The following is a 107,780-nucleotide window of genomic DNA, read 5'->3' on the forward strand; positions in this document are numbered from 1 at the left end:
TACATAGGCAGACAAGAGTCAGCCTCTCAAACCAGCCCCTCAAACCAAACCCTCAAACCAGCCCCTCAAACTTGCCCCTCAAGTTTGCCCCTCAATCTAAACCCTCAAAAAGACATCCCCTCAAAAACTTTGATTACCCTTTAATCTTTCTGTAGAGTGGTGTGTTTTTTTATTAGATACAATCTCATATCAAATTGACAACACATTGTCAAAGTGTCATAATTATCCGCGGAGGTAGTATTTGGAAACTACAAAACTATACTCTGACTGAATCACAACAATTTCATATCGAAATCGTTTCCGTCAACAAGTGACGGAGAAGGAGCTTATATTTATTAAGAGGTAAAATAAGACTCAGGGAATACGAAGAACAGCAGAAGCATTTGCAGGGAAAAGTATGCCTTGACAATGCTTTTTTTCATATAATAGTTTTTTGATAAGGAAGAAAAGTATGGCTGCACTCTATATTTATGCTTATTTTTGTATTTCCGGACAGAAAAAGGAGTAAGACATGACAGTTGAGATGTTAAAAGGAAAGATTCATCGTGCTACGGTAGTACAGGCAGAATTAGATTACGTGGGAAGTATTACCGTTGATGAGGAACTGCTGGAGGCAGCAGGAATTATGGAATATGAGAAAGTTCAGATCGTGGACGTGAATAACGGAAGCCGATTTGAAACTTATACGATCTGTGGTAAGCGTGGAAGCGGAATGATCTGCTTAAATGGCGCTGCGGCAAGATGTGTAAGTACAGGTGATAAGGTAATTATCATGTGTTATGCAAATTATGATGCAGAAGAAGCAAAAGAACATAAACCAAAAGTTGTTTTTGTGGATGATGAGAATAAGATCAGCCGTGTGACAAATTATGAAAAACATGGGTTGTTGAAAGACCAGGAAAAATAAGGAATCTAAAAAAATGAAATTTGTTGAATTCAGAACAAGAGGCTATCTCCGAATTTATTATAAAGAGGAGAATTATCATGCAGGTAACAACAACAGTCGAGGAGACAAGAAAATTAGTTAAAAATTGGAAAAAAGAAGGGAAAACCGTAGGTCTTGTACCGACCATGGGATTCTTACATGAAGGGCACGCAAGCCTGATAAGGAGATGCCGTGAGGAAAATGATATCGTTGTGGTATCCGATTTTGTAAATCCGACTCAGTTTGGACCGACAGAAGATCTGGAAGCATATCCGAGAGATTTTAAACGTGACAGCGAGCTTTGCGAGAGCCTTGGAGCAGATCTGATCTTCCATCCGGAACCGAAGGATATGTATCATGATCCACATGCTTACGTAAGTATTGATACGTTATCTGATACCCTTTGTGGCAAGACAAGACCAATTCATTTTAAAGGGGTATGTACGGTTGTTTCCAAATTATTCAATATTGTAGCACCGGACAGAGCTTATTTTGGACAGAAGGATGCACAGCAGCTTGCAATCATCCGCAAGATGGTGCTGGATCTGAATTTTGATATCCAGATCGTAGGCTGCCCGATCATCCGTGAGGAAGACGGACTTGCCAAATCGTCCAGAAATACCTATTTAAGCGCAGAAGAGAGAAAGGCTGCACTGTGCCTTTCAAGAGCCGTTAAAACCGGTCAGGAGGCGATCTGCAAGGGAATTAAGGCAGAAGAAGTCCTGTCAAAGATGCGCGCAGTGATCGAAGCAGAGCCGCTTGCAAAGATCGACTATGTATCCATGGTAGATGCACTGGATATGCAGCCGGTCGATAGCGTGGAAAAAGATGTTCTGGTTGCCATGGCAGTCTATATCGGAAAGACAAGGCTGATCGACAATTTCAGCTATGAGGTATAGCCTATGGAAAACAGAATGAAAAAAGTAGGAAAAGTCAGCTCTTTTCTTACAAAATATATCGGGGTCATTATTATCTGTTTTTCCGTAGTGGCGTTTTTCTGGCGTGATGGATTTGCCTGGACAACGAGCTACACTTCTGTATTTCTTGGAGTAGCCATGTTCGGGATGGGGCTTACGATTAAGATGGACGATTTCAAAAGAGTCTTTTCCAGACCAAAAGAAATCCTGATCGGATTCGTCGCACAGTACACGATCATGCCGGTGATCGCGTGGCTCCTGTGTCAGCTGATGCAGCTGCCGACAGATCTGGCACTTGGCGTGATCCTGGTTGGTTGCTGTCCGGGCGGAACGGCAAGCAATGTGATCACCTATATTGCCGGAGGTGATGTGGCGCTTTCTGTCGGAATGACGATCACATCAACTCTTGCGGCACCGATTGTAACACCACTTCTGGTGTATGTACTCGCCGGAGCCTGGGTAGAAGTATCCTTCTGGGCAATGGTAATTTCTGTAGTAAAGGTTGTTCTGGTTCCGGTACTTCTGGGAATTCTGATCAACTGGGTCTGGGGAAAACAGATCCAGAAAATATCAGAGGTTCTGCCACTGATCTCGGTTGTATCGATCGTAATGATCATCAGCGGAATCGTAGCTGTTAATGCAGAAAAAATCTTGAGCTGCGGACTTCTGGTTCTCGGAGTTGTGATGCTTCACAATCTCTGCGGAATGGGAATCGGACTCGGTGCAGCGAAAATTTTACATATTGAGTACGATAAGGCAACTGCTATTGCTATCGAAGTCGGAATGCAGAACAGTGGACTTGCAATCTCCCTTGCGACTGCCAATTTCGCGGCAAATCCACTGGCAACCCTTCCGGGGGCGATCTTCAGTGTATGGCATAATATATCCGGATCTTTGTTTGCAGGGATCCGCCGGAGTGGAGAACAGACGAAAGAGGCATATCAGGAAGTTACAGAATAAGAAAAATCCTGCGATTTTGAATTGGCAAAACCGCAGGATTTTTTGTACTCAGAACAGAAAATACAGAGACTAAAGCACGTCATTTTTGTACCGATTTGAATGGCAGATGAATGGAAAAGAAGAGAACCGGAACTCTTCTTTTCCATTAATTTGCCCCTCGCGTCAAACAAAAAAATTTCCTCTTGCAAAACCGATCCAACTATGTTATATTATCAAATAGTTTGAATATAAAAGTATCTTAAACTAAAATGATTTTAAAACAAAACAAATGGAGAGAACAACCATGAGAGGAAGGATATGCGGTACCGGTTCCTATGTACCGGAGCATTACTATGACAACAATGACCTGTCAAAAATGGTGGAGACAAATGATGAATGGATCCGGGAACGTACCGGCATCGTGCGCAGACACATTGCAGAAGAAGATACAACAGTCAGTATGGCAGTAAAAGCAGCAAGAAATGCACTTGCGGATGCAAAGTTAAATGCAGACGATCTGGATCTGATACTGGTATCCACAATCACACCAAACACCGTGATCCCAAGCACCGCCTGTGAGGTCCAGAAAGAGCTTGGTGCGGTAAATGCGACCTGTTTTGATATCAGTGCGGCATGCAGCGGTTTCGTATATGCCTATAATACCGCACAGGCCTACATAAGTGCCAGAATGTACAGGAACATTCTGGTAATCGGAAGTGAGACACTATCCGGAATTGTTAACTGGCAGGACAGAGGAAGCTGCATTCTCTTCGGTGACGGGGCAGGAGCTGCTGTGATCCGGGCAGAAGAAGGAGAAATCCTTCCATCCGTCACACATTCCGACGGAGCAAAAGGACAGGTACTCGCCTGTGAAAGCCGCCAGCAGAAAAACTGGCAGGAAAAAGAAAATGAAAAACAGACTTATGTATCCATGGATGGACAGGCAGTTTTCAAATTTGCCGTAAAAAAAGTACCGGAAGTCATCGGAGAACTTCTGCAAAAAGCAGATCTGACCGAGAAAGATATTGATCTTTTCGTTCTGCATCAGGCAAACTTGCGGATCATCGAATCCGTAGCCAAACGAATGAAAACAGACATAACAAAATTTCCGGTCAACATCGAAGAATACGGCAACACCTCATCAGCCAGCATCCCGATCCTCCTGGATGAACTAAACAAAACCGGCTGTCTGCAAAAAGGACAGAAAATCGTCCTCTGCGGCTTCGGCGCCGGCCTTACCTGGGGAGCCACACTCATAGAGTGGTAAACATAAAATCAATCAACAATAAGGAGACAAAAATCATGTTAGAAAAAGTAAAAGAAATCGTAGCAGAAGGACTTGACGTAAACGCAGCAGATCTCACAGCAGAGACAACCTTTGAATCCCTCGGAGCAGATTCCCTCGATCTGATGGATATGGTCATGACATTTGAAGATGAATTTGGTGTGGAGATCGACACCGAAGCAATCGGTGATCTCAAGACAATCGGAAGTGTCGTAACCTACATCGAAGGACTGAAAAAATAAGCATCACAAAAAACGCATACAGAAAGAGGTTGTAATATGAAAACAGAAGTAACCGAATTACTTGGAATCGAGTATCCGATCATCCAGGGCGGAATGGCCTGGGTTGCTGAGTATCATCTTGCGGCCGGCGTATCAAATGCCGGCGGGCTTGGGCTCATCGGGGCTGCAAGCGCCCCGGCTGAGTGGGTACGTGAACAGATCAGAGAGGCAAAAAAGCTGACTGATAAACCATTTGGAGTAAATATCATGCTGATGAGTCCTTATGCAGAGGATGTAGCAAAGGTAGTGGCGGAAGAAGGCGTAAAGGTTGTAACGACAGGCGCCGGAAGCCCGGAAAAATATATGAAAATGTGGAAAGAAGCAGGAATTAAAGTAATTCCGGTAGTTGCATCTGTTGCACTTGCAAGAAGAATGGAGCGGTGTGGGGCTGATGCAGTGGTTGCCGAAGGATGTGAATCCGGCGGACACATCGGAGAAAATACAACAATGGTGCTGGTTCCACAGATTGTAGACGCAGTAAAGATCCCGGTGATCGCAGCGGGAGGAATTGCAGATGGAAGAGGAATTGCGGCAGCATTTATGCTGGGAGCAAAAGCCGTACAGATGGGAACCCATTTTGTTGCAACAGAAGAATCCATCGTACATGAAAACTATAAAAACGCGATCATCAAAGCGAAGGACATTGATTCCAGAGTAACCGGAAGAAGCACCGGACATCCGGTGAGAGCACTTCGCAACCAAATGACGAAAAAATATCTGGACCTTGAGAAAAACGGTGCATCCTTTGAAGAACTTGAACATCTTACACTTGGAGGCTTAAGAAAGGCCGTTGTAGATGGAGATGTGACAAACGGAAGCGTAATGGCAGGACAGAGTGCGGCAATGGTCAAAGAGATTATGAGCTGCAAGGACCTGATCCGGAAGCTGGTAAATGAAACGGATGCACTGATCGGAGGCAAAGGATTTTATGAATAAAACAGCATTCATTTTCCCGGGACAGGGTGCACAGAAATGTGGTATGGGAAAAGATTTTTATGAAAAAAGCAGTCTGGCAAAAGCAATTTTTGATACAGCAACAGCTGAGCTTGGAATAGATATGCAACAGCTTTGCTTTGAAGAAAATGACCAGCTGGATCAGACTGAATATACACAGGCGGCAATGGTAACAGCCTGTCTTGCCATGACAGCCGAGATTGAAAAAAGAGGTCTTACACCGGATGTGACAGCCGGGCTCAGCCTTGGAGAGTACTGTGCAATCAGCGCAGCGGGAGGCATGCAGCCGAAGGACGCCATTTCTCTTGTGAGAAAAAGAGGGATTCTGATGCAGAATACCGTTCCGGCAGGTGAAGGAGCCATGGCGGCAATCCTGGGACTGGATGGAGACACCGTTGCGGAAGTGACCGGGAAAATTCCCGGGGCGTCTGTAGCGAATTATAACTGTCCGGGACAGATTGTGATTACCGGGAAAACAGAGGCAGTCGGACAGGCAGCGGAAGCTTTAAAAGAAGCCGGAGCAAAAAGGGCAGTTCTGTTAAATGTAAGTGGTCCGTTCCACTCGAAGATGCTGGAGGGCGCAGGGGAAGAGCTGGCAAAAGAAATGGAAAAACGCACTTTTGAATCGCTTATCATTCCTTATGTGACGAATGTTACGGCGAAATATGTGACGGATATCAAAGAAACGAAGGCACTTCTTGCAAAACAGATTTCTTCACCGGTACGATGGGAAGAAAGTGTGAGAACTATGATTGCAGATGGTGTGGACACTTTCGTAGAAATCGGACCGGGAAAAACACTCGCCGGATTCATGCGGCGCATTGACAAAGGTGTCAAAGTATACAATATCGAAACCTGGGAAGATATGGAAAAAGTAATTGCTGAACTGGTGTAAAAAACAGGCAATAGAAAGGAAAAGCATATGACAGACAGAGAAAATTTGGAAGGGCAGATCGCGGTGGTTACCGGCGCATCCCGTGGAATCGGAAAGGCAATTGCGAAGGAGCTGGCTGCACAGGGAGCAACAGTTGTGATCAATTACAATGGTTCTGAAGTAAAAGCAGATGAAGTGAAACATGAAATCATAGAAAAGGGTGGATGCGCCCAGTGTATGCAGTGCAATGTAGCAGATTACGAGGGCTGTGAAGCATTTATAAAAGCAGTGATCGAGCAGTTTGGAAGAATCGATATTCTGGTAAATAATGCAGGGATCACAAAGGATGGTCTGCTGATGCGTATGAGTGAAGAAGATTTCTCCGATGTCATTGATGTCAATCTGAAAGGAACTTTCCATTGCATCCGTTTTGCATCCAGACAGATGATGAAGCAGAGAAGCGGAAGAATCATCAATCTGGCATCCGTAGTTGGAATCAGCGGAAATGCCGGTCAGGTAAACTATGCTGCATCAAAAGCAGGAATTATCGGAATGACCAAATCTGCGGCAAAAGAACTGGCATCCCGCGGGATCACGGTCAATGCGGTTGCACCGGGCTTCATTGAAACGGAGATGACAGAAGTTCTTTCCGATAAGCTCAAAGAAGAAATGAGAGGTCAGATCCCTCTTGCCAGAATGGGACAGCCGGAAGATGTTGCAAAGGCGGTGGCGTTTCTGGCGTCTGACAGCGCAGCATACATTACCGGGCAGGTGCTGCAGGTCGATGGGGGGATGGTGATGTAAAAGTGGTTGCAGAGAAGGTTGAGGGACAAATTGTACAAAAGATGTCCTTCAAATTCAGACTCGCAAACCATTCCGATGAGCCTCTGAAACCAAGGATTGTGTCAGCAAAGGCTTCCACAATCCTTTGAGTCTCATCTCCATTGCTCGAAAAATGAATTTGAATGACATCTTTTGTACAATTTGTCATTCAACTTTATCGAGAAAACCATTTTACATCCGTGAAGTAGTTCAATATACCAATAGAGAATTGCAGGGGGAAGAAATTGGTTTTAATTAGCATTGAAGGGATTTGATTGAATAAGATCATTAACCTAAAGAATTCACCTAAAAATACATACAAAATGATAAATTTTATCAAAAAGTGGAACAGTCAACAACACACCGAAAACGTTTCGTGGAAAACGCGTTTTAGCCAGTAGACTTGAGTCCGGCTCTGCACAAATATTCCTGTCGGCATTCTATTTTGTGCAATGGAGAGGAGACTCAAAGGATTATGGAAGCCTTTGCTGACATAATCCTTGGTTTCGGAGGCTCATCGGAATGGTTTGCACAACTTGAATGCCGACAGGAATATTTGTGCAGAGCCGAACACAACCTACATTTCCCGCATTTTCCACAAAAGGAGGCAATATGAAGCGCAGAGTTGTTATTACGGGGCTTGGAGCGATCACCCCGATTGGTAATACAGTAGAAGAATTCTGGAACGGTATCAAAAATGGAACCGTAGGAATCGGTCCGATCACAAAATTTGATACAACCGAATATAAAGTGAAGATCGCAGCGGAGGTCAAGGACTTTGTTGCGAAAGAACGGATGGATTTCAAGGCATCGAAGAGAATGGAGACATTTTCACAGTACGCAGTTGCAGCGGCGAAGGAAGCGTGCGCGGATGCGGGATTTGAAATTGAAAAAGAGGATCCATACCGTTGTGGCGTGATCATCGGTTCGGGAATCGGAAGTCTGCAGCAGATCGAGAAGCAGTACACGACGATTCTGGAAAAGGGACCGGGAAGGGTAGCACCACTGATGGTTCCGATGATGATTTCCAATATGGCAGCCGGAAATGTATCGATCCAGCTTGGGCTTAAAGGAAAGTGCACGAATGTCGTTACTGCATGTGCGACGGGAACCAATTGTATCGGGGATGCGCTTCGTGCCATTCAGTACGGAGATGCGGATGTAATGTTTGCAGGTGGTACGGAAAGCTGTATCTGTCCGACAGGGATTGCCGGATTTACCGCACTTACCGCACTTACTACCAGTGAAGATCCACTGCGTGCATCGATTCCATTTGATAAAGACAGAAGTGGATTTGTTCTTGGAGAAGGAGCCGGCGTGGTAGTTCTGGAAGAGCTGGAGCATGCGAGAGCAAGAGGCGCAAAGATTTACGCAGAGCTTGCAGGTTACGGGGCAACCGGAGATGCTTATCATATCACTTCCCCTGCAGAAGACGGAAGCGGTGCGGCAAAGGCGATGGAGCTTGCGATGGAAGAGGGCAGCGTGACGCCGGAAGAAGTGCAGTACATTAACGCACACGGAACCAGCACGCACCACAATGATCTGTTTGAAACCTATGCGATCAAGAAAGCATTCGGCGATGCGGCAAAGGATGTGGTTGTGAATTCAACGAAATCCATGATCGGTCATCTTCTGGGCGCAGCTGGTGCAGTAGAATGTATCGTTACCGTAAAATCCATTCAGGACGGATTTATTCATCAGACAGTCGGAACAAAAGAATGTGATGAAGAATGTGATCTGAATTATGCTGTCGGGGCACCGGTCGAAAAAGAGATCAAATGTGCTCTTACCAATTCCCTTGGATTTGGCGGACACAATGCAACCCTTCTTTTGAAGAAGTATGAAGGATAGAGGTAGAAGGATGGAATTAGAAAATCTGGTAAAACTGATTCAGACCGTTTCGGATTCGGACCTGACAGGATTTCAGTATGAAGAAAACGGTGTGAAATTGAAAATACAGAAAGAAAAAGAACAGATGGTTGTCAGTACAGGCGCAGCACAGATGGCGACAGTACAAAACGTGCCAGGAGCGCAGAGCAATGCAGCATCAGTACTGAAGCCGGAGGATGGACCGGAAAAAGGAAAAGAAGCAGAAGGGCAGCTGATCAAATCCCCTCTGGTTGGAACCTTTTACGCAGCACCGTCGGAAGAGGCAGCACCATTTGTGGCAGTTGGCGATCATGTGGCAAAAGGACAGACGGTTGCCATCGTAGAGGCGATGAAACTGATGAATGATATTGAGTGTGATTTTGACGGTGTGGTATCGGAAGTACTCGTGAAAAATGGAGAAACTGTGGAATACGGACAGCCATTATTCCGAATCGTGTAGCTGGATGGAGGGCGAAAAGCATGAAACATTTGGGAATCAAGGAAATTCAGAAAATCATTCCGCACAGACATCCGTTTTTGCTGGTAGATTATATCGAAGATTACGAGCCGGGAGAATATGCGGTTGGCTATAAATGTGTGACTTACAGAGAGGACTTTTTTGCCGGACATTTCCCACAGGAGCCGGTGATGCCGGGAGTGCTGATCATTGAAGCACTGGCGCAGGTCGGTGCAGTAGCGGTTCTGATGCAGGAAGAAAATAAAGGAAAGCTCGGCTATTTTGGTGGGATTAAGAACTGTAAGTTCCGCAGAAAAGTTGTTCCGGGTGACAAATTAAAACTGGAAGCAAGAATTATCCGTCAGAAGGGACCACTGGTAATCGGAGAAGCTGTTGCATCAGTGGATGGAGAAGTTGCAGTAAAGTCAGAGCTGTCTTTGATGATAGGGAAGGCGGAAACAGATGATTAAGAAAGTACTGATCGCAAACCGTGGAGAGATCGCAGTGCGGATCATCCGTGCCTGCCGGGAAATGGGGATCGAGACGGTTGCAGTTTATTCGGAAGCAGATAAAGAAGCATTGCATACACAGCTTGCAGACGAAGCAATCTGTATCGGACCTGCACCATCTTCGGAAAGCTATCTGAATATGGAGCAGATCATCAGCGCGACCATCGTGTCGGGAGCAGATGCGATCCATCCGGGATTTGGTTTCCTTTCTGAAAATACGAAATTTGCAGAGCTTTGTGAGAAGTGCAACATCATTTTTATTGGACCGGATTCGAAAGTGATCAGCAGGCTTGGAAATAAATCCGAGGCGAGAAATACCATGGCAAATGCCGGGGTTCCGATCATTCCGGGAAGCCGGGAAGCGATTTATGATGCGTCAAAAGGAAAAGAAGTTGCAAGAGAGATCGGCTATCCGGTAATCGTAAAGGCGGCTCTCGGCGGAGGCGGAAAAGGGATGCGTGTGGCGGAAAATGAAGCCGGATTTGACATGGCATTTAATACCGCGCAGAAAGAGACCAAGGCAGCTTTTGGGGATGACACTATGTACATCGAGCATTTTGTGCAGCATCCGAAGCATATCGAATTTCAGATCATGGCGGATAAGTATGGAAATGTGGTGCATTTAGGAGAACGTGACTGTTCGGTGCAGAGAAATCATCAGAAGATGATTGAAGAATCTCCATGTGCCGTGATTTCGGATGAGCTTCGCCGGAGAATGGGCGAAGCAGCGGTAAAAGCGGCAAAGGCAGCGCATTACGAAAATGCAGGAACCATTGAATTTCTGCTGGAAAAGAGCGGGAATTTTTATTTTATGGAAATGAATACCAGAATCCAGGTGGAGCATCCGGTCACAGAATGGGTGACAGGGATCGATCTGATCAAGGAACAGATCCGGATCGCAGACGGCCAGCAGCTTTCCTTTACGCAGGAGGATGTAAAGCTGACCGGTCATGCCATTGAGTGCAGGATCAATGCGGAAAATCCGGAAAAGAATTTCCGCCCGTGTCCGGGAACGATCACCGATATGTACCTTCCGGGAGGAAAGGGTGTGCGGATTGATTCAGCAATTTACAGTGGATACACCGTACCGCCATATTATGACAATATGCTGGCAAAGCTGATCGTATTTGCAAAGAACCGTACCGAGGCGATCCGGAAGATGCAGAGTGCACTTGGTGAGGTAATTATAGAAGGCATTGATACTAATGTGGATTATCAATATGATATTTTGCATGATCCAAAGTATCAGGCAGGAGATTTTGATATTGAATTTATTGCCGAAAGAGAAGCAAAGAATCGGCAAGGTTAGCTCTACAAAAGCGGAGGTAAAGCAATTTGAAACTGTCAAATATGTTCAAGAAAACAAGCAGAAGAGGGTATATATCTCTTGGCGAAGGAAAGCCTGTCCATATGGCACCGGAGGTTCCGGAGGGACTTCTGAAAAAATGTAACGTTTGCAAATCTGCCATTCTGACAGAGGATGTGAAGAAGGGATATTATATCTGTCCAAAATGTCAGAATTATTTCCGTGTGCATGCGATGCGCCGGATTGAAATGGTAGCAGATGCCGGCACCTTTGAAGAGTGGGACAAGGGACTTACTTCGGGAAATCCGCTGCATTATAAAGGCTATGAAGAAAAGGTAGAAGCACTACAGGAAAAGACCGGGCTTGATGAGGCGGTTGTAACCGGAAAAGCAATGATCGCGGGAAATGAAGTAGTTCTTGCAGTCTGTGACGGGCGGTTTATGATGGCGAGCATGGGAAAAGTGGTTGGCGAAAAGATTACCCGTGCAGTAGAAAAGGCAACCGGTGAGAAACTTCCGATTATTATATTTGCCTGTTCAGGAGGCGCCAGAATGCAGGAGGGGATCCACTCTCTGATGCAGATGGCAAAGACTTCAGCGGCACTGAAAAGACACCATGATGCAGGCTGTTTATATGTAAGCGTGCTGACCGATCCGACAACCGGTGGGGTAACGGCAAGTTTTGCCATGCTCGGAGATATCATTCTTGCCGAGCCGGGGGCACTGATCGGTTTTGCAGGTCCGCGTGTGATTGAACAGACCATAGGGCAGAAGCTTCCGAAGGGATTCCAGAGGGCAGAATTCCTTCAGGAGCACGGATTTGTGGATCAGATTGTGGAGCGTCCGCGTCTCAGGGAGACACTGGCAGAAATTGTAGCAATGCATAAGCAGGGAGCATACGATTTGCCGGAAGTAGAAGAAAAGGAAACACAGGCGGTACAGAAGAATCTGACACCATGGGAACGGGTGCAGTTATCCAGAGACAAGGCTCGTCCGGTCGGTGCGGAGTACATTGAAGAATTATTTACAGATTTTATGGAATTTCATGGAGACCGTTATTACCAGGATGATAAGGCGATCATTGGCGGGATTGCAAGATTTCACGGAATGCCGGTGACTGTAATTGCACAGGCAAAGGGGCGCACGACAAAGGAAAATATCGAGCGTAACTTTGGGATGCCGTCACCGGACGGATACCGCAAAGCCCTTCGGCTGATGAAACAGGCAGAGAAATTTAACCGTCCGGTCATCTGTTTTGTAGATACGCCGGGAGCGTTCTGCGGGCTGGAAGCAGAAGAGAGAGGACAAGGTGAGGCAATCGCAAGGAATTTATTTGAAATGTCAAATCTTCAGGTTCCGATCCTGTCAGTTGTGATCGGAGAAGGTGGAAGCGGAGGAGCCCTTGCGATGGCAACTTCAGATGAAGTGTGGCTTCTTGAAAATTCGATTTACTCCATTCTTTCGCCGGAAGGATTTGCAAGTATCCTGTGGAAGGACAGCAGCCGTGCAAAAGAGGCGGCAGGTGTGATGAAGCTGACAGCTGATCAGCTCCTGAAAGCCGGTATCGTAGAACGGGTGATTCCGGAGCCGGAAGACTTCAATCTGGAAACATTTACAGAAGTGACAGATCCGATGGATGATTATATCTGCATTTTTTTGAAAAAATATGGAGCAATGACAAAGGAAGAACTTACTGAAAAGCGGTATGACAGATTCCGCAGGATGTAGTAGAAAGAGGAGAAGAAAAATGGAAGGATTACCGGAACTTGTGATTGGTGATTTGAAAGTAAAAAGACCGGTCATTCAAGGGGGAATGGGAGTCGGTGTGAGCCTTGGACAGCTTGCCGGAGCGGTTGCAAAGGAAGGCGGAGTCGGGATCATCTCAACCGCACAGATCGGATTTCGTGAACCGGATTTTGAAACGAATACAAGGGCGGCAAATATCCGTGCAATCGGATCTGAATTCCAAAGAGCAAGAGAGACGGCTACGGATGGCGTGATCGGATTTAATATCATGGTTGCGCTGAAGGATTATGACGAGCATGTGAAAGCAGCAGTGGACGCCGGAGCAGATCTGATCGTATCCGGGGCAGGGCTTCCGATCGAGCTGCCAGGACTTGTGGAGGGCAGCAGTACCAAGATTGCTCCGATCGTATCGACCGAAAAATCAGCGAAAGTTATTTTAAAATACTGGGATAAAAAATTTTCCAGGACCGCAGACCTGGTTGTGATCGAGGGACCGAAAGCCGGAGGACATCTGGGGTTTGACCGGGAGCAGCTGGAAACTTACACACAGGAAAGCTATGATGATGAAATCGAGAGGATCATGGCAGTGGTCAGAAAGTACGCCCAAAAATATCAGGTGCATATCCCGGTGGCAGTAGCCGGAGGAATTTCGGATAAAGATGCGGCAGAGCATGCCTTTTCATTAGGAGCAGATGCAGTCCAGGTGGCAACAAGATTTGTCACGACCTGGGAGTGCGATGCGGATCTCAGTTACAAGCAGAGTTATCTGAATGCGGAGAAGGAGGATGTCATTCTGGTGAAAAGTCCGGTTGGAATGCCGGGGAGGGCAATTAAGAATCCATTTATCAGTCATGTGATGGCAGGAGAGAGGGTGAAGCCTAAGAGATGTCTTGGGTGTCTGAAAAACTGTAACCCGGCGGAAGTGCCATACTGTATCACGGAAGCGCTGATCAAAGCGGCAAAAGGTGAGATTGGTGAGGCGCTTCTGTTCTGCGGAGCGGACGTGTGGAAAGCAGAAAAAATAGAAACCGTGAAAGAAGTGATTGATTCTTTGTTAGGTGACTGTGTATAATTGAACTAGAAAAAGACACAGCAAGGAGAAGAAGGGGAATTGGACGCATACGAGAGCATCAATAAGATACTGGTACATCTTTTTAATGATATCTGGGGACTGGAAGAAAAAGCAGTGATCACAGAAGAGTTTAAGGATCTGACGAACAATGATATGCATATCATTGAGGCAGTCGGTCTGGGTGACGGGAATAATATGTCTACGATCGCAAAGAAGCTTGGGATTACCGTAGGATCTCTGACGACTTCGATGAACAGTCTGGTCAATAAAAAGTATGCGGTCCGTCACCGGAGTGAGGAAGACCGCCGGATCGTCAATATCAAGCTGACGGAAAAGGGTGAGAAGGCGTACCACCATCACGCAGAGTTTCACAGGAAGATGGTAGAAGCGGTCGTTGAGACCTTAGATGAAGAAGAAATCCCGGTGCTGACGAAAGCACTGGACAATCTGTATCATTTTTTTAAGACGTATAACGGTTAAAGTGAAAAATCCTCTGTCACTCTTTGATAAAAAGAGCTGGCAGAGGATTTTTGGACTGCATGAAAATGGCATGTTGTCCGGGAAATTACAGCTTACAGGTATAGCGGAAATTTTCTGGATTCTCCGGCTACACGTGGATACGGTCTAATACTTCTCCGATCGGCTCATGGATCGTCAGGGTTGCGCCTACATCACGGGCAGTTGCATCCTTGTTGATGAGTACCAGATATTTGCCGTGGAAATAATCGATAAATCCGGCAGCAGGGTAGACCACAAGAGAAGTACCGCCGATGATCAGCATATCTGCTTCTGAGATGGCGCGGATACTTTTCTGGATGATCTGGTTATCCAGTCCTTCTTCGTAGAGAACTACATCCGGGCGGATGGTTCCGCCGCAGTCGCAGGTTGGGATTCCTTTCGATTCTTTTACAAAACGTGCACTGTACTGCTTTTTGCAACGCATACAGTAATTGCGGTGGATACTTCCATGAAGCTCCAGTACATTTTTGCTTCCGGCAGCCTGGTGGAGTCCGTCAATATTCTGTGTGATAACGGCGGTCAGCTTTCCGGCGGCTTCCAGCTCGGCAAGCTTCAGATGCGCTTTATTTGGCTTCGCATCAAGGAACATCATTTTCTCTTTATAAAAATCATAAAATTCTTCCGTATGCTGCATGAAAAAGCTGTGGCTTACAATCTGCTCCGGTGAGTAGCGGTACTTTTGTCTGTAGAGTCCGTCTGCACTTCTGAAGTCCGGAATATTACTCTCGGTAGAGACGCCGGCACCGCCGAAAAAAACGATTCTGTTGCTCTCGTTAATCATGTCCTGTAACTGTTTGATCTTGTCCATAATTTAATAACCTCTTTTCCTGGAAAATCAAAACCTGTCTTTTTAATCACAGTATACCAAATGAAACGAAAAAAGAGAATAAAATAAAAAAATTCCTTGTCCACAAAACATGCACCGAGTATACTATAAAGTATTGGATTGTGGAAAATTGGGGAAATCTGCAGACAAAATACATATGTCAAGGAGAGAGTAATATGAAAATGTCAAATATGAAGAATCTGTGCCTGATTTTATTGGGGAATACAGTATATGCACTTGCAATCGTAATGTTTATCCTGCCGAATGATATCATTACCGGAGGGACCACGGGGCTTGGAATTGCCGTGAATCATTATTTTGGATTACAGATCCATACATTTGTACTGATCTTCAACACACTGATGTTTCTTCTGGGGGCTGCAGTGCTTGGTATGAAATTTGCACTTACTACACTGGTCAGTACGTTTTATTATCCGATCATTCTGGGAATACTGGAGAATGTTCCGGTATTACAGAACATCACAGACGACAAGATGCTTTCGACGATCTGTGGAGGTCTGATGATCGGACTTGGAATCGGAGTTGTTATAAGATGCGGAGCATCAACAGGAGGTATGGATATCCCACCGCTGGTACTGAATAAGAAATTCGGGCTTTCCGTATCGGTTATGCTCTATGTATTTGATTTTGCGATTCTGATCTTCCAGATGGTATTTACCAATAAAGAAGAGATCATCTATGGTATCCTTCTGGTACTGATTTACACGGTGATGCTGGATAAAGTGCTTCTGATGGGATCGACCAGAACACAGATCAAGATCATTTCCGGAGAGTATGAGAAGCTGAACCATCTGATCCAGGAGAAGCTTGACCGAGGAACCACACTGGTCTACACGCAGACCGGTTATTTGAGAAAGGATCAGCCGATGATCCTTACCGTTGTGTCTAACCGTGAACTGATGCGGCTGAACCAGATCGTGCAGGAGATAGATCCGCACGCATTTATGATCATTGGCAATGTAAATGAGGTCAGAGGACGGGGATTTTCAACACAGAAAGTATATAAAAACGAAGTGGGCATGAATGAATAAACAAGAGCTTGAGAATGAGGAAGTAAGACAGGAAGAGAAAAAAACAAAGAAGAAAAAGGTCCGGAAAAAGAAGACCATGCTTGGACATATCCGCAGTATCATCAGTATTCTTCTGGTTGTGGGAATCATCGGAGGAAGCTACTGGTATTACGCATTCCAGTACAGAGCCGAGGTGGAGCCGGAAACCAACCGGAAGGTGACGAATACGGATTCCATTTACACGATGGAGCAGTATATAAAAACGCTGAAGCGCAACCAGACTGTTTATAAATACGCCTGCGATGAAGCCGAAGTGGACAATGACTACGGGACTTATGTTGTTCCTGGTCTGAAGTCAACAAGGACGCTGAAAGTAAAAGGGGACGGAGAAGCAGAAGTCTGCACATCCATGACACCGCAGGGACTTGCAATTACAGAGGATTATATTCTGGTCAGTGCTTATTGTAAGACAAAGGCACATGATTCGGTGATCTACGTGATCGACAAAGAAAGCAGACAGTTTGTGAAAGAGATTGTGCTGAACACCAAAGCCCATGTGGGCGGGATGGCATACGATACGATGAACCAGATTCTGTGGGTGACAGGACAGGGTTCCACCTGGGCGCAGGCAAATGCGATCACACTGTCTCATCTGGAGAATTATTCCTTTGATGACGGATATCATCCGATTGAATTCGATATGTCTTACAACCTTTACAAGATCAAGCGGGCGTCATTTATGACGTATCATGACGGTGCATTGTTTGTCGGATTCTTTACACAGGATAATGCCAGCGTCATTGAAAAATATCTGATCAATGCAGACGGTACCTTGTATGAAAAAGAAGATATGAACCTGAAACGGACGGTCGGCGTGACGGATCCGGTTGCCTATGCGGTCAGTATGCAGGTAATTTCCGGTAAGGTGCAGGGAATGGCATTTTACAACAATAAGATCCTGCTTACCAGGTCCTGGGGGATCCTGCCATCGGAGGTACAGATCTTCAACTATTCCAGATATGGAATCTTGTCAACTTCCGAAGCTTATAAGACGATCAAATTTCCAGAGAGGCTGGAACAGATCTATCAGGACGGTGGCAGCATTTATGCACTTTTTGAGTCGGGGGCTTATGCCTACCGAATGTCATCCATTAACCGGATTGACCGGGTTGTGAAGCTGAAAGGAAGTAAACTGGTAAAATAAAGACTGAAATCCATGAAATTTGCTTGAATCGGAAGTAGATTTATGGTAAAATACATGAGTGGTTCAAACATCAGGAGGTGTGATTAGTAATGGAAATTTTAAAAACAGTGCTTTTAATTTTATTTGCAATAGATTGTATCGCATTGACAGTAATCGTATTGATGCAGGAAGGTAAGTCAGCAGGTCTTGGAACAATCGCAGGTATGGCAGATTCTTATTGGGGACAGAACAAAGGTCGTTCTATGGAAGGCGCACTTGTTAAGTCTACCAAGTTTTTAGCAATTCTGTTTATCGTACTTGCAGCAGTCCTGAACCTGAAAGTTTTTGCATAACGAATGATTGAAAGAAGATGAGGAACACTCTATAGTATCTATAGGGTGTTCCTTTTTTGACAGGAGAAGAGATGGACGAATTATTTGAAAAAAGAAAGAAAATTATTTATGAATTTATCTGTGATGAATTTTATGTGCCGATGAAGCTGAAAGAGCTGTCGATGCTGCTTCAGGTCCCGAAAGATCAGAAAGGGGAACTCAAGGCTGTCATGGACAGCCTGGAAAAGGAAGGCAGGGTACATGTCACACAGAAAGGAAAATACATTAAAGGTGAGGCAAAGCAGCTGCGGGGAATATTCCAGGCAAATGCGAGAGGCTTCGGCTTTGTCACCGTGGAAGGTGAGAGTGAAGATATCTTTATCTCGGAAGATGATATGAACGGTGCCATGCAGGGAGATGAGGTAGAGGTTGTCATCACCAAAGCACCGGAAGGAAAGCGAAGAGAAGGAAAGATCACGAAGATTGTACAGAGGGGAACCCAGCGGATCGTCGGCTATTATCAGAGCCGGAAGAATTTCGGATTCGTTGTGCCGGATAATGAGCGTTTCCTGCAGGATATCTTCGTACCGGCAGAGCGCTCTAAAGGAGCTGTGACCGGGCATAAGGTTGTGGTCGAGCTGACCTCTTATGGGGAGAATGGAAAGAAGCCGGAAGGAAAGATCGTAGAGATCCTGGGGCATGTGACCGATCCGGGAGTTGATATTTTGTCGATTGTCAAAGGATATGATCTGCCAACCGAATTTCCGGAGAAGGTACTGAATCAGGCAGAGCGTGTGGCAAAGGCAGTGACGAACGCTGATATGGCAGGACGTAAGGATGTGCGGAGCTGGCAGACCGTGACGATTGACGGCGAGGATGCGAAGGATCTGGATGATGCGATCACTCTGACAAAAGAGGGAGACCGTTATATTCTTGGCGTGCATATCGCTGATGTGACCAATTATGTGCAGGAGAACAGCGCCCTTGACCGGGAAGCATTGAAAAGAGGTACCAGTGTCTATCTGGCAGATCGTGTGATCCCGATGCTGCCAAGAGTTCTGTCCAATGGAATGTGTTCATTAAACGCAGGCGAGGACCGGCTGGCACTGAGCTGTATCATGACCATTGATGCGAAGGGAAATGTAGTTGATCACCAGATCGCGGAAACTGTGGTAAATGTGGATGAACGCATGAGCTATACCAGTGTGAAAAAGATTCTTGAGGATCGGGATGAGGCAGAATGCGAACGGTATCATGATCTGATCCCGATGTTTGAACTGATGAAAGAACTGTCACACATTTTGAGAGAAAGACGTCACAGAAGAGGGGCAATCGACTTTGATTTTCCGGAGGCAAAGATTATTTTAAATGAAAGCGGTGAGCCGGTGGATATCAAGGCATACGACCGCAACGTGGCGACGAAGATCATCGAGGATTTTATGCTTGTGGCAAATGAGACGGTTGCAGAGGATTACTTCTGGCAGGAGATTCCATTCTTATACCGTGTGCATGAAACACCGGATGATGACAAGATGAAAAAGCTTGTGACATTTTTGCAGAATTTCGGATATACCATGCACATGCAAGGGGGACAGGAGATCCGTCCCAAAGAAGTGCAGAAGCTTCTGGACAAGATCGAGGGGACTCCGGAAGAAGCCATGATCTCAAGGCTTGCACTCCGTTCCATGAAGCAGGCAAGATATTCGCCGGATAATGACGGACATTTCGGACTTGCAACCCAGTATTACACGCATTTTACTTCACCGATCCGGCGCTATCCGGATCTGCAGATCCACCGGATTATCAAAGATAATCTCCGGGGCAGGATGAATGATGCAAAGAGGCATCATTATGAAAAAATCCTGCCGGAGGTGGCGATGGAGACAAGTTCCTTAGAGCGCCGTGCGGATGAGGCAGAGAGAGAGACGCTGAAGCTGAAGAAGGTACAGTATATGCGGAATTCCTTCGGACAGGAATTTGAAGGAGTTATTTCGGGTATCACGAAGTGGGGAATCTATGTAGAGCTGCCGAATACCGTGGAAGGTCTGGTGCATGTTACCAATATGACGGACGATCATTATGACTACGACGAAGAGCATTATCAGATGATTGGTTCACATCTCAGAAAGACCTACAAGCTGGGGCAGAAGGTGCGTGTGAAGATGATTGATTGTGATGAGATATCAAGAACCATTGATTTTAGACTTGTAAAGGAAAGAAAAGAGGAGAGAGAAGATGGCTAAGGCAAAAGCGCAGGGCAAGATGATTGCGAACAATAAAAAGGCGTATCATGACTATTTTATCCTGGATACTTATGAAGCGGGAATTGCACTTGCAGGTACGGAAGTAAAATCCCTCCGCATGGGGAAATGCAGCATCAAAGAATCCTTTATCCGTATTGAGGATGGGGAAGTGTTTATCTATGGAATGCATATCAGCCCATACGAAAAGGGAAATATTTTCAATAAAGATCCTCTGCGTGTGAGAAAGCTCCTTCTTCACAAATCGGAGATCAACAAACTGATCGGCAAGACCAAGGAAAAAGGAATGGCGATCGTGCCACTGAAAGTGTATTTCAGCAAGAGTCTTGTCAAAGTAGAGATCGGACTGGCAAAAGGTAAAAAACTATACGATAAGCGTGATGATATCGCGAAAAAAGACCAGAAGCGTGAGGCAGAAAGAGAGTTCAAGATCCGCAATTTCGGATAAAACAAAACTGTCCCCTTGAAAAAAGTGAGAATTGTATATTTTTACAGAGACAGTGACGCGGTACAATGTTCACTGACCTGATGAATTAATGTATTACAGTATTTCACAAGGAATGAGAAAGGATGGGACAGACTATGAAAACAAATTCAACCGTTATGAAAATTGCGCAGACAGCGCTGTTTGCTGCACTTTGCTACGTAATCTTTACGTATCTGCAGATTAAAATACCGATGCCGGGAGGAGATGCAACATCAATCCACCTTGGAAATGCATTCTGTGTGCTTGCCGCACTTCTTTTGGGCGGATGGTACGGCGGACTTGCAGGAGCGATCGGAATGGGAATCGCGGATGTGATGGATCCGATTTATATTACCGGAGCACCGAAGACATTTATCCTGAAGCTCTGCATCGGACTGATCACAGGACTTGTAGCGCATAAGATCGCAAAGATCAATGAAAGTACCGATAAGAAATATATTTTCAAATGGAGCCTGCTGGCATCTGTTGCCGGACTTGCATTTAATGTCATTGCAGATCCGATCGTCGGATACTTTTACAAACAGTACATTCTGGGACAGCCGCAGCAGATGGCTGAGGTTCTTGCAAAATGGAGCGCAGCTGCTACCTTTGTAAATGCGATTCTTTCTACGATCGTTGTAGTAATTATCTACAATGCACTGAGACCGGCACTTGCAAAGAGCGGAATGCTGGAAGTGGGAAAGACAAAAGAAGCGTAAAATTATGTAGAGATACATTGATAAGCCATATAAAAAAATAGCGGAATGGTATATTTTGTAAATATGCTTTTCCGCTATTTTTGTGTAGAAAAAAACGGTGTTGGAACTTTCTGATAAATAAAATGCATTATGTGTTGGATTTTGACCTTTTAAAGGTTAAAATAATGATGTAAATTATAATTAAAATATTGCATATAATATAAAGGAATTGTATAATGAAACTAATTAAGGAGGATGAGTTCATGAATACAGCATTATTAGATTTAACCGACAGACTTGTATCAATATCTGATTTTAGTCAGGGAAAAGCAGGAAAGATTTTTAATGATGTAGCTGAAAATAATACAGAATATATTGTTTTAAAAAATAATCAGCCAACTGCTGTAGTAGTGTCTATCAACGAATACAGAGATATACAGGAAAAAATCAGCAAATTAGAAAAATTGCTGGACAGGATTGAGAATATAAGATTACTGAAGCTTGCAGAGAGCAGAGTGGATAGTCCGACATCTTCTTTTGAAGAATTTGTGAAGGAAGAGGGATTCTCCATGAAAGAACTGGAGAAATTGTCAGAGAGCGTGGAGTTTGAATAATGACATGGACAATAAAAATTACAGAGGAAGCCAGAAAAGATTATAAAAAGATTGAAGGAAGTATACGGGCGCAGGTATTGGCGGGAATTGTGAAAGTGTCAAAAGCACCACTTCCAAGTCCGAATGGGTATGGGAAGCCGCTGGGGAATAAAAATGGAAACAACCTGACGGGCTTTTTCAAAATAAAATATCGTGGAATCGGAATAAGGGTTGTATATACACTTGTAATCGAAGAAATGGCTATGAACATTGTGGTTATCTCACAGAGAGATGAGAATTATTGTTATGAGCTGGCAGCAAAATTGTATGAGAAGTATGGGGATGACATCTTTAAAAATATTTTTGATGATTTTTAGAATGACAAGATGGAATCTACGGTTATTCCATTAACAATATGGCTCATAATAATCCGTATAAAATGTGGCAGAATAAGCCAGATTGAGTAAAATATATGTGGAGATCCCTTGACACAAACCGGGATGTCCGCATATAATATATAGAGCAAATGGGAGAGCAGAAGAATTACTTCTGAACGGATCTTGTTTGCAGGAGCGTATTTTTGATGATACGGCTTCCAAGAACCAGGGCTTGTACTGGTTTCGACGGGGGCACGGAAGTCAAGGAAGCCATCCGTAGCGGGACACTACGTTAAAAGTTCCAACTAAATATAAACGCAGACGAAAATTTAGCGTACGCTGCCTAGTTGCAGCAGTCGGCCTTGAGTCTCTCATCGCTTAAGTAACCGGCTTCGACCAGATGAGGCACTTCGTTTCCAAAGCTTTGAGGGAATGGAAGAATTTATGAAGCTACTAAAGTAAGCAGCCTGTTGTTCGGCGTCTTATGGAGGGAATGTCAAAAGAATGACTGTGATGGGAGATGCCTTTATGGAAGAGCTTTCGGACAGGGGTTCGATTCCCCTCAGGTCCATACCTGTAAAACCGCTGAAAATGTGATGTTTCGGCGGTTTTTTAATACTTAAAAAGGGGTGAAAATGCCGTTTCAGACCGTTTGAAACCACCTGAAATCGGAAAAATTGTGGTCAAAATTGTGGTCAAAAAATAGACTGAAATTGTAACTCAAAAATTCAAATAATGTATCAAAAAAATAAAAATACCCCGGTATGCCTATTTTTTACGCTTTTATACAATGAAAAGCCTAATCCCCCAGCTATGCTGGAAAAACAGGCGTAGAAGTGAAAGCACTGGCAGGAGAAATCTTTAGGAAATCTTGCAGGTGCTTTATGATAACATTTGAAGCTAAGAGAAAGGAGTGTTATAATAAAAAAGGGTTGATTCCACAAAGTACTCTCGCAAAACTTAAAATGTGTTCGGGAACACCTGAAGAAATAAAAAAGAAACTTGAAGATTATAAGAATGATCCGAAACATAATGGAAAAGAATTTATATATGATGTAAGTACCAAAACGATTGAGGACTTATGTCAGTTGCTTCAGTGCCAGCCACAGGATATTATGGATTGGGAAGTGAAATTAGATCCTGAATTATCGTATGAGAGGAAATTTTGCGAAGAATAAGCAAATTTTAGCAAAATCAAAAAATCGAGGTCGAAAATCCCCCGTAAAATAAGGGATTCTGAGCCTTAATTTCCCGATGAAACCGGGTTTTCATTTCAAACAGGAAGGGAGCTGAAAATATGCCATTACCAAAAGAACATATTTACACAACAAAAGATATTTATGAACTTCCGGAAGGACAGCGCGCTGAGCTGATAGATGGGACGATTTATGATATGGCACCGCCAAGCAGATTGCATCAGAAAATATCTACAAGATTAGCAAGTATCATTGATAGATATATTTCAGATAATAATGGAAAATGTGAAGTATATGCAGCTCCATTTGCAGTTTTTTTGAATGAAGATGACAGAAATTATGTTGAACCGGATGTGTCAGTTATTTGTGATCCGAATAAGTTAGATGATAAGGGATGCAACGGTGCACCTGATTGGATTATTGAAATTGTATCGCCAAGTAGTCAGCGCATGGATTATATGACAAAGTTGTTTAAATATCGTACAGCTGGTGTAAGGGAATATTGGATTGTTGATCCGACGCAAGAAAGAGCTCAGGTTTATTCATTTGGAATACCGGAAGATTTTATGCAGTATTCATTCGATGAAGAAATACCAGTGGGAATTTATCCAGGCTTTAGGTTAAATATAGCAGAGTTATTGAAGTAGAAGAGAGACGATTAAGGATGTTGGAAATTATATGTCACATACACAAGTAAATGTCAATGAAGAGACAAAAGGTGAAAGAAATGCTATACAGAAGCAAGAAGCTTTTTCAAAATAAAGAACACCAATTTGAGGAGAGAGCGAAATGCTCTCTCCTCATTTATTATAAACTCTGCATTTAACAATATCGGTCTCTCTTTTTCTGCAACTGGTTTTCCAATGGAACGATGTTTACATATTCGGCATGATTCTCTTCGATGCATGTTCTGACGGCATCAATGTCATCCGGATGGATCAGAAGCGCCATCCCGCAGGCTGCTTTGCCGTCAGTGTCACGTGGGGCAGGTGCGATCCGGTTAGGAAGACCCTGCTTATCCAGAAGCTCATGGAGCATCATGCCCTGTGTGTGATTGTCAAAGAGAATATAATAGCGGATATGTTTATTTTTTTCTTCCATTTTACTGATTCAGCATCTCCACAAATGCTCCGATTCTTGTACGAAGCTGTTCAGCATCTTTATCGGTGTAATCTGTTTCCAGAGAGAGTACCGGAATATTTTTCGCCTTCAGTGCTTCAGAAACTGCAAGCTTTTCTGTGTCGTATAGGCAGCAGAACATCAGACTGCAGTCGATGACGCCGTCTACCTGATATTCGTCTACCATACGGAGAATGTCGTCGATACGTCCGGTATTTGGTGTGAAGCATGCGCAGTTTGTCTTCATGTAACGTTTGGACAGATTCATGAACTGTTCATCCAGTGTTTCGCCGGATTCGTCTACAAGATTTTCAAAATATCTTGTTCCTGTACACATTTCTTCACAGACAACAGCAGCGCCACTTGTCTCGATGATGTTATGTAATTTCCAGTTCGGAACTGCAAGCGGTGTTCCCGTGATCAGGATACGTTTTGTACCTTCCGGTACAACGGATACACCATCTTTGATACGCTGTTCCAGTTCGTCAGCCAGACGGTTACACATCTGGGCACAGCGTACCGGATCATCGAAGAAAGAAATCTGGGTCATGAGCAGAGCATCTCGTCCGGAAATTGGCAGACATTTTGATTTTCTGCAGTCATAAACTCTCTGAAGAGCTTTACGCTTCTCATTGCAGATCCTGATCGCTTCTGCAAGCTTTTCTGGTGTAATTTCGTTTCCGGTGAATTCTTCTACAATCTTTGCAAAATCTGTAATTTCTTCTTTCCATTTGATAATATCTTTCTCACGCTTCATCTGTGGAACGTCCATAATATGCATTGGAACGTCTTTTCCGAGAATCTCGTAAGCTTTCTTTTTGCCATCGCAGGTAGTTTCCCCGACATACATATCTGCGATACGGAAGAATGGGCAGGTGCGTCCAAGTCTTGCTCCTACAGAAGCTTTTACAAGTGGACAGACATTTTTCGGAAGGACTTTTTCGCCGTCCGGAACCCAGAACTGTGATCCACCGCAAAGTCCTGTTACGATACCATTTGCAGCGATAATTACTTCATCCGGTACATATACGCAGAAGGTTCCGAATACCTTACGTCCCTTTTTCTGTTCCTCAATGAGTTCAGCCGGGCGGATACCGTGAACTTCAGCAATAACCATATCCCAGAAATCCATTGCTTTCGGACGGTTCTCCTGTGTCATAAATACATCCCCAACTGCCGTCGGAAGAACCTGGCAGAGATTGTCATGATTCTTGACATCCATTCCAAGGTTTTCCCACATTTTTACATAATCAGCCATTTCCATTTCCTCCTTTTATACAATGACGATTTGTTAGTATCCATATATTTTGTCGCTAACCATATAAAATATTGTACAAAATGACGAATGAGTTAGTCAATGCATATGGAGAAATGTATAAAATAACTATAAGTGGGACGATATATAGAAAAAACGAATTATTGAAATACGTTTTACGTATAACCATTCAAATGTGGAATGTTGAAGATATAAAATCCTTATGATATACTGAAACAACAGATTAACGTATAGAATAGGAATTGAAGAAAACAAATTTATTAAAAATTTAAATATAAAGACTGAGGTGGAAGAGTATGCTGAAGACCGAAAGATTAATACTGAGAAAATGGACAGAGGAAGATGCGGAAAGTCTGTTTGAATATGCAAAAGATCCGGAGATCGGACCTGCTGCAGGATGGCCGCCGCATAAGAGTGTGGAGGAAAGCAGAGCTGTCATCAAAAATGTATTTGATGGAGCAGAGTGCTACGCAATCTGTGAAAAGGAAAATAATATTGCGATAGGTGCTGTGGAACTGAAACTGAATGGATACACGAATAAAACAAAGCGTGACGATGAGTGCGAGCTTGGATATTGGCTTGGACAGCCATTCTGGGGAAGAGGCTATATGCCGGAAGCTTCCAGAGAGTTATTGAGACATGGATTTGAAGATCTTGGCATGACAACAATCTGGTGCGCTTATTATGATGGCAATCTGAAATCAAAAAGAGTGCAGGAAAAGCTGGGATTTGTTTATCATCATACCTGTAATGAAGTCCCTGTGCCGCTTTTACATGAGGTGCGGGTCGATCATACGAATGTTATGACAAAAGAGCATTGGGAAGAAATCTACAGGTAATGGTCTGGAAAGCAGGAAGTAAGGGGGAGATATGCTGACGGAAAAAGAGAAAATCTGTAAAAAAACTGAAAAAAGTATTGACATTTGTAGAAAATAATAGTAGAATGAACAAGTCGCATAAATGTGATGAGGGATCATAGCTCAGCTGGGAGAGCATCTGCCTTACAAGCAGAGGGTCATAGGTTCGAGCCCTATTGGTCCCACTACAACATAAGTTGTAAATTTCATATGGCGGGATAGCTCAGTTGGCTAGAGCACGCGGTTCATACCCGCGGTGTCGCTGGTTCAAATCCAGTTCCCGCTACTAAAGAAGGAGTCCTTGTGTGGGGCTTCTTTTTTTACATAGCAGAAAGTTTTACATTATCTAACGTCTTAAAGCTTCTACATATACAATAACGAACATCCCCACACATCGCCCCCACAACCAATAACCTTGAACGCCAGTTTCATGAAGACTGGCGTTACAGCCTTATTCGTCAATAACTTTTATCTATTCCCTCATGCCATTATTTTCCTTGCACCCTACCACAAAATGAATTATCCTAAAATAGAACACAAACTGCGAAAACAGGAGGATATAGACTATGGCAAAAATCGATCATGCAGCAATCAGAACGGCATCTTATGAGGACGCACAGAAATTTTTTGAAGATGTATTTGAAATGCATATGTGGAGAGAAATCGGTGAAAAGCCGGGAAGAAAATGCTGGTACGAAGAAGGAATCCAGCTCTGCGAAATGGAAGAGATCAATACAGAAGGAGAAAATGGATACGACCATATTTCGATTGCGGTAGATTCTGTAGAAGAGACGATGGAAAAGATCAAAGCTTATCCGGTAAAAGCAATCAATGACCACTGGTTTTCGTTGCCGAATGGAACGAAAATAGAATTAAAACTTCTGGAAAACTGGAAAGTAAATAAGTAAGATCCGGAAGAGATTATTTTCGGGCAGGTGAAGTGATAGGCGAAAGATCAGTGAAGAAGAACTAAAAAAGATAGAGTACGTTTATAAGAAAGAAGATTCTTTAAGACGTATTCTATCTTTTTGCTTATGCCTTTAATAAGGTGTCAATCAGCCGGGATGCTTCACTGCGCGTGATCGTATCCGGATTCCATTCCGGTGCTTTTTTCTTCTGGCTGCACAGTCTCTGCAAAAGTGCGACCTGTTTTGCTGTGGCAGGCTGCACTTTTTTTACTTTGTATGTAAGCTGCTGTGGCTTGAAAAGAGAAGGATCCTCATTTTCGAAATAGTGTGCCAGTGTCTGATACAGTTTTGCTGTGGCAAGCGCATCATAGTAGGCGCGGTGCGCAGCTTTATTTTCAATCTGGTAGTATTCACACAGACTGGAGAGACTTTTGGATGGAAGTGATTTTAAGGTGCGCTGGGCGATTTTAAATGTGTCGATTCCAAATTTTTCAAAAGTAAGTCCTAAATTGGAAGCACCTGATTTCATGAAGCTGTAATCAAAGCCGACATTGTGACCGATCAGGACATCATCCTCACAGAATTCAAGAAAATCACTGATCACAGCATTGGCAGATCTGGCATTTGCAACCATTTCATTCGTAATGCCGGTGAGATTCGTGATCATCGGGGAAATCTCTTCCTGCGGATGAATGAATTCCATAAAACGTTCGGCAACCTTTCCGTCACGGACTTTCAGTGCTCCGATTTCAATAATTTCATTATATAGCGGGTCAAGCCCGGTTGTTTCCAGGTCAAAACAGACATAGGATTTTAGCATTTCAAAACCTCCGTTTCTGAAATCCTATTTTAACAGATGCGAGGAGAAAGTGCCAGAGTTTTCTTGATACAACCCTCCTCAGATGGTAAGATACTGGTATATTTGCCTGTGTAAAAGAATTTTGACATGCAAAAATGCCACCTGTAAAAGATGTTTGATAGACTTTTGGTGCGCTATATGGAATGATGTCCGTGAAAGGAGGAGCTAAGGATTATGGAAATAGGGAAGAAACTAAAAAATGCACGGATGGAAGCCGGACTTACCCAGGAGAAGGCGGCAGAGAAAACAGGTGTTTCCAGGCAGACCATTTCCAATTGGGAAAATGAAAAATCGTATCCGGATATCATCAGTGTCATTGCGCTTAGTGATCTTTATTCCGTAAGTCTTGATGAGCTGTTGAAAGGAGATCAGAAGATGACAGAACATCTGGCAGAGAGTACTGACGTTGTAAAAAGCAACAAAAAACTGACTGGAGCAATTATTTTAAATATTGTACTGATGATACTGTTGATTGCGCTGAATATGCTGTTGCCGGAAGGGACCTATTATCTGGTAATTGTATTTTGCGTGGTGATCATGAGCTCATCGGCATTGCTTTATCAGATTATCAAACGGATTTAGGAGACAGATAATTATGGAATGGAATCAAATGGCAGCAGTAGCAAGCGGAGCAATCGCTTTGGTGGGCGCAATCTGCACCGCATGGCAGATTTATCAGATGACGGTATTGGATGCAAAAGCAAGAGGCTTAAAGCACCCGAAGTTCTGGGGATTTTGGGCGATGAATGGAAATAATTCAAGTGGACTGATTCTTTATCTGATCGGAAGGAGAAACTATCCGGTTCAGAATATGAGCATCGAAGATCAGGAAAAGATTGAAACAAGAAAAAAGGCAGCAGGAGCTGCGCTTGTGTTTCTGGCACTTGGAGCGATTGGATTTGTGATCAATGTGATGAGAATTCATATTTAAGAAAGCATGTGAAGAGCGGTATAGATTGTGATATGCCCCTTTCAGGCAACAAGTTTTATTGTTTCACTTGTCTGCCTGCGAGGGAGCATATCGGTGATCTATACCGCTTTTTTCAGTTCTTTTTGCATATCGATAATTTTTTCATAGATCGCATTAGCAAGTGCAGCGTGACCGGCCGCGTCCAGATGCTCCCGGTCTGTCGCGCTCGGAGTGGCAAATGCGGAGGCATCCAGAAATGCTGCATGATGCAGAAGTGCTACTTTGTGATATTCTTCAGCAAGCTTTTTTGAAACTTCTACAGATTTCTCATCAAATTCCGGATCAAAACCAGGTTCGCCAACACCTTCGCCCAGATGGATCGGTGAAATGACGAGAAGGTCAAACGGCTGGGAAGCATTTTTCCGGGCTTTCTGAATGACCTGTGCAAGTCCTTTGGCAATGGTTCCGGCGGAAGCGTTGTATCTGGATTTGCAGTCGTTGGTCCCAAGCATAAGGATAAGGAGAACGATGGGATTATGCATTTCCATAGTGATGCCGATCAGATCAAGTCCACGACGTCCCTCACGAAGATCATCCTGAAATACAGTGGTTCTTCCACAAAGACCTTCCTCAATCACGCGGTGGTCAGCGCCCAGTTTCTTCTGAAGCAGAGCGGTCCATCGGGTGTCGGTGTCAAATCTGCCGGTTCCGTCCGGTTTGTAGCCATATGTGTTTGAATCGCCAAAGCATAAGATGTTCATTTTGTGTCACTCCTTTTATAAACCTACTAAATTGATATGTTATATATGATAAATGGGATTGCTGGAAAAGTCAAGAGGTAAAATTGTATTGGAAAGGTTTTGAAATTTACCTGGATTTTAATTTACATTTGTATACAGCAAAGATATACTAATGGGTGGAGGAGAAAAATTATGGAGAATAAAAGAGAAGTTTTGGTTAAACTTTTTCTGTCTACATTATATCTGAGTGCATTTACATTTGGCGGCGGTTATGTGATCGTCACGCTGATGAAGAAAAAGTTTGTGGATGATTATCATTGGATTGAAGAAAATGAAATGCTGGATCTGGTGGCAATCGCACAGTCAGCACCGGGACCGATTGCGGTAAATGGGGCAATCGTGGTTGGGTATAAGCTTGCCGGTCTTGCAGGAACACTGGTTGCAATTATTGGAACGATTATTCCACCGTTTGTGATCATTTCTGTGATCTCTGCTTTTTATAATGCATTTCGGGATAATTATCTGGTGAGTCAGATGCTGGAAGGGATGCAGGCAGGTGTCGGAGCTGTGATTGCCTCGGTAACTTATGAAATGGGATGCGGAATCATAAAAAAGAAAGATAATGTGGCAACGATTGTTATGATTGCAGCATTTATAGCAGCCTGTGTTTTAGGAATCAATGTGATTTATATAGTGGTTGCAAGTGGGATTTTTGGTATAATCCGGACATTTTGGAACAGACGGAGGAAAAGAGTATGATTTATATACAATTATTTTTAAGCTTTTTTCAAATCAGTCTGTTCAGCTTTGGCGGTGGATATGCGGCACTTCCACTGATCCAGGGGCAGGTCGTAAATGTGCATCACTGGCTTAGCATGACGGAATTTACGGATCTGATCACCATTTCCCAGATGACACCGGGACCGATTGCGATCAATGCAGCAACTTTTGTCGGGATGAAACTGACCGGAATGCCGGGAGCGGTTGTGGCTACACTTGGATATATCACACCATCTTGCATTATCGTGACAATCATTGCAAAATTGTATTTAAAATACCGGGAAATGGATATGCTGCAGGGAATACTTGGAGGAATCAGACCGGCGGTGGTCGCACTGATCGGTTCGGCGGGGATTTCCATTTTACAGACAGCGTTCTGGGGATCTTACGGGAAAATGGTGATATCTGGTACCAACTGGCTGATGGTTGGGATATTTGTGGTATGTGTGATCTTGCTCAGGAAGGTGAAGATGAATCCAATCTGGGTGATGGTGCTGGCCGGGGTGATGAAAGTTGGCGTGGAGATGGTTTGGAAGATGTAAATCTGGTATGATTGTAGTGAAAGGTTGGGTGAACAGTGATGGAGATTATTTGTTTTCATAATCCAGATGAAGAAAATGGATATTTAGGAAATTGGTATTTATCAGAGTTTGAAGTGGATGGAATTAAATTTTCATCAATGGAACAATTCATGATGTATCGGAAAGCACTTTGTTTTCAGGATGTCGAGACAGCATATAAAATATTGGGTACAGATGATGTGGCAAAAATTAAAAAATTAGGACGGGAAGTTCGTGGATACAATGAAAATGTTTGGAATGGAGTAAGACAGATTATTGTTTACGAAGGACTTAAGGCAAAATTTTCTCAAAATGAAGAATTGAAAGAGAAACTGAGTGCTACAGAAGATGCGGTACTTGCAGAATGTGCGGTAAAAGATCAGATATGGGGAATTGGTCTATCCATGAAAGATGAAAACAGATTTGATCTGGATAAGTGGAGAGGTCAGAATTTACTTGGATATGCTTTGATGATGGTGAGAGAACAATTTCATCGGTAAGTGTGATGAAATGTAAAACATTAAGAGTGTCACAAAATTTAATGCCGAAAGGGAGTGGTTTTGATGAGTGAACAGAAAAGAAAAATTGGTTTTACTATTGCATGTGTAAATGAATTTGCCCATAAATATCAGATAAGTAGCAAAGAGGCATTTCAGTATCTTTTCAAGTTTAAAGGAATTGCTTTTATCAAAGAAAATTATGATGTGGAACATACGCTGGACTTTGAAACAATATTAGAAGATTTGGGAATTTTATGCAAAAAAAATGGAGGTACATTATGAGATTGTATCATGGGAGCAATATAGCGATTGATAATATAAATCTGGCAATGTGCAGACCATACAAGGATTTTGGACAGGGATTTTATCTGACAGATATTGAAAAACAGGCTGAAAAAATGGCAATAAGAGTAGCAAGAATTTATGGGGAAAAGCCGATTGTAAATATATATGAAATAGATGATGATTTCAAAGATTTCAAAGATCTTAAAATTAAAGATTTCGGGATACAAACAACAGAAGAATGGGCAAGATTTGTAATGAATAATAGGAGCAGAGTATTTACTGATATCAAAAATGTTTTGTGTAATAAAGACAATAAATACGATATTGTTATAGGACCTGTTGCAGATGATAATATGGCTTTAATGTTCCGGCAATATGAGAATGAAATTATAGATTTTGAGACATTGGTAAAAGGAATGATTTATAAAGAAACTTCTTCACAATATTCTTTTCATACAGAAAAAAGTGTGAAACTTTTGCGAAAGGTGATGAGTAAAGATGTGTAAAAAGGATCTGTTAATGGAATATTTGATACAGGATATTGTTGATATGATTAGTACCGATCAAAAAATAGAATATGATGAAGCGATGAATAAATTTTACAATTCAGAGGTCTTCGAAAAACTTACAGATAAAGAAACGGGATTGTATTTGGAAAGCCCGGACTATGTGTACGATTTATTTAAAGATGAAATGAATTTTGGACATATTGTTCAAGCTGAAATTTAACTATGTTTTAACGGACTTTTCTCGCCCAAATCATTGCGGGTTAGTCAAAGATATGGTATATTTAAAGTATATTTTTGTCAAAATGTACAAAAATAAGAACAAATTATAGTAGGGAGTGGTCAAGATGTATCAGGAAGAGTACAAACGTTGGCTGGAAGCAGATCTGGAAGATGCCGATCTGAGTCCGGAATTAGCGAGAATTGAAGGAAATGACGAAGAGATAAAAGATCGTTTCGCTGTAGCTCTGAAGTTTGGAACAGCCGGACTTCGTGGAGTTCTCGGAGCAGGAACGAATCGTATGAATATTTATGTAGTACGTCAGGCAACACAGGGACTGGCGAACTGGGTTAAGACACAGGGTGGCACACAGACTGTAGCGATCAGCTACGACAGCCGTCTGAAGAGTGATGTATTTGCAAAGACAGCAGCAGGTGTTCTGGCAGCAAACGGAATCAATGTCAGAATCTATGACGCGCTGATGCCGGTACCGGCACTTTCATTTGCAACACGTTATTATAACTGCAATGCAGGTGTTATGGTAACTGCATCCCACAACCCGGCAAAATACAATGGTTACAAAGCATATGGACCGGACGGATGCCAGATGACAGATGATGCAGCAGCAATCGTATATGCTGAGATCCAGAAGACAGATGTCCTCACAGGTGCAAAATACATATCCTTCGCAGAAGGTGTAGAAAAAGGACTGATCCGCTTTGTAGGAGATGACTGCAAGAAGGCACTTTATGAAGCAATCGAATCCCGTCAGGTAAGACCGGGACTTTGCAAGACAGCAGGACTGAAGCTGGTATACAGCCCACTCAATGGTTCAGGACTTGTTCCGGTAACACAGGTATTAAAAGACATCGGAATCACAGATATCACAATCGTTCCGGAACAGGAATATCCGAATGGATACTTCACAACCTGCAGCTATCCGAACCCGGAAATCTTTGCAGCTCTGGAGCTTGGACTTAACCTTGCAAAAGAGACAGACGCAGATCTGATGCTTGCAACAGACCCGGATGCAGACCGTGTAGGTATCGCAATGAAGTGCCCGGATGGTTCTTATGAACTGGTAAGCGGTAACGAAGTAGGTGTTCTGCTTCTCGATTACATCTGCGCAGGACGTATTGAAAAAGGAACCATGCCTGAAAAAGCAGTTGCAGTAAAATCTATCGTATCTACCCCGCTTGCGGATGCAGTAGCAGAGCATTACGGTGTAGAACTCAGAAGCGTACTTACCGGATTCAAGTGGATCGGTGACCAGATCGCACAGCTTGAAGAATCCGGAGAAGTAGACCGTTTCATCTTCGGATTTGAAGAGAGCTACGGATACCTTGCAGGACCATATGTACGTGACAAAGATGCTGTTATCGGATCTATGCTGATCTGTGAAATGGCAGCTTACTACAGAAGCATTGGAAGCTCACTGAAGCAGAGACTGGAAGAAATCTACGCGCAGTACGGACGTTATCTGAACAAAGTAGACAGTTTTGAATTCCCGGGACTTAGCGGAATGGACAAGATGGCAGGCATCATGGAAAATCTTCGTAAGAATCCACTCACAGAAGTAGCCGGAATCAAAGTTGCATCTGTTACAGATTACACCAAACCGGAAGAAACCGGACTTCCTTCTGCTAATGTACTGATCTACAAACTGGAAGATGGCGAGACTGTTATTGTTCGTCCTTCAGGAACAGAGCCGAAGATTAAGATCTATTACACAACACTTGGAAAAGATCTGGAAGAAGCACAGGCAAAGAAAGACAAATTCGCAGAAGCATTAAAGCCGATCATGGCATAGCGGTCAAAAGCTGATTTTGGAGAATGAGTCTGATCTGAATTTGTAGAGAATCAGACTTGACAGAAAAGAACCTGCCCGATATAATAATTTTTATCGATAAGGGAGTAGTTGGCGCGATGACGTAGCTTTGTCAACATACTGACAGCAATGGCTGTCTGGCATAGCTTTAAATAATGAGACTTATTCGTAGTATTTTTATGCTGCGAATAAGTCTTTTTTTGTGTATACGATGAGCCAAGTGCAGGCAAAGCACTGCCGCAGACAATTATTTTCACATTGGATAAGATGATTAGCTTTAAAAAGGAGAAAAATTATGGGTTTAATTGAATTGTTTTTGATTGCAGTAGGGCTGTCCATGGATGCATTTGCAGTTTCTGTCTGTAAAGGACTTGCTATGCCGAAGTGCACTTTCAAAAAGGCGGTTATTGTTGGCTTATGGTTTGGCGGATTTCAGGCATTGATGCCGGCAATTGGTTATATTTTAGGAGCGCAGTTCCAGGAAGCCATTGCTTCTATAGACCACTGGATCGCATTTGTATTACTTGCGCTGATTGGTGGAAATATGATTCGTGAAGCATTGGGTGATGACGAAGAGGAAGCTGATGCAAGTCTGGATGTGAAGACCATGTTCCTTCTCGCAGTAGCAACCAGTATTGATGCACTCGCTATAGGAATTACCTTTGCATTTCTTAAGGTAAATATCATTCCGGCGGTCTGTTTTATCGGAAGCGTGACCTTCATCATTTCCTTTGCCGGAGTAAAGATTGGTAACGTCTTTGGAGCCCGCTATAAGAACAAAGCCGAAATCGTCGGTGGGGTCATCCTTATTCTTCTTGGTCTGAAGATTTTGTTAGAGCATCTTGGCTTTTTAGGATAAAAATAAATACGAAACTATGATCCTGCTGTTCCTCTTTCACATAAAGAACACAATTATCTGCTATTCTGGTGTATAATTAGAAATAAAGTGATAAAAAGGAGCCCGTGAGAGTTATGGATAAACTGAAAATTCTTGTAGTAGATGATGAAAGCCGTATGCGCAAACTGGTGCGCGATTTCCTGGAAAGAGAAGGATATGCTGTACTCGAAGCAGGAGACGGTATGGAAGCAATGGACATTTTTTATGAGGAAAAAGATATTGCGCTGATCATCCTGGATGTCATGATGCCGCATATGGATGGCTGGCAGACCTGCCGTGAGATCCGTAAAGAATCCAAGGTTCCGATCATTATGCTGACCGCAAGAAGTGAAGAGAGGGACGAGCTTCAGGGATTTGAACTCGGTGTGGATGAGTACATTTCCAAACCGTTCAGCCCGAAGATCCTGGTTGCAAGAGTTACTGCGATTTTGCGCAGAACCAATGCGCTTGCTTCAGATGATCTGCTTCATGCGGACGGAATCGAGATTGATAAAGCAGCACATATGGTGAAGATCGATGGAAAGCCGATCGAACTCAGTTACAAAGAGTTTGAACTTCTGACTTATTTTGTGGAGAATCAGGGGATCGCTTTATCGAGAGAGAAGATTCTTAACAATGTATGGAATTACGATTATTTCGGGGATGCCAGAACCATTGATACCCATGTAAAGAAGCTGAGAAGTAAACTTGGTGATAAAGGAGATTATATCAAGACTATCTGGGGGATGGGGTATAAATTCGAGGTACAGTCATGAAACATTCAATAAAAAGACAGATGCTGACCGTTTTTGTAGGTTTGATTCTGTTTATGATCGTTGTATTTATGATCGTCAACGGAAGCTTTCTGGAGAAATATTATATTTCCAATAAGAAATCAGAATTTATAAAGGTTTATACAATGGTGCAGGAAGGTGTGGAGAACGGGACAATCAGTTCTGAGACACCGGAAAAAGACCTGGGAAGACTTACAGAGAAAAATAATATTTCCATTGCAGTCATCGATTCAGAATACAATGTGGTTTATACTAATGTAAGAGAAAAACAGATGATGGTCGTACAGCTTTTCGGATATCTGTACGATAAGAATCATCAGGAGGTTCTGGAAAAAACAGACAGTTATGATATCTGCAAGTCTGTTGATCCGCAAAACAATACAGAGTATCTGACTATGTGGGGAAACTTTGACAATGGTGATATTTTTATCATGCGAAGCCCACTGGAGAGTATTCGTTCGGCAGTCACGATTTTTAACAGATTTATCGGAGTCGTCGGCGGATGTGTGATTCTTGTGAGTGTATTGCTTGCGTGGTATTTCTCAAAAAGGATCACGGAGCCGATCAAGGAGCTTGCAACACTTTCACAGAAGATGGCCGATCTGGATTTTGATGCAAAATATACCAGTGGCGGAAGCAACGAAATCGGTGTACTGGGAGAGAACTTTAATCGGATGTCAGAGAGGCTTGAGCAGACGATTTCCAATCTGAAAGAAGCCAACTATAAATTGCAGAAAGACATCGAGCAGAAAGAAAAACGAGAAAATATGCGAAGCGAATTCCTGGGGAATGTTTCCCATGAACTGAAGACGCCGATTGCCCTGATCCAGGGATATGCAGAAGGTCTGAAAGAAGGCGTCAATGATGATCCGGAGAGCCGGGAATTCTACTGTGAAGTCATTATGGACGAGGCAGGCAAGATGAACCGTATGGTGAAGAATCTGCTTGCCCTGAACCAGCTGGAATTTGGCGAGGATGATGTACAGTTTGAACGGTTTGATATTACTTCATTGATTTCGGGTGTCCTGCAGAGTCTGGATATTCTGATCGAGCAGAAGGAAGCGCAGGTGATTTTCCGACACAAGAACCCGATTTATGTCTGGGCAGATGAGTTTAAGGTTGAGCAGGTTGTCCGGAACTATGTCAATAATGCCCTGAACCATGTTGATGGTGAGAAGGTGATCGAGATCAAGATCACCCAGGAAAATGATGTGGCAAAAATTACCGTATTCAATACCGGAACGCCGATTCCGGAGGAAGATCTGCCACATATCTGGGAGAAATTCTATAAGGTCGATAAGGCAAGAACCAGAGAATACGGTGGAAATGGTATCGGGCTTTCCATTGTGAAAGCGATCATGGACTCCTTTGGAAAAGGATACGGTGCGATCAATCATACCAATGGGGTTGAGTTCTGGTTTGAACTGGACATGAAATAAACGCGAATCTTGCAATTCACACTGTAACGTGGTACATTATAAAAGAGCTGATTGCTGACTGACACAGGGAAGAAGATTGTGCAATGAGCGGCAAAAGCTCTTTTGAATAACTAAAAGAATATAAAATCGTGAGGGTATGCGGATGATAGCGATTATTGATTATGATGCAGGAAACATTAAAAGTGTAGAAAAAGCGTTAAAATATCTCGGTGAGGATGCGGTTATCACAAGGGACAGAGAAGAAATACTTTCTGCCGATAAAGTGATCCTTCCGGGAGTCGGCGCATTTGGCGATGCCATGTATAATCTGAAAAAATATAGACTGGATGAAGTGCTTCGTGAAGTAGCAAAGAGACAGATCCCGCTTCTTGGAATCTGTCTTGGGCTTCAGCTTTTGTTTGAAAGAAGTGACGAGACGCCAGGTGTGGAAGGCCTTGGTATTCTAAAAGGAGAGATCCTTAGAATTCCGGACTGTCCGGGCCTTAAGATCCCGCATATGGGATGGAATTCACTGAAACTCCAGAACAATGGTCGGCTGTTTGAGAATCTTCCGGAAGAGCCGTATGTATATTTTGTTCATTCCTACTATTTAAAAGCAGCAGATGAAAGTATTGTAAAAGCGACAACCGAGTACAGCACACATATTCATGCTTCGGTTGAACAGGGGAATGTATTTGCCTGCCAGTTCCATCCGGAAAAGAGCAGTGATACAGGACTTCAGATACTGAAAAATTTTGTAGAATTGTAGGAGGGCAGGCAGTGTTTACAAAGAGAATTATCCCATGCCTTGATGTGAAGAACGGACGGGTTGTAAAAGGTGTGAATTTTGTGGATCTCAAAGATGCAGGAGATCCGGTTGAGATTGCGAAGGCTTATGATAAGGCAGGTGCGGATGAACTGGTATTTCTGGATATCACGGCATCTTCGGACGACAGAAGCACGGTGGTTGACATGGTGCGTAAAGTTGCGGAGTGTGTGTTTATTCCATTTACGGTAGGTGGTGGAATCCGGACCGTTGACGATTTTAAGGCATTGCTCCGGGAAGGTGCGGACAAGATTTCCATCAATTCTTCTGCGATCAACCGACCGGAACTGATCCGGGAAGCAGCAGAGAAGTTTGGAAGCCAGTGCGTGGTTGTCGCGATTGATGCGAAAAGAAGGGCAGACGGCAGCGGTTGGAATATTTATAAAAATGGCGGACGCATTGATATGGGGATTGATGCGGTCGAGTGGGCGAAGAAAGTAGAAGCGCTTGGTGCAGGAGAGATTCTTTTGACCAGTATGGACTGTGACGGCACGAAGGCCGGATACGATCTGGAGCTGACAAGGACGATCGCGGAAAATGTATCAATTCCAGTGATCGCATCTGGAGGAGCAGGTAATCTGGAGCATTTCTACGAAGCACTTGGTGAAGAGGGAAAGGCAGACGCGGCGCTTGCGGCATCCCTGTTCCACTATAAAGAGCTGGAGATCAGAGAAGTAAAAGAATATTTGAGAGAAAAAGGCGTATCGGTACGTCTGTAGAGAAAAGGTGGGGAATATGGCAGCAATTAACAATGACTGGCTGGATGTACTGAAAGGTGAATTTTCCAAGCCATACTATAAGAAACTGTTTGAGACAGTGAATCAGGAATACCGGACACACCGGGTATATCCTCCGGCAGATGACATTTTCAATGCATTTCATCTGACACCGCTTAAGGATGTCAAGGTTGTGATCCTCGGTCAGGATCCATATCATGGAGATGGACAGGCAGAGGGCTTAAGCTTTTCTGTAAAACCAGGGGTTGATATTCCACCGTCACTGGTGAATATTTATCAGGAACTGCATGATGATCTGGGATGTACGATCCCAAGCCATGGCAATCTGGTGAAATGGGCGAAGCAGGGAGTACTTCTTCTCAACACGGTTCTTACGGTAAGAGCGCATCAGGCTAATTCACATCGTGGAATTGGCTGGGAAGAATTTACAGATGCAGCAATCCGTGTACTTAATACTCAGGACAGACCAATCGTATTTATCCTGTGGGGAAGACCGGCACAGATGAAAAAGAGAATGCTGACCAATCCGAACCATCTGATCCTGGAAGCACCGCATCCGAGTCCGCTTTCTGCGTATCGTGGATTTTTCGGAAGCAAACCGTTCAGCCAGACCAATAAATTCCTTGAGGCGCATGGTGTAGAGCCGATTGACTGGCAGATTGATGAACTGTAAAGAATAAAAATAGAGATTTCGGGCAGACTGTGAAGATTTATTTGCAGTCTGTTTGTTTCTGTTCACTCCCGTGTCAATCACTACGCTGATTGGCACGGAGGATGCACTTTTATCCTGAATGGCATCTCGCCCATCGCCAAAGGCGATTTAAAATGGCGAGATGCGTTGCTGGTCACAGGTACTGTGAACAGTAACGTCTGTTTTTACTTTGCATGCCGGAATCAATGGAAACAGTTGACCGTAAAGAGATCATTTGGCATAATAGATATATGAATACTTGTTCATATGAAAGGGGTAACTATGAAAAAGACAGAAGTAGAATGTTGTGATACATTTTGTATACACGAAGAACTTGTACATAAGGCAGAGGGGCATATACCGGATGAAGAAGTTTTGAAGGACCTTGCTGATTTTTTTAAGGTATTTGCGGATACTACACGGATCCGGATCTTATGTGTTCTTTTTCAGTCTGAGATGTGTGTTTGTGATCTGGCGGAAGTTCTTGGAATGACGCAGTCCGCGATTTCCCATCAGCTCCGGTTGCTCAAGCAGATGAAGCTTGTGAAGAACAGGCGGGAAGGAAAAACGGTGTTCTATTCCCTTGCTGATGATCATATCCAGACCATCATGAACCAGGGAATGGAACATATTCTGGAATAACAGACGATATATCAATATAGAAGGAAGGAAACGATAACAGTGACAGCAGGAAGAAAGAAAAAGGTAATCATAGGGATCCTTGTGGCACTTTGTATGACAGTAACGGGATGCGCCGGTTCCGTAAAAAAAGGAACGAAGTATCTGGAAGAAAAAGACTATAAAAATGCAGAGGTGGAATTCCAGGATGCGGTAGACAAAAAGAAGAATCTGGGAGAGGCTTATCGCGGACTCGGACTCTGCTACTGGGAACAGAAAAAGTATGAAAAGGCAGAGAAGGCACTGGAAAAAGCACTGAAGAATGGAACGGAAGAGACGGCAACTCTTTATAATATTCTGGGAATCTGCGATCTGGAACTGGATAAACCGGAAAAAGCAGTTTATTATTTTGAAAATGGGCAGGAGCTTTCTGGCGCAGGAAAAGAGCTGCTAAAAGAAATGGCATATAATCTGGTAGTTGCCTATGAAAAAGCAGGGGATTACCAGACTGCAAAAAAGAAGCTGGAAAGTTATCTGAAAGCAAATCCGGATGACAAAAAAGCGCTGAAAGAGCAGGAATTTTTAAATACACAGATTTCGGAAGGAAATCAGCAGTAGAGCGGATCGGATGAGCAGAGCTGATGCGGGATGGAAAGAAATCTGGCAGGGGAGAATAATATGGCACTTTATGAAATAAAAGAAGAAAAGGAAAGGGTAATTCTGGTCGGTGTCAGTACGAGGGAGAATGATGACACGGAAGATTCTCTGGATGAGTTAAAGGATCTGGTGAAGACAGCAGGTGCGGAAGCGGTCGGACGGGTGATCCAGAAAAGAGAGCTTGTCCATCCGGGAACTTATGTCGGAAAAGGCAAGATTGAGGAGATCCGGGAACTTTTGTGGGAGCTTGACGCAACCGGGATCGTCTGTGATGATGAGCTGTCTCCGGCACAGATGAACAATCTGACGGATATTCTGGATGTGAAGGTAATGGACCGGACGATGGTCATTCTGGATATTTTTGCAGGACGGGCTTCTACAAGTGAAGGAAAGATCCAGGTAGAACTGGCACAGCTTAAGTACCGGCAGTCACAGCTTACCGGGGCAGGAAGGGCGATGTCACGTCTGGGAGGCGGAATCGGAACCAGAGGACCGGGAGAAAAGAAGCTGGAGATGGACCGGAGACTCATCAAGAACCGGATCGCACAGCTGAACCGTGAACTCAGGGAGGTGAAGAGACACCGGGAACTGACACGCGAACAGCGGACGAAGAACCGGATTCCTGTCGTGGCAATTGTCGGTTATACCAATGCCGGAAAGTCCACGCTTCTCAACACACTGACCGGAGCCGGTGTGCTGCAGGAGGATCAGCTTTTTGCAACTCTTGATCCGACGACAAGAAGCCGGAAGCTGCCAAGTGGACAGGAGATTCTTCTGACAGATACGGTAGGCTTTATTCGGAAGCTGCCTCATCATCTGATCGATGCATTTAAAAGTACGCTGGAAGAAGCGAAGTATGCGGATCTGATCCTGCATGTAGTCGATGCATCCAATCCACAGATGGACGAGCAGATGTATGTGGTGTATGAGACACTGCAGCGTCTGGAGGCAATGGACAAACCGGTGGTCACGGCATTTAACAAGATGGACAGGATCGGGGAGAGCCTGACGGTACGGGACTTTAAGGCAGACCGGATCGTACAGGTGTCTGCAAAGACCGGAGAAGGTCTGGAAGCACTTCTTCAGGCAATAGAAGAGATCCTGCGGGAGCAGAAAATTTATATCGAACGAGTTTATTCTTATCAGGAATCCGGGAAAATCCAGCTCATCCGGAAGTATGGAGAACTGCTGGAGGAAGAATACAAAGAAGATGGAATCCATGTATCTGCATACGTGCCGAAAGAGCTTGACGGGAGGGTATAACAGATGGCTTTACAGTTTATTTTTGGAAATCCCGGTTCGGGCAAGTCACATTATCTATATGAACATATCATTCGGGAATCGATGAAACATCCTGATACTAATTATATTATTCTGGTGCCGGAACAGTTCACGATGCAGACGCAGAAGGAACTGGTCCTGCGGCATCCGAGACATGGAATTATGAACATAGACGTGCTGAGCTTTGCACGTCTTGCTTTTCGTGTTCTGGAAGAAACAGGGAATGGAAGCAGGGAGATTCTGGATGATGAAGGAAAGAATCTGATCCTCAGGCGACTCGCGGGGAAAAAAGAAGATTCGCTAAAGGTTTTAAAAGGAAATATTAAAAAGCCAGGTTACATCAGTGAGGTGAAATCCGTTATTTCCGAGCTGACGCAGTACAATATTTCCCCGGATGGCATGGATGATATGATCACGGAGGCAGATGAGTCTTCGTATCTTGCCTGGAAATTGAAGGATATCCAGGTGATGTATCAGGCATTTGAAGAATATCTTGCAGATAAATATATTACAAAAGAAGAAATTCTGGATATTCTCAGCAGTGTGATGGACAAATCGAGAATGCTGAAAGACAGTGTGATCGCACTGGATGGATTTACCGGGTTTACGCCGCTTCAGAATAAGGTGCTGGGGGAAATGCTGCAGCATTGTCAGAAGGTGATGATTACTGTTACGATGGATAAGAGGGAAGATCCTTACGTGCTGAAAGACAAGTATCAGCTGTTTGCGCTGAGCAAGCAGATGGTGACGTCTCTTGTGAGGATTGCAGGGGAGAAAAAGGTGCTGGTCGAAGAGCCGGTCTGTCTGTACCAGGAACCGGTCTGGCGTTTTAGAAATGCACCGGCACTTGCATTTCTGGAGAAGGAACTGTTCCGTTACAGTGGCAGGACTTACAGGGAAAAGCAGTCAAATGTGCGGATTTATGCAGCGACAAATCCCAGGATGGAAGTAGAATGTGCTGCCCAGAGGATACGTTTTTTAATTCGTAAGAAAGAATATCGTTACCGGGAGATCGCGGTGATCGCAAGTGACATGAATCTCTATGCGGATGAGATCGAGAAGACCTTCCGGGAGTATGAGATTCCGGTTTTCATGGATTATAAGCGGAATGTACTTTTAAATTCTTTTGTGGAGTATATCCGGAGTCTTCTTGCGATGACAGAACAGAATTTTTCGGCAGAAAGTGTGTTTCGTTTCTTAAGAACGGATCTGACCGGATTTACCGGTGAGGAACTGGATCTTCTGGAAAATTATGTACTTGCTCTTGGCATCCGTGGCTACAAAAAATGGCAGGAAAAATGGATCCGCAGAGCGAAGGATACGACAGAGGAAGATTTGGAGGTACTGAATCATCTCCGGGTACGCTTTGTGGAAAAAACAGAAGATCTGGTGTTTGTCTTAAAGCAGCGTCAGAAGACAGTGCGGGATGTGACGCTTGCAATCTGTGAATTTCTGGAAAAAGAAGAAATCCAGAAGCAGGTAAAAGTATTGGAGAATCAATTTACAGAAGCAGGTGAGCTTGCACTTGCAAAAGAATATGCACAGATCTATCGTGTGGTGATGGAGCTGTTTGACAAGTTTGTAAGTCTTCTTGGAGATGAGCGGATTGCCCTCAAAGAGTACAGGGAGCTTCTGGACGCCGGAATGGAAGAGGCAAGGATCGGTGTGATTCCGCCAAGTCTGGATGAAGTGATGGCAGGAGATATTGAGCGAACGAGACTGAAAGATATCCGGGCGCTGATCCTTCTGGGAGTTAATGATTCTCTGATTCCGGGAAATGCATCCGCAGGTGGACTGATTTCAGACAGAGACCGGGAGCGTTTTGAAGAAAGAGGAATTGCGCTTGCACCGGGAACAAGAGAAAAAAGTTACATCCAGAAATTTTATCTTTATCTGCACATGACAAAGCCGACGGAAGAACTGATGCTGACCTACAGTAAAGTATCGGCCGATGGAAAGAGCAGGAGGGCGGCATATCTGATCGGGGATCTGAAGCGGATGTATACAAAGCTTCCTGTATTTAATATGGATCAGTATGGGATGGAGACGAAAGAAATGCTTCCACAGACCGGGATCGGGCCATTGATCGAAGGATTACAGAACCCGAAAAAGATGGAGGAAGGCAGCTGGCAGGAGCTGTACCGTTGGTATTGTGCGCAGGAGGACTGGAGCGAAAAGGTGCATGATCTGGCAAGAATCAGCAGATACCGCAGACCGGAGGACGATCTGACTTTGCAGACCGCGCGGAAGCTTTATGGAGACTGGGTACCGAGCATTTCAAGACTGGAGAAATTTGCTGCCTGTGCCTGTGCGCATTTTCTGACCTATGGACTTCGCCTTAAGGAGAGAGAGGTCTATGAATTTGCTGCTCTTGATTTTGGAAATATTTTTCATAAAGCACTGGAAAAATATGCCTGCCGGGTAGAACGGGAAAGTCTGGAATGGGCTGAGGTTACAAAGGAGCAGCAGGAACAGTTTGCTTCGGAAAGCGTGGACGAGAGCATCGTAGATTACAGCAATACCGTAATCTACAGCAGTGCACGGAATGCGTATATCGTGCCACGTATGAAACGTATGATGAACCGGACGGTCTGGGCGATGACAAAGCAGCTTCGGAAGGGAAGCTTTAAACCGGAGGGCTATGAGGTAAGCTTTGGAAGCGGAAAGATTGACAGGATCGATACCTGTGAGACGGAAGATCAGGTCTATGTGAAGATCCTGGATTATAAAACCGGGGCAAAGAGTTTTGATATGGCAGCTTTTTATCATGGTCTGCAGATGCAGCTGGTGGTGTATATGGAAGAAGCAGTCCGGCTGGAGGAAAGAAAGCATCCGGGTAAAAAGATCGTGCCGGCAGGCATTTTCTACTATCGGATGAAGGATCCGATCGTCGGGAAAGAGCTGGATGAAGAAAAACTGGAAGAGGCAATTTTAAAGGAGCTTCGGCTGGATGGAATCATCCGTCAGGAGGATGCAGTGATTCAGAGACTGGATGCGGATTTTTCGGGGAATTCGCTTGTGATTCCGGTCGGAAAGACGAAAAGCGGATATTCCAAAGCATCCAAAATGCTCCTACCGGAAGAGTTTGATGCAGTGCTGACTTATGCACAGAAAAGACGGACTGATCTGCAGGGGGCAATGTACCGCGGAAAGGCGGAGGCACTGCCGTATGAGATGGGTACGCAAAATGGCTGTACGTATTGCCCATACCGGGATATCTGCGGATTTGATGAGCAGATCGAAGGATATGAATACCGGAAGCTGGAGAAGCTTCCGAAGGAAATTGTAATGGAGAAAATTATGGCGAAGCTGGAAGAGGAGAAGCAGACATGGGAGTAAAATGGACCGAAGAACAGCAGCAGGTGATCGACCTGCGAGATCATAATATTCTGGTGTCAGCGGCCGCAGGTTCCGGGAAAACTGCCGTTCTGGTGGAGCGGATTATTGCGCGACTGACAAGGGATGCAAATCCGGTGGATGTCGACCATATGCTGATCGTGACCTACACTGAGGCGGCGGCAGCTGAGATGAAAGAAAGGATCGGTGCTGCGATTGAGAAGGAGCTGGAGGAGGATCCGTCAAGTGAACATCTGAAGCGGCAGTCTGCCTTGATCCATACAGCAAAGATTACAACGATCCACAGCTTCTGCCTGTCTGTGATCCGGGAGTATTTTCACACGATCGATCTGGACCCGGGCTTCCGTATCGCGGAAGAAGGAGAATTAAAGCTTTTGAAGCAGGACGTGATGAAAGAGCTTCTGGAAGCAAAATATGAAGAAGGAAACGAGGATTTCCTGCGTTTTGTGGAGACTTTTGCAACCGGAAGGGAGGACCTGCAGCTGGAAGAAATCATCAGCAGACTGTATGAATTTGCCGGAAGTTATCCGGACCCGGAGGAGTGGCTGGATGACTGTGCAAGGATGTACGAAGAGAGTGGGGAAAATGCCACCTATATCGAAAAGGTGATGGAGTATATCCGGAGAACAGTTGCGGATGTGCAGATGCTGATGGAAAAAGCGGATCAGATCTGCATGGACCCGGACGGACCGTATATGTATGGAGAAATGCTGGAAGCGGATCAGAAAGTTCTGAGAAAGCTTTTTACGGCAAAGAGCTATGAAGAAATGTATGAGGCATTGAAAGAAAAGCCGGCATGGAAAACTTTGTCCAGAAAGAAAGATGACGCAGTAGATCCGACAAAAAGAGAGCAGGTAAGAGCTTATCGGGATACCTGGAAGAAACTTACCGATGACATTCGAAACAATTATTTTTTCCAGCCGCCGTCTGAGATGGAAGCAGACCGGAAAATCTGCATTCCGGTCATGCATGAGCTGGTCAGTCTGGTAAAAGAATACCAGAGGGCACTTGCAGCTAAGAAGGCAGAAAAAAATCTGATCGATTTCCGGGATATGGAACAGTTTGCACTGCAGATCCTGACAAGAAAAGAAAACGGAAAAAGAGTGCCTTCTGAGGTGGCAAAAGAGTATCAGAATACCTTTGAAGAAGTAATGATCGATGAATATCAGGACAGTAACCTGATCCAGGAGGCGATCCTGACCAGTGTGTCCCGGATCAGCAGAGGGGAAAATAATCTCTTCATGGTAGGAGATGTGAAGCAGAGCATTTACCGTTTCCGCTTGTCAAGACCGGAGCTTTTCATGGAAAAATTCAATACCTACAGTTTGACGGACGGAGGAAACAGGCGGATCGATCTGCACAAAAATTTCCGAAGCCGGGCAGAAGTGCTGGATGCGGTAAACTTCATTTTCCGACAGATCATGACCGAGGAGCTTGGGAGGATCACATACGATGAGAATGCTGCACTTTATGTGGGAGCTTCTTACCCGGAATCCGAAAAGAATGAGACAGAAATCCTTCTTCTGGATACAAAAAGTGAGGAAGAGGATACCGGGCTTTCTGTGCGAAGCGGAAGCCAGACGGCAAAAGAGCTGGAAGTCCGTCTGATCGCACAAAGAATCGGAGAGCTGATGGAAAGTCAGCAGATTGTAGATAAAGAAACGGGAATGTTGCGACCGGTACGCTATCAGGATATTGTAATCCTGACAAGAAGTCCTGCAGGGTGGACAGATACTGTTACACGAATTTTGCAGGAGGAGGGAATACCGGTTCTGGCTGAATCTGCAGATGGGTATTTTGAAACTCTGGAAATTGGATGGATGATGGACTATCTGCGTGTACTTGACAATTTTCGGCAGGATATTCCACTCGTTGCAGTGCTGAAATCCCCGTTTGGAAAAATGACAAATGAAGAACTGGCACAGATCAGAGAATTGAATGCAGAAGTACCATTTTATCAGAATGTACTGGAAACAGCGGATCCGGAAAAAAAGACCGATCTTCCGGCGGGCATTCTGAAAAAGGTGCGCGATGTATTTGGATGGCTTTTTTATTTCCGGGAGCGGATACCGTACACGGCAATCCATGATCTTCTGTGGGAGATCGTGAAAAAGACAGGATACCGGGAGTATATCGCAGCAATGCCAGGCGGAAAAGGAAGACGCGCGAATCTGGATATGCTGATCACCAGGGCAAAGGCATTTGAGGCAACCAGCTATAAGGGACTGTATCATTTTGTCCGTTATATTGATCAGCTCAAGAAATATAATGTAGACTTTGGAGAAGCCGGGCTTTACGATGAGCAGACGGATGCAGTTCGTCTGATGAGTATCCATAAGAGTAAAGGACTGGAATTCCCGGTTGTGATCGTGGCCGGAATGGGAAAGAGGTTCAACATTCAGGATACCACGGCAAGCGTCGTGATCCATCCGGATCTGGGACTTGGAATCGATGCGATCGATCTGGAGCGGCGAACAAAATCTCCGACACTCTTAAAGAAAGTTATTCAAAATGAAATCGGTCTGGAAAATCTTGGTGAGGAGCTTCGTGTGCTTTATGTAGCACTTACGCGTGCGAAGGAAAAACTGATCCTTACCGGAACAGTTCCACATGCGGCAGACAAGCTGGAAGCCTGTCTGCTGGAACAGGAGAACAGTAAAAAAGAAACTTTGGACTTTACAAAACTTGCACATGCAACGTCTTATTATGACTGGATCCTTCCGGCAGCAGTGCGTAAAACAGAAGAAGTTCCGATCGAATTAAAAGTGATTGGTGTTGATACACTTGTAGAAGGTGAAGTGGATAAGGAAGCAGCAGACTATCTGGAAAAAGAGGTGTTCCTTGAAAAAATAGAGGCAGAAGAACATCCGATGGCTGTGACGGATGAACGTTTTCGGGCAAAAATCGAGGAAGCATTTTCCTACAGATATCCGTATCAGGGCGAAGAACAGATGAAAATGAAGTACACCGTGTCAGAACTGAAAAAATATGCGGCAGCTTCGGAAGAAGAGGATGGAGAAATGCTGATTCCGGAAGAGGAGATTGTTCCAATCGTTCCGAATTTTATGAAAGAGGAAGAAGAGGTAAAAGGAGCAACAAAAGGAACAGCATATCATAAAGTAATGGAGCTTCTTGACTTTATGAAAATATATACGATGGATTTACTGCGGGAAACCATAGAAGATCTGAAAAATGAAGGTTACCTGGATGCGGAAACAGCCAGATGTATTCAAAAAAAAGAAATTATAGAGTTTCTTAATACGAATGTGGGAAAAAGAATGCAAAATGCAGCCAGGGCAAAAACACTTTACCGTGAGCAGCCGTTTGTTCTCGGTGTAGATGCAAAAGAATTTTATCCGGATCAGAAAAAGGGTGAAATGGTATTGATCCAGGGAATTATTGATGCTTACTTTGAAGAAGACGGAGAAATTATCGTACTTGATTACAAAACCGACCGTGTACAGACCGAGGCTGAATTAAAAGACCGATACCAGGAACAGCTACGCCTTTACACCAAAGCTCTCGAACAGATCACCCGGAAAAAAGTAAAAGAACAGATCATCTACTCCTTCACCCTTTGCAAAGAAATCCACCTGGAGGACTACAAAAATGATTAAAATAATACTCCTGGCATACCTGCTATTGATCAACATCATCACCTACTTCACCTACGCCGCCGATAAAACCAAAGCCCGCCAAAACAAATGGCGAATCCCCGAACGCACCCTCATCCTCCTGGCCCTTCTGGGCGGCTCCCCCGCCGCCCTCCTCGCCATGAAACACTACCACCACAAAACCCGCCACCTGAAATTCAAATTAGGAATCCCTATTATTCTAATCATTCAAATGATAATCATCTTTTTTCTTTACCCAAATATTTAAAATATTTGATCCCCCAGCACAGTCGCCTCACAGGCGCTGTGCGTCCCCTTTATCCAAAACATAATACAAAACGAAACTCTCTCACCCAGGGACGCTGCGCCCCTTTATACAAACTTCCCTCCCCCAAATTTTGCAGTCGTCCCGTCCCCCTTTCACAATCCCTCAAATTTCGCCACAGCATTAGCCCTGGCAGCCCGCCCAAGCGGATGGCTGGGCATTCGATAACCTTGAGCGGCTTGCAGATAGAAATAAAGTCCACCACTTCCCTTGAGGGGCAATGGAGATGAGACTCAAACATTGTGGAAGCCATTGCTGACACAATGTTCGCATTCAGAGGCTCATCGGAATGCTTTCGCCCCGTGGGAAGCGGTGGACTTTATTTCTATCCGCAAGCTGTCACAACCTCCCTTCCTCCCACCCATCCGTCCCCCACCCATTTCTTTAGGAAATCTTCAGAAAGTCTTATACAATATTATATTGACTCACTATATTATATGACGTATAATATGCTTAACAAAACAATATAACAAGCAACAAACAAAAGGATGTGAATAAATATGGTATTTAACACCGGAGCTGCTCTTCTCGATGCAATTGTCCTTGCCGTTGTATCACGGGAGCAGGAAGGAACCTATGGATATAAGATCACACAGGATGTCCGGAGAGTTCTGGATGTATCGGAATCAACGATGTACCCGGTACTCAGAAGACTTCAGAAAGATGAATGCCTGGAAGTCTACGATATGCAGTTTGACGGAAGGAACCGCAGATACTATAAAGTTACAGAAAAAGGAATGGCACAGCTTAATTTGTATAAAGTCGAATGGAAGAACTACACAAGGAAGATTACAGAGATGTTCGAGGGAGGTGCAGCCGAATGAGCCGTACAGAGTATATGAGGGAATTAGATGTACTGCTTCAGGGAATTTCGAAAGAAGAAAGAGAAGAAGCAATGCAGTATTATAATGATTATTTTGATGACGCCGGAAGCGAGAATGAAGAAAAGGTAATCGAAGAGCTTGGAAGTCCTGCAAAGCTTGCAGATACGATTCGCGCCGGGGTAAATGGCAATACCGATGAGGCGGAAAGTTATGGAGAGTACGGAGAGAGAGGATATCAGGACAGACGTTTTGATACCAGTGAGTATCCGGCAGGAAAAGATGGCTATTATAAAGACAGCTATTCAGAGACATATGGAGAAAGCCAGTCACAGAATGACAGGAATCCATTTTCAGAAAGACAGTATTCTTATACAGCCAATTCTAATCAGGGATATACATATGCGGGAAATCAGGGATATGGTGCGGGTCAGACGACAGAAATGCCACGTAAGAAATCCAGTGCCGGCAAGATCATTTTGATCATCTGTATCCTTGTGATTGGGCTTCCAATTGTAGTTCCGACAGCACTTGGTCTTCTTTTGGCGGCATTTGGAGTTCTGGTCGCACTTGCAATATCAGCAATAGCAATCTGGGTGGCAGCAGTTGCAACCGCAGTCGTAGGGATTCTGTTGGGGATTCACGGATTTGGTCAGCTGTTTTATTCCCCGGTTCTTGGAATCGGAATGCTTGGTGTCGGCTGCCTGCTGCTGGCACTTGGGGCATTATTTACAGTATTGATCGGATGGGGATGTCTCAAACTGATCCCAATGATGTTCCGTGGACTTGTAAATCTTTGTCGCAGACCATTTCAGAAAAAGAGAGGTGAATGCAGATGAAAAAAGGATGGAAGATTTTCTGGACAGTTATTATAAGCCTGACGGGGGTAGGCGTTGTATTTTGTATCATTGCTCTATGCTTTGGAGTTACATTTTCACAGTTTGAAAAAGCATATCCGAATGGAATTGGTATTATAAGAAAGAATTATGTTTCTTTTGATGACGATTGGGATGATGATGAGCTGGATGATACAGAAAATGTTGTATCGGGAGAGGTATTTTCCGGTGTGGAGAATCTGAAGCTTGATATTGGTGCAAGTGAGGTGCGGATCAAGACGGGGACAGATGACAAGATCCATGTGGATGATTCCAGAATGAAAACAGAAAACGCAGTGCAGAAAACGCTGTCCGATGACGGGAAAACTCTGGAAATAACAACGAAAATGCGCAGCAGTTTCAAAAATGTGAGAAACGTAAAGGGAACACTTGTGATCTATCTTCCGAAAGATTACAAGTTCGATCAGATGGACATGGAATATGGTGCAGCAACAGCAGAGATCGATGGACTAAATGCGAAAAGCCTTAAGATTGAAAGCGGGGCATCAGGCTGTACAATAAAAAATGCAGATATAGAGGAGTTAGATGTAGAAACAGGAGCCGGAAGTCTGGATTTTTATGGAACAGTGGAAAAAGAAGTGGACATTGACTGTGGTGCTGGAAGAGTCACACTGAATCTGGAAGGAAAAGTGGAGGATTATAATTATGAACTGGATAGCAGTGCCGGTTCGGTAGAAATTGGAGAAGATATAGATCTTGGCGGCTTAAGCACAGAGAAGTCAATCGATAATGGCAGTAAACGCACGATTGAGATATCGAACGGAGCAGGCAGCGTGGAGATCCGTTTCCATTAGAATTAACATAGACAGAAAAATGTATCAGATGAAACACATATATAATAGAAGAAACACAGAAAAGGAGGAACTTTTATGGAACCAAAAAGATTATACAGATCTGTAACAGACCGCAAGATCTGCGGTGTATGTGGAGGCCTTGGAGAATATTTTAATATCGATCCTACATTGATCCGGCTTGGAGGTGTTTTGCTGGCTTGCGTAAGCTGTGGGACTGCCGTGGTTGCCTATTTTGTTGCAGCAGTTATCATTCCGGATCCGGAATAAAAAAATAAGAGAGCTTTGCCGATAAAAAAGGCAGAAGGAGAAGAAGTCGGAAGTAATGTTTCCGGCTTCTTTTATAATAACCAGGTATATATGTATAAAATCCGTAATTGGGGAAACACTCTGAAAAAGGAGTTGAAAACCATGAAAAGCACAAAGACAAAGAAAATCAGACGCGAAGATATCCCCAATCTGGAAACAAGTGAGCGGGTAAAATACGAGATTGCGGAGGAGCTTGGACTTCTCGATAAGGTTCTGGAAGATGGCTGGAAGAGTCTGTCATCAAAAGAAACCGGGCGGATCGGAGGAATCATTTCAAAAAAATCCAGGAAGAATGAGACCGGGAATTTACAATAATATTACAAATTTTAAAAAATGTGAATATTTTGCAACGTTTGTTGAAAAAGCACTGTATGTTTGATATAATCGCTTGACCGCAAAAACCGAGAAAATGGAACGGGTGAGGCAAATGAATGAAAAAATGAACGTACTGGACGTACAGCTTGATAACTGTACTGCAAAAGATGCGATGAAGCTCATTGCAGAATATATGCAGACAGAAGAACTTAACACAGTAGATATTGTTACGGTGGATACCCTGATGAGAGCGACGCAGCTTGACGGTATGAAAGAAGAGCTGGAGAAGCTGGATCTTCTGCTTCCGGGAGATCTGGCGATCCTTGAAGCTGCAAAGATTACAGACAGAAAGCGGATCCAGGAGATGGAGGATCAGACGCTGCTGAAGATGGTATTCCATTATTTTCATAAGAACCGCTGTAAGATATTTATACTGGCAGGATCTGAGGAAGAAGGAGACAGACTGCAGGGCTATCTGCATGAGGCATACAGTGGGATTCAGGTTGTCGGTATGAAAGCAGTACCGGCAGACGAAAGTGAGGATGACAGGATCACCAATCTGGTCAACGGCGGAGAAGTAGACTGTGTGATTGCCAGCATGGATTTTCCTTGGCAGGAACAGTTTGTTTACCGGTGCAAAGAGCAGCTGAATACCAGAATGTGGTTTGGAACAGGACATAGTATTGCTTCCTTTGCAAATGGTGAGAACTGGGCAGATCACCTGAAAAATTTTATCGGTAAAAGGATTTTAAAACGGGAGATCAAAAAAGAGCAAAAAAGAAAAGAAGTATAATTGAAGCGACAAAAGACTGAAAATAATAAAAAAAATCAAAAAATCTTTTTCGACAGAATAAATTTTATAATAAACTCAATTGAGGAAATGCATAAAAAAATGTGATTTCCTCTTTATTTTTTTGGTAATATGTATTAAAGTATTATATATGTATATGGCTAAGTCCACAGTTGCGGGGGATGAAGATTGTACAAAGTGTATAGAACCACGGAGGATGGAGGAAAGAGAATATGATATCAAATCAGATACTGCAGAATACAATTGAAGGGTTGAAATCAATTACAAGGATTGATCTTGGAGTGATGGATACAGATGGAAAGACTTTGGCGACAACATTTCCGGAGCCTGGAGATTATGAGAATGCCGTTCTTTCATTTGTAGAATCTCCGGCAGAAAGCCAGGTGATTCAGGGGTATCAGTTTTTCAAAATTTATGATGAACACCAGCTGGAGTATATTCTGATCGCCAATGGCGGCAGTGAAGATGTTTATATGGTTGGCAAGATTGCAGCCTTTCAGATCCAGAATCTTCTGGTAGCATATAAGGAGCGTTTTGATAAGGATAATTTCATCAAAAATCTTCTTCTTGACAACCTTCTTCTGGTGGATATTTATAATCGCGCCAAAAAATTACATATTGACACAGAGGTAAAACGTGATATCTTTATAGTTGAGACTTCTCGGGAAAGAGATGTCAGTGCGCTTGACAGTCTCCGTTCTGTTCTGGGTGGAAAGGGCAAGGACTTTATTACAGCAGTTGATGAGAAGAACATCATCGTAGTAAAAGAATTAGGTCCTGGCGATGGATATCCGGAGATGGACAAGACTGCGCATGAGATTCTCGATCTTCTGAAAGCAGAAGGAGAAGAGAATATCCGTATCGCATATGGTACGATCGTCAATGACATCAAAGAAGTATCCAAGTCTTACAAAGAAGCGAAGCTTGCGCTCGATGTAGGAAAGATCTTCTTCGACGAGAAGGAAGTTATTGCATATAGTGCGCTTGGAATCGGACGACTGATCTATCAGCTTCCAATTCCGCTCTGCAAGATGTTTATCCGCGAAATTTTTGAGGGGAAATCTCCGGACGAATTTGATGAAGAGACGCTCACGACCATCAATAAGTTCTTTGAGAACAGCCTGAATGTTTCCGAGACATCAAGACAGCTGTATATTCACAGAAATACACTGGTGTACCGTCTTGACAAACTGCAGAAGAGCACAGGACTGGATCTGCGCGTATTTGAGGATGCAATCACATTCAAGATCGCGCTGATGGTAGTCAAATATATGAAATACATGGAAACACTGGAGTATTAAGTTATATCGGAGTATGGATAATTAGGAGGAGCATATGATAGAACTTAAAGAAGTTACCAAGGAATACTCGAAGGGTATTGCTGCGCTCAATGGTATCAACCTTCGGATCGAACAGGGAGAGTTCGTATTCGTAGTTGGAGACAGCGGTTCCGGAAAGTCTACGTTGATACGTCTTCTGATGAAGGAGATCGAACCAACGTCAGGTACGATTATTGTCAACGGTCAGAATCTGAATCGTATGAAACATCGCCAGATTCCGCAGTACAGAAGAGGAATCGGCGTTGTATTCCAGGATTTCAGACTTCTGAAAGACCGCAATATTTATGAGAATATTGCATTTGCACAGCGGGTTACTGAGAAATCTACCCGTGTGATCAAAAAGAAAGTGCCGGCAGCTCTGTCACTTGTCGGACTGGCACAGAAGTACAAAGCATTCCCGAAGGAATTGTCCGGTGGGGAACAGCAGAGAGTTGCAATTGCCAGAGCTGTTGTAAATGAGCCTGCCATTTTGCTGGCTGACGAACCGACAGGAAACCTGGATCCAACCAACTCATGGGAGATCATGAAACTTCTTGAAGAAGCGAACGAGAGAGGAACTACAGTTCTGGTAGTTACTCACAACCAGGAAATTGTAAACGAGATGAAAAAGCGCGTTATTACGATGAAGAAGGGTGTCATTGTCAGCGACGAACAAGAAGGTGGGTATAAGCATGAGGATTAGTACAGTTGGATACTCCGTGAAACAGGGAGTTAAGAATATTGGAAGAAATAAGATGTTTTCACTGGCATCTGTTGCAACTATGGCTGCATGTATCTTTGTGTTCGGACTGTTTTTCTCAATTATTATGAACTTCCAGTATATTGTACACAAAGCAGAAGAAGGCGTGGCGATCACTGTATTTTTCAATGATGATGCAACGCAGGAGCAGATTGATAATATTGGTACACAGCTTAAAAAGCAGGATGGTGTAAAAGAGATCAAGTATGTGTCTGCAGACGAAGCGTGGGAGACATTTAAGGATCAGTATTTTGGCGAATCAAGTGACCTTGCAGAAGGATTTAAAAATGATAATCCTCTGGCAGGATCTGACAACTATGAAGTATATATGACAGATGTGGCTTCACAGAAGAAGCTGGTTTCCTTTGCGGAAAGCCTTGACGGGGTTCGCAAGGTTAACAAATCAGATACCGTAGCAAATACACTGAACAGCGTGAACAAGCTGGTATGGTATGTATCGGCTGTTATCATCGCGATTCTTCTGGCAGTATCTATTTTCCTGATCAGCAATACGGTCACAATGGGTATTACTGTCCGAAGGGAAGAGATTGCAATCATGAAATATATCGGTGCGAAGGATGGTTTTGTACGGGCACCGTTCATCATTGAAGGTATCCTGATCGGTCTTGTCGGTGCGGCGATTCCGCTTGGTATCCTTTATATACTTTATAACAAAGCAATTACTTATATTCTTACAAAATTCAGTCTGCTGAATAATATTCTGGATTTCCTTCCGGTGGGACAGGTATACAAGACACTGCTTCCGGTCGGACTTTTACTGGGAATCGGAATTGGTTTTGTAGGAAGTTTCTTTACGATTAGAAAGCACTTAAGAGTCTAGTCGCATAATATTTAAGGGAGACGAATATGATAAGAGGGAAAAAGATACTTGGGGCGTTACTGGCGTTTACGCTTTGCTTCGGTATGGTAATTCCGGCACAGGCTGATGATATTTCGGATGCGAAAAAGAAGCAGCAGGAGCTGGAACAGCAGAAGAATACGGCTGAGGCGGAGAAGTCGGAACTTTCTTCGGAACTGGATTCCATTGTATCAAAGATGGAGAAGACACAGTCAGATCTGACTGCAAAAGAGACTGAGATCAATGATGCAGAGACAGAGCTGGTAACTGCGAAAGCCAACGAAGATGACCAGTACCAGACGATGAAGCTGCGTATCAAGTATATGTATGAGAACGGGAGCAATGAATTCCTGGAGATCCTGATGGAAGCTAACAGTATTGCAGATCTGCTGAACAAAGCAGAATACATCAACAAGATTTCCAAATGCGACCGTGAACTTCTTGTAGAATACGAAGATACAAGAAAAGATGTCGAGAACAGAGAAAATGCACTTAAAAAAGAGTATGCAGAGCTGGAAAACCTGCAGGATGAACTTGCGGGAGAACAGGCAAATGTAGAAAAGCTTCTTGCAGATAAGAACATTCAGATCGATAACCTGACATCTGAGATCAGCAGTAATGCTGACAAACTGAAGCAGCTGATTGCAGAAGCAGAGGCGGCAGAAGCCCGCAGAAAAGAAGCAGAAGCAACGGCAGCCGCTCAGGCTGCACAGGCAGCGGCGGCAGCTCAGGCATCAGCTTCGTCAGGAACAAGCAGTTCAGGCAATACAAGCAGCAATGCAAGTGCAACGGGAACCGGATCACTTACACATCCGGTGCCGGGGGCAGCGATTACCAGTGGCTTTGGCGGACGTGTGGCACCGACTGCAGGTGCAACAACCGGTCATGACGGAATCGATTATGGTGCAGGATACGGAGCAGCAGTTTATGCGGCTGATTCCGGAACCGTTATTACCGCACAGTACAACAGTGCACGTGGAAATTACATCGTAATCAATCACGGTAATGGAATGCAGACATGGTATCAGCATCTGAGTTCGATGAGCGTTACCGTGGGACAGACGGTGGCAAGAGGTCAGGTGATCGGAAATGTCGGTACGACCGGAATTTCCACAGGACCACATCTTCACTTTGAAGTTCATGTAGGTGGTGTACCGGTCAATCCACTGAACTATCTGTAAGATAATACATAACAGGTATGAAAGAGTAAATGATGGAAAATAATAAAAAGAATTTTTGGAAGGGGGCGCTTGCAGGCGCCCTCGCCATGTTTATGGTAGGTGCTGCGGCACTTGGAATTATGAATGTCGCAGGTGTAGACCTTGGGACCAGTCAGGAAAAGGTCGTAAATGCGCAGGAAGAGAAAAAACTGAATAAACTGAAAAAGCTGATTGATGAAAATTATCTTTATACAGATGATTTGAAAGAAGAAGATCTGGAGAACGGACTTTACAGTGGATACATTAATGCACTGGGGGATCCGTATTCTGTATATTATGATGAAGAACAGACCAAATCCCTGCAGGAATCAACTTCGGGAGAGTATTCGGGAATCGGAGTTGTTTTTTCGCAGAATCAGGAAACTAAGGTGATCACTGCAGTTCAGGTTTATGAGAACAGCCCGGCGAATGAAGCAGGTATCCAGGCGAATGATATTCTGTATAAGGTCGGAGATAAGGATGTAAGTGGAACGGATCTTTCCGATGTTGTACAGCTGATCCGCGGTGTAGAGAATACGACTGTTGATATCACAGTCCTGCGTGGGGATGATGCGAAGGAAGTGACGATGACAGTTACCCGGAGAAAAATCCAGGTGGAGACAGTCAAGTCTGAAATGAAGGATGACCAGATCGGTTATATCCGGGTTACGGAATTTGACAGTGTGACCTACGACCAGTTCAAGAGTGCACTTGACAGTCTGGAGGATCAGGGGATGAAAGGACTTGTGGTTGATCTTCGGGCGAATCCGGGAGGCAATCTTGCGACAGTCACACAGATGCTGGATCTGCTGTTGCCAAAAGGTACGATCGTGTCAACAAAAGACAAGAGTGGTCACGAAGAGGTGATCTCATCGGATGATGAACACCAGTTTACGAAGCCGATGGCGGTTGTTGTTGACGGCAACAGTGCAAGTGCTTCCGAGATTTTTGCCGGAGCGATCCAGGACTACGGACTTGGACCGATCGTGGGAACAACAACTTACGGAAAAGGAATCGTTCAGCAGATCTTTGATCTTGGAGACGGAACCTGTGTGAAACTGACAATGGCTGAGTACTATACTCCGAATGGAAGAAATATTCACAAAAAAGGAATTACACCGGATGTAGAAGTTGAATATCAGCAGGATGAGAATAATCCGGATGCAGATAATCAGCTTGATGCAGCATTGGAACAGGTAAGAAATAAAATCAATCAATAACAGAAATCCGGAGGGAATGCCGAAAACGGCATTCCCTTTTAGTTTTTAATATGATATCATAAGTAAAGAATATTTTTTTTCAGGTAACAAAAAGATAATATTTTCTGTTACAGTAAAAATATAAATAGAAAACTGGAGGGAATAAGATGATTAACAAATTAGTCGCTAACATTAAAAAAACAGGAGCACCTATCGTTGTCGGACTGGATCCGATGCTTTCCTATGTACCAGAGCAGGTACAGAAAAAGGCATTTGCAGAGTATGGTGAGACTCTGGAAGGAGCAGCAGAAGCTATCTGGCAGTTCAATAAAGAGATCGTGGATAAGACTTATGATCTGATTCCGGCAGTTAAACCGCAGATCGCTATGTACGAACAGTTCGGAATCCCGGGACTTCAGGCATTCAAGAAGACGGTAGACTACTGTAAAGAAAAGGGACTTGTTGTCATCGGAGATATCAAGAGAGGCGATATCGGTTCTACTTCAGCAGCATATGCTGTTGGACATCTTGGAAGAGTTCAGGTAGGAAGCAAATCCTATGTACCGTTCGATGAAGATTTCGCTACTGTGAATCCGTACCTTGGATCTGACGGAGTTAAGCCATTTATCGAAGTATGTAAAGAAGAGAAAAAAGGTCTCTTTATCCTTGTTAAGACATCCAACCCATCCAGTGGAGAATTCCAGGATCGGCTGATCGACGGACGTCCGCTTTACGAACTGGTCGGAGAAAAGGTTGCCGAGTGGGGAGCAGACTGCATGGGTGATGATTACAGCTACATCGGAGCTGTTGTAGGCGCTACTTATCCGGAGATGGGAAAAGTCCTTCGTAAAGTAATGCCGAAATCTTACATTCTGGTTCCGGGATACGGTGCACAAGGTGGAAAAGGAAAAGATCTGGTTCATTTCTTCAATGAAGACGGACTTGGAGCAATCGTAAATTCATCCAGAGGAATTATTGCAGCATATAAGCAGGAAGCTTATGCAAAATATGGTGCAGAGAACTTTGGAGATGCATCCCGTGCAGCAGTAGAAGCCATGGTAGCAGATATCAAAGGCGCGCTTGAGAACAGATAAGAGAAAAGAATGAGCCGGTGTGACAGAAGCTTCTGACATACCGGCAAATCCGGATTATAGGAGAATAGAAGATGACTACAAAGAAAAAAGAACAGGCAAAGGTTGTATCGCAGGAACAGCTTGCAGATGGAATCTTCAGTATGTGGATCCAGACAGAAGCAGCAGGGAGTGCAAGACCGGGGCAGTTTATTTCCATGTATACCAATGATGGCAGCAAGCTTCTTCCACGCCCGATCAGTATTTGCGAGATCGATAAAGAAGGTGGAAAACTTCGTGTGGTTTACCGTGTAACAGGGGAAAAAACCGGAACAGAAGAATTTTCACAGATGAAGGCAGGAGATACAATTCCGGTGATCGGACCACTTGGTAATGGATTCCCATTTGAGAAGGCCGAAGGAAAGAAGGTATTTCTGATGGGAGGAGGAATCGGTGTGCCGCCGATCCTGGAGCTTGCAAAGCAGATGGAATGTGAGAAAAAGCAGATCGTGGTTGGATACCGTGATGCACATACCTTCCTGAAAGAAGAATTTGAACAGGCAGGAGAGCTTTATATCTCAACCGAAGATGGCAGTGTCGGAACAAAGGGAAATGTCATGGATGCGATCCGTGAGAATGCACTGGAAGCAGATATGATCTATGCCTGCGGACCAACTCCGATGCTCCGCGCAATCAAACAGTATGCAGAAGCAAATGGAATCGAATGCTACATTTCTCTGGAAGAGAGAATGGCATGTGGAATCGGTGCCTGTCTTGCGTGCGTATGCAAGTCAAAAGAAAAGGATGCGCACAGCAATGTGCACAACAAACGTATCTGTAAAGACGGACCGGTATTTCTTTCTACGGAGGTGGAAATCTAATGGATATGCGTGTAAATATTGCCGGAGTAGAATGGAAGAATCCGGTAACAGTGGCATCAGGAACCTTCGGATCAGGAGAAGAGTTTTCTGAATTTGTAGATCTGAACAAGCTTGGAGCAGTGACGACAAAAGGTGTGGCAAATGTACCGTGGCCGGGCAATCCGACTCCGCGTGTAGCCGAAGTCTATGGTGGAATGATGAATGCCATCGGACTTCAGAACCCGGGAATCGAGCTGTTCTGTAAAAGAGACATTCCGTATCTGAAAAATTACGATACCAAGATCATTGTGAATGTCTGCGGACATGCACCGGAAGAGTATCTTGAAGTGGTAGAACGCCTTGCGGATGAACCGATCGATATGATGGAAATCAACATTTCCTGCCCGAATGTTAATGCAGGATTCCTCGCTTTCGGACAGGATGCAAAGCATGTAGAGGAGCTGACCGGACAGATCAAGAAGATCGCAAAGCAGCCGATCATCATGAAGCTGACACCGAATGTAACGGATATCACCGAGATAGCAAAAGCGGCAGAAGCAGGTGGAGCAGACGCAGTTTCCCTGATCAATACGCTGACCGGTATGAAGATTGATATCAATCGTAAGACATTTGCGGTGGCAAATAAGACCGGAGGCGTATCCGGACCGATCGTCAAACCGATCGCTGTACGCATGGTATATCAGGTAGCACAGGCAGTGAACATCCCGATCATCGGAATGGGCGGTATTTCCTGTGCAGAAGATGCGATTGAGTTCCTTCTTGCAGGAGCAAGTGCCGTATCCGTAGGAACAGCCAACTTCCACAATCCGGCAGTGACGATGGAAGTGATCGATGGAATTGAAGCCTACATGAAGAAGAATGGCTTTGAGTCTGTGAAAGATATGGTTGGAATTGTAAAATAAAGAACAGATAAGAGATGGAGGATAAATAAAATGGAAAGTTACAAACAGGAATTTATTGATTTTATGGTAGAAAGCCACGTTCTTAAATTTGGAGAATTTACACTGAAAAGCGGAAGAAAGTCACCGTTCTTCATGAACGCAGGTGCTTATGTGACCGGTTCACAGCTCAAGAGACTCGGTGAATACTACGCAAAAGCAATCCATGACAAATACGGGGATGATTTTGATGTATTATTCGGACCTGCTTACAAGGGAATCCCGCTTGGAGTTGTAACTGCGATCGCTTACAGTGAATTATACGGAAAAGAGATCCGTTACTGCTCAGACCGTAAAGAAGAAAAAGATCACGGAGCAGATAAGGGAAGCTTCCTCGGAAGCAAGCTTCAGGACGGAGACCGCGTGGTTATGATCGAAGATGTCACCACATCCGGCAAATCCATGGAAGAGACTGTACCGAAGGTAAGAGGAGCCGCTGATGTAACAATTGTTGGACTGATGGTATCCCTTGACCGTATGGAAGTTGGAAAAGGCGGCGTGAAATGCGCACTCGATGAAGTAAAGGACCTTTACGGATTTGAAACTAATGCAATCGTAACCATGAAGGATGTAGTAGAGCATCTGTACAACAAACCATGCAATGGTGAAATTGTTATCGATGACAAGATCAAGGCTGCAATCGACGCATACTATGAACAGTATGGCGCAAAATAAGGAGGAGTTACAGTGACAGAAAAGACATATAAAGTGATGGGACTTGCCGGCGGTGCAAATATCGCGATCGGAATTATTTCTATCGTTATTGGTGTGACAACCGGGATCATTCTGCTTGTCAGCGGTGGAAAGCTGCTTGGTGCGAAAAAGGGACTGACATTTTAGGAAGGGCGCTTTAAGTTGAAAGCAAAGAACAGAAAAAGACTTCGGGTTCTTGGAAAGATTTTATTTGTCCTGTATATTGGATTTTTATTTTACTTTCTGATTTTTTCTGACTGGTATGGACGGGAAGGAACCGGGGAATATCATTATAACCTGGTTCTTTTCTGTGAAATAAAAAGATTTTGGCTGTATCGAGATGTTTTGGGATGGGTAGCTTATGCAAATCTGTTCGGAAATGTCCTGATTTTCGTGCCATTTGGATTTTTTATGCCGATGGCAAGCCGGTATCGCAGCTTTTTTCTTACCCTTTTCTACAGTTTTGGAGTGAGCTTCTTTGTGGAGTGCTTTCAGCTGGTAACAAGAGTGGGGAGTTTTGATGTGGATGATATGCTGCTCAATACCCTTGGCGGTGTGATCGGGTATATCGTCTTCGCGATTTGTAATATGATAAGGAGATGGCACGATGCGAAGCAGGAGAGATAAAAAAAGAGCACGTGAAAGAGACAGAAATAAAAGAAACCGGAAGTATGGTCAGATAAAAAGAAAGCATTCCCGCAAGGGAATCTGGTCCTGTGTGATGGCAGTACTTGTTACGGCAGTGATAGCGGGATTGATTGTAATGGCATTTATGAATAAAGGGAAATCAGCAGCGATGGTAGGAAGCTTTGGAGTTTTCGATATGATTCTTGCCTGCATCGGTATTGTAACGGGTGTAAAAGGATTTAAAGAAAGAGATAAAAATTATCTGACCTGCAAGATCGGAATCGTTGTAAACGGACTTGTTTTACTTGCCCTGATCTTAGTATTTATAAGAGGATGTGTATAAATGGAAGAAAGATATAATCTGGCAATTGACAGAATGAAAGCAATAATAGAAGAAAAAACAGTAGCAGAGCCATATCGGGAGTATTTCCAGCATGTGGCTCGGTTTATTTTAAAGCTTGATGAGCTGAAACAGAATGTGGAGAGCGGAAAGCAGAAAGAGATGTCAGAAGAAGAACTGCAGGAAGAGATGAAGGATCTTTATGCAGACGAACTTGAAGCAAACTATGAGAAATCTTATGCAAATCCGGCTTATGCGGTTTCGGTGCTGGGAGAAGAGCTTGGAAGCTTTTTATCTGCGGTTTACACCGAGATCCGCGGAAGCATTTCTTATGTTCAGGAACAGCGTATGGAGTATGTTGTGATAGGAGCAGAGCTTTTTATTGAAATCTACAACAAATTTGAAGAAGAAAAGCAGCCGCAGCCGGAAAGCCTGAAGGAAATCTTTTACTGGTATGCAAGTGATTACTGTGATGTCTTTGCAGCAGACCGCATCAAAGACCAGATCGATCCGGAAAGTGGATGCTTTATTGTGAATATGATCATGAATGAAGATCTTTCCGATCTGCGTTACCTCTACCGTATGGGAGAATACGTGGGAGAAAATGAAAGAGGCACAGCAGCTTATTTAAATTCCCTTCCACAGGAGAAGATTGATAAGATGGCAGATACCTTCAGTGAAGGATACCGGATCGGCTTTGTAAATACCGGAAAAGATCTGTCAAAAAAATCTGTGGTCAATATTTACTATGCAATGGGATTCGAACGGATCGTAAAGAAAGCCATTGAGAATTTTGAAAAAATGGGATTAAAGCCAACGATTTTTCGTACCAGCCACAGCGTGATCACAAGAGGGCGCAACAGCCAGATCGGATTCTTCAATATTTCCGGTAACAGGCAGTACATCTATGATCACCGGGATGATATCGGGCTTGTGATGGACAAGCAATATGTAGAGCGCAAGCTGGAAGTCATGCGCACCACTTATGAGCAGAATAAAGAGATTGCAGCAGGTTATGCAGGACCGGCGGTCATTGATATTTTCGGGGAAAAGACCTTTGTTCCACAGGCAAAACCGGAGGCAGTTAAGTTAAGTGAAAAACAGGAAGAACTTCTGGTTGCGATGAATGGAAGAGCCGGACGTCTGACCAATGAATATCTTCCGGGAGATGAGAGAAGCTTTACGATCATTTCCTGGCCGGTTCCGGAAATCGGAGAGCAGTATCATGAGATTTTTGACGAAACCATCAAGATCAATACACTGGATTACAAGCTTTACCAGAAGGTGCAGCAGACTATGATCGATGCACTGGATAAAGGGGAGTATGTAAAAGTAACAGGCTCAGGCGAAAACCAGACGGATCTGAAAGTGATGCTTCATCCGCTTGCTGATCCGGCAAAAGAGACGATCTTTGAAAACTGTGTTGCCGATGTCAATATCCCGGTAGGTGAGGTGTTCACTTCTCCGGTACTGGAAGGAACAGAAGGCACCCTTTTTGTGAGTAAGGTATTCCTTCATGGACTTCCGTATTACAATCTGAAGATCAGTTTTAAAGAAGGAAAGATCACAGAGTATACCTGCACCAATTTTGATTCAGAAGAAGAAAATAAAAAATATATTTTCGATAATATTCTGCACAATCACCAGACACTTCCGATCGGCGAGTTTGCGATCGGAACCAATACCACAGCTTATGCGGTTGCGAAGAAATATGATATTGCAGACAAATATACGATCCTGATCGCCGAAAAGACGGGGCCGCATTTTGCAGTAGGGGATACCTGCTACAACTGGGCAGAGGATGTAAAGGTTTACAATCCGGATGGAAAAGAGATCATTGCAAGAGACAACAGCATATCGATCTTGAGAAAAGAGGATCCGTCGAAAGCATATTTCCAGTGCCATACCGATATCACCATCCCTTATGATGAGCTGGGAAGCATTGTTGTGGTGGCAAAAGACGGAACAGAGACAGAAATTATCCGTGATGGACGGTTTGTTCTTCCGGGAACAGAGATCCTCAATGAACCTCTGAATTAGTATTAGTTATGGATTTTCAATAATACCAATAAGTAAAAATAAATAATGGTCAGATAAGTAACGGTTGACATACCGCAACAGACTTAGTAAAATAACTTATAAGTGGTTAGCTATTTATTAAAATACTTATAGATAAAAGAAAAGGAGATCATTATGCCAAAAGTAGGAATCGTAATGGGCAGCGACTCAGATATGAAAGTAATGGGAAAAGCTGCTGACATGCTGGAAAAGTTTGGAATCGATTATGAGATGACGATCATCTCGGCACACCGTGAGCCTGACGTATTCTATGAATATGCGAAGTCTGCAGAAGCAAAAGACTTCAAAGTAATTATTGCAGGTGCAGGTATGGCAGCACATCTTCCTGGAATGTGTGCAGCAATCTTCCCGATGCCGGTTATCGGAATCCCAATGTCAGGGAAGAATCTGGAGGGTGTCGACGCACTCTATTCAATCGTTCAGATGCCGCCTGGAATCCCGGTTGCCACAGTTGCGATCGACGGCGGAGCAAACGCAGCAATTCTGGCTGCAAAGATTCTTGCAACCTCAGATCCTGAGCTTCTTCAGAAACTGAAGGATTATACTGCAGAAATGAAAGAAACCGTCCAGAAAAAAGCAGAAAAGCTTGAAAAAATCGGACACAAAGAATATATCAAGCAGATGTAGGCATACAGATGTCAGTGAAAATACCAGGAGGATATAGAAAATGTTGGATTATAAGACAGCCGGCGTAGATATCGAGGCAGGATATAAATCAGTAGAACTTATGAAAAAGCATGTAAAAGAAACCATGAGACCGGAAGTGTTAGGCGGACTTGGCGGTTTTGCAGGTGCATTTGATCTAAGCGGAATCAAGAATATGGAAGAACCAGTACTTCTTTCCGGAACAGATGGATGCGGAACAAAGGTGAAGCTTGCATTTGTAATGGACAAGCATGATACGATCGGTATTGATGCCGTTGCCATGTGTGTGAATGATATCGCATGCTCCGGTGGAGAACCGTTATTCTTCCTGGATTATATTGCCTGTGGCAAGAATTACCCGGAAAAGATCGCTACCATCGTAAGCGGTGTGGCAGAGGGCTGCAAGCAGTCAGGATGTGCACTTGTAGGTGGAGAGACAGCAGAGCATCCGGGACTGATGCCGGAGAATGATTACGACCTTGCAGGTTTTGCAGTCGGAGTTGTAGATAAGAAAGACATTATCGACGGTTCTGATATTAAGCCAGGTGATGTACTTGTTGCAATGCCGTCTACAGGGGTTCACAGCAATGGATTTTCACTGGTTCGTAAGGTATTCGACATTACAGAAGAATCCTTAAACACATACTATGATGAATTAGGAAAAACACTTGGCGAAGCACTTCTTGCTCCGACCAGAATTTATGTAAAAGCACTGAAGAACGTAAAAGAAGCCGGTGTGAGAGTCAAAGGATGCAGCCATATCACAGGCGGTGGATTCTATGAAAATATTCCGAGAATGCTTCCGGAAGGAATCCGTGCAGTGGTAAAGAAGGACAGCTATGAAATCCCTGCAATCTTCAACCTGATCGCAAAGACCGGTAACATTGCAGAAGAGATGATGTACAATACCTTCAATATGGGTATCGGTATGGTTGTCGCTGTCGATGAAAAGGATGTAGATGCTACAATTAAGGCAATGAAAGAAGCCGGAGATGAAGCATTTGTGGTTGGTTATGTAGAAGCAGGAGAAAAAGGAGTTACTTTATGCTAAGAGTTGCTGTACTTGTATCCGGAGGCGGAACCAATCTGCAGGCAATCATTGATGCAGTAGAAAATGGCACGATCACAAACACTAAGCTGGTCGGTGTCATCAGCAATAATAAGAACGCATATGCGCTGGAAAGAGCCGGGAATCATCAGATCCCGGCACAGTGCGTTTCACCGAAGGATTTTGAGACAAGAGAAGAGTTTAATAAAGTCTTTCTTGAAAAAGTAGACGAACTGAAACCGGATCTGATCGTTCTGGCGGGATTTCTGGTTGTGATCCCGGAAGAAATGATCAGCAGATACCGGAATAAGATCATCAATATCCATCCATCTCTGATCCCGTCATTCTGCGGAACAGGATACTATGGACTGAAGGTTCATGAGGCGGCACTCGCCAGAGGGGTGAAGGTGGTTGGAGCAACCGTACATTTTGTAGACGAAGGAACGGATACCGGTCCGATCATTCTCCAGAAGGCTGTTGAAGTAGAAGAAGGCGATACACCGGAGGTTCTGCAGAGACGTGTGATGGAGCAGGCGGAGTGGAAGATCCTTCCACATGCGATCGACCTGATCGCAAATGGAAAAGTAACCGTAAAAGATGGCAGGGTATCAGTTGCCCGTTAGAGAAGGAGGAGCACCAATGAAAGTATTGATCGTAGGCGGCGGCGGAAGAGAACATGCAATCGCATATTGTGTAGCAAAGAGCAGCAAGGTAGAGAAGATGTACTGTGCACCGGGAAATGCCGGGATTGCAGAGCTTGCAGAATGTGTGCCGATTGGTGCGATGGAATTTGACAAGCTGGTTACATTTGCAAAAGAAAAAGAGATCGATCTGGCAATCGTAGGAATGGATGATCCGTTGGTTGGCGGTCTTGTAGATGAATTTGAAAAAGCCGGGATCCGCGCATTCGGACCAAGAAAAAATGCAGCAATCCTGGAGGGAAGCAAGGCGTTTTCAAAAGATCTGATGAAAAAATATGACATCCCGACCGCAGCATATGAGAACTTTGACAATGCAGACGAAGCGCTGGCTTATCTGGAGACAGCCAAATTCCCGATCGTTCTGAAGGCAGATGGTCTGGCACTTGGAAAAGGTGTACTGATCTGCAATACGCTGGAAGAAGCAAAAGACGGCGTGAAAGAGATCATGCTGGACAAGAAATTCGGTGCATCCGGTAATACCATGGTTGTAGAAGAATTCATGACAGGACGTGAGGTTTCTGTTCTTTCATTTGTAGACGGAAAGACAATCAAGACTATGACAAGCGCGCAGGATCACAAGAGAGCCAAAGACGGAGACCAGGGACTGAATACCGGTGGTATGGGAACCTTCTCACCGAGTCCTTTCTATACAGAAGAAGTTGACGAATTCTGCCGGAAATATGTGTACCAGAAGACGGTAGATGCAATGGCAGCAGAGGGAAGAGAGTTCAAGGGGATCATCTTCTTCGGACTGATGCTTACCGAAGACGGACCGAAGGTTCTGGAATACAATGCCAGATTCGGAGATCCTGAGGCACAGGTTGTTCTTCCGCGTATGAAGAATGATCTGATTGATGTGATCGAAGCCTGCATCGACGGAACACTGGAGCAGGTAGATCTTCAGTTTGAAGACAATGCAGCAGTCTGTGTGGTACTTGCATCTGACGGTTATCCGGTCGCTTATGAAAAAGGACTTCCGATCACAGGCCTTGACGAGTTCAAGAAGCATGAAGGTTACTACTGCTTCCATGCCGGAACCAAATTCGACGGAGACCAGATCGTAACCAACGGAGGACGTGTCCTCGGTGTGACAGCCAAAGGAGCAACGCTCAAAGAAGCACGTGCCAATGCTTACAAAGCAACCGAATGGGTTAAATTCGATAACAAATATATGCGCCACGATATCGGAAAGGCGATTGACGAGGCATAGAATTTCAGGGCGGGATCTTTCAGAGGTGGAGAGGTTCCGCCCTTTGTGCCGGAGAAGGCAGATGCTGGATGCGGGTATCGGAACACAGCAGGCGTATTTTTGATTTGCCGTGTGGGAATCTTTAAGAAGTTCTAAAGATTTCATGAACTTCTTGACAAATCGAACTTTGAATACTATGATTATCAATAGTTATGGGAAAGGCAATGAGAAAGAGGAGTATGCAGGTTAGTCCGAAGAAGAGAGAACCGTTCAGGGGCTGAGAGACGGTTTGCGGGAAGCGACTGCGGAAGGTAGCTTTTGAGCCGGATATCTGAAAAGGGCGAGTAGGATGTCACGGGGTGGTTTCCGTTATAGAACTGTGAGAGATACGAGATGAATCTATTTCGTGGAACAAAGGTGGTACCGCGTTTATACACGCCCTTTACGTTTTGTAAAGGGTGTTTTTTATTCATTTACAATGTTCTATTATATAGAAGAAAGCAAAGTGCGCGGTGTACTTATAAGAGGAGGAAACAATGAGTAAGAATCTTGAAAAGACCTACAATCCGAAAGAGATTGAAGCGAAACTTTATGAAAAATGGTGTGAAGAAAAGTATTTTCACGCTGAAGTTGACAGAAGTAAGAAACCATTTACAACGGTAATGCCGCCACCGAATATCACCGGTAAGCTGCATATGGGACATGCTCTTGATAATACACTTCAGGATATCCTGATCCGTTACAAGAGAATGCAGGGATATAATGCACTGTGGATCCCGGGAACAGACCACGCTGCAATTTCAACAGAAGTAAAGGTTACAAACCAGTTAAAGGCAGAAGGAATTGATAAGAAAGAACTCGGAAGAGAAGGATTCCTTAAGAGAACCTGGCAGTGGAAAGAAGAGTACGCAGGAACTATCGAAGGTCAGCTGAAAAAGCTTGGTGTATCCTGTGACTGGGACAGAGAACGTTTCACCATGGATGAAGGATGCTCGAATGCGGTCAAAGAAGTATTCATTCGTCTTCACGAAAAAGGATTTATCTACAAAGGTTCCAGAATCATCAACTGGTGTCCGGTATGTAAGACTTCCCTTTCTGACGCAGAAGTTGAGCACGAGGAACAGGCAGGACATTTCTGGCACATCAAGTACCCGATCGTAGGAACAGACCGTTTCCTTGAGATCGCGACTACACGTCCGGAAACTCTGCTTGGAGATACAGCGATCGCCGTACACCCGGACGATGACAGGTACAAAGATATCGTAGGAAAGAATGTCATCCTTCCGTTAGTTGGAAGAGAGATCCCGATCGTGGCAGACGCTTACGTTGATAAAGAATTCGGAACAGGTGCGGTTAAGATCACACCGGCACATGACCCGAATGACTTTGAAGTAGGAAAGAGACATGATCTTCCGGAAATCAACATCCTGAATGATGATGCTACCATCGTAGAAGGATACGGAAGATATTCCGGAATGGACCGCTACGAAGCAAGAAAAGCAATCGTAGAAGATCTGGAAAAAGAAGGATACCTTGTAAGCATCGAAGAACATGTACACAACGTTGGAACACATGACAGATGTAAGACAACCGTTGAACCGATGATCAAACCACAGTGGTTTGTTAAGATGGATGAGCTTGCCAAACCGGCGATCAATGCGATCAAGACCGGCGAATTAAAATTCGTACCGGAACGTTTCGGTAAGATCTACCTGAACTGGCTGGAAAATATCCGTGACTGGTGTATTTCACGTCAGATCTGGTGGGGACACAGAATCCCGGCTTACTATTGTGATGAATGTGGAGAAGTGGTTGTTGCACGTGAGATGCCGGAAAAATGCCCGCACTGCGGCTGCACACATCTGACACAGGATGAAGATACACTGGATACCTGGTTCAGTTCAGCACTGTGGCCGTTCTCAACACTTGGATGGCCGGAAGAGACAGAAGACCTCAAGTATTTCTATCCGACAGATGTACTGGTAACCGGATATGACATTATTTTCTTCTGGGTAATCCGTATGGTATTCTCCGGATATGCACATACTGGAAAAGCACCGTTCCATACCGTTCTGATCCATGGACTGGTAAGGGATTCCCAGGGCCGTAAGATGAGTAAATCTCTTGGAAATGGTATCGATCCGCTGGAGGTCATTGATGAGTACGGTGCAGATGCACTCCGTCTGACTCTGATCACAGGAAATGCACCTGGAAATGATATGCGTTTCTACAACGAACGTGTAGAATCCAGCCGTAACTTTGCCAATAAAGTATGGAATGCTTCCAGATTTATCATGATGAATATGGAAGACAAAGTGATTTCCAAACCGGACGAAGCCGATCTGGAAGTTACAGATAAATGGATCTTATCAAAGGTCAATACACTTGCAAAAGATGTAACTGAGAACATGGACAAATTTGAACTGGGTATTGCAGTACAGAAAGTATATGACTTTATCTGGGATGAATTCTGTGACTGGTACATCGAGCTTGTAAAATACAGGATCTACCATTCAGATGAAAATTATAAGAGCGCCAATGCAGCACTTTGGACACTGAAGACGGTTCTTGGTAATGCACTGAAGATGTTACATCCATTTATGCCATTTGTAACAGAAGAAATCTACAGCGCACTGGTACCGGAGGAAAAATCTCTGATGATGTCAGACTGGCCGCAGTTTACCGAAGACTGGTGCTATGCAGACGCTGAAAATATAACAGATCATATGAAAGAAGTTATCCGCGGTGTCAGAAATGCGCGGGCAGAAATGAATGTACCGCCGAGCCGTAAAGCAAAGGTTTATGTAGTATGCGAAGATGAGAAGCTTTGTGAAGGATTCGAAGAGCTGACAACATGCGCATGCCCGCTTATGAGTGCTTCTGAACTTGCTATCCAGGCTGATAAGGCAGGTATTGCGGATGATGCCGTATCAATCGTAGTACCGGATGCTTCTGTATATGTACCACTGGAAGAGCTGATCGACTTCGAACAGGAAATCGAGCGTCTGACAAAAGAAGAAGAAAAGCTTACAAAAGAAATCAACCGTGCAAAGGGAATGCTTTCAAATGAAAAATTCGTCAGCAAAGCACCACAGGCAAAGGTTGATGAAGAAAAAGCAAAGCTTGAAAAGTATACACAAATGATGGAACAGGTGAAAGAACGTCTGGAGGCTTTAAAGGCAGGAAGATAATCACTGCAGGAAAGTACTAAGGCATATTCTTTTTTAGCCAGATATACCGGCAGATGCAGCATAAACTGCACCTGCCGGTACAGAAACACGTAAGGGGTTAAAAGACGATGAAGGGAATTCATTTTAAAAAGATTCAGTGGAAAAAACCGGATCTGAAAGGAAAATGGCAGAAGCTGAAGAATATGAAGCCAGGAGATATAAAGGCGCATTTAAAAAAGCAGCATGAGCGAAGACAGCAGATTCTTGAAAAGCGGCGTAACAGCAAATTCGCAAAAAAGATGGCACCGTACTATAAGATAATGAACCGGTTCTCTTTGCCGCTTCAGGCACTGTGGGCTTGTATCATTAACTTTATCATTGAAGCACTGTCCAGACATTCAGCAATTGCAGCTTGGCAGTATATGACAGGAACACCGCTGGTATTTTTGTACAATGCCGGAATGATTTTCGTTACACTTTTAATCGCTTATCTGGTGCGGCGCCGGGTGTTTACACGACTGATCATCAGTGCATTGTGGCTCTTTCTGGGTGTTGTCAACGGAGTGATGCTGGCAAAGCGTGTTACGCCGTTTAATGCACAGGATCTAAAGACATTTACAGAAGGACTGTCACTGTTTACAAATTATTTCTCGGTGGCAGAGCTTGTGATGATGGGAATTGGTGTCCCGGCACTGCTCATCTGGCTGGTTGCCATGTGGAGACGTGCCGGACAGTATGAAGGAAAGATGCACAGGATCCCGATGCTGATTATTGTTGTTGCAGCATTTTTTGGATATTCTGTACTGACAAATGTTGCTGTAGATAAGAGGATTATTTCTACTTACTTTGGAAACATTGCATTTGCTTATCAGGATTACGGACTTCCGTACTGTTTTTCAGCCAGCCTTTTTAATACAGGTATTTCAGAACCGAATGATTATAACAAAGATACGATCGAGAAGATCACGAATAATGGAGAGATGACAGAGAGCACATCAGACAATGGTGTGAGACCGAATGTCTTGTTTGTACAGCTGGAATCTTTCTTTGATCCTTTTGAATATGAGGATCTGCAGATGTCAGAGGATCCGATTCCGAATCTGCGCAAGATGTTTGAAAATTATTCTTCCGGATATTTTAAGGTTCCTTCGGTGGGAGCCGGAACAGCCAATACAGAATTTGAAGTACTGACAGGTATGAACCTGCGTTATTTCGGACCGGGCGAGTATCCTTATAAGACAAAGCTTAAGAATCAGGTATGTGAAAGTGCAGCAACTGCATTTTCTGCATTCGGTTACGGAACCCATGCGCTTCACAATAACGGTGGTAATTTCTACAGCCGTGCGAAGGTATTTAACAATATTGGTTTTGACAGCTTTACAAGTAAAGAGTTTATGAATATTCTCCAGACAACAGAGAATGGATGGTCGAAGGACGATATTCTTCTGACGCACATCAAAGACGCTCTGGACTCTACCGAGCAGGAGGATTTTGTATTTACAGTCAGTGTACAGGGACATGGAAATTATCCGACAGAAAAGGTGATTGAGAATCCGAAGATCACCGTAACAGGAGCACCGACAGAAGAGAAGAACAATGCCTGGGAATATTACGTGAACCAGGTATATGAGATGGATCAGTTTGCCGGTAATCTGGTGAAAATGATGGAAGAACGCGGTGAGCCGACTGTGATCGTATTCTATGGTGACCATCTGCCGACAATGGGACTGGAAGCAAAGGATATGAAGAGCCGTTATCTGTACAATACAAATTATGTGATCTGGGACAATATCGGACTTCAGAAAGAGGATCGGAACATTCCGTCCTACCAGATCATGGCGGATGTGATGGACAGCCTGGGATTACATTCCGGTACGGTATTCAACTATCACCAGCAGAGACGCCAGACAAAGGATTATCTGAAGGATCTGGAGCTTTTACAGTATGATATTCTGTATGGAGACCAGTATGTATACAATGGTAAGCCGCCGATCACAGAAGGTCATATGCAGATGGGGATCAAGGAGGTTACACTCACGGATCTTGTAGAAAATCTGGATGAGACCTACAGCCTCTACGGAACAAACTTTACTAAATGGAGCAAGGTTTACATCAATGATGAAAAGCAGGAATCTACCTTCCTCAATAATACAAGGATCGAACTGCCGGACAGTAAGCTGAAGGATGGAGACATCATTACGGTCAGTCAGGTCGGATCAAGCAATACCATCTTCAGGACTTCAAGTGAATATATTTACACGGATGGAAAGATCTTGGAATATACAGATGAAGTAAAAGAACAGCTGAAGAAAGAAAAGGAACAGAAGAATTCTGCAAAGACGGACACCGATCAGAAGAAGACAGAAAATGCCGGACAGTCCGAAGAACAGCAGGATCAGAATAATAAAGAAGAAAAGAGCGGGCAGCAGTAGAGTTCCGCTTAAGAAAGACGGGAAAGATTGTGAAGTATGAAGAAGTAGTCCGGTATATAGAGGACATACCAAAATTTACAAAGAAGCATACGCTTTTGCATACCCGTGAATTTATGAAAAGATTGGGGAATCCCTGCCAGGGAAGAAAGGTTCTTCACGTGGCAGGGACGAACGGAAAGGGAAGCGTCTGCGCATATATGCAGGCGATTCTTCTTTTTGAGGGAAAGCGTGTTGGATTTTTTACATCGCCACATCTGGTGAAGCTCAACGAGCGGATCCGGATCAATGGAAAAGATATTGACGATGATACCTTCTGCCGGATTTTTGCAAAGGTACAGCAGGTGGCAGAAGAACTGGAAAAGGAAGGGCTGGAACATCCTTCTTATTTTGAATTCCTGTATGGAATGGGGATGCTTGCATTTGAAGAAAGTGATGCAGAGTATATTGTACTGGAGACAGGACTTGGTGGAAGGCTGGATGCGACTAATTCATTCGAGCATCCGTTCCTGAGTGTGATCACATCGATCGGACTGGATCACACAGAGATCCTTGGAGATACGATTGAAAAGATCGCGGGAGAAAAAGCCGGAATCATTAAAAAAGGCGTACCGGTATTTTTTGACGGCTCTGATGAAAGAAGCAGTCGGGTTATAGAAGAAACTGCCGAAAATCTGGAAGCACCGTGGTATAAAATGGAAAAAGATGCGTTGAAAATTCAAGAAATTACAGACAAACATATTGCTTTTTCTATTTTGGATGAGTATGATAATAATACCGTATGGCAGGTGGCGAGCACCGGAATCTATCAGGTGATGAACGCAGCACTTGCAATCCGGGCGATGAGATATACATTTGGCGACAAGGCAGAGATCTGCAAATGGCAGAAGGTGGTCGCATCTGTTAAATGGCAGGGCAGAATGGAAGAAGTTCTTCCCGGAGTTATCTTTGACGGGGCGCATAATCTTGCGGCAATCCATGAATTTACAAAGAGTATCCGGCTCCAAAGAGAGGCGGAAGGAGAACTCCATCCGCTGGTAATTCTTTTTTCAGCCGTTGCAGATAAGGATTACAGCCATATGATCGAGCTTCTATGCAGAGAATCGAAAGCAGATGCCTATGTCATTGCCAAAGTTGACAATAAAAGGGGAGCGCAGGCAGATACACTTGCCGCGCTGTTCCGGAAGTATACAGACAGACCGGTCTATCGGGAGGACACGCTTGCTGATGCATTTACACGTGCACTGAATGAAAAGGGCAGCGAAGGGAAACTTTACTGTCTGGGGTCGCTCTATCTGGTAGGGGAGTTAAAAGAACTGATAGGAGGACAAGATGCTTAATTTTGAAGAAGAACTTAAGAAGTTCAAACCAAGTCTGGAAGTAGAAGATATCGAGAATGCAGTATATCAGGAAGATCTGTCTGATATGACAGATATCTTAAGAGAGATGATGGATCAGAAAAAATAGGGGAGATTTTGATGGACTATAAGCAGAAACTCGAGTACCAGTCGAACTACTGGTACAATGATGGACTGAAGAAAGCGCAGATCCGGGATCTGTCCGGGGCAATTGTGTCGTTAAAAAGAAGTTTGCAGTTTAACAGAGAAAATATCACAGCGAGGAATCTTCTCGGACTTGTTTATTATGGACGTGGAGAAGTAGCGGAGGCTCTTGTAGAGTGGATCATCAGTAAAAACTTCAGGGTTTCCGAGAATATTGCCAGCTACTATATCAGTAAGGTCCAGGATAATCCAAGTGAGCTGGAGAAGGTGAATCAGGCAGTTCACAAATACAACCAGTGTCTTGGATACTGCAGACAGAATGGAGAAGATCTTGCGATCATCCAGCTGAAAAAGGTGGTTGTGGCACATCCGTCTTTCCTGAAGGCATATCAGCTTCTGGCACTGCTTTATATGCATTCCGGACAGTATTCCAAAGCAAGACAGAGCCTGAAGACAGCACTCAAGCTGGATGTGACGAATGATATTACGCTTCGGTATATGCATGAGCTGAACCGTCAGCGGAACCGACAGGTTGCACAGATTAAAGAGGAAAAGCATGGCAGACAATCGGTTGTCACATACAATCTGGGAAATGAGACGATCATTCAGCCTGCAGCAACACTGCGAGACAATGCGGCAGTGATGACCGTTGTCAATATTCTGATCGGTATGGTGGTTGGAGCGGCAGTGGTGTGGTTTCTGATCGCTCCGGCGGTAAACCAAACAAAGTCGTCTACAAAAAACCGGAATGTTATTGCACTAAGCGAGCAGATCGCTTCACAGAAGACGCAGATCCAGACGCTTAAGGATGAACTGGAAGGATACCGTAACAGTAGTGATGAGGTAGAATCGGCAAAGCAGACCGCCGCATCCACACAGGACAGCTATGATGCCCTGATCAAGGTATATCAGCAGTATTATGGTGGAACAACGAGCAATGCGGATATGGCAGATACGCTGCTTGGACTGAACAGGGATTCGCTGGGAGAAGAGGGACAGAAAATCTATGATTCAATCTCAGGTTCCTTGTTCCCGCGAGTATGTGTGAGCCTGTATTCGACTGCGCAGTATGAAGTGCAGAGTGGGAATTACGATGATGCCATTTCGGATCTTGAAAAGATCCAGAAGATGGATGACTCTTATAGTGACGGTGGTGTGTACAAGCTTCTTGGAGACGCGTATGCCGGCAAAGGTGATACGGACAATGCAAAGAGCAATTACGAAAAAGCCGCGACCGATTATCCGGGAACACAGGCAGCATATTCGGCACAGAGCGCACTGGATGCACTGGGATCAGATGGAACTTCGGAGAATACTTCCGGAGGAACAGGTACCCAGGGACAATAAAAATGAGGATTGCGAGAGTGCAAAGCACGTAGCAATCTGGTATCAAAGGGGCAAAATACCTTTTGACCCAACATCATAAAATATAGAAAGCACAAAAGAGAAAGTAGCGAAAAATGGCGTTACTTTCTCTTTTTTTATGGGAAATTCCGAAGGAACTTCCTATGAAAAAAAGGCACTGCGTGCCGGAGATGCGCACTCGCACGAAGATGAAGAATGTCGCAAGCGACTGCGCTCGGCGCGCGAATGTGCCAAGGCACATTCATTCTTATAAATTTTTATAAATCCATCAAGGTTATTGGCGTATTTGTATAAATAAAAAAGACAGAAAGGGGTTTAATCAAAAATGCAGTATCAGATCAAAGAAAATTGTCTTACGATTTTTCTTCCGGCGGAGGTGGATCATCACAATGCGGAGGAGATCAAACGGGAGGCGGATAAGGTGATCGAGGAGCAACATATCAAATATGTGATCTTTGATTTTGGAAGGACGAATTTTATGGACAGTTCCGGGATTGGAGTGATCATGGGACGGTACCGGCATATCTTTCTTCTTGGCGGGGAAGTATGGGCGATACATACAAGTGAACGGATGCGGCAGATTCTGAATATGTCCGGCGTGACGAAGATCATACAGATTTATGAGGAGGGAATGATGTAATGGAATATTTTAACGAGATGGAAGTAGTATTTGACAGCAGATCGGAGAATGAGGGATTTGCAAGGGTGGCAGTGGCTGCATTTATGACACAGATGGATCCGGTTCTGGAGGAAGTGGCAGACGTGAAGACAGCGGTTTCCGAGGCAGTGACGAACAGCATCATCCATGGATATGAGGGACGGACATCCGGAAAGATCACGGTCTGGTGCGGGATTGAAAAAGATAGGAAGACCATTCTGGTCACGGTGAAGGATCAGGGCGTCGGTATCGAAAACGTGGATCAGGCGATGGAGCCGCTCTATACGACCAGGCCGGATATGGACCGGTCCGGGATGGGATTTGCATTTATGGAGGCATTTATGGATGAAGTACAGGTGGAATCTGTGCCTGGAAAAGGGACTACGGTTTGGATGAAGAAAACGACAGGAGGGGAAAAGAAGGAAGCTGTATGGACCACACAATCGCATTGATCAGACGGGCTCACGAAGGGGATGAAAATGCGAGGGCACAGCTTGTGGAGGAAAACACCGGTCTGATCTGGTGTGTTGTGAAACGGTTTTACGGACGGGGCACAGAGGCAGAGGATTTATTTCAGATCGGAAGCATCGGGCTTTTAAAAGCAATCGATAAGTTTGATCTGGGTTATGATGTGAAATTTTCTACCTATGCAGTTCCGATGATCACAGGAGAAATCAAGCGTTTCCTGCGTGATGACGGGATGCTGAAGGTCAGCCGTTCCTTAAAAGAGATTGCATATAAAGCATATCAGGCAAAGGAGGCACTCACGGAAAAGCTTGGCAGAGAACCGCTTCTGGAAGAAATTGCGGAAGAAACGGGTGTGGAAAAAGAGGAGCTTGTGATGGCGATGGAGGCAGCAGGAGAAGTGGAATCGCTTCACAGACCGGTCGGAATGAAAGATGGAAATGAAGTGATGCTGCTGGAAAAGATTGCAGATACAGGCGGTGCAGAAGAAAAGATCCTGGATCATCTTCTGCTTACAGAGCTGATAAAAGAATTAAAAAAAGACGAGAGAAAACTTCTGTATCTGCGCTATTTTGCAGATAAGACGCAGACAGAAATCGGCGAAGAGCTTGGGATTTCCCAGGTGCAGGTATCGCGGATGGAGAAAAAGATCCTGAAAACCATGCGGGAACACGCAAAAGAATAAAAGGATGTATGTTTTCCGGAAAAACAGGGATACTATTTCCTATCTGAAACAGATCACAAAGGAGGCGGATGTGATTGGAAAGAAGAAAAAAATATATCTGGGGCTGTGTTCTTTGTGCCCTGCTGACAGCAGTTCTGATCGGAGTGGTCTACTATTACAATGACGTCCGGGGGACAGACCAGGTAAATGAAGGAACGCTGATCTGGCAGCCGGTACCGGTAAAGGAAAGGACGGATACAGATGTCTTCGGGAAATGAAATACTTTATATCAAAGGGGAAAAGAATACAGAGGTGAAAGAACCAAATGTGACACTGGGAGATATCCTGACAATGGAATGCAGCAATTCTTCCATCATGAACAGGATTAAACCACTGCGGATCCTGAAAATCCCGGAAAAAGGACAGCACAGGTATGTGGTGTCTGTTCTGAAAATCATAGAATGTATCCACCGGGAAATTCCCGGGTTACAGATCCGGAATGAAGGGGAAAGTGATCTGATCGTTACCTATGAAGGGGAGAAAAAACGAAATGCTATCTGGCAGGGAATAAAAGTGGTTGTAGTTGCAGGAATCACATTTATCGGAGCAGCATTTTCCATTATGGCATTTAACAATGATGTGTCGGTGACAAAGATGTTTTCCCGTATTTATCTGCTTCTTACCGGAGAAGAGTCGAATGGATTTACCCTGCTAGAGCTGACTTACTGCATCGGGCTGATCGTCGGGATCCTGATTTTCTTCAATCATTTTGGAAGAAAGAAATTTACAGCAGATCCGACTCCGATGGAAGTGGAAATGCGTTTGTATGAAAATGATATTCAGGAAACTCTGATCGAAGCTTATGCGAGAAAGGAAAAAGAAGTCGATGTGGATTAGGCAGATTCTGGTGGCGGTGGTTGGTCTTGCATCCGGATTTGCAGTCGCGGCAGGACTGTTTTCCTTTATTATCGGACTTGGCGTGGTGTCAGATTTTGCAGACCGGACACATACCGGGAAGCATGTCATGCTGTATGAAAACTGCATTATGGCAGGTGGGATCCTTGGAAATATTTTCTGGGTATACGGGCTCACGATGCCCGGCGGCAAATGGATCGTTCCGGTGTTTGGGCTTTTTTCCGGAATTTTTGTCGGATGCTGGTCAATGGCACTTGCGGAAATCCTGAATATTTTTCCGATCTTTATCCGGAGGATCAAAATCCTGAAATGTGTACCGTGGCTGATCTTTGGGATGGCGCTTGGGAAAAGCCTGGGAGCACTTCTGTTTTTCTATAAAAGATGGTAACTGGAGGAGAAAATGAAGCAACAAGAGAAAGAAAAAGAGTATGAAGCATATGTAAAAGAGAAAACGCCGGTCAGGAAACCTGGACCTGCGATGGCAAAAGCATTCGTGACCGGTGGGATTATCTGTACGATCGGACAGGCGATCTTAAATGCGTGCGAAAAGGCAGGAATGTCAAAGGATATTTCTGCAAGCTGGTGTTCACTGATCCTGATCCTGGCAAGTGTGGTGCTGACCGGATTTGGAATCTATCCGAAGATCGCGAACTGGGGAGGAGCAGGAGCATTGGTCCCTATCACCGGATTTGCCAATTCCGTTGCGGCACCGGCAATTGAATACAAAAAAGAGGGACAGGTTTTCGGAATTGGCTGCAAGATATTTACGATCGCAGGGCCAGTAATCCTGTACGGAGTTTTCACCAGCTGGGTTCTGGGACTGCTCTACTGGATTGGAACGCTGATCGGAATTGTGTAAGGAGGGATGGATATGAATGCGATAAAAGGTACGCAGAGTATTGCATTTTCGGAAAGTCCGTATCTGGTAAGCGCCGGATCGGTTGCCGGAAAAAAAGAAGGAGAAGGGCCGCTTGGAAAATACTTTGATATTGCATCGGAGGATGACCTTTTCGGAGAGAAAACCTGGGAGCTTGCAGAAGGAACAATGCAGAAGCTTGCGTGTATGCTGGCATTGAAAAATGCGGGAGTACAGCCGGAGGAGGTACGCTATCTCTTTGGCGGTGATCTTTTAAGACAGGGGATTGCTACATCGATGGGGGCGGAAGAACTTCAGATCCCGGTGTTTGGTCTTTTCGGTGCCTGCTCCACATCAGGAGAGGCACTTGCCCTTGCTGCAATGACTGTGGCGGCAGGTTATGGAGATCTGGTGCTTGCTGCAACATCGAGCCATTTTGGAAGTGCAGAAAAAGAATTCCGTTTTCCACTTGGCTATGCGAATCAGAGACCACTTTCCTCGACATGGACAGTGACAGGAAGCGGAGCCTTTCTGGTAGGAAAAAAGAAAAGCCGGGTGCGGATCAGTGGAGTGACGATTGGGAAAATTGTGGATTATGGACTGAAGGATTCACAGAATATGGGAGCGTGTATGGCACCGGCAGCGTGTGATACGATCCTGCAGAATCTTATGGATTTTGGAAGGGATGAAAAGGATTATGACCGGATCATTACCGGAGACCTGGGCTATGTGGGACAATCGATTTTATTTGACCTGCTTCGGAAAAAAGGACTGGATATCAAAGAAAATCATATGGACTGCGGAATGACGATCTTCGATCAGCAGACACAGCATACCAATTCCGGTGGAAGCGGCTGCGGCTGCGCGGCGATCACTCTTGCAGCATATATTATGCCACAGTTGATATCGGGGGAGTGGAAAAGGATCCTTTTTGTACCAACGGGGGCGCTGATGTCGACAGTCAGCTTCAATGAAGGAGAAAGCGTTCCGGGAATTGCACATGGAATTGTGCTGGAACATTGTTAAAGGAGGAAAGAAAATGGACTATATCAATGCATTCTGGGTAGGAGGACTCATCTGTGCACTGGCGCAGATCCTGCTTGACCGGACGAAAATGATGCCGGGAAGAGTCATGGTAAGCCTGGTGGTACTTGGCTGCATTCTTGGTTTTGTACAGATATTCAAACCACTTCAGGAGTATGCCGGGGCAGGCGTGAGCGTGCCACTGCTCGGTTTTGGAAATACTTTATGGAACGGGGTAAAAGAGGCAGTCGACAAGGAAGGATTTATCGGAATTTTTCTTGGAGGATTCAAGGCAAGTGCGGCAGGAATAAGCGGCGCATTGATTTTTGGGTACATTGCATCATGGATATTTGAACCAAAGATGAAGGAGTAATGGGAATAATTTTCGTCAGAACTACGAAAGAAAATTTATTGTACAGAGAGAAAAATGATGTTAAGATGAAATCGTGGCTGTGTAAATGGCCTGTAAAATAAGAATCAGAGTGAAAAAGAAAGTACATAAGAGGAGATAACACGACTATGAAGTACACAAGTATCATTATTCCGTTTGTCGGAGGCCTTGGTATGTTCATTTATGGAATGCAGATCATGGCACAGGGGCTGGAGAATGCTGCCGGCAACCGGATGAAGTCATTGCTTGAAGCACTTACAAAGAATAAGTTCTTCGGCGTACTGCTTGGAGCGTTCATTACCGCAGTGATCCAGAGCTCATCTGCGACGACCGTCATGGTAGTCGGTTTTGTAAATGCCGGGATCATGAACCTTCAGCAGGCGATGGGGGTTATCATGGGTGCGAACATCGGTACAACGGTTACCGGATGGCTGGTATCCAGTGTGGAATGGGCCAAATTTTTAAGTCCGTCCAATCTGGCACCGGTTGCGATCATGATCGGTGTGATCATTATGCTGACCGGAAAGCGGCGTTCGACAAAAGATATCGCAAGTATTGTGGTTGGTTTCGGACTTTTATTTGTCGGGATTTCATCCATGTCTTCAGCGGTGGAACCACTGAAAGATAATGCAGCATTCTGCAATATTTTCGTATCACTGGGACACAATCCGTTCCTTGGAATTGTGGCGGGTGCAGCAGTTACGGCGATCATCCAGAGTTCATCTGCGTCGGTCGGAATCCTGCAGAGCCTTGCAGCAGCAGGTCTTGTACCGTTTGGCGCAGCAATCTATATTATCATGGGACAGAATATCGGTACCTGTGTAACTGCAATCCTGTCCAGTGTGGGTGCAAAGAAAAATGCGAAAACCGCAGCACTGATGCATCTGATCTTTAATATCATCGGAACGATCATTTTCAGTATTATAGCGATCGCATATCTGAGTATTGTGAATCCGGCATGGGCACACGGCAATATTACCCAGACACAGATCAGTATGGTGCATACGGTGTTCAACATTGTGACAACCGTTCTGCTGTTCCCGGTTTCTGACTGGATCATCAAGCTTGCCAAGAAGATCGGACATGTGGAAGAAGAGGTACAGGATGAAAGTGCAGTCCTTCTGGATGACCGTATGCTGGAGACCCCTGGTATTGCGATTCAGTCAACCGTTTCCGAGCTTGTCCGAATGGGACATGTGGTTGCGGATTCCCTGGAGGTTGCAAGAAAGGTTATGTTCGAACGAAAAGAAGAACAGATTGCGTTCCTGAAGGAAGAAGAAAGCAAGGTAGACCGGTTAAGTGCCGGAATTACATCCTATGCGATCAAGCTGTCGACTTTGCAGATCAATGAACGTGAGCATGAAGAAGTGGCTCATATGCTTCAGATCGTGTCGGATATGGAACGTATCAGTGATTACTGTGAAAATATTTCCGAGTTTGCAGAATCCTTACAGGAGAAGCAGGTTGACTTCTCCGAAGTAGGAGTGGAACATCTGATCAAGATGCTGGATGTCTGTATTGCAAGTTATCTGTATGCGTTGGAAGCCTTTGAGTCCAATGACCGCGAAAGCGCATTGAAGACGATCGAGAAGGAAACCGAGGCAGACGGGCTGGAGATTTCCCTTCGTGCAAAGCATATCAAGCGTCTTACCAACCAGCAGTGTAACACAGAAGCCGGAGTGGTATTCCTTGATTCCCTGGTATGCCTGGAAAGAATTTCCGACCATGCCAGAAATATTGCGGAAGAAGTGTTAGCAGAATAGAAGATAAGGCAGAGATAAAAGATGAGCATCTATCGTTAATGCGTGATTGCTGAATTATGTAAGTGGAAAAAGTGCAATTTTATAATTTCAAACAACTTTAAAGAATTGTATACAGAAATCATATAGCAGAGAGTTCCCCTCTCTGCTATAATCATATCAGGAAATAAAAAGTACGAACCAGAATATATCTATCGGGGAGGTTATTCACATGCAGACAACTATTTTACAGGAAAGTAACTACAAAGAAGAGATGCAGACCATCGTAGAACCGTATCTTGCATCCATCGGAACAGAATTTTATCTGGAAAGGCATGCAGGACAGAAGATCCATTGTATGCATTATGTTCCGGAGAATCCACATGCAGTAGTTATGCTGTCACACGGTTTTGTTGAAAATGCGGAGAAATACAAGGAGATCGCCTATTATTTTGCAAAGGAGGGCTTTAGCGTATATCTTCCGGAGCACTGCGGACATGGCTTCAGCTACCGTATGACAGAGGATGAATCACTGGTACATCTGGATAATTTTGAGCGTTATGTGGAAGACTTTATCTTTGTAACCAAGAAGGCAAAAGAGGACAATCCGGGGATGAAGATCTATCTGTACGGACATTCTATGGGAGGCGGAATTGCGGCAGCAGTTGCGGCAAGAGCGCCGGAAATATTTGAGAAGGTAATTCTGTCGTCACCGATGATCCGTCCGCTGACCGGAGGGGTGCCGTGGCATGTGGCAAAGGCAATCGCAAAGACTTCATGCAAAGTGGGAAGGGAAGCAAACTATGTGGTTGGTCAGAAGCCGTACAAGGAGCCGGCAAAATTTGAGGATAGCTGTTCTCTTTCCCTTGCCAGATTTGAGTATTACGAGGAAAAGAGAACAAAAGAATCCCGCTATCATCTGAACGCGCCGTCTTATGGATGGCTTGGAAATGCAATGCGTCTGAACCGGTATCTGGAGAAGACCGGATGGAAAAAGATCGCAGCACCTGTTATGCTCTTTTCAGCAGGGAAAGATAATCTGGTGTCCAATGCAGAGCAGGAACGTTTTGTGCGAAAATTAAACAAGAACAGACCGGGAAGTGCCGAGCTTGTGAAGTTTCCGGAGTCCAAGCATGAGATATTCAATGCGGAAAATACGATTGCGGAAGAATACTGGAAGAAAGTGTTTGATTTTTTTGAATCATGATTTTTAAAGATTGTAAAGAAGCTGTAAATTATACAAATTGCTTATTGATAAATGCAAGAAAAGTGGTAAGATAAAATTTACAGAAAGGAATGAGACATATGGGATTTTTTGATAATCTGAAAAGCAGCCTGACAGAAACCGGTCAGGATTTATCACAGAAGGCAAAGGATACGACAGAGATTTTCCGCCTGACAAATTTAAATAAGACGAAAGAAAAAGAAATTGAAAAAGTCATTTATCAGATTGGCAGTACATACTATGCCAATTACAGAGATGAATGCATGGAAAAGATGCCGGAACTTGCAGCACAGATCAAATCCCTGCAGGATGAGATCGCAGCCAATAAAGAGATGATTGAAAAATTATCGACAGAAGAGATCTGTCCGCAGTATGGAAAGAAAGTGAATCCGGGAAGTAAATTCTGTATTTACTGTGGAACGGCACTGGAAGCACCGGCAGAACAACCGGAGGAAAAGGCAGAAGTGAAAGTGTGCAAAGCCTGTGGAAAGCCACTGGAAGAGGGAGCTGTATTCTGTACAAACTGTGGAACAAAAATAGAAGACGATAAGGCAACTGAGGAAAACTAGAAGGCAAAGCAGCGAATGATGAAACGCAGGTCAGAATGTAAAAAAATAAAAGAGTATATGCAAAAAGCCGGATAGGAGTTGTTCTGTCCGGTTTTTTGTGTATACGATAAGCCGGATGCAGATTTGGGACTGCACATCAGCGAACTGTTAAGTTACAGGTAAAAGAACGACCGGATAATATACTGGAGGACAGAAAACATGTATTGCACCAGATGTGGGAAAGAAATCAGGAGTGACCAGAAGTTCTGCGGGAACTGTGGAGCGAAGAATGTCAATTATAAAGAAAAAAATGATCTGAAAGAGATGATAGAAAAAGCTGCCGCCGGAGAAGAGAACGCTCTGGAGAAAATTTACAATCTGACTTATGTGCAGGGGTTTGCGATCGCACTTCAGATGGTGAAAAATGAGCAGGATGCAATGGATGTAATGCAGGATGCCTATATTTCTGCATTCCGAAATCTGAAGCAGATTGAGGATCCAAAGCGGCTGAAGAGTTGGTTCAACTGCATTGTGGCAAACAAATGTAAAGACTGGCTGAAAAAGAAGAAGCCACAGCTATTTTCTGATATACCGACAGGGGATGATGACCGGGAATTTGAAGATACAATTGCGGATGAAAATCTGACATTTTCACCGGAAGATTCTGTGGATTATGCAGAGACAAAGCGATTGATGAAAGAAATTCTGGACAGTCTGCCAGAAGATCAGAAGCTGTGTGTACTGATGTATTATTATGAGGAATTGTCGGTTGCAGACATTGCAGATGCACTTGGATGTTCGACCGGAACGGTAAAGAGCAGACTGAATTACGCCCGGAAGAAGATCAGAAATGATGTAGAAGAACTGGAAAGAAAAGGAACGAAATTATACAGCGTGGCGCCGCTTCCATTTATACTCTGGATGCTCAGAGAGGGTGAGAAGACGATATCGGTGCCTGGTTCATTTGGAAGAGAACTGGTAAGACAGGGGGCCGGCATTGTAAAAAGCGGAAGTGCACTGACAAGCGGAAATACCGGTTCGGGTAAAAGTGGAATCAGGAAGACAGATCCGGTAAAGAACGGGCAGGCAGCAGGCAGAAAGATCGTAAAGAGTGCGGCAGGAAAAGTGGCAGGGAAAATCATCGGTACAAAGGCTGTTGCCGGAGTTGTAGGAGCGGCAGTGATCGGAGGAGGTGCTGTTGCAGGGTATAATATCCACCAGGCAAAAGAGCAGAAAGTTACCAAAGAAGAATGGCAGGCGGCTTACAAAGACTGGGTTGGAAAATGGAGTGATGACACAAGGTTTGAGCTCTTTGACATGAATGGAGATGATGTACCCGAGATCGTGCGGGTTGGATCCTGCATGGCGGATGGTGCGACCGTAGCGACCTGTACACCGGATGGAATCCGGGAAGAAGAGATATACCGGATCGGGATGTGGTATATTCCGGGCAGCAATGTACTGGACAACAATGACGGAAATATGGGTGTTTTTTATGACCGTGTTTTTGAAATCAAAGATGGGAAATGGGTACAGATCGGTGATGGCGAATATGGAATGGAAGATAATACGAATCCGGAGTATGATGAAAACGGAGACTATGTTTTCCGGTATAAATGGGATGGAAAAGAAGTCACAAAAAAGAAATATGAAAAGAAATTAAAGAAATTATTTGGAAACAGAAAGCCGGAAGCACTGGGCAATGAAGCTGTTTCATACCATGAGATCATCAACCAGATCAGTCATTATTAAAAAAATAAAAATTTTTTCTTTTTTTTAAAACCAAATCGGATTTTGACTCGTCTTAATAATATAAAGAGTTAAACGAGAAAGTATATCATACAGAAAGGATGTAAAAGAGATATGAGGTGCAAAAATTGTGGAACTGAGAATCCAGATGGTTCAAGATTCTGTGCAACATGTGGAAAACCACTGGAACAGGAAGAGCCTGCTAAAAATGTAGCAGAACAGAAAGACGAAGAGGCTGCTCAGAATGCAGAAGAGCAGAAAGAAGAGGCTGTCCAGAATACAGAAGAGACGGTAACAAGTACAACAGAACCAAAATCACTCACACATAAAAAATCAAGAGGTCTGAACAAGTTTCTGATCGGTCTGGCGTGTGCAGTTGTCGTTGTAGTGATCGCAGCAGGGCTTCTGATATCGCGTGCAAGAAGAACAATCGATCTGAACAAGTATATCACCTTTGAAACAACAGGATATAACGGATATGGAAATGTATATCCGCAGATTGACTGGCAGAAGATCCAGAAAAAATATGATTCCAGACTGAAGTTTACAAAAGAATTTAAAGAACAGTTTGGTGACAGTGCCGATTCCGTATCTCCGGTAGCGGTACTGCAGTCCTATGTCAGTGTGGAAATGAATTCAGACAGCGATCTTTCCAACAAAGATAAAGTCAAATACAGCTGGAATGTCAATAAAGATTATGCAAAATATGTGAAGTGCAACCTGAAATATAAAAATAAAACCTATAAAGTAAAAGGGCTGGAAGAGGTTAAGACATTTGATGCATTCAAAGACCTGGAGGTATCATTTAACGGAATAAGTCCGGGAGGAGAAGTTTCATTTGATTATACAGGATCTGATCTTACATCTGCCGATTTTCAGACAGATGCATCAAATGGAACATTGGCAAACGGAGATAAGATTAAAGTATATCTGGATAAATCTATGGCAGACAGCTATGCCGCCAATCTGGGAAAGCTGCCGGAAAAATGGGAAAAAGAATATACCGTAAAAGGACTGTGGTATTATGTCACATCAGCCAGTGACATCGATGATGATACAATGCAGCAAATGAAGGACCGGGCGGAACAGGAATACAATGATCATGTGGAGAGCAGCTGGGTAGATTCCGAATCTCTGGAGAGCCTTACTTATATGGGAGATTATCTGCTGGAGCCTGTTGTGGGCAATGGAAATGAACTGTATCTTATTTATCATGTAAAGGTACGGGATCAGTACAGTAATGATGATGGATCTTATGACAAGGTGAATGATGTTTACTGGTATATGCATTATGGAACAATTCTTACAGACGGGGAAGGAAATACAGATGTTGATCTGTCTGACTATGGAACACCTGGCAATTTCTTTAAAATCAAGACTGATGCGAAGACAGACGGTATTTCCAGCATGGTATGGAAATATTATGGATACCCGACACTGGATGATCTGTATGCAGATGTTGTGGGCAATAATGTCGATTACTCTTTGGTGGAGGATGCGGTAGACAATACAAAATAGAAGCCTTTGGCGGAAAAGAAGGTGGACTATGAAATGGGACGAATGGCTGAAAAAGATCATTAAAGAGATAACGTCAGATTATACGATTTCAGAAGAAACCTCAAAAAGCTTTTTTGAAGAGCTGATGCAATTGTTGAAATAATACAGGAACCGGGTAGAAATGCAAATTTTTATCCGGTTTTTTAGTTTGAGCCGGAAAAGTATGATATGATGAGGAAAAGTACGGGATTGATATCCAGAAGGAGAAAGGTGGAATAACAACAGATGGAATATTTAGTAGAATCAGCATTATTGACACATGGATTAAAATCGGTATCAAATGAAACAATAAAAAAAGAATGGCAGGATCAGGGAAAAAAGATCACTTGGATTGATCATGGGGAAATCAGGATCGGGGATATCGATGAGTTCCTTGAATTCAGAAGCCGGGCATCCGCTTATCCAAGAATTGACTGTGATCTGCTGGAAAAGGCATTATCGGAAAAGCAATCAGGCGCACTTACCGCTTCCGGAACAATGGCAGTCTGTGTGAAAATGGGAATTCCGGTTGCAATTACCTGTGGAATGGGTGGAATCGGGGACATCAAAGGAGAAGAACTCTGCCCGGATCTTCCGGCTCTTCAGCAGATTCCGGTGGTCCTGATCTCAGCAGGGCCAAAAGATATGCTGGACCGGAAAGCAACGATCGATTGGCTGATATCGCACGGAGTGAAGGTGATCGGAACAGAAAGAAATTACTGTACCGGTTATGTATTTTGTGGAGAAAAAGTTGAACTGCAGGGAAAGACAGAAAACAGTGCAGAAACGGTAAAGCCACCAATGCTCATCATCAATGAAATCCCGGAAGAAAGACGGATAGAAGACAGGGAGATTTTGAGAGAAGCAATTGCCGAGGGAAAGAGAGCAGAGAAGGAAGGACGCTATTTCCATCCTGCGGCAAATGGAAAGATTGACGACTGTACCGATGGATATTCTTCATTGATCCAGCTGCGGGGACTGATTGCAAATATGAAAGTGGCAGAAGCACTTTAAAGAGCGAAAAAAGAAGCTGGGATCTGGCTGATAACAGAAAAGCCTGAATATAGGCAGTTGTGTTATCGGTCAGACTCCGGCTTCTTTGCATACAAAGAAAGTTTTGACTCCTGATTATAGATTACAGGAAAGGTAATCAGATATTCTGTTTGAAATGTTGTTGCGTGAATCCTAATTTGCCTGCGGCATCTGTGATTTATGTACAAATAGACTGATTCCGGCACCGATGATTGCCAGAACAGCACCAATTCTTCCCCAAAGAGCAGTCTTGTGGCACATCATACCTGCCTTGGCACAAATACCAATGCCAATTGAAGTATTGCTAAGAAGCAGGATCAGAACAGCAGTGATAATGATAACAACCGGTAATTTAAAATCGTGTGTTCCGAAGAAAAGAAGAACGGATTCTGCAAGCAGGAGCAGAGCGAAAAAAAACAGTGCAATTCCATAATAATGACACCGCATCATGCATTCTCCTCCGTTTGCAAGTTCCATGGTTCCTTTGCATACCGGGGCAAAGATCTTATCTGCTGCAAGAATAAGAATTGCTGCAAGACAGGAAATTGCTCCGGATAATTTTTGTGAATTCATAATTCATATCTCCTTTAAAAAGTTATTGTATTTAGTATAACACACTTATAGTTAATAAGTTCATTTTTACCAGATAAAAACTATAGAAAATTGTAATAAATAAAATTGCATATAAAAAATAACAATTTTACATTTGTGCAAAATGCTAATATAATTAAAAAGCATTAAAAGGAAATGGTAAAATTTTACAAAGGAGTCAAATGAAAAATGGAGAATGAAAGACAGCTTACGAGAGAAGAGTTGCTAGAAATGGAAAGTGCTCCGAAGACGAAGATGCAACATATGTTGGATGTGGTAATTTGTTTTTGTCCGTATTTTGCAGCGATAATTATGTTTTTAGTATATTATCTGATGCCGGATGCCGTTCAGAATTTTAATCCGCATGTGTTTACCATCGTTGTCTGCTTTTTTTTGGCATTATATCTGATCATGGTAGTGAGAGGATTAATGAATAAAAGCTATTTTGCAAAAGTACGTCATAAAGCACCGCTTTACTCTGTGATCATACTGGTAATTATGCTGTATGATTTTCTGACAGTTAAGACAGCTATTTTAAAACAGCCGTTCTTTCCATGTGTGAATACGGTCCTGTGTGCGATCATTGATGACCGGGCACTATTATTGAAAAGTACATTGTACTCACTGCGATTATTATTCACAGGATATTTTATTGGAGCGATCCTTGGACTGATCACAGGTGTTGCCTGTGGATACAGCAAAAGGATTAACTACTGGGTTTCACCGATCATTAAGATGCTTGGACCGATCCCTTCCACAACATGGATCCCGATCATCATGGTTCTGGTATCCTCACTGTTTAAAGGAAGTGTATTTATCATCGCTCTTGGTGTATGGTTTGCACTTACGATCGCATCGTCAACCGGTATCCAGAATGTAGACAAGGCATATCTGGAGGCGGCCAGAACATTAGGTGCCAAAGGGCACCAACTGGTATTCCGGGTGGCAATCCCACATGCAATGCCAAACATTCTTCAGGGTATGACACAGGGAATGAGTTCTGCCTGTACAGCACTTCTGGTTGCTGAGATGATGGGAGCAGAGGCAGGTCTTGGATGGTATATCCAGTGGCAGAAATCATGGGCGATCTATTCTAAGATGTATGCAGCTATCGTTTTAATTTGTCTTATTTTCACAGCAGTTACCTTTATACTGAATGTGATCAAGAGAATAGTGCTTCGCTGGCAGGAAGGAGTTGTGAAATAAGATGGCATCAGTGGATGAGAAGCAGGGACACGGGCGTGTCCTGGAGTTTGACAAAGTAACAAAGAGTTTTGCAAAGACAGACAGTAATGAGATCACACATGCGCTGGCAGAGGTGAATCTGACGATCCAGCCGGGTGAGTTTGTCAGTATTGTTGGAACAAGTGGATGTGGAAAATCAACGATTTTACGATTGATCGCAGGACTGATCAGACCGACTACCGGTGAGATCAGACTTGGTGGAAAACCGATTGATGGAGCCGGACCGGATCGTGGAATGGTATTCCAGAAAGCAACATTGTTTCCATGGCTTACGGTAGAGAAGAATGTGTCCTTCAGCTTGCGTATGCAGAAAAAGCAGGATAAAGAACTGGTAGAGCATATGCTGAAAATGGTAGGACTTGAAGATTTCCGGAAAGACTATCCACATCAGCTCTCCGGAGGTATGGCGCAGAGAGTGGCGCTGGTAAGATCGCTGATCAATCATCCGGATATTCTGCTTCTGGACGAGCCTCTTGGCGCGCTGGATGCATTTACCAGAATGAATATGCAGGATGAGATCCTGAACATCTGGAGAGAGCAGAAACAGACGGTCGTCATGGTTACACATGATGTGGAAGAAGCAATCTATATGGGAACAAGAGTGCTGGTTATGGAACCAAGACCGGGACGTGTAAAGGCAGATATACCGATTGAACTGGCTGAACCAAAGCAGAGAGACAGTGAAGAGTTCCAGGCATATCGGAACAGGATCCTGAAGATGCTCGATCTGAAGCATCATACAGATCATTAAATGGATATTTATTGAAAGATAAATATAAAAGCAACAAAGTAAAAACACGAAGAGGAGAAAAGAATTATGAAAAAAAGATTGTTTGCAACATTACTTGCATGCGCAATGACCGTATCACTGGTTGCATGTGGCGGTTCATCAAGCTCATCAGAAAAGAAGGAAGACACAAGTGATTCCAAAAAACAGGAAGCTTCTACAGAGGAAGAAGTGACTGATATCACAAAAATGTCAGATGATGAAATTAAAGAAGCAATGAAAAAAGAACCGGCATGGGGAACAACCATCACAGCAGAATATGATGGTGGTGACTGTACATCAGGACCTAGCATGGCAAAAGCACTTGGATACTATGATAATTGGGGATTAGATGTTCAGATCGCAGCTGGTACTGAAATCACAGAAGCACTTGGAACCGGAAAAGCACAGTTTGGAGCACATCATATTGCACATATGTTAGTTCCGATCACAAATGGAATGGACATTGTATTTACAGGAAGTGCGCAGACAGGATGCAAATCTTTATATGTACTTGCTGATTCAGGAATCGAATCAACAAAAGATCTGGAAGGAACAACTATTGGTATGGACAGCCCGATCGGTGGATCTTCACATAACATGATCATCCGTTTCTTCCTTGCAGACGGACTGAAACAGGATGCAGCAACATGTGTACAGGTTGAATCAAGTGCAGCAATCCAGTCTCTTCAGTCAGGTGATATCAAAGCTTGCCTTCTGAGTGACCGTTTTGCAAAGAAATTCGTAGATGACGGAACATTAAAAGTTCTTCGTTCTATCACATGGGATGATGATTTCAAAGATGAAACATGCTGCGTAATGGCTATGAGCGGAAAATTCGTAAAAGAAAATCCGGTAATCTCTCAGGTACTTACAAAATGTGTAATGGATGCATATATGTACATTGCAGAAAACAAAGACGAAGCTGCACAGATCATGCTTGATGAGGGTATGGTATCTGGTGACATCGAGCTTACAAAATACATGCTTGACCAGCAGAACTGGGCAGTATCCAATGCTGATACAAAGAAAACAATTGAAGCTGTTGCAAAGGACTACATTGATGCAGGAATCATCAGCTCTGACTGGACTGTAGATAAAGTCGTAGAGACAGCATGGCAGCCACTTGCTGAAAAAGTAAGCACAAAATAATCAGACGCATAAATGAATGAGGTGAGGAGCTTTGAACTCTGTGATGAGTGGAAGCTCCTCTTTTGTCTTATATATTAGGAAAGTGCCAAGGCACATTCTTTCTTATAATTGGAAAATTACGGGGGTTTTTCCGGACAAAATGTAAAAAAAGGAAGGAAAGAAAATGGAACAGAAAATGTTGACTGTATCTGGACTTGCAGTCAGAAATCTGCGGCATCGAAGAGTCAGGACGATGTTTCTGGCAGCACTGGTGCTGATTTTATCGGCAGCGCTGTTTACCAGCAGAGTATTAACAGAAAGTATGAAAACTTGTATTGATAAGACAGTAGATCGGATTGGGGCGGACGTGATCGTAGCACCGGGAGAATATGAATCAGATTTAAGCGATTCTCTGTTTTCGGGAGGGTTGTGCAGTTTCTATTTTGAAAAGTCTTTGATGGATCAGGTGCAAAAGACGGATGGAATTGACAAAATTTCTCCACAGCTCTACATTGCATCACTAGATGCGGCATGTTGTTCAGTTCCGGTACAAATTGTTGCTTTTGAACCGGAAAGTGATTTTATTGTACAGCCGTGGATGTCCGGAAGTAATGTGAGCGAATTGAAAAAGGGTCAGACTGTTGTTGGAAGCAAGATTACGGCAAAAGCGGGAGATAAAATTTCTTTCTTTGGACAGGAATATGAGGTTGCAGGAAAACTCGAAGAAACAGGAACCAGTTATGATAACTGCGCATTCATGAATTTTGAGACGGCATATACATTATTTGACAGTTTTCAGATCAAGTATGTGACAGATCTTACAGAACCGCAGAAATATGTTTCCCTTCTGACGATTCGGACGAAAGACGGAGCAGATCCGAAAGAAGTGGCGAATACGATCAACACAAAGATGAGAGATTCCGGGCTGAAAGCTTATACGGCAAAAGCAATGTCCGGAAAAGTTTCAGATACACTGGAACAGATGCAGTCTTACAGCGCGCTTCTGATCGGACTGTTGTTTTTAATGGCAGTCCTGGCACTGATCTGTATTTTTAACATTACTGTGAATGAACGTTTGAAGGAGTTTGGGGTACTACTTTCTATTGGTGCACGAAAAAGCCAGATTTTCCAGATGCTTCTTCTGGAAGCAGGAATGATCGGTGTGCTTGGAGGATTTCTTGGAGTGGTGCTCTCCGGAGGAGGAATCCTGTTATTTAAAGACGTGATCATGGAAAGCATGAATATGCCGTATCTGAATGTGAATGTTTCCCAGTATGTGATTCTTGCATTACAGAGCCTGGGGCTTGCTGTTGGTGTCAGCCTTCTTGCCACCTTATATGCGGCAGTCAGAGCGAATCGTATGGAACCATATAAACTGATCCAGGAGGTGGAATCATGATTGTAAAGACAGAAAATCTGAGTCGGGAATTTGTACGTGGAAAGAATCAGTTTTACGCAGTAGACCACGTGAACCTGGAAGTGGAAGAAAAAGAACTGGTTGCGATCATGGGGCAGTCTGGAAGCGGAAAATCCACCCTCTTCCATATGCTGACCGGGATCCTGAAACCGACAGAAGGAAAGATCACAGTGCTGGATCATGAGATTGAAAAAATGAATGACAGACAGTTATCGGTTCTGCGGGGAGGCGATCTTGGTTATATCATGCAGGGACAGAATCTTCTCCAGAATCTGACGGTCATGGAAAATATCCTGCTGCCGCTTTCGCTGGGGAAAAACCGGAAGCCGGATAAAGAAAGGATCACGTATCTGACGGAGCTTCTTGGGATTCAGAATATGCTTTCCGAATATCCGGCAAATCTGTCCGGCGGAGAGCAAAGGCGTGTGTCGATTGCAAGAACGTTTGCGCAGAATCCGAAACTGGTGGTTGCAGACGAACCCACCAGCAGTCTGGATATGGAAAATTCAGAGATCATTATGAAATATTTTCAGAAGATGGCAAAGGAGGGGACAACGATTCTGGTCAGTACCCATGACAGGGAGTTTGTAAATTATGCCAACCGGTGTCTGTGGATGAAAAAAGGAAAATTAGAAAAAAGAGAATTGGAGTAAAGAGATGCAGACCGAATTTATAAAGCTGGCAGTGATTTTTGTTGTCATTATGGTGATGGTTCTGGCAAAATTAAAGCTACGTGATGCGATGATCGCTGCCATTTTGCTGACTGTGATCCTGTTTGGAATTCCGCTTGGGGATGCAGCAAAACTGATGGTACAGTCGGTTTATGAAAAGGATACGCTGCTGGTGGTCGGAAGCTTTATTCTTGTAACCTTTTTGCAGCGGATCATGGAGAACCGGAAACTTCTGGAAAGAGCGGAGGTGGCACTGCAGAGACTTAGCGGAGACAGGCGTATGGTGTGTGTAATTGCGCCGGTGATCATTGGGTTCCTTCCGTCTGCAGGAGCTGTCAATATCTGTGGGGCGATCGTAGATAAGGCGACAGGAAAAGATCTGGATGTGGAAGAAAAGACGTTTGTGACCAGTTACTACCGCCATATTTCAGAAAGCTTTTCGCCGACTTATAATGCAATTCTGTTGGCGCTTTCCATTACAGCGGTATCAACCGGGCAATTTGTACTTTTTATGGCGCCGATGGTTGTGGTGCTTCTGGTACTGGGATATGTATTTTATTTGAGGAAGCTGTCGAAAGGATATGAAGTAGGTGAGGATGAAACGATTGACAAAAAAGAAGAATTCAAACAGCTTCTGTACTGTTTTTGGCCACTGGTGCTTTGTATTGTGCTTGTGATCGCACTGAATCTTTCTGTGATCAAGGTACTGCCGTTTATTATTGTGCTTTCGATTATTGTATATCGGTTAAGTCTGAAGGAAGTGCTGGATTTTGCAAAGACATCGGTAGAGTGGAGAATCATCTTCAATACGATCATTCTGATGATGTTCAAGAACATTCTTACCTATACAGGGGCAATCGGAAAACTTCCGGATTTGTTTGCCGGATCTGCAATTCCACAGTTTGCGGCATTTGGAATCATTATGTTTCTTGGAACGATCATCAGTGGAGCCAATTCTATGATTGTGCTATTGATTCCGCTGGCATTTGCAAGCATACCGCATGCAGGAGCCGGACTTCTGGTGTACCTGATGGCACTTTCTTATGCGGCAATGCAGATTTCGCCGACACACATCTGCCTTGCGATCATTACGGAATATTTCCAGGTGTCCTGGGGACAGTTGATGAAGAAGACAATCCCGGTTATTGTGGTGTTTGTAGTGATCCTGACAGGGTATTATGTATTGCTGAGTGGATTTGGAATATAGAAAATATGCTATATTTTTAGCAAAAGAGAAAAGAGTATAATTGCAAGAAGCCCGTCAGCAGATTTTAAAATCGTGCTAACGGGCTTCTTGCAATTATTATATTTAGGTAACGGTTTTAGTATTGGATTGATAATATTTTACATAATCTTCGTCTCTTCCAGCTTCTCAGAGAACGCCTCGTTCACCTTAATGATCGGCTTTCTAAGCACCAGTCCCACGATCAGGGACACCACAAGGAAGATACAAAGCTTTCCAAGATCGATCCAGTAATCCATACCGTAAAGCCCACCGACAGCTTCACGCAGGGCTGCCATACTGTGGGTAAACGGCAGTAGCGGATATACCGCTTTGAAGAATCCCGGGGCAACCTCGATCGGGAAAGTTCCGCCGGTTCCGGCTACCTGCATAACCAGAAGTACGACACTGACCGCTTTTCCGATATCTCCGAAGGAGACAGTCAGCGTGTAAATGATGTTGACATATACGATGCTGGATACCCATCCGGCAAGGAGAAAGAGGAACGGGTGCTCGCACTGGATGCCAAGGTAGAACAGATCACCGAGGCAGATCAGAGTACTCTGCAAAAGTCCGAGGATCAGGAAGATAAGGTATCTTCCAAGGTAAATCTGATGGAGCTTCAGATGCTTAAGTCCGGTGGTGCCGTTTTCGGATACAGTGACCTTGAGCATGGCAACCAGGACAATTCCGCCGATCCAGATGGAAAGTGTGGAGTAGAATGGTGCCATGGAAGAACCGTAATTTTCAATCGGGTACACTTTGTTGGTCTTCAGCTCTACCGGGGCGGCGAGGAAGGAACTGATACTGTCCTTATCACCGGAAATCAGATCTTCCAGTTCGGAAAAATCGCCGGTTGCTTCCATCTGACCAAGTCTGGAGGTGGTATCTGTGATCTTTGAGGCAGCCGTTTTCAAAAGCTCAGAAGAGGTTTCCAGAGCCTTCTGGATCTGCGACAGATCAGAACCTGCGGAAGAAGCAAGCGTATAGATTCCATCTGCACTTTCGCCAAGCTGGGAGAGCAGTTCGGATAAATCTTTTTTCGTGGAACCAAGAGAGCCGGACAGCTGTTTTAAAGAAGCAGATACATTGGTTTCATAGTCGGATTTGACAGCTGCAATTCCGGAAATACTGGAGCTGATCAGATCATCCAGCTCTTTTTTAGAGGTTGTTACATTGCCTGCTGTATCCCGCAGAGAGGAAGCTGCGTTCGTGAGTTTATCACGAAGTTCTTCCTGAACCGCAATGGAATCGTCTAATTTAGCAAGAATCGGTGCGGTAAGATCAGACAGCTCCGGGTGTGCATCTGCAATCTGTGCAATGCTGTCACGGATTCCCTGGTAAGACTGTACGATCGCATTGACGCGGCTTCCAAGAAGATCAAGAGTGCTGGCAACAGAAGAAGCATCCTGTGACTGCGACTGGAATGCCTGATCGATGGTCTGCGACATCTGCTCGTAAAAGCTTTTGGTAGAGGTCAGCGCAGTATTGATTCCGTCTGTAGCTCCGTCCAGAGTTTCCTGAATCCCGGAGAAGGACTGCTGTGTACCGGAAAGCGTATCTGCATTTGCAGAAGCCTGTTCTTTCGTTGCTTTTAAGAATTCGGCAGTTGTGTCCAGAAGCTGCTGCGCAGAATCGGTCATCTGTGAGAAGGAATGCAGTGTCGTCGAAGAAGCAGACAGATCAGAACCGATTTTATTCAGGTTTGTGATCAGTGTACCTGCAAGCTCATCCGAATCCCTGGAGTCTGCGGTATTTGCAACAGTCTGAAGCGCGGTCAGCACCGTATCGGAAATGGTTTCGATAAACACTTCGTTGACCTGTGTCTGGACTGCGGTTGCTCCTTTGTCTGTTACCTTCGGCGCAATGGCATTTTCTTTTGCATTGGAGTAATAGGTAATCTCCGGTTTTTTAATATCACTGGAAAATACACTCATCAGGTTCGTACTGAAATCTTCCGGGATTACAATTGCTGCGTAATATTCTCCGGATTTTACACCCTTCATTGCTTTGCTTTTGGTCGTAAATACCCAGTTGAGCTGTGTATTCTCCCGAAGAGCAGACAATACCTGATCGCCAAGATTCAGCTGGAGCGGGATCAGGTTTCCGGTATAGCCTTCATCTACGCTTGCTACGGCAACCTTCAGATTCCCCGTATTCCCATAGGGATCCCAGCTTGCCGCAATGTTGAACCATGCATAAAGGCAGGGAACCACTGTGACGCCGAGAACGACGATCAGCGCAATGACATTTGTTCTTATTTTCCGGATATCTCTTGTGAAGATGGTCCATATATTTCTCATTCGTCTTTTCCCTCCTTTACTTTTTTAAGAAATTCTTCTTCAGACAGATGGATATAGGAAAGCTGTCTGGAGGTCTTGTCGTGAATATATTCCACACAGATCAGATAGACGGCGAGTACGATCAGGGAAATGATCCACAGTGTCAGGTATACGATCTTGGATTCCAGGCCGAACATCAGAAGAAGAAAGATCAGCGGAATTACAAGAATCAGGATAAAACCGGTACGGATCAGCTTTGGATACCGTTTTTCGAACCGGTTGGCACGTTGGATAAAATCAGTCCGTCCGTCTTCGTCCTGCATCATGGTTTTCATCATCAGTGTAAGCTGTGGGCGGGAGAGCTCACCGGTTGCAGTCTCTCCCAGCATCAGGTCTGTCTCGGCAAGACGTTTGTCGAACAGATGGTTCAGATTCATCAGAAGTGGTCTCAGTACCAGTCCGATGAAGAATGCAAGGAGAAGGAAAAGCAGCAGGGTCAGCAGATCCTTTGCGTAGTTATTTTTGTAAAATCCGGCAATGCATTCACGCATAGCGCCAATTCCGTAAGAGAACGGAAGAAGCGGGTGCAGTCTCTGGAAAAAGACCGGTGTCATCTCAATCGGGTAGGTTCCGGAAGAACCCGGGATCTGCAGGATGACCAGAACAACGGCAAGCGCTTTTCCGATATGCTTGAAGGTAAGTGCCATTGCGTAGATCAGGTTGACGTATACAAAAGAGCAGAGCATACCGGCACATACAAATGCAACCGGGTGGACACACTGTACTTTCAGAAGCAGCAGATCTCCTATGCACACAATGAATCCCTGGATTAGTCCCGCTGCGACAAAGAGCATCCAACGTCCGAAATAAGCAGTTGTCGGAGAAAAACGGGAAATGGTTTCCTCTTTGTCTACTTCCTGTTTCAGGATGGATACCAGGATCAGTCCGCCAACCCAGAGTGCCAGATTAGTGTAGAACGGAGTCATTCCGGAACCGTAATTTTCCACATCATAAAGTATCTTTGAATTGATCGAAACCGGTGAGGACATAAAATCAGAAATGGAATCTGAGTCGATGCCTTCCAGTGAGATCAGATGCTGGTAGGTTTCGGAGCTTTGCAGAGCTTTTAGGTCAGCGGTAATATTTTCCAGAGCAGTATCTACGCTTTCAAGAGTTCCTCCGGTCTGACCAAGTGCGTCTGCGCTTTCGTTTAAACTGCTCTTTAACTGGGTAAGGATCACCTTTAACTGTGTGAGCGTCGGATTCACCCCGGTTAAAGTAGAAGAAAGGTTTCCGCTTAATGTGGCTAGCCCGTCAAGTGACTGGTTCAGCTGTGGCAGAAGCGACTGGTTCAGACTGCTTCTGTAATTCTGCAGAGACTGTCGGTTCTGGGCAGTAAGTGTCTCAAGCGTGCTCCTGGTATTACTTGCTGTAGTCAGTGCATTTCCTATGCTGGAATTACTGCTCCCAAGAGAATCAATGAGTTCCTGAAGAGAATCATTCTGTGCCTGGAGTTCTGCGATTTTTTCGCTGACGATACCGGACAGGGAAGAATCACTTCCGATCTGCTGTTGAAGGGCGGCAAGCTTTTCCAGGATTTCTTCATTTTTCTTATTTAAAGAGCTGGCAGAAGAAATGCTGTCTCCGATCGCAGTGTTGACCTGTGTGGCTTTTGTCTCAAAAGTTCCGAGCTTTAAGGCTGCGGAAGTATAGACATTATTTAAAAGTGTTTCGCCATCTGACAGACTGGTGGAAAATTCTGTGGAAAAGGTTCCGATCGCTGTCCGGCTGGTGGCAAGCAGATCGGATGTATCTGCAAGGGCAGCAGAACCGGAAGAGGCAACAGCATTTGCAGAGTCCAGTGTTTTCAGAGTGTCATCGATCAAAGAACCGGAATCCTTTACCGTAGCCTGGAAATCTTTCAGGGCGTTCTGATAGTCAGCAAGATTCTTACGGGTATCGGTAAGCGCCTGCATCAGCGTAGAATTTGTTCCGTCAAGCTTGCCGGTCAGTGTGCCGGCAGATTCCTGTACGATCTTCGCGACAGAGTCAGCAGCAACGGAAGAAAAGGTATCGTTAATCTGCTGCTGGATCGTGCTTGCGCCGGTGGCGGTGATCTTCGGAGCAATCGCATTTTTCTTTTCATTAATATAATAGTCGAGCTGCGGCTGCTTTAAATCTCCGGAAAGGATGCTGAGGAGAGACTCGCTGAAATCCTCCGGGATTACAATGGCAGCGTAGTATTTTCCGGAACGGACACCGCTTTTGGCTTTCTTTTCATCAACAAAGGTCCAGCCAAGCTGGTGATTTTCTTTCAGATTCTGTACGATGGTAGCTCCGGCATTCAGATCCATCGAACCGGTGTGTCTGCCAGTGTCACAGTTTGCAATTGCTACTTTCACATTCTGTGTATTGCCGTAAGGGTCCATATTGGCGGCAATGTTAAACCAGGCATAGAGCGACGGAAGGATGCACACGCCGACCATAACCAGTGCGGCAGCGGGGCTGTGCAGCAGTCGCTTTAGATCCCGGCGAAAAATTTGAAGCACTTTTTTCATAGAAACCTCCTGTAAAATTGTCATTGTCAGTGCCAGTATACTGGATAGTATAACAAAAGTCTGTCTGAAAATCCATGAGAAAAAATGACGTTCGGTCATAAATACAATCTGGATAAAGTTAAGCGTAAGATGATATTTGAAAAAACAGTGTTTTATGATATTCTATATTTATCCTATATTATTCCTATATTATTCACAGCTGTGCCGTGAATAATATAGGTTAAGTAATATTTTAGAACAAATTAAAATAGTATTGGTGATTTATGGAATTGTCATAATTATACATATGGTTTCTATTGGAAGCAAACTTCCGGATTTAGCAAAGTCGACAGTGGTAAGCTTTGTAATGGTAGTGATTGCGATTACCTTGAAAAATGTTGTGAAAAAACCTAATCTTCCAGGATTTGCGTGGGCTACACTGGTATCCTTTGTGGTTATGGCATCTACTTATTTTGGATCAGCAGCAATTTCAAATATTATCTTATCTTTAAAAGGAATGATCTAAAACCATACAGATAAAATGAGAGGTGAAGAATATGGATAATTTAGAATTAATGAAACAGGAAATCAGTAATCTTGCAAAAGAGAAAAAGGAAGAATTTGAAAAAGTAAGTGATTATATTTTTACAAACCCTGAACTGGCATTTAAAGAATATAAATCACAGGAAGCACTTTGCAAACTGTTGGAAAGCCATGGCTTTATTGTGAAACGAGGAATTGCAGAAATGCCGACTTCTTTCGAAGCAGTTTATGATTCTGGAAAACCTGGGAAAACAGTAGCACTTATGGGAGAGTATGATTGCCTTCCGGAAATCGGACATGGTTGTGGACATAATCTGATCGGAACATCAGCAGCCGGTGCAGGAATTGTATTAAAGGAAGTTATGGAAAAGCATGAGATAGGTGGCGTGTTAAAAGTATTAGGTACTCCGGCCGAAGAAAAGGGCAGTGGCAAAGCGATTATGGTTCGCCATGGAGTATTTAAAGGAGTTGATGCTGCACTTCTGATGCATCCGTGTGATGAATCTATGCCAGATGATATTTCTTTTGCAGCAATTACATTGGAATTCACCTTCAAAGGAAAACCGGCCCATGCGGCAGCTTGCCCATGGAAGGGAGCAAATGCACTGAGTGGAGTTCAGTTAATGTTCCATGCGGTTGATATGATGCGCTTACATTTTAAAGATTACAGCAGAGTACACGGAATTATTACAGAAGGCGGAGTGGCCCATAATACTGTAACAGATGAAGCGAAAGCAGTATTTAATATTCGTTCACTGGAATATGATTATATGATGGAAATGGTTGGTGCTATTCGTGATTGTGCGAAAGGAGCGGCAATTGCAACCAGGACAGAAGTTGAAGAAAGACAGTTGGATGAAGTTATCAAAGATGTGCGTAATGATAAGAAATTGGTTCAGTATGTTCGTAAAAACATGGACTTTATTGGTGAAGAGTATATAGAGCGTGACCTGACTCAGGGAATCGGTTCGACTGATGTTGGAAATGTAACCCATGAAATACCGGCAATTCAGTTTTATGTGAAATTGAAAGAGAATGTAGGGACACATACAAAAGAGTTTGCAGTAGCAGCAGGCGGAGAAGAAGGAAAAAGAAATCTGCATGCTTCCGTTCAGCTCTTGGCAATGAGTGCATTAGATGTATTAAGTGAGTAAATAGAAAGTGTATCATTTTTTAGAGAGTTCTAAAAAGTGATACACTTTTTTTGAAATATTGTCTTGAATGAATATTTTGCATTTGTTTAAAAATTCTTTAGAAATGCCCTTTCCATATCTTAACAATCTCCTGTTAAACTATGCTCATAAAAAGATAACGGGAGGAATTAATAAATGAGAGTATTGATTACAACAGACTGGTACGAACCGGTTATAAACGGTGTTGTTACTTCAGTTATGAATCTTTCCAGACAGCTAAGAGAAAGAGGACATGAAGTAAAAATTCTTACATTATCAAGAACATTTCATTCTTATATAGAAGGCGATGTGGTTTATGCAGGATCAATTGGACTTGGATGCATTTATCCGCAGGCAAGATTAAAAATTCCAAAGGCAGCAGGTGACTATATGGAAATGTTGCTTGAGTGGAAACCGGATATTGTGCATTCACAGTGTGAATTTTCCACATTTTTCTTAGCGAAAAAGATCGCATCTGAGCTTCACGTTCCGATTGTACATACGTACCATACGGTTTATGAGGATTATACCCATTATTTTTCACCGCAGAAAGTATGGGGAAGAAATATTGTGCAGTTGATGACAAAGAAACTTGCAAATGCGGTAGAAACCCTAATTGCACCCAGTGATAAGATCCGTAAGATATTGGAAGGATATCAGGTGTCTTGTCCGGTGGAAGTTATTCCATCTGGAATCCATCTGGAAAAATATCAGCTATGTAAAAAAGAAGACTGGCGTAAAAAAATCCGTATGCAGCTTGGTATATCGCAGGATGCACTGGTGTTGGTATATGTAGGCAGAATGGCAAAGGAAAAAAACATAGAAGAGCTTCTGGAATATCAGCAAGATGCAGGAAAATCCGGGGTGATTTTAGTCCTTGTAGGGGATGGACCATATCTTCCGGAGCTGAAAAAAAAGGTCGAAGAGCTAAAGCTCACTAAAAATGTGATTTTTACAGGAATGATTACACCGGAAGAAGTAGGACGCTATTATCAGGCAGGAGATCTCTTTGTCAGTGCTTCTACCAGCGAGACACAGGGAATGACTTATGCAGAAGCGCTTGCCGGCGGTATTCCACTCCTTTGCAGAAGAGACGGATGCCTGGAACAAGTTGTGACAGATGGGGAAAATGGATGGCAGTATGATGAAAAAGAAGATTATCTTATGAGAATCCAAGAATGGAAGGGGATGGGTGAAAATGCAAGAGGCAGGATGCAAAACAAGGCTGCTATTTCAGCAGAAAAATTTTCTTCCGGAAATTTTGCCGAAAGAGTGGAAAAAATCTATAAACAGCAAATACGAAAATACCGATATGAAAATGCAGCCTAAGAAACAGAGAAATCTGACTAGATTTTTTAATCTACTTTCGATAGCCGGACTGGCCGGATGTACGCTTCTTGCAATCTGGGCTTATAAAAGCGGCATTTTAAATTCGGTAGATTCTTTGCAGACATTTATCCGGAAATTCAGTTATACTGGAATGCTTGTTTTTATTCTGATCCAGGTTGTGCAGGTTATTATTCCAATCCTACCGGGTGGAGTCAGTTGTCTGGGTGGTGTGATCTTTTTTGGGCCGTGGCTAGGATTTCTTTATAATTATATTGGTATCTGCATAGGATCAATTGCAGTGTTTGGAATTTCAAAGACAATAGGAAGGCCGGTTTTATACAAAATGTTTTCTGAAAAAATGATAGAAAAATATGATGGATGGACCCAGAAGGACGGTAAATTTTTGAAATTATTTGCACTTGCAATCTTTTTCCCGGTGGCACCGGATGATTTCTTGTGTTATCTTGCGGGAACTACAAAAATGACGTGGAAACAGTTTACAGCAGTTATTGTACTTGGAAAACCATTTTCTATTGCACTTTACAGTCTGGGGCTTACGACAGCATTTAAGATGTTATTTTCATTATAAAAGGAATAGGGTAAAGATTATGAAAACATATATATACAGAGGTGGGTTTCCGATTGTAGAAAAAAGTGGTGTCGGAAAAGCGATCGAGCATCAGGAGAAAATGTTGAATGCAGTACAGGCACCGCGTGCAGCCAGGTGGAAAGAAGCAACCGTGGTTCATATGAATACAGTTTTTCCGGATTCAGTGATTGCGGCCTTTATAGCAAAAATGCAGAAGAAAAAAGTGATTTATTATGGGCATTCTACAATGGAGGATTTTAAAAATTCCTTTATTGGTTCTAATCTTGCAGCGCCGATTTTTAAAAAATGGATCTGCTTTTGTTATAATTTGGGTGATGTTATTGTGACGCCAACCGAGTATTCCAGAAAACTGTTGGAAGGGTATGGACTGAAACGAAAAATTTATTCGATTACTAATGGTGTGGATACAGAATTTTTCAAACCTGATCCAGAGGGGAGAAGACGATTCCGTGCAAAATATCAGCTACCGGAAGAGCAGAAGGTTGTGATATCTGTGGGACATTTGATTGGAAGAAAAGGAATTCTGGATTTTCTTGAACTGGCCAGAATGATGCCAAAAGTACAGTTTATCTGGTTTGGAGGCGGCAATGAAAGCCTGGTGACAGCAGAAATCAAAGAGGCGATATCAAAGAAACCGGATAATGTATTGTTTGCAGGATTCGTAAAGTCTGATGAACTGCGTGATGCATATTGTGGGGCGGACGTGTTTTCGTTTATGAGTTATGAGGAAACGGAAGGAATCGTTGTTTTAGAAGCGCTTGCCTGTGAAATTCCGACAATAGTAAGAAACATTCCTGTGTATGAAGGATGGCTTGAAGATGAAAAACAGGTATATAAAGCAGAGACAATAAAAGAGTTTCAGGAAAAGATAACTGCGATTTTCAGTCAGGATGTTCGTTTGATGAAAAAGGAAGAACGGGAAATTGCTTGTAATAAAAGTCTTGGAAAAGTTGGAGAACGATTGCTGAGGCTATATTTTGAAATGGAATAAGGGACGTTCAGCCGCGCCATTCGCAAAAGCGTGCCTGCGGCACTTGTCGCTGCTGCGCAGCTATTTTGTTCATAGAGTGGCGCTCATCTCATCCTTATAATCAGCCGTCTTTTCATGCGAGCATGAAATCCGTCTGACTATACGGATGGCTGAACTAATGTCAGAATATTCTGAATTGCGCAAAATATAAAAACAACATTGACAATTCCAAAAAGACGTGGTAAGATACCATTTGTTCGCTGGTCGAGACAGAGACTAAGGAGTGGCATGCAGAGGCAGAGCGGATGAAAAATAAAAAGTTTTGCATAAAAATTTGAGCATGAGTATGGGAATATTCAGACGAAAACTTTGAAAAAAGTAAATTGCAAAAAGAAATCAAAAAGCTGTTGACAAGCTGAAAAGAATATGCTATTCTAAATAAGCTGTCACGTGAGGAACTGCTTCACAACAGCAAAAAAGAAATAAAAAAGTTGTTGACAAACATGAAACGCTTTGATATAATATAAAAGCTGTCGCGTGAAACGGCAACAACAAAA

At 43.9% G+C, this 107,780-nt stretch carries 109 protein-coding genes, 2 tRNA genes, 1 other RNA gene, 1 pseudogene and 1 other annotated feature; of the genes and pseudogenes, 105 read left to right on the forward strand and 8 right to left on the reverse strand.

What is annotated here, in order from left to right; all coding sequences use genetic code 11:
* Positions 1-511: 511 nt before the first annotated feature.
* The 15 genes and pseudogenes from panD (at position 512) to ACYQ5K_RS06895 (ending at position 14,435) form a co-directional block, all read left to right on the forward strand.
* Complete coding sequence (gene panD / locus ACYQ5K_RS06825; protein ID WP_459777405.1) at positions 512-907, forward strand: aspartate 1-decarboxylase; 396 nt, start codon at positions 512-514, stop codon at positions 905-907.
* A gap of 77 nt (positions 908-984) precedes the next feature.
* Entirely contained in the window at positions 985-1,824 is an 840-nt protein-coding gene (gene panC / locus ACYQ5K_RS06830; RefSeq protein ID WP_173687357.1) for a pantoate--beta-alanine ligase, read from the forward strand.
* A 3-nt stretch (positions 1,825-1,827) separates the two neighbouring features.
* A complete protein-coding gene (locus ACYQ5K_RS06835; RefSeq protein ID WP_173687358.1) occupies positions 1,828-2,802 on the forward strand; it encodes a bile acid:sodium symporter family protein in 975 nt (324 codons plus the stop codon).
* A 283-nt stretch (positions 2,803-3,085) separates the two neighbouring features.
* A complete protein-coding gene (locus ACYQ5K_RS06840; protein WP_195230291.1) occupies positions 3,086-4,048 on the forward strand; it encodes a beta-ketoacyl-ACP synthase III in 963 nt (320 codons plus the stop codon).
* A gap of 35 nt (positions 4,049-4,083) precedes the next feature.
* Positions 4,084-4,308: an acyl carrier protein gene (locus tag ACYQ5K_RS06845; protein WP_173687360.1), complete on the forward strand. Its 225-nt coding sequence runs from the start codon at positions 4,084-4,086 to the stop codon at positions 4,306-4,308.
* Positions 4,309-4,338: 30 nt separating this feature from the next.
* Positions 4,339-5,283: pseudogene (fabK, locus tag ACYQ5K_RS06850) on the forward strand (enoyl-[acyl-carrier-protein] reductase FabK); the annotation flags it as partial.
* The gene (gene fabD, locus ACYQ5K_RS06855; RefSeq protein WP_459777406.1) at positions 5,276-6,196 is read left to right on the forward strand and encodes an ACP S-malonyltransferase; all 921 of its coding nucleotides are present in this window, start codon (positions 5,276-5,278) and stop codon (positions 6,194-6,196) included. The pseudogene fabK and the gene fabD, both read left to right, overlap by 8 nt.
* A gap of 27 nt (positions 6,197-6,223) precedes the next feature.
* Positions 6,224-6,979 carry a 3-oxoacyl-[acyl-carrier-protein] reductase gene (fabG, locus tag ACYQ5K_RS06860; protein ID WP_173687363.1) on the forward strand — a complete coding sequence of 252 codons (756 nt, stop codon included), beginning with the start codon at positions 6,224-6,226 and terminating at the stop codon, positions 6,977-6,979.
* Between the two features lie 630 nt (positions 6,980-7,609).
* A complete protein-coding gene (gene fabF / locus ACYQ5K_RS06865; RefSeq protein ID WP_173687364.1) occupies positions 7,610-8,848 on the forward strand; it encodes a beta-ketoacyl-ACP synthase II in 1,239 nt (412 codons plus the stop codon).
* Between the two features lie 10 nt (positions 8,849-8,858).
* A complete protein-coding gene (accB, locus tag ACYQ5K_RS06870) occupies positions 8,859-9,326 on the forward strand; it encodes an acetyl-CoA carboxylase biotin carboxyl carrier protein (RefSeq protein WP_173687365.1) in 468 nt (155 codons plus the stop codon).
* A gap of 20 nt (positions 9,327-9,346) precedes the next feature.
* The gene (gene fabZ / locus ACYQ5K_RS06875) at positions 9,347-9,793 is read left to right on the forward strand and encodes a 3-hydroxyacyl-ACP dehydratase FabZ (protein WP_173687366.1); all 447 of its coding nucleotides are present in this window, start codon (positions 9,347-9,349) and stop codon (positions 9,791-9,793) included.
* Positions 9,786-11,141, forward strand: coding sequence for an acetyl-CoA carboxylase biotin carboxylase subunit (locus ACYQ5K_RS06880; protein ID WP_173687367.1), 1,356 nt, complete (start codon positions 9,786-9,788; stop codon positions 11,139-11,141). Before fabZ ends, ACYQ5K_RS06880 begins: the two co-directional genes overlap by 8 nt.
* A 26-nt stretch (positions 11,142-11,167) precedes the next feature.
* On the forward strand, positions 11,168-12,865 hold the full coding sequence (locus ACYQ5K_RS06885; RefSeq protein WP_173687368.1) for an acetyl-CoA carboxylase carboxyltransferase subunit alpha: 1,698 nt from the start codon (positions 11,168-11,170) through the stop codon (positions 12,863-12,865).
* 19 nt (positions 12,866-12,884) lie between these two features.
* Positions 12,885-13,955 (forward strand): NAD(P)H-dependent flavin oxidoreductase, encoded by a 1,071-nt coding sequence (locus ACYQ5K_RS06890; RefSeq protein ID WP_173687369.1) that lies wholly within the window; start codon positions 12,885-12,887, stop codon positions 13,953-13,955.
* A 39-nt stretch (positions 13,956-13,994) separates the two neighbouring features.
* Positions 13,995-14,435 carry a MarR family winged helix-turn-helix transcriptional regulator gene (locus ACYQ5K_RS06895; RefSeq protein WP_173687370.1) on the forward strand — a complete coding sequence of 147 codons (441 nt, stop codon included), beginning with the start codon at positions 13,995-13,997 and terminating at the stop codon, positions 14,433-14,435.
* A gap of 127 nt (positions 14,436-14,562) precedes the next feature.
* Here the strand turns inward: ACYQ5K_RS06895 and ACYQ5K_RS06900 are convergent, their stop codons facing one another.
* A complete protein-coding gene (locus tag ACYQ5K_RS06900; RefSeq protein ID WP_195230292.1) occupies positions 14,563-15,282 on the reverse strand; it encodes an NAD-dependent protein deacylase in 720 nt (239 codons plus the stop codon).
* 194 nt (positions 15,283-15,476) lie between these two features.
* Between ACYQ5K_RS06900 and ACYQ5K_RS06905 the strand changes: the two genes are divergently transcribed.
* The 11 genes from ACYQ5K_RS06905 to ACYQ5K_RS06955 all read left to right on the forward strand — a co-directional run bounded on the left by ACYQ5K_RS06905 (position 15,477) and on the right by ACYQ5K_RS06955 (position 24,084).
* On the forward strand, positions 15,477-16,352 hold the full coding sequence (locus ACYQ5K_RS06905) for a YitT family protein (protein WP_173687372.1): 876 nt from the start codon (positions 15,477-15,479) through the stop codon (positions 16,350-16,352).
* Complete coding sequence (locus tag ACYQ5K_RS06910) at positions 16,345-17,535, forward strand: YncE family protein (protein ID WP_195230293.1); 1,191 nt, start codon at positions 16,345-16,347, stop codon at positions 17,533-17,535. The genes ACYQ5K_RS06905 and ACYQ5K_RS06910 overlap by 8 nt, the downstream gene beginning before the upstream one ends.
* Positions 17,536-17,624: 89 nt before the next feature.
* Entirely contained in the window at positions 17,625-17,867 is a 243-nt protein-coding gene (gene secG / locus ACYQ5K_RS06915; protein WP_008372776.1) for a preprotein translocase subunit SecG, read from the forward strand.
* 71 nt (positions 17,868-17,938) lie between these two features.
* A complete protein-coding gene (gene rnr, locus ACYQ5K_RS06920) occupies positions 17,939-20,089 on the forward strand; it encodes a ribonuclease R (RefSeq protein WP_195230294.1) in 2,151 nt (716 codons plus the stop codon).
* Complete coding sequence (smpB, locus tag ACYQ5K_RS06925; protein ID WP_055156322.1) at positions 20,082-20,555, forward strand: SsrA-binding protein SmpB; 474 nt, start codon at positions 20,082-20,084, stop codon at positions 20,553-20,555. The genes rnr and smpB overlap by 8 nt, the downstream gene beginning before the upstream one ends.
* Before the next feature lie 134 nt (positions 20,556-20,689).
* The gene (locus ACYQ5K_RS06930; RefSeq protein ID WP_044999095.1) at positions 20,690-21,292 is read left to right on the forward strand and encodes an ECF transporter S component; all 603 of its coding nucleotides are present in this window, start codon (positions 20,690-20,692) and stop codon (positions 21,290-21,292) included.
* Positions 21,293-21,534: 242 nt separating this feature from the next.
* Positions 21,535-21,885: a type II toxin-antitoxin system Phd/YefM family antitoxin gene (locus ACYQ5K_RS06935; protein ID WP_173687375.1), complete on the forward strand. Its 351-nt coding sequence runs from the start codon at positions 21,535-21,537 to the stop codon at positions 21,883-21,885.
* Positions 21,885-22,241: a type II toxin-antitoxin system RelE family toxin gene (locus ACYQ5K_RS06940; RefSeq protein WP_173687376.1), complete on the forward strand. Its 357-nt coding sequence runs from the start codon at positions 21,885-21,887 to the stop codon at positions 22,239-22,241. The genes ACYQ5K_RS06935 and ACYQ5K_RS06940 overlap by 1 nt, the downstream gene beginning before the upstream one ends.
* Positions 22,242-22,469: 228 nt before the next feature.
* Positions 22,470-22,815, forward strand: a transfer-messenger RNA (tmRNA) gene (gene ssrA, locus ACYQ5K_RS06945).
* Positions 22,816-23,125: 310 nt separating this feature from the next.
* On the forward strand, positions 23,126-23,419 hold the full coding sequence (locus ACYQ5K_RS06950) for a helix-turn-helix domain-containing protein (RefSeq protein WP_195230295.1): 294 nt from the start codon (positions 23,126-23,128) through the stop codon (positions 23,417-23,419).
* Positions 23,420-23,538: 119 nt separating this feature from the next.
* Positions 23,539-24,084, forward strand: a complete 546-nt coding sequence (locus ACYQ5K_RS06955) for a Uma2 family endonuclease (RefSeq protein ID WP_195230296.1) — start codon at positions 23,539-23,541, stop codon at positions 24,082-24,084.
* Positions 24,085-24,259: 175 nt separating this feature from the next.
* Here ACYQ5K_RS06955 and ACYQ5K_RS06960 read toward each other — a convergent pair whose 3' ends face one another.
* Together ACYQ5K_RS06960 and ACYQ5K_RS06965 are read right to left on the reverse strand one after the other, a co-directional pair.
* The gene (locus ACYQ5K_RS06960; RefSeq protein ID WP_055156326.1) at positions 24,260-24,538 is read right to left on the reverse strand and encodes a DUF3343 domain-containing protein; all 279 of its coding nucleotides are present in this window, start codon (positions 24,536-24,538) and stop codon (positions 24,260-24,262) included.
* Between the two features lies 1 nt (position 24,539).
* A complete protein-coding gene (locus ACYQ5K_RS06965) occupies positions 24,540-25,814 on the reverse strand; it encodes a double-cubane-cluster-containing anaerobic reductase (protein WP_195230297.1) in 1,275 nt (424 codons plus the stop codon).
* A gap of 314 nt (positions 25,815-26,128) precedes the next feature.
* On the opposite strand from ACYQ5K_RS06965, the gene ACYQ5K_RS06970 reads away from it, so the two are divergent.
* The 4 genes from ACYQ5K_RS06970 to ACYQ5K_RS06985 all read left to right on the forward strand — a co-directional run bounded on the left by ACYQ5K_RS06970 (position 26,129) and on the right by ACYQ5K_RS06985 (position 27,597).
* On the forward strand, positions 26,129-26,671 hold the full coding sequence (locus ACYQ5K_RS06970; protein ID WP_173687380.1) for a GNAT family N-acetyltransferase: 543 nt from the start codon (positions 26,129-26,131) through the stop codon (positions 26,669-26,671).
* Between the two features lie 130 nt (positions 26,672-26,801).
* Positions 26,802-26,874: transfer RNA gene (locus ACYQ5K_RS06975), tRNA-Val, on the forward strand.
* Between the two features lie 27 nt (positions 26,875-26,901).
* Positions 26,902-26,975 (forward strand) — tRNA-Met (locus ACYQ5K_RS06980).
* A 280-nt stretch (positions 26,976-27,255) separates the two neighbouring features.
* Positions 27,256-27,597 (forward strand): VOC family protein, encoded by a 342-nt coding sequence (locus ACYQ5K_RS06985; protein WP_173687381.1) that lies wholly within the window; start codon positions 27,256-27,258, stop codon positions 27,595-27,597.
* 124 nt (positions 27,598-27,721) lie between these two features.
* Here the strand turns inward: ACYQ5K_RS06985 and ACYQ5K_RS06990 are convergent, their stop codons facing one another.
* Complete coding sequence (locus ACYQ5K_RS06990) at positions 27,722-28,417, reverse strand: 3'-5' exonuclease (RefSeq protein WP_195230298.1); 696 nt, start codon at positions 28,415-28,417, stop codon at positions 27,722-27,724.
* A 213-nt stretch (positions 28,418-28,630) separates the two neighbouring features.
* Here ACYQ5K_RS06990 and ACYQ5K_RS06995 point away from each other — a divergent pair, with 213 nt between their 5' ends.
* Positions 28,631-29,038: a helix-turn-helix domain-containing protein gene (locus ACYQ5K_RS06995; protein WP_195230299.1), complete on the forward strand. Its 408-nt coding sequence runs from the start codon at positions 28,631-28,633 to the stop codon at positions 29,036-29,038.
* 13 nt (positions 29,039-29,051) lie between these two features.
* Complete coding sequence (locus ACYQ5K_RS07000; RefSeq protein ID WP_173687385.1) at positions 29,052-29,387, forward strand: hypothetical protein; 336 nt, start codon at positions 29,052-29,054, stop codon at positions 29,385-29,387.
* Between the two features lie 98 nt (positions 29,388-29,485).
* Here the strand turns inward: ACYQ5K_RS07000 and ACYQ5K_RS07005 are convergent, their stop codons facing one another.
* Positions 29,486-30,127 carry a GDSL-type esterase/lipase family protein gene (locus ACYQ5K_RS07005; RefSeq protein WP_195231259.1) on the reverse strand — a complete coding sequence of 214 codons (642 nt, stop codon included), beginning with the start codon at positions 30,125-30,127 and terminating at the stop codon, positions 29,486-29,488.
* Between the two features lie 171 nt (positions 30,128-30,298).
* On the opposite strand from ACYQ5K_RS07005, the gene ACYQ5K_RS07010 reads away from it, so the two are divergent.
* The 62 genes from ACYQ5K_RS07010 (at position 30,299) to ACYQ5K_RS07315 (ending at position 90,719) form a co-directional block, all read left to right on the forward strand.
* Complete coding sequence (locus ACYQ5K_RS07010) at positions 30,299-30,865, forward strand: chromate transporter (protein ID WP_195231258.1); 567 nt, start codon at positions 30,299-30,301, stop codon at positions 30,863-30,865.
* Positions 30,862-31,428, forward strand: a complete 567-nt coding sequence (locus tag ACYQ5K_RS07015; protein ID WP_195231256.1) for a chromate transporter — start codon at positions 30,862-30,864, stop codon at positions 31,426-31,428. Before ACYQ5K_RS07010 ends, ACYQ5K_RS07015 begins: the two co-directional genes overlap by 4 nt.
* Before the next feature lie 38 nt (positions 31,429-31,466).
* Positions 31,467-31,946: an NADAR family protein gene (locus ACYQ5K_RS07020; RefSeq protein ID WP_195231254.1), complete on the forward strand. Its 480-nt coding sequence runs from the start codon at positions 31,467-31,469 to the stop codon at positions 31,944-31,946.
* A gap of 63 nt (positions 31,947-32,009) precedes the next feature.
* A complete protein-coding gene (locus ACYQ5K_RS07025; RefSeq protein WP_173687390.1) occupies positions 32,010-32,228 on the forward strand; it encodes a DUF3791 domain-containing protein in 219 nt (72 codons plus the stop codon).
* Positions 32,225-32,737 (forward strand): DUF3990 domain-containing protein, encoded by a 513-nt coding sequence (locus ACYQ5K_RS07030; RefSeq protein WP_459777407.1) that lies wholly within the window; start codon positions 32,225-32,227, stop codon positions 32,735-32,737. Before ACYQ5K_RS07025 ends, ACYQ5K_RS07030 begins: the two co-directional genes overlap by 4 nt.
* A gap of 43 nt (positions 32,738-32,780) precedes the next feature.
* Entirely contained in the window at positions 32,781-32,960 is a 180-nt protein-coding gene (locus ACYQ5K_RS07035; RefSeq protein ID WP_243259238.1) for a hypothetical protein, read from the forward strand.
* Between the two features lie 124 nt (positions 32,961-33,084).
* The gene (locus ACYQ5K_RS07040) at positions 33,085-34,767 is read left to right on the forward strand and encodes a phospho-sugar mutase (RefSeq protein ID WP_459777408.1); all 1,683 of its coding nucleotides are present in this window, start codon (positions 33,085-33,087) and stop codon (positions 34,765-34,767) included.
* 313 nt (positions 34,768-35,080) lie between these two features.
* On the forward strand, positions 35,081-35,644 hold the full coding sequence (locus tag ACYQ5K_RS07045; protein WP_195231252.1) for a manganese efflux pump MntP: 564 nt from the start codon (positions 35,081-35,083) through the stop codon (positions 35,642-35,644).
* 113 nt (positions 35,645-35,757) lie between these two features.
* A complete protein-coding gene (locus tag ACYQ5K_RS07050; protein ID WP_022220129.1) occupies positions 35,758-36,438 on the forward strand; it encodes a response regulator transcription factor in 681 nt (226 codons plus the stop codon).
* The gene (locus tag ACYQ5K_RS07055; protein WP_173687394.1) at positions 36,435-37,895 is read left to right on the forward strand and encodes a HAMP domain-containing sensor histidine kinase; all 1,461 of its coding nucleotides are present in this window, start codon (positions 36,435-36,437) and stop codon (positions 37,893-37,895) included. Before ACYQ5K_RS07050 ends, ACYQ5K_RS07055 begins: the two co-directional genes overlap by 4 nt.
* Before the next feature lie 142 nt (positions 37,896-38,037).
* Complete coding sequence (gene hisH / locus ACYQ5K_RS07060; RefSeq protein ID WP_173687395.1) at positions 38,038-38,643, forward strand: imidazole glycerol phosphate synthase subunit HisH; 606 nt, start codon at positions 38,038-38,040, stop codon at positions 38,641-38,643.
* A gap of 11 nt (positions 38,644-38,654) precedes the next feature.
* Positions 38,655-39,419, forward strand: coding sequence for an imidazole glycerol phosphate synthase subunit HisF (gene hisF, locus ACYQ5K_RS07065; RefSeq protein WP_117823503.1), 765 nt, complete (start codon positions 38,655-38,657; stop codon positions 39,417-39,419).
* A 16-nt stretch (positions 39,420-39,435) separates the two neighbouring features.
* Positions 39,436-40,110, forward strand: coding sequence for a uracil-DNA glycosylase (locus ACYQ5K_RS07070; protein WP_173687396.1), 675 nt, complete (start codon positions 39,436-39,438; stop codon positions 40,108-40,110).
* 300 nt (positions 40,111-40,410) lie between these two features.
* Positions 40,411-40,770, forward strand: a complete 360-nt coding sequence (locus ACYQ5K_RS07075; RefSeq protein WP_173687397.1) for an ArsR/SmtB family transcription factor — start codon at positions 40,411-40,413, stop codon at positions 40,768-40,770.
* A gap of 39 nt (positions 40,771-40,809) precedes the next feature.
* Positions 40,810-41,364, forward strand: coding sequence for a tetratricopeptide repeat protein (locus ACYQ5K_RS07080; RefSeq protein WP_173687398.1), 555 nt, complete (start codon positions 40,810-40,812; stop codon positions 41,362-41,364).
* Between the two features lie 60 nt (positions 41,365-41,424).
* Positions 41,425-42,666, forward strand: a complete 1,242-nt coding sequence (gene hflX / locus ACYQ5K_RS07085) for a GTPase HflX (protein ID WP_022220997.1) — start codon at positions 41,425-41,427, stop codon at positions 42,664-42,666.
* 3 nt (positions 42,667-42,669) lie between these two features.
* Positions 42,670-46,023 (forward strand): helicase-exonuclease AddAB subunit AddB, encoded by a 3,354-nt coding sequence (gene addB, locus ACYQ5K_RS07090; protein ID WP_173687399.1) that lies wholly within the window; start codon positions 42,670-42,672, stop codon positions 46,021-46,023.
* Positions 46,014-49,658: a helicase-exonuclease AddAB subunit AddA gene (gene addA, locus ACYQ5K_RS07095; RefSeq protein WP_173687400.1), complete on the forward strand. Its 3,645-nt coding sequence runs from the start codon at positions 46,014-46,016 to the stop codon at positions 49,656-49,658. Before addB ends, addA begins: the two co-directional genes overlap by 10 nt.
* Entirely contained in the window at positions 49,651-49,923 is a 273-nt protein-coding gene (locus ACYQ5K_RS07100; protein WP_173687401.1) for a DUF1294 domain-containing protein, read from the forward strand. Before addA ends, ACYQ5K_RS07100 begins: the two co-directional genes overlap by 8 nt.
* A gap of 557 nt (positions 49,924-50,480) precedes the next feature.
* Complete coding sequence (locus ACYQ5K_RS07105) at positions 50,481-50,804, forward strand: PadR family transcriptional regulator (RefSeq protein WP_008372886.1); 324 nt, start codon at positions 50,481-50,483, stop codon at positions 50,802-50,804.
* Positions 50,801-51,640, forward strand: a complete 840-nt coding sequence (locus tag ACYQ5K_RS07110; protein WP_459777409.1) for a DUF1700 domain-containing protein — start codon at positions 50,801-50,803, stop codon at positions 51,638-51,640. Before ACYQ5K_RS07105 ends, ACYQ5K_RS07110 begins: the two co-directional genes overlap by 4 nt.
* Entirely contained in the window at positions 51,637-52,491 is an 855-nt protein-coding gene (locus tag ACYQ5K_RS07115) for a DUF4097 family beta strand repeat-containing protein (RefSeq protein WP_173687403.1), read from the forward strand. Before ACYQ5K_RS07110 ends, ACYQ5K_RS07115 begins: the two co-directional genes overlap by 4 nt.
* A 75-nt stretch (positions 52,492-52,566) precedes the next feature.
* Positions 52,567-52,758, forward strand: coding sequence for a PspC domain-containing protein (locus tag ACYQ5K_RS07120; protein WP_173687404.1), 192 nt, complete (start codon positions 52,567-52,569; stop codon positions 52,756-52,758).
* A 141-nt stretch (positions 52,759-52,899) separates the two neighbouring features.
* A complete protein-coding gene (locus ACYQ5K_RS07125; protein ID WP_022220993.1) occupies positions 52,900-53,112 on the forward strand; it encodes a small, acid-soluble spore protein, alpha/beta type in 213 nt (70 codons plus the stop codon).
* A 112-nt stretch (positions 53,113-53,224) separates the two neighbouring features.
* Entirely contained in the window at positions 53,225-53,905 is a 681-nt protein-coding gene (locus ACYQ5K_RS07130) for a WecB/TagA/CpsF family glycosyltransferase (protein ID WP_173687405.1), read from the forward strand.
* A gap of 230 nt (positions 53,906-54,135) precedes the next feature.
* Positions 54,136-55,224, forward strand: a complete 1,089-nt coding sequence (locus tag ACYQ5K_RS07135) for a PucR family transcriptional regulator (RefSeq protein ID WP_008372899.1) — start codon at positions 54,136-54,138, stop codon at positions 55,222-55,224.
* A gap of 34 nt (positions 55,225-55,258) precedes the next feature.
* On the forward strand, positions 55,259-55,945 hold the full coding sequence (gene ftsE, locus ACYQ5K_RS07140) for a cell division ATP-binding protein FtsE (protein WP_008372900.1): 687 nt from the start codon (positions 55,259-55,261) through the stop codon (positions 55,943-55,945).
* Positions 55,935-56,843, forward strand: coding sequence for a permease-like cell division protein FtsX (ftsX, locus tag ACYQ5K_RS07145; protein ID WP_173687406.1), 909 nt, complete (start codon positions 55,935-55,937; stop codon positions 56,841-56,843). The genes ftsE and ftsX overlap by 11 nt, the downstream gene beginning before the upstream one ends.
* Before the next feature lie 26 nt (positions 56,844-56,869).
* Positions 56,870-58,042, forward strand: a complete 1,173-nt coding sequence (locus tag ACYQ5K_RS07150) for a murein hydrolase activator EnvC family protein (protein ID WP_173687407.1) — start codon at positions 56,870-56,872, stop codon at positions 58,040-58,042.
* Between the two features lie 29 nt (positions 58,043-58,071).
* Positions 58,072-59,280, forward strand: coding sequence for a S41 family peptidase (locus ACYQ5K_RS07155; protein WP_330585905.1), 1,209 nt, complete (start codon positions 58,072-58,074; stop codon positions 59,278-59,280).
* 146 nt (positions 59,281-59,426) lie between these two features.
* Positions 59,427-60,353 carry an orotidine-5'-phosphate decarboxylase gene (gene pyrF, locus ACYQ5K_RS07160; protein WP_008372910.1) on the forward strand — a complete coding sequence of 309 codons (927 nt, stop codon included), beginning with the start codon at positions 59,427-59,429 and terminating at the stop codon, positions 60,351-60,353.
* A 71-nt stretch (positions 60,354-60,424) separates the two neighbouring features.
* Positions 60,425-61,210, forward strand: coding sequence for a dihydroorotate dehydrogenase electron transfer subunit (locus ACYQ5K_RS07165; protein ID WP_173687408.1), 786 nt, complete (start codon positions 60,425-60,427; stop codon positions 61,208-61,210).
* Positions 61,210-62,112, forward strand: a complete 903-nt coding sequence (locus tag ACYQ5K_RS07170; RefSeq protein WP_173687409.1) for a dihydroorotate dehydrogenase — start codon at positions 61,210-61,212, stop codon at positions 62,110-62,112. The genes ACYQ5K_RS07165 and ACYQ5K_RS07170 overlap by 1 nt, the downstream gene beginning before the upstream one ends.
* Before the next feature lie 30 nt (positions 62,113-62,142).
* Positions 62,143-62,823, forward strand: coding sequence for an orotate phosphoribosyltransferase (pyrE, locus tag ACYQ5K_RS07175; protein WP_008372917.1), 681 nt, complete (start codon positions 62,143-62,145; stop codon positions 62,821-62,823).
* A 12-nt stretch (positions 62,824-62,835) separates the two neighbouring features.
* Positions 62,836-62,988 carry a hypothetical protein gene (locus tag ACYQ5K_RS07180; protein WP_173687410.1) on the forward strand — a complete coding sequence of 51 codons (153 nt, stop codon included), beginning with the start codon at positions 62,836-62,838 and terminating at the stop codon, positions 62,986-62,988.
* A 15-nt stretch (positions 62,989-63,003) separates the two neighbouring features.
* Positions 63,004-63,468: a VanZ family protein gene (locus ACYQ5K_RS07185; protein ID WP_117834969.1), complete on the forward strand. Its 465-nt coding sequence runs from the start codon at positions 63,004-63,006 to the stop codon at positions 63,466-63,468.
* Positions 63,449-63,811: a DUF6142 family protein gene (locus tag ACYQ5K_RS07190; protein WP_173687411.1), complete on the forward strand. Its 363-nt coding sequence runs from the start codon at positions 63,449-63,451 to the stop codon at positions 63,809-63,811. The genes ACYQ5K_RS07185 and ACYQ5K_RS07190 overlap by 20 nt, the downstream gene beginning before the upstream one ends.
* Positions 63,812-65,848, forward strand: a complete 2,037-nt coding sequence (locus ACYQ5K_RS07195; protein WP_173687412.1) for an aminopeptidase — start codon at positions 63,812-63,814, stop codon at positions 65,846-65,848.
* Between the two features lie 153 nt (positions 65,849-66,001).
* On the forward strand, positions 66,002-66,514 hold the full coding sequence (gene purE / locus ACYQ5K_RS07200; protein ID WP_008372927.1) for a 5-(carboxyamino)imidazole ribonucleotide mutase: 513 nt from the start codon (positions 66,002-66,004) through the stop codon (positions 66,512-66,514).
* 43 nt (positions 66,515-66,557) lie between these two features.
* The gene (gene purM, locus ACYQ5K_RS07205; RefSeq protein ID WP_055156423.1) at positions 66,558-67,583 is read left to right on the forward strand and encodes a phosphoribosylformylglycinamidine cyclo-ligase; all 1,026 of its coding nucleotides are present in this window, start codon (positions 66,558-66,560) and stop codon (positions 67,581-67,583) included.
* The gene (gene purN / locus ACYQ5K_RS07210; RefSeq protein WP_173687413.1) at positions 67,577-68,203 is read left to right on the forward strand and encodes a phosphoribosylglycinamide formyltransferase; all 627 of its coding nucleotides are present in this window, start codon (positions 67,577-67,579) and stop codon (positions 68,201-68,203) included. Before purM ends, purN begins: the two co-directional genes overlap by 7 nt.
* Before the next feature lie 16 nt (positions 68,204-68,219).
* A complete protein-coding gene (gene purD / locus ACYQ5K_RS07215; RefSeq protein WP_173687414.1) occupies positions 68,220-69,491 on the forward strand; it encodes a phosphoribosylamine--glycine ligase in 1,272 nt (423 codons plus the stop codon).
* Positions 69,492-69,685: 194 nt separating this feature from the next.
* Positions 69,686-69,916: a binding site (T-box leader), on the forward strand.
* A 90-nt stretch (positions 69,917-70,006) separates the two neighbouring features.
* Entirely contained in the window at positions 70,007-72,661 is a 2,655-nt protein-coding gene (locus tag ACYQ5K_RS07220) for a valine--tRNA ligase (RefSeq protein WP_173687415.1), read from the forward strand.
* 182 nt (positions 72,662-72,843) lie between these two features.
* Positions 72,844-75,072 carry an LTA synthase family protein gene (locus ACYQ5K_RS07225; RefSeq protein WP_178024991.1) on the forward strand — a complete coding sequence of 743 codons (2,229 nt, stop codon included), beginning with the start codon at positions 72,844-72,846 and terminating at the stop codon, positions 75,070-75,072.
* A gap of 29 nt (positions 75,073-75,101) precedes the next feature.
* On the forward strand, positions 75,102-76,409 hold the full coding sequence (locus ACYQ5K_RS07230) for a Mur ligase family protein (RefSeq protein ID WP_178024967.1): 1,308 nt from the start codon (positions 75,102-75,104) through the stop codon (positions 76,407-76,409).
* The gene (locus tag ACYQ5K_RS07235; protein ID WP_022220983.1) at positions 76,402-76,536 is read left to right on the forward strand and encodes a hypothetical protein; all 135 of its coding nucleotides are present in this window, start codon (positions 76,402-76,404) and stop codon (positions 76,534-76,536) included. The genes ACYQ5K_RS07230 and ACYQ5K_RS07235 overlap by 8 nt, the downstream gene beginning before the upstream one ends.
* Before the next feature lie 11 nt (positions 76,537-76,547).
* Positions 76,548-77,918, forward strand: a complete 1,371-nt coding sequence (locus ACYQ5K_RS07240) for a tetratricopeptide repeat protein (RefSeq protein ID WP_178024965.1) — start codon at positions 76,548-76,550, stop codon at positions 77,916-77,918.
* Positions 77,919-78,261: 343 nt separating this feature from the next.
* Positions 78,262-78,576 carry an STAS domain-containing protein gene (locus tag ACYQ5K_RS07245; RefSeq protein ID WP_008372950.1) on the forward strand — a complete coding sequence of 105 codons (315 nt, stop codon included), beginning with the start codon at positions 78,262-78,264 and terminating at the stop codon, positions 78,574-78,576.
* Complete coding sequence (gene spoIIAB, locus ACYQ5K_RS07250) at positions 78,576-79,046, forward strand: anti-sigma F factor (RefSeq protein ID WP_178024963.1); 471 nt, start codon at positions 78,576-78,578, stop codon at positions 79,044-79,046. The genes ACYQ5K_RS07245 and spoIIAB overlap by 1 nt, the downstream gene beginning before the upstream one ends.
* A complete protein-coding gene (gene sigF / locus ACYQ5K_RS07255) occupies positions 79,025-79,744 on the forward strand; it encodes an RNA polymerase sporulation sigma factor SigF (RefSeq protein ID WP_008372953.1) in 720 nt (239 codons plus the stop codon). The genes spoIIAB and sigF overlap by 22 nt, the downstream gene beginning before the upstream one ends.
* A 74-nt stretch (positions 79,745-79,818) precedes the next feature.
* Entirely contained in the window at positions 79,819-80,001 is a 183-nt protein-coding gene (locus ACYQ5K_RS07260; protein ID WP_459777410.1) for a hypothetical protein, read from the forward strand.
* Positions 79,985-80,620 (forward strand): stage V sporulation protein AA, encoded by a 636-nt coding sequence (locus ACYQ5K_RS07265; protein WP_459777411.1) that lies wholly within the window; start codon positions 79,985-79,987, stop codon positions 80,618-80,620. The genes ACYQ5K_RS07260 and ACYQ5K_RS07265 overlap by 17 nt, the downstream gene beginning before the upstream one ends.
* The gene (locus tag ACYQ5K_RS07270; protein WP_173687422.1) at positions 80,610-81,026 is read left to right on the forward strand and encodes a stage V sporulation protein AB; all 417 of its coding nucleotides are present in this window, start codon (positions 80,610-80,612) and stop codon (positions 81,024-81,026) included. Before ACYQ5K_RS07265 ends, ACYQ5K_RS07270 begins: the two co-directional genes overlap by 11 nt.
* Before the next feature lie 12 nt (positions 81,027-81,038).
* Positions 81,039-81,497, forward strand: a complete 459-nt coding sequence (locus ACYQ5K_RS07275) for a SpoVA/SpoVAEb family sporulation membrane protein (RefSeq protein WP_173687423.1) — start codon at positions 81,039-81,041, stop codon at positions 81,495-81,497.
* Positions 81,498-81,509: 12 nt separating this feature from the next.
* Positions 81,510-82,520: a stage V sporulation protein AD gene (gene spoVAD / locus ACYQ5K_RS07280; protein ID WP_173687424.1), complete on the forward strand. Its 1,011-nt coding sequence runs from the start codon at positions 81,510-81,512 to the stop codon at positions 82,518-82,520.
* A gap of 13 nt (positions 82,521-82,533) precedes the next feature.
* Entirely contained in the window at positions 82,534-82,890 is a 357-nt protein-coding gene (locus tag ACYQ5K_RS07285; RefSeq protein WP_270541482.1) for a SpoVA/SpoVAEb family sporulation membrane protein, read from the forward strand.
* 146 nt (positions 82,891-83,036) lie between these two features.
* A complete protein-coding gene (locus tag ACYQ5K_RS07290; RefSeq protein WP_459777412.1) occupies positions 83,037-84,671 on the forward strand; it encodes a Na/Pi cotransporter family protein in 1,635 nt (544 codons plus the stop codon).
* Between the two features lie 208 nt (positions 84,672-84,879).
* Positions 84,880-85,854: an alpha/beta fold hydrolase gene (locus tag ACYQ5K_RS07295; RefSeq protein WP_459777413.1), complete on the forward strand. Its 975-nt coding sequence runs from the start codon at positions 84,880-84,882 to the stop codon at positions 85,852-85,854.
* A gap of 98 nt (positions 85,855-85,952) precedes the next feature.
* The gene (locus ACYQ5K_RS07300; protein WP_459777414.1) at positions 85,953-86,441 is read left to right on the forward strand and encodes a zinc ribbon domain-containing protein; all 489 of its coding nucleotides are present in this window, start codon (positions 85,953-85,955) and stop codon (positions 86,439-86,441) included.
* Between the two features lie 198 nt (positions 86,442-86,639).
* Entirely contained in the window at positions 86,640-88,172 is a 1,533-nt protein-coding gene (locus tag ACYQ5K_RS07305) for a sigma-70 family RNA polymerase sigma factor (RefSeq protein ID WP_195231261.1), read from the forward strand.
* A 111-nt stretch (positions 88,173-88,283) separates the two neighbouring features.
* Positions 88,284-89,687, forward strand: a complete 1,404-nt coding sequence (locus ACYQ5K_RS07310) for a zinc ribbon domain-containing protein (protein ID WP_459777415.1) — start codon at positions 88,284-88,286, stop codon at positions 89,685-89,687.
* A gap of 264 nt (positions 89,688-89,951) precedes the next feature.
* Positions 89,952-90,719 (forward strand): pseudouridine-5'-phosphate glycosidase, encoded by a 768-nt coding sequence (locus ACYQ5K_RS07315; RefSeq protein WP_459777416.1) that lies wholly within the window; start codon positions 89,952-89,954, stop codon positions 90,717-90,719.
* Between the two features lie 171 nt (positions 90,720-90,890).
* Here the strand turns inward: ACYQ5K_RS07315 and ACYQ5K_RS07320 are convergent, their stop codons facing one another.
* On the reverse strand, positions 90,891-91,310 hold the full coding sequence (locus ACYQ5K_RS07320; protein WP_008372993.1) for a DUF4418 family protein: 420 nt from the start codon (positions 91,308-91,310) through the stop codon (positions 90,891-90,893).
* 207 nt (positions 91,311-91,517) lie between these two features.
* On the opposite strand from ACYQ5K_RS07320, the gene ACYQ5K_RS07325 reads away from it, so the two are divergent.
* From ACYQ5K_RS07325 to ACYQ5K_RS07350, 6 genes are all read left to right on the forward strand, one after another.
* Positions 91,518-92,534 carry an ABC transporter permease gene (locus ACYQ5K_RS07325; RefSeq protein ID WP_204575819.1) on the forward strand — a complete coding sequence of 339 codons (1,017 nt, stop codon included), beginning with the start codon at positions 91,518-91,520 and terminating at the stop codon, positions 92,532-92,534.
* A 1-nt stretch (position 92,535) separates the two neighbouring features.
* A complete protein-coding gene (locus tag ACYQ5K_RS07330; RefSeq protein WP_204575821.1) occupies positions 92,536-93,324 on the forward strand; it encodes an ABC transporter ATP-binding protein in 789 nt (262 codons plus the stop codon).
* A gap of 66 nt (positions 93,325-93,390) precedes the next feature.
* On the forward strand, positions 93,391-94,491 hold the full coding sequence (locus ACYQ5K_RS07335; RefSeq protein ID WP_204575823.1) for an ABC transporter substrate-binding protein: 1,101 nt from the start codon (positions 93,391-93,393) through the stop codon (positions 94,489-94,491).
* A 163-nt stretch (positions 94,492-94,654) separates the two neighbouring features.
* A complete protein-coding gene (locus ACYQ5K_RS07340; protein WP_459777417.1) occupies positions 94,655-95,869 on the forward strand; it encodes an ABC transporter permease in 1,215 nt (404 codons plus the stop codon).
* Complete coding sequence (locus tag ACYQ5K_RS07345; RefSeq protein ID WP_008373005.1) at positions 95,866-96,540, forward strand: ABC transporter ATP-binding protein; 675 nt, start codon at positions 95,866-95,868, stop codon at positions 96,538-96,540. The genes ACYQ5K_RS07340 and ACYQ5K_RS07345 overlap by 4 nt, the downstream gene beginning before the upstream one ends.
* 4 nt (positions 96,541-96,544) lie before the next feature.
* On the forward strand, positions 96,545-97,765 hold the full coding sequence (locus ACYQ5K_RS07350) for a DUF401 family protein (protein WP_204575827.1): 1,221 nt from the start codon (positions 96,545-96,547) through the stop codon (positions 97,763-97,765).
* A 137-nt stretch (positions 97,766-97,902) separates the two neighbouring features.
* On the opposite strand, the gene ACYQ5K_RS07355 is transcribed toward ACYQ5K_RS07350, so the two are convergent.
* The gene (locus ACYQ5K_RS07355) at positions 97,903-100,083 is read right to left on the reverse strand and encodes a YhgE/Pip domain-containing protein (protein WP_008373011.1); all 2,181 of its coding nucleotides are present in this window, start codon (positions 100,081-100,083) and stop codon (positions 97,903-97,905) included.
* Positions 100,080-102,620 carry a YhgE/Pip family protein gene (locus ACYQ5K_RS07360; protein ID WP_459777418.1) on the reverse strand — a complete coding sequence of 847 codons (2,541 nt, stop codon included), beginning with the start codon at positions 102,618-102,620 and terminating at the stop codon, positions 100,080-100,082. The genes ACYQ5K_RS07355 and ACYQ5K_RS07360 overlap by 4 nt, the downstream gene beginning before the upstream one ends.
* A 286-nt stretch (positions 102,621-102,906) precedes the next feature.
* On the opposite strand from ACYQ5K_RS07360, the gene ACYQ5K_RS07365 reads away from it, so the two are divergent.
* The 5 genes from ACYQ5K_RS07365 to ACYQ5K_RS07385 all read left to right on the forward strand — a co-directional run bounded on the left by ACYQ5K_RS07365 (position 102,907) and on the right by ACYQ5K_RS07385 (position 107,244).
* Positions 102,907-103,125, forward strand: a complete 219-nt coding sequence (locus ACYQ5K_RS07365; protein WP_243259236.1) for a hypothetical protein — start codon at positions 102,907-102,909, stop codon at positions 103,123-103,125.
* A 31-nt stretch (positions 103,126-103,156) separates the two neighbouring features.
* Positions 103,157-104,296 carry a M20 family metallopeptidase gene (locus ACYQ5K_RS07370; protein WP_459777419.1) on the forward strand — a complete coding sequence of 380 codons (1,140 nt, stop codon included), beginning with the start codon at positions 103,157-103,159 and terminating at the stop codon, positions 104,294-104,296.
* Positions 104,297-104,470: 174 nt separating this feature from the next.
* Positions 104,471-105,643, forward strand: a complete 1,173-nt coding sequence (locus ACYQ5K_RS07375) for a glycosyltransferase family 4 protein (protein WP_459777420.1) — start codon at positions 104,471-104,473, stop codon at positions 105,641-105,643.
* A complete protein-coding gene (locus ACYQ5K_RS07380) occupies positions 105,627-106,232 on the forward strand; it encodes a TVP38/TMEM64 family protein (RefSeq protein WP_173687449.1) in 606 nt (201 codons plus the stop codon). Before ACYQ5K_RS07375 ends, ACYQ5K_RS07380 begins: the two co-directional genes overlap by 17 nt.
* A 19-nt stretch (positions 106,233-106,251) precedes the next feature.
* Positions 106,252-107,244, forward strand: a complete 993-nt coding sequence (locus ACYQ5K_RS07385; protein ID WP_173687450.1) for a glycosyltransferase — start codon at positions 106,252-106,254, stop codon at positions 107,242-107,244.
* Positions 107,245-107,780 lie beyond the last annotated feature (536 nt).

Source organism: Allocoprococcus similis (genome assembly GCF_054660775.1).

What these genes read in the sequence shown, in the direction of transcription:
- ACYQ5K_RS06890 (WP_173687369.1), top strand. Translation starts at nt 12,885, where the DNA reads ATGGAAGGATTACCGGAACTTGTGATTGGTGATTTGAAAGTAAAAAGA.
- ACYQ5K_RS07010 (WP_195231258.1), top strand. Translation starts at nt 30,299, where the DNA reads ATGGAGAATAAAAGAGAAGTTTTGGTTAAACTTTTTCTGTCTACATTA.
- ACYQ5K_RS07155 (WP_330585905.1), top strand. Translation starts at nt 58,072, where the DNA reads ATGATGGAAAATAATAAAAAGAATTTTTGGAAGGGGGCGCTTGCAGGC.
- ACYQ5K_RS07055 (WP_173687394.1), top strand. Translation starts at nt 36,435, where the DNA reads ATGAAACATTCAATAAAAAGACAGATGCTGACCGTTTTTGTAGGTTTG.
- secG (WP_008372776.1), top strand. Translation starts at nt 17,625, where the DNA reads ATGGAAATTTTAAAAACAGTGCTTTTAATTTTATTTGCAATAGATTGT.
- spoIIAB (WP_178024963.1), top strand. Translation starts at nt 78,576, where the DNA reads ATGGAATATTTTAACGAGATGGAAGTAGTATTTGACAGCAGATCGGAG.
- ACYQ5K_RS07190 (WP_173687411.1), top strand. Translation starts at nt 63,449, where the DNA reads ATGCGAAGCAGGAGAGATAAAAAAAGAGCACGTGAAAGAGACAGAAAT.
- ACYQ5K_RS07195 (WP_173687412.1), top strand. Translation starts at nt 63,812, where the DNA reads ATGGAAGAAAGATATAATCTGGCAATTGACAGAATGAAAGCAATAATA.
- ACYQ5K_RS07310 (WP_459777415.1), top strand. Translation starts at nt 88,284, where the DNA reads ATGAGGTGCAAAAATTGTGGAACTGAGAATCCAGATGGTTCAAGATTC.
- ACYQ5K_RS07025 (WP_173687390.1), top strand. Translation starts at nt 32,010, where the DNA reads ATGAGTGAACAGAAAAGAAAAATTGGTTTTACTATTGCATGTGTAAAT.
- ACYQ5K_RS07005 (WP_195231259.1), bottom strand. Translation starts at nt 30,127, where the DNA reads ATGAACATCTTATGCTTTGGCGATTCAAACACATATGGCTACAAACCG.
- ACYQ5K_RS06835 (WP_173687358.1), top strand. Translation starts at nt 1,828, where the DNA reads ATGGAAAACAGAATGAAAAAAGTAGGAAAAGTCAGCTCTTTTCTTACA.
- ACYQ5K_RS07235 (WP_022220983.1), top strand. Translation starts at nt 76,402, where the DNA reads ATGCTTAATTTTGAAGAAGAACTTAAGAAGTTCAAACCAAGTCTGGAA.
- purN (WP_173687413.1), top strand. Translation starts at nt 67,577, where the DNA reads ATGCTAAGAGTTGCTGTACTTGTATCCGGAGGCGGAACCAATCTGCAG.
- ACYQ5K_RS07125 (WP_022220993.1), top strand. Translation starts at nt 52,900, where the DNA reads ATGAAAAGCACAAAGACAAAGAAAATCAGACGCGAAGATATCCCCAAT.
- ACYQ5K_RS07170 (WP_173687409.1), top strand. Translation starts at nt 61,210, where the DNA reads ATGGATATGCGTGTAAATATTGCCGGAGTAGAATGGAAGAATCCGGTA.
- purD (WP_173687414.1), top strand. Translation starts at nt 68,220, where the DNA reads ATGAAAGTATTGATCGTAGGCGGCGGCGGAAGAGAACATGCAATCGCA.
- ACYQ5K_RS07165 (WP_173687408.1), top strand. Translation starts at nt 60,425, where the DNA reads ATGACTACAAAGAAAAAAGAACAGGCAAAGGTTGTATCGCAGGAACAG.
- spoVAD (WP_173687424.1), top strand. Translation starts at nt 81,510, where the DNA reads ATGAATGCGATAAAAGGTACGCAGAGTATTGCATTTTCGGAAAGTCCG.
- ACYQ5K_RS07380 (WP_173687449.1), top strand. Translation starts at nt 105,627, where the DNA reads ATGAAAATGCAGCCTAAGAAACAGAGAAATCTGACTAGATTTTTTAAT.
- ACYQ5K_RS07015 (WP_195231256.1), top strand. Translation starts at nt 30,862, where the DNA reads ATGATTTATATACAATTATTTTTAAGCTTTTTTCAAATCAGTCTGTTC.
- ACYQ5K_RS07355 (WP_008373011.1), bottom strand. Translation starts at nt 100,083, where the DNA reads ATGAGAAATATATGGACCATCTTCACAAGAGATATCCGGAAAATAAGA.
- ACYQ5K_RS06930 (WP_044999095.1), top strand. Translation starts at nt 20,690, where the DNA reads ATGAAAACAAATTCAACCGTTATGAAAATTGCGCAGACAGCGCTGTTT.
- hisH (WP_173687395.1), top strand. Translation starts at nt 38,038, where the DNA reads ATGATAGCGATTATTGATTATGATGCAGGAAACATTAAAAGTGTAGAA.
- ACYQ5K_RS07290 (WP_459777412.1), top strand. Translation starts at nt 83,037, where the DNA reads ATGAAGTACACAAGTATCATTATTCCGTTTGTCGGAGGCCTTGGTATG.
- ACYQ5K_RS06905 (WP_173687372.1), top strand. Translation starts at nt 15,477, where the DNA reads ATGAAAATGTCAAATATGAAGAATCTGTGCCTGATTTTATTGGGGAAT.
- ACYQ5K_RS06840 (WP_195230291.1), top strand. Translation starts at nt 3,086, where the DNA reads ATGAGAGGAAGGATATGCGGTACCGGTTCCTATGTACCGGAGCATTAC.
- ACYQ5K_RS07220 (WP_173687415.1), top strand. Translation starts at nt 70,007, where the DNA reads ATGAGTAAGAATCTTGAAAAGACCTACAATCCGAAAGAGATTGAAGCG.
- ACYQ5K_RS07150 (WP_173687407.1), top strand. Translation starts at nt 56,870, where the DNA reads ATGATAAGAGGGAAAAAGATACTTGGGGCGTTACTGGCGTTTACGCTT.
- ACYQ5K_RS07075 (WP_173687397.1), top strand. Translation starts at nt 40,411, where the DNA reads ATGAAAAAGACAGAAGTAGAATGTTGTGATACATTTTGTATACACGAA.
- ftsX (WP_173687406.1), top strand. Translation starts at nt 55,935, where the DNA reads ATGAGGATTAGTACAGTTGGATACTCCGTGAAACAGGGAGTTAAGAAT.
- pyrF (WP_008372910.1), top strand. Translation starts at nt 59,427, where the DNA reads ATGATTAACAAATTAGTCGCTAACATTAAAAAAACAGGAGCACCTATC.
- ACYQ5K_RS07295 (WP_459777413.1), top strand. Translation starts at nt 84,880, where the DNA reads ATGCAGACAACTATTTTACAGGAAAGTAACTACAAAGAAGAGATGCAG.
- ACYQ5K_RS07340 (WP_459777417.1), top strand. Translation starts at nt 94,655, where the DNA reads ATGGAACAGAAAATGTTGACTGTATCTGGACTTGCAGTCAGAAATCTG.
- ACYQ5K_RS07300 (WP_459777414.1), top strand. Translation starts at nt 85,953, where the DNA reads ATGGGATTTTTTGATAATCTGAAAAGCAGCCTGACAGAAACCGGTCAG.
- fabZ (WP_173687366.1), top strand. Translation starts at nt 9,347, where the DNA reads ATGAAACATTTGGGAATCAAGGAAATTCAGAAAATCATTCCGCACAGA.
- ACYQ5K_RS06910 (WP_195230293.1), top strand. Translation starts at nt 16,345, where the DNA reads ATGAATAAACAAGAGCTTGAGAATGAGGAAGTAAGACAGGAAGAGAAA.
- ACYQ5K_RS06965 (WP_195230297.1), bottom strand. Translation starts at nt 25,814, where the DNA reads ATGGCTGATTATGTAAAAATGTGGGAAAACCTTGGAATGGATGTCAAG.
- fabG (WP_173687363.1), top strand. Translation starts at nt 6,224, where the DNA reads ATGACAGACAGAGAAAATTTGGAAGGGCAGATCGCGGTGGTTACCGGC.
- ACYQ5K_RS07135 (WP_008372899.1), top strand. Translation starts at nt 54,136, where the DNA reads ATGATATCAAATCAGATACTGCAGAATACAATTGAAGGGTTGAAATCA.
- ACYQ5K_RS07105 (WP_008372886.1), top strand. Translation starts at nt 50,481, where the DNA reads ATGGTATTTAACACCGGAGCTGCTCTTCTCGATGCAATTGTCCTTGCC.
- ACYQ5K_RS06845 (WP_173687360.1), top strand. Translation starts at nt 4,084, where the DNA reads ATGTTAGAAAAAGTAAAAGAAATCGTAGCAGAAGGACTTGACGTAAAC.
- ACYQ5K_RS07130 (WP_173687405.1), top strand. Translation starts at nt 53,225, where the DNA reads ATGAATGAAAAAATGAACGTACTGGACGTACAGCTTGATAACTGTACT.
- ACYQ5K_RS07030 (WP_459777407.1), top strand. Translation starts at nt 32,225, where the DNA reads ATGAGATTGTATCATGGGAGCAATATAGCGATTGATAATATAAATCTG.
- ACYQ5K_RS06995 (WP_195230299.1), top strand. Translation starts at nt 28,631, where the DNA reads ATGGAAATAGGGAAGAAACTAAAAAATGCACGGATGGAAGCCGGACTT.
- ACYQ5K_RS06935 (WP_173687375.1), top strand. Translation starts at nt 21,535, where the DNA reads ATGAATACAGCATTATTAGATTTAACCGACAGACTTGTATCAATATCT.
- pyrE (WP_008372917.1), top strand. Translation starts at nt 62,143, where the DNA reads ATGGAAAGTTACAAACAGGAATTTATTGATTTTATGGTAGAAAGCCAC.
- panD (WP_459777405.1), top strand. Translation starts at nt 512, where the DNA reads ATGACAGTTGAGATGTTAAAAGGAAAGATTCATCGTGCTACGGTAGTA.
- sigF (WP_008372953.1), top strand. Translation starts at nt 79,025, where the DNA reads ATGGACCACACAATCGCATTGATCAGACGGGCTCACGAAGGGGATGAA.
- ACYQ5K_RS07040 (WP_459777408.1), top strand. Translation starts at nt 33,085, where the DNA reads ATGTATCAGGAAGAGTACAAACGTTGGCTGGAAGCAGATCTGGAAGAT.
- ACYQ5K_RS07345 (WP_008373005.1), top strand. Translation starts at nt 95,866, where the DNA reads ATGATTGTAAAGACAGAAAATCTGAGTCGGGAATTTGTACGTGGAAAG.
- ACYQ5K_RS07110 (WP_459777409.1), top strand. Translation starts at nt 50,801, where the DNA reads ATGAGCCGTACAGAGTATATGAGGGAATTAGATGTACTGCTTCAGGGA.
- panC (WP_173687357.1), top strand. Translation starts at nt 985, where the DNA reads ATGCAGGTAACAACAACAGTCGAGGAGACAAGAAAATTAGTTAAAAAT.
- ACYQ5K_RS07070 (WP_173687396.1), top strand. Translation starts at nt 39,436, where the DNA reads ATGGCAGCAATTAACAATGACTGGCTGGATGTACTGAAAGGTGAATTT.
- ACYQ5K_RS07315 (WP_459777416.1), top strand. Translation starts at nt 89,952, where the DNA reads ATGGAATATTTAGTAGAATCAGCATTATTGACACATGGATTAAAATCG.
- hflX (WP_022220997.1), top strand. Translation starts at nt 41,425, where the DNA reads ATGGCACTTTATGAAATAAAAGAAGAAAAGGAAAGGGTAATTCTGGTC.
- ACYQ5K_RS07305 (WP_195231261.1), top strand. Translation starts at nt 86,640, where the DNA reads ATGTATTGCACCAGATGTGGGAAAGAAATCAGGAGTGACCAGAAGTTC.
- ACYQ5K_RS07265 (WP_459777411.1), top strand. Translation starts at nt 79,985, where the DNA reads ATGTCTTCGGGAAATGAAATACTTTATATCAAAGGGGAAAAGAATACA.
- ACYQ5K_RS06990 (WP_195230298.1), bottom strand. Translation starts at nt 28,417, where the DNA reads ATGCTAAAATCCTATGTCTGTTTTGACCTGGAAACAACCGGGCTTGAC.
- purE (WP_008372927.1), top strand. Translation starts at nt 66,002, where the DNA reads ATGCCAAAAGTAGGAATCGTAATGGGCAGCGACTCAGATATGAAAGTA.
- ftsE (WP_008372900.1), top strand. Translation starts at nt 55,259, where the DNA reads ATGATAGAACTTAAAGAAGTTACCAAGGAATACTCGAAGGGTATTGCT.
- ACYQ5K_RS07245 (WP_008372950.1), top strand. Translation starts at nt 78,262, where the DNA reads ATGCAGTATCAGATCAAAGAAAATTGTCTTACGATTTTTCTTCCGGCG.
- addA (WP_173687400.1), top strand. Translation starts at nt 46,014, where the DNA reads ATGGGAGTAAAATGGACCGAAGAACAGCAGCAGGTGATCGACCTGCGA.
- ACYQ5K_RS07375 (WP_459777420.1), top strand. Translation starts at nt 104,471, where the DNA reads ATGAGAGTATTGATTACAACAGACTGGTACGAACCGGTTATAAACGGT.
- addB (WP_173687399.1), top strand. Translation starts at nt 42,670, where the DNA reads ATGGCTTTACAGTTTATTTTTGGAAATCCCGGTTCGGGCAAGTCACAT.
- ACYQ5K_RS07285 (WP_270541482.1), top strand. Translation starts at nt 82,534, where the DNA reads ATGGACTATATCAATGCATTCTGGGTAGGAGGACTCATCTGTGCACTG.
- ACYQ5K_RS07350 (WP_204575827.1), top strand. Translation starts at nt 96,545, where the DNA reads ATGCAGACCGAATTTATAAAGCTGGCAGTGATTTTTGTTGTCATTATG.
- ACYQ5K_RS06955 (WP_195230296.1), top strand. Translation starts at nt 23,539, where the DNA reads ATGCCATTACCAAAAGAACATATTTACACAACAAAAGATATTTATGAA.
- ACYQ5K_RS06940 (WP_173687376.1), top strand. Translation starts at nt 21,885, where the DNA reads ATGACATGGACAATAAAAATTACAGAGGAAGCCAGAAAAGATTATAAA.
- ACYQ5K_RS07115 (WP_173687403.1), top strand. Translation starts at nt 51,637, where the DNA reads ATGAAAAAAGGATGGAAGATTTTCTGGACAGTTATTATAAGCCTGACG.
- ACYQ5K_RS07320 (WP_008372993.1), bottom strand. Translation starts at nt 91,310, where the DNA reads ATGAATTCACAAAAATTATCCGGAGCAATTTCCTGTCTTGCAGCAATT.
- rnr (WP_195230294.1), top strand. Translation starts at nt 17,939, where the DNA reads ATGGACGAATTATTTGAAAAAAGAAAGAAAATTATTTATGAATTTATC.
- accB (WP_173687365.1), top strand. Translation starts at nt 8,859, where the DNA reads ATGGAATTAGAAAATCTGGTAAAACTGATTCAGACCGTTTCGGATTCG.
- ACYQ5K_RS07330 (WP_204575821.1), top strand. Translation starts at nt 92,536, where the DNA reads ATGGCATCAGTGGATGAGAAGCAGGGACACGGGCGTGTCCTGGAGTTT.
- ACYQ5K_RS07275 (WP_173687423.1), top strand. Translation starts at nt 81,039, where the DNA reads ATGAAGCAACAAGAGAAAGAAAAAGAGTATGAAGCATATGTAAAAGAG.
- ACYQ5K_RS07240 (WP_178024965.1), top strand. Translation starts at nt 76,548, where the DNA reads ATGGACTATAAGCAGAAACTCGAGTACCAGTCGAACTACTGGTACAAT.
- ACYQ5K_RS06880 (WP_173687367.1), top strand. Translation starts at nt 9,786, where the DNA reads ATGATTAAGAAAGTACTGATCGCAAACCGTGGAGAGATCGCAGTGCGG.
- ACYQ5K_RS07370 (WP_459777419.1), top strand. Translation starts at nt 103,157, where the DNA reads ATGGATAATTTAGAATTAATGAAACAGGAAATCAGTAATCTTGCAAAA.
- ACYQ5K_RS06970 (WP_173687380.1), top strand. Translation starts at nt 26,129, where the DNA reads ATGCTGAAGACCGAAAGATTAATACTGAGAAAATGGACAGAGGAAGAT.
- ACYQ5K_RS06900 (WP_195230292.1), bottom strand. Translation starts at nt 15,282, where the DNA reads ATGGACAAGATCAAACAGTTACAGGACATGATTAACGAGAGCAACAGA.
- ACYQ5K_RS07385 (WP_173687450.1), top strand. Translation starts at nt 106,252, where the DNA reads ATGAAAACATATATATACAGAGGTGGGTTTCCGATTGTAGAAAAAAGT.
- smpB (WP_055156322.1), top strand. Translation starts at nt 20,082, where the DNA reads ATGGCTAAGGCAAAAGCGCAGGGCAAGATGATTGCGAACAATAAAAAG.
- ACYQ5K_RS06950 (WP_195230295.1), top strand. Translation starts at nt 23,126, where the DNA reads ATGATAACATTTGAAGCTAAGAGAAAGGAGTGTTATAATAAAAAAGGG.
- ACYQ5K_RS07100 (WP_173687401.1), top strand. Translation starts at nt 49,651, where the DNA reads ATGATTAAAATAATACTCCTGGCATACCTGCTATTGATCAACATCATC.
- ACYQ5K_RS07270 (WP_173687422.1), top strand. Translation starts at nt 80,610, where the DNA reads ATGTGGATTAGGCAGATTCTGGTGGCGGTGGTTGGTCTTGCATCCGGA.
- ACYQ5K_RS06960 (WP_055156326.1), bottom strand. Translation starts at nt 24,538, where the DNA reads ATGGAAGAAAAAAATAAACATATCCGCTATTATATTCTCTTTGACAAT.
- ACYQ5K_RS07335 (WP_204575823.1), top strand. Translation starts at nt 93,391, where the DNA reads ATGAAAAAAAGATTGTTTGCAACATTACTTGCATGCGCAATGACCGTA.
- ACYQ5K_RS07225 (WP_178024991.1), top strand. Translation starts at nt 72,844, where the DNA reads ATGAAGCCAGGAGATATAAAGGCGCATTTAAAAAAGCAGCATGAGCGA.
- ACYQ5K_RS07035 (WP_243259238.1), top strand. Translation starts at nt 32,781, where the DNA reads ATGATTAGTACCGATCAAAAAATAGAATATGATGAAGCGATGAATAAA.
- ACYQ5K_RS07325 (WP_204575819.1), top strand. Translation starts at nt 91,518, where the DNA reads ATGGAGAATGAAAGACAGCTTACGAGAGAAGAGTTGCTAGAAATGGAA.
- ACYQ5K_RS07050 (WP_022220129.1), top strand. Translation starts at nt 35,758, where the DNA reads ATGGATAAACTGAAAATTCTTGTAGTAGATGATGAAAGCCGTATGCGC.
- ACYQ5K_RS06985 (WP_173687381.1), top strand. Translation starts at nt 27,256, where the DNA reads ATGGCAAAAATCGATCATGCAGCAATCAGAACGGCATCTTATGAGGAC.
- ACYQ5K_RS07020 (WP_195231254.1), top strand. Translation starts at nt 31,467, where the DNA reads ATGGAGATTATTTGTTTTCATAATCCAGATGAAGAAAATGGATATTTA.
- fabD (WP_459777406.1), top strand. Translation starts at nt 5,276, where the DNA reads ATGAATAAAACAGCATTCATTTTCCCGGGACAGGGTGCACAGAAATGT.
- ACYQ5K_RS07360 (WP_459777418.1), bottom strand. Translation starts at nt 102,620, where the DNA reads ATGAAAAAAGTGCTTCAAATTTTTCGCCGGGATCTAAAGCGACTGCTG.
- fabF (WP_173687364.1), top strand. Translation starts at nt 7,610, where the DNA reads ATGAAGCGCAGAGTTGTTATTACGGGGCTTGGAGCGATCACCCCGATT.
- ACYQ5K_RS07365 (WP_243259236.1), top strand. Translation starts at nt 102,907, where the DNA reads ATGGTTTCTATTGGAAGCAAACTTCCGGATTTAGCAAAGTCGACAGTG.
- ACYQ5K_RS07045 (WP_195231252.1), top strand. Translation starts at nt 35,081, where the DNA reads ATGGGTTTAATTGAATTGTTTTTGATTGCAGTAGGGCTGTCCATGGAT.
- ACYQ5K_RS07000 (WP_173687385.1), top strand. Translation starts at nt 29,052, where the DNA reads ATGGAATGGAATCAAATGGCAGCAGTAGCAAGCGGAGCAATCGCTTTG.
- ACYQ5K_RS07120 (WP_173687404.1), top strand. Translation starts at nt 52,567, where the DNA reads ATGGAACCAAAAAGATTATACAGATCTGTAACAGACCGCAAGATCTGC.